At 62.6% G+C, this 113,375-nt stretch carries 108 protein-coding genes, 1 tRNA gene and 1 pseudogene (2 of these 110 cut by a window edge); 45 read left to right on the top strand and 65 right to left on the bottom strand.

Annotated elements, in window-relative coordinates; genetic code table 11:
* The 6 genes from RX328_RS37435 to RX328_RS37410 form a co-directional block, all read left to right on the top strand.
* Positions 1-262: the end of a glutathione S-transferase family protein gene (locus tag RX328_RS37435; RefSeq protein ID WP_213248245.1), read on the top strand. The gene continues 329 nt to the left of window position 1, outside the view; 262 of the gene's 591 nt are visible here — the last part of the coding sequence; the start codon falls outside the window, past its left edge; it ends in the stop codon at positions 260-262.
* Between the two features lie 17 nt (positions 263-279).
* Positions 280-750 (top strand): GNAT family N-acetyltransferase, encoded by a 471-nt coding sequence (locus RX328_RS37430; protein WP_213248247.1) that lies wholly within the window; start codon positions 280-282, stop codon positions 748-750.
* Between the two features lie 232 nt (positions 751-982).
* Positions 983-1,177 (top strand): hypothetical protein, encoded by a 195-nt coding sequence (locus RX328_RS37425; RefSeq protein ID WP_213248249.1) that lies wholly within the window; start codon positions 983-985, stop codon positions 1,175-1,177.
* A gap of 79 nt (positions 1,178-1,256) precedes the next feature.
* Positions 1,257-2,429: a phosphoserine transaminase gene (locus tag RX328_RS37420; RefSeq protein WP_213248251.1), complete on the top strand. Its 1,173-nt coding sequence runs from the start codon at positions 1,257-1,259 to the stop codon at positions 2,427-2,429.
* Between the two features lie 138 nt (positions 2,430-2,567).
* Positions 2,568-4,157 carry a phosphoglycerate dehydrogenase gene (gene serA / locus RX328_RS37415; protein WP_213248253.1) on the top strand — a complete coding sequence of 530 codons (1,590 nt, stop codon included), beginning with the start codon at positions 2,568-2,570 and terminating at the stop codon, positions 4,155-4,157.
* Between the two features lie 152 nt (positions 4,158-4,309).
* Positions 4,310-5,971 (top strand): mucoidy inhibitor MuiA family protein, encoded by a 1,662-nt coding sequence (locus RX328_RS37410; RefSeq protein ID WP_213248255.1) that lies wholly within the window; start codon positions 4,310-4,312, stop codon positions 5,969-5,971.
* A 152-nt stretch (positions 5,972-6,123) separates the two neighbouring features.
* Here RX328_RS37410 and RX328_RS37405 read toward each other — a convergent pair whose 3' ends face one another.
* Together RX328_RS37405 and RX328_RS37400 are read right to left on the bottom strand one after the other, a co-directional pair.
* Positions 6,124-7,356, bottom strand: a complete 1,233-nt coding sequence (locus RX328_RS37405) for a DUF763 domain-containing protein (protein ID WP_213248257.1) — start codon at positions 7,354-7,356, stop codon at positions 6,124-6,126.
* Positions 7,357-7,411: 55 nt separating this feature from the next.
* Positions 7,412-7,981 (bottom strand): alpha-ketoglutarate-dependent dioxygenase AlkB, encoded by a 570-nt coding sequence (locus tag RX328_RS37400; protein WP_249726134.1) that lies wholly within the window; start codon positions 7,979-7,981, stop codon positions 7,412-7,414.
* 298 nt (positions 7,982-8,279) lie between these two features.
* Between RX328_RS37400 and RX328_RS37395 the strand changes: the two genes are divergently transcribed.
* On the top strand, positions 8,280-9,140 hold the full coding sequence (locus RX328_RS37395) for a hypothetical protein (protein ID WP_213248261.1): 861 nt from the start codon (positions 8,280-8,282) through the stop codon (positions 9,138-9,140).
* A 151-nt stretch (positions 9,141-9,291) separates the two neighbouring features.
* Here RX328_RS37395 and RX328_RS37390 read toward each other — a convergent pair whose 3' ends face one another.
* From RX328_RS37390 to RX328_RS37370, 5 genes are all read right to left on the bottom strand, one after another.
* Entirely contained in the window at positions 9,292-10,644 is a 1,353-nt protein-coding gene (locus RX328_RS37390; RefSeq protein ID WP_213248263.1) for an esterase-like activity of phytase family protein, read from the bottom strand.
* A gap of 114 nt (positions 10,645-10,758) precedes the next feature.
* On the bottom strand, positions 10,759-11,559 hold the full coding sequence (locus RX328_RS37385; RefSeq protein WP_213248265.1) for a heme ABC transporter ATP-binding protein: 801 nt from the start codon (positions 11,557-11,559) through the stop codon (positions 10,759-10,761).
* Entirely contained in the window at positions 11,556-12,647 is a 1,092-nt protein-coding gene (locus tag RX328_RS37380; protein WP_213248267.1) for a FecCD family ABC transporter permease, read from the bottom strand. The genes RX328_RS37385 and RX328_RS37380 overlap by 4 nt, the downstream gene beginning before the upstream one ends.
* Positions 12,644-13,594 carry a hemin ABC transporter substrate-binding protein gene (locus RX328_RS37375; RefSeq protein WP_213248269.1) on the bottom strand — a complete coding sequence of 317 codons (951 nt, stop codon included), beginning with the start codon at positions 13,592-13,594 and terminating at the stop codon, positions 12,644-12,646. Before RX328_RS37375 ends, RX328_RS37380 begins: the two co-directional genes overlap by 4 nt.
* 19 nt (positions 13,595-13,613) lie before the next feature.
* Positions 13,614-13,820 (bottom strand): hemin uptake protein HemP, encoded by a 207-nt coding sequence (locus tag RX328_RS37370; protein ID WP_213248271.1) that lies wholly within the window; start codon positions 13,818-13,820, stop codon positions 13,614-13,616.
* 261 nt (positions 13,821-14,081) lie between these two features.
* Between RX328_RS37370 and RX328_RS37365 the strand changes: the two genes are divergently transcribed.
* The 6 genes from RX328_RS37365 (at position 14,082) to RX328_RS37340 (ending at position 19,600) form a co-directional block, all read left to right on the top strand.
* Complete coding sequence (locus RX328_RS37365; RefSeq protein ID WP_213248273.1) at positions 14,082-16,475, top strand: TonB-dependent hemoglobin/transferrin/lactoferrin family receptor; 2,394 nt, start codon at positions 14,082-14,084, stop codon at positions 16,473-16,475.
* A gap of 151 nt (positions 16,476-16,626) precedes the next feature.
* Entirely contained in the window at positions 16,627-16,962 is a 336-nt protein-coding gene (locus RX328_RS37360) for an antibiotic biosynthesis monooxygenase family protein (RefSeq protein WP_213248275.1), read from the top strand.
* A 14-nt stretch (positions 16,963-16,976) separates the two neighbouring features.
* Positions 16,977-17,492 (top strand): heme utilization cystosolic carrier protein HutX, encoded by a 516-nt coding sequence (gene hutX, locus RX328_RS37355; protein WP_213248277.1) that lies wholly within the window; start codon positions 16,977-16,979, stop codon positions 17,490-17,492.
* Positions 17,493-17,547: 55 nt separating this feature from the next.
* Positions 17,548-18,309 carry a tonB-system energizer ExbB gene (gene exbB / locus RX328_RS37350; RefSeq protein WP_213248372.1) on the top strand — a complete coding sequence of 254 codons (762 nt, stop codon included), beginning with the start codon at positions 17,548-17,550 and terminating at the stop codon, positions 18,307-18,309.
* Positions 18,310-18,326: 17 nt separating this feature from the next.
* On the top strand, positions 18,327-18,770 hold the full coding sequence (exbD, locus tag RX328_RS37345; protein ID WP_213248279.1) for a TonB system transport protein ExbD: 444 nt from the start codon (positions 18,327-18,329) through the stop codon (positions 18,768-18,770).
* 5 nt (positions 18,771-18,775) lie between these two features.
* Positions 18,776-19,600 carry an energy transducer TonB gene (locus tag RX328_RS37340; RefSeq protein ID WP_213248280.1) on the top strand — a complete coding sequence of 275 codons (825 nt, stop codon included), beginning with the start codon at positions 18,776-18,778 and terminating at the stop codon, positions 19,598-19,600.
* Positions 19,601-19,623: 23 nt separating this feature from the next.
* On the opposite strand, the gene RX328_RS37335 is transcribed toward RX328_RS37340, so the two are convergent.
* The 4 genes from RX328_RS37335 to RX328_RS37320 form a co-directional block, all read right to left on the bottom strand.
* Positions 19,624-20,526, bottom strand: coding sequence for a carbohydrate ABC transporter permease (locus tag RX328_RS37335; protein ID WP_213248281.1), 903 nt, complete (start codon positions 20,524-20,526; stop codon positions 19,624-19,626).
* Positions 20,519-21,475, bottom strand: coding sequence for a carbohydrate ABC transporter permease (locus RX328_RS37330; RefSeq protein WP_213248282.1), 957 nt, complete (start codon positions 21,473-21,475; stop codon positions 20,519-20,521). Before RX328_RS37330 ends, RX328_RS37335 begins: the two co-directional genes overlap by 8 nt.
* Positions 21,476-21,593: 118 nt before the next feature.
* Complete coding sequence (locus RX328_RS37325; protein ID WP_213248283.1) at positions 21,594-22,943, bottom strand: ABC transporter substrate-binding protein; 1,350 nt, start codon at positions 22,941-22,943, stop codon at positions 21,594-21,596.
* Positions 22,944-23,009: 66 nt separating this feature from the next.
* Positions 23,010-24,053 carry a C-terminal binding protein gene (locus tag RX328_RS37320; protein ID WP_213248284.1) on the bottom strand — a complete coding sequence of 348 codons (1,044 nt, stop codon included), beginning with the start codon at positions 24,051-24,053 and terminating at the stop codon, positions 23,010-23,012.
* 254 nt (positions 24,054-24,307) lie between these two features.
* On the opposite strand from RX328_RS37320, the gene RX328_RS37315 reads away from it, so the two are divergent.
* Positions 24,308-25,993: a methyl-accepting chemotaxis protein gene (locus RX328_RS37315; RefSeq protein ID WP_213248285.1), complete on the top strand. Its 1,686-nt coding sequence runs from the start codon at positions 24,308-24,310 to the stop codon at positions 25,991-25,993.
* A gap of 298 nt (positions 25,994-26,291) precedes the next feature.
* Here the strand turns inward: RX328_RS37315 and RX328_RS37310 are convergent, their stop codons facing one another.
* Complete coding sequence (locus RX328_RS37310; protein WP_213248287.1) at positions 26,292-27,269, bottom strand: Bug family tripartite tricarboxylate transporter substrate binding protein; 978 nt, start codon at positions 27,267-27,269, stop codon at positions 26,292-26,294.
* Between the two features lie 201 nt (positions 27,270-27,470).
* Positions 27,471-28,406 (bottom strand): DMT family transporter, encoded by a 936-nt coding sequence (locus RX328_RS37305; RefSeq protein WP_213248289.1) that lies wholly within the window; start codon positions 28,404-28,406, stop codon positions 27,471-27,473.
* Between the two features lie 100 nt (positions 28,407-28,506).
* Between RX328_RS37305 and RX328_RS37300 the strand changes: the two genes are divergently transcribed.
* Positions 28,507-28,911 (top strand): DUF1330 domain-containing protein, encoded by a 405-nt coding sequence (locus RX328_RS37300; protein WP_213248291.1) that lies wholly within the window; start codon positions 28,507-28,509, stop codon positions 28,909-28,911.
* 177 nt (positions 28,912-29,088) lie between these two features.
* Here the strand turns inward: RX328_RS37300 and RX328_RS37295 are convergent, their stop codons facing one another.
* The 3 genes from RX328_RS37295 to RX328_RS37285 all read right to left on the bottom strand — a co-directional run bounded on the left by RX328_RS37295 (position 29,089) and on the right by RX328_RS37285 (position 32,118).
* The gene (locus RX328_RS37295) at positions 29,089-30,099 is read right to left on the bottom strand and encodes a tripartite tricarboxylate transporter substrate binding protein (protein WP_213248293.1); all 1,011 of its coding nucleotides are present in this window, start codon (positions 30,097-30,099) and stop codon (positions 29,089-29,091) included.
* A 63-nt stretch (positions 30,100-30,162) separates the two neighbouring features.
* Complete coding sequence (locus tag RX328_RS37290; RefSeq protein ID WP_213248295.1) at positions 30,163-31,071, bottom strand: VOC family protein; 909 nt, start codon at positions 31,069-31,071, stop codon at positions 30,163-30,165.
* A gap of 51 nt (positions 31,072-31,122) precedes the next feature.
* A complete protein-coding gene (locus RX328_RS37285; protein WP_213248297.1) occupies positions 31,123-32,118 on the bottom strand; it encodes a zinc-dependent alcohol dehydrogenase family protein in 996 nt (331 codons plus the stop codon).
* Between the two features lie 111 nt (positions 32,119-32,229).
* Between RX328_RS37285 and RX328_RS37280 the strand changes: the two genes are divergently transcribed.
* From RX328_RS37280 to RX328_RS37270, 3 genes are all read left to right on the top strand, one after another.
* Complete coding sequence (locus RX328_RS37280) at positions 32,230-32,931, top strand: GntR family transcriptional regulator (RefSeq protein WP_213248298.1); 702 nt, start codon at positions 32,230-32,232, stop codon at positions 32,929-32,931.
* A 160-nt stretch (positions 32,932-33,091) separates the two neighbouring features.
* Positions 33,092-33,958, top strand: a complete 867-nt coding sequence (locus RX328_RS37275; RefSeq protein WP_213248299.1) for a fumarylacetoacetate hydrolase family protein — start codon at positions 33,092-33,094, stop codon at positions 33,956-33,958.
* Positions 33,955-34,536 (top strand): amino acid synthesis family protein, encoded by a 582-nt coding sequence (locus RX328_RS37270; RefSeq protein ID WP_213248300.1) that lies wholly within the window; start codon positions 33,955-33,957, stop codon positions 34,534-34,536. The genes RX328_RS37275 and RX328_RS37270 overlap by 4 nt, the downstream gene beginning before the upstream one ends.
* 197 nt (positions 34,537-34,733) lie before the next feature.
* On the opposite strand, the gene RX328_RS37265 is transcribed toward RX328_RS37270, so the two are convergent.
* Both RX328_RS37265 and RX328_RS37260 read right to left on the bottom strand, forming a co-directional pair.
* Positions 34,734-35,051: a hypothetical protein gene (locus RX328_RS37265; protein ID WP_317258577.1), complete on the bottom strand. Its 318-nt coding sequence runs from the start codon at positions 35,049-35,051 to the stop codon at positions 34,734-34,736.
* A 214-nt stretch (positions 35,052-35,265) separates the two neighbouring features.
* Positions 35,266-36,273: an alpha/beta fold hydrolase gene (locus tag RX328_RS37260; protein ID WP_213248302.1), complete on the bottom strand. Its 1,008-nt coding sequence runs from the start codon at positions 36,271-36,273 to the stop codon at positions 35,266-35,268.
* 119 nt (positions 36,274-36,392) lie between these two features.
* Between RX328_RS37260 and RX328_RS37255 the strand changes: the two genes are divergently transcribed.
* Positions 36,393-36,812 carry a CopG family transcriptional regulator gene (locus tag RX328_RS37255; protein ID WP_028349427.1) on the top strand — a complete coding sequence of 140 codons (420 nt, stop codon included), beginning with the start codon at positions 36,393-36,395 and terminating at the stop codon, positions 36,810-36,812.
* A 5-nt stretch (positions 36,813-36,817) separates the two neighbouring features.
* The gene (locus RX328_RS37250; protein ID WP_213248374.1) at positions 36,818-38,020 is read left to right on the top strand and encodes an alpha/beta hydrolase family esterase; all 1,203 of its coding nucleotides are present in this window, start codon (positions 36,818-36,820) and stop codon (positions 38,018-38,020) included.
* Between the two features lie 189 nt (positions 38,021-38,209).
* Here RX328_RS37250 and RX328_RS37245 read toward each other — a convergent pair whose 3' ends face one another.
* The 4 genes from RX328_RS37245 to RX328_RS37230 all read right to left on the bottom strand — a co-directional run bounded on the left by RX328_RS37245 (position 38,210) and on the right by RX328_RS37230 (position 42,304).
* Positions 38,210-38,398: a hypothetical protein gene (locus RX328_RS37245; RefSeq protein WP_213248303.1), complete on the bottom strand. Its 189-nt coding sequence runs from the start codon at positions 38,396-38,398 to the stop codon at positions 38,210-38,212.
* A gap of 802 nt (positions 38,399-39,200) precedes the next feature.
* The gene (locus RX328_RS37240; protein ID WP_213248376.1) at positions 39,201-40,355 is read right to left on the bottom strand and encodes an alpha-hydroxy acid oxidase; all 1,155 of its coding nucleotides are present in this window, start codon (positions 40,353-40,355) and stop codon (positions 39,201-39,203) included.
* 104 nt (positions 40,356-40,459) lie between these two features.
* Positions 40,460-41,275 (bottom strand): MlaD family protein, encoded by an 816-nt coding sequence (locus RX328_RS37235; protein WP_213248304.1) that lies wholly within the window; start codon positions 41,273-41,275, stop codon positions 40,460-40,462.
* A 102-nt stretch (positions 41,276-41,377) separates the two neighbouring features.
* Positions 41,378-42,304, bottom strand: coding sequence for a DMT family transporter (locus RX328_RS37230; protein ID WP_213248306.1), 927 nt, complete (start codon positions 42,302-42,304; stop codon positions 41,378-41,380).
* A 15-nt stretch (positions 42,305-42,319) separates the two neighbouring features.
* On the opposite strand from RX328_RS37230, the gene RX328_RS37225 reads away from it, so the two are divergent.
* Complete coding sequence (locus RX328_RS37225; protein ID WP_213248308.1) at positions 42,320-42,847, top strand: hypothetical protein; 528 nt, start codon at positions 42,320-42,322, stop codon at positions 42,845-42,847.
* Between the two features lie 29 nt (positions 42,848-42,876).
* On the opposite strand, the gene ybaK is transcribed toward RX328_RS37225, so the two are convergent.
* Positions 42,877-43,350: a Cys-tRNA(Pro) deacylase gene (gene ybaK, locus RX328_RS37220; protein ID WP_213248310.1), complete on the bottom strand. Its 474-nt coding sequence runs from the start codon at positions 43,348-43,350 to the stop codon at positions 42,877-42,879.
* 346 nt (positions 43,351-43,696) lie between these two features.
* Between ybaK and RX328_RS37215 the strand changes: the two genes are divergently transcribed.
* Entirely contained in the window at positions 43,697-44,989 is a 1,293-nt protein-coding gene (locus RX328_RS37215) for an adenylosuccinate synthase (RefSeq protein WP_213248312.1), read from the top strand.
* Positions 44,990-45,026: 37 nt separating this feature from the next.
* Complete coding sequence (locus tag RX328_RS37210) at positions 45,027-46,637, top strand: hypothetical protein (RefSeq protein ID WP_213248314.1); 1,611 nt, start codon at positions 45,027-45,029, stop codon at positions 46,635-46,637.
* A 154-nt stretch (positions 46,638-46,791) separates the two neighbouring features.
* On the opposite strand, the gene RX328_RS37205 is transcribed toward RX328_RS37210, so the two are convergent.
* A complete protein-coding gene (locus RX328_RS37205) occupies positions 46,792-47,058 on the bottom strand; it encodes a hypothetical protein (protein ID WP_213248316.1) in 267 nt (88 codons plus the stop codon).
* Positions 47,059-47,829: 771 nt separating this feature from the next.
* On the opposite strand from RX328_RS37205, the gene RX328_RS37200 reads away from it, so the two are divergent.
* On the top strand, positions 47,830-48,954 hold the full coding sequence (locus RX328_RS37200) for a DUF2336 domain-containing protein (protein ID WP_213248318.1): 1,125 nt from the start codon (positions 47,830-47,832) through the stop codon (positions 48,952-48,954).
* Between the two features lie 69 nt (positions 48,955-49,023).
* Here the strand turns inward: RX328_RS37200 and RX328_RS37195 are convergent, their stop codons facing one another.
* Positions 49,024-50,073: a glycosyltransferase family 4 protein gene (locus tag RX328_RS37195; RefSeq protein ID WP_213248321.1), complete on the bottom strand. Its 1,050-nt coding sequence runs from the start codon at positions 50,071-50,073 to the stop codon at positions 49,024-49,026.
* A 47-nt stretch (positions 50,074-50,120) separates the two neighbouring features.
* Positions 50,121-51,362, bottom strand: coding sequence for a glycosyltransferase (locus RX328_RS37190; RefSeq protein WP_213248323.1), 1,242 nt, complete (start codon positions 51,360-51,362; stop codon positions 50,121-50,123).
* Between the two features lie 182 nt (positions 51,363-51,544).
* Between RX328_RS37190 and RX328_RS37185 the strand changes: the two genes are divergently transcribed.
* Both RX328_RS37185 and RX328_RS37180 read left to right on the top strand, forming a co-directional pair.
* The gene (locus RX328_RS37185; protein ID WP_213248325.1) at positions 51,545-51,772 is read left to right on the top strand and encodes a hypothetical protein; all 228 of its coding nucleotides are present in this window, start codon (positions 51,545-51,547) and stop codon (positions 51,770-51,772) included.
* The gene (locus tag RX328_RS37180; RefSeq protein WP_213248327.1) at positions 51,769-52,191 is read left to right on the top strand and encodes a DUF5413 family protein; all 423 of its coding nucleotides are present in this window, start codon (positions 51,769-51,771) and stop codon (positions 52,189-52,191) included. Before RX328_RS37185 ends, RX328_RS37180 begins: the two co-directional genes overlap by 4 nt.
* Positions 52,192-53,107: 916 nt before the next feature.
* Here RX328_RS37180 and RX328_RS37175 read toward each other — a convergent pair.
* Positions 53,108-54,295, bottom strand: coding sequence for an IS4 family transposase (locus RX328_RS37175; RefSeq protein WP_317258526.1), 1,188 nt, complete (start codon positions 54,293-54,295; stop codon positions 53,108-53,110).
* Between the two features lie 501 nt (positions 54,296-54,796).
* Here RX328_RS37175 and RX328_RS37170 point away from each other — a divergent pair.
* Positions 54,797-55,333 carry a DUF4112 domain-containing protein gene (locus RX328_RS37170; protein ID WP_213249269.1) on the top strand — a complete coding sequence of 179 codons (537 nt, stop codon included), beginning with the start codon at positions 54,797-54,799 and terminating at the stop codon, positions 55,331-55,333.
* A 55-nt stretch (positions 55,334-55,388) separates the two neighbouring features.
* Here the strand turns inward: RX328_RS37170 and RX328_RS37165 are convergent, their stop codons facing one another.
* The 4 genes from RX328_RS37165 to RX328_RS37150 form a co-directional block, all read right to left on the bottom strand.
* The gene (locus tag RX328_RS37165; RefSeq protein ID WP_057842144.1) at positions 55,389-55,670 is read right to left on the bottom strand and encodes a hypothetical protein; all 282 of its coding nucleotides are present in this window, start codon (positions 55,668-55,670) and stop codon (positions 55,389-55,391) included.
* Positions 55,671-56,015: 345 nt separating this feature from the next.
* Positions 56,016-56,423 carry a peptide-methionine (R)-S-oxide reductase MsrB gene (gene msrB, locus RX328_RS37160; RefSeq protein WP_213249267.1) on the bottom strand — a complete coding sequence of 136 codons (408 nt, stop codon included), beginning with the start codon at positions 56,421-56,423 and terminating at the stop codon, positions 56,016-56,018.
* A 24-nt stretch (positions 56,424-56,447) separates the two neighbouring features.
* A complete protein-coding gene (gene msrA, locus RX328_RS37155; RefSeq protein ID WP_213249264.1) occupies positions 56,448-57,167 on the bottom strand; it encodes a peptide-methionine (S)-S-oxide reductase MsrA in 720 nt (239 codons plus the stop codon).
* A gap of 316 nt (positions 57,168-57,483) precedes the next feature.
* The gene (locus RX328_RS37150; RefSeq protein ID WP_213249262.1) at positions 57,484-58,599 is read right to left on the bottom strand and encodes an ATP-dependent RecD-like DNA helicase; all 1,116 of its coding nucleotides are present in this window, start codon (positions 58,597-58,599) and stop codon (positions 57,484-57,486) included.
* A gap of 184 nt (positions 58,600-58,783) precedes the next feature.
* On the opposite strand from RX328_RS37150, the gene RX328_RS37145 reads away from it, so the two are divergent.
* A complete protein-coding gene (locus RX328_RS37145; RefSeq protein WP_213249260.1) occupies positions 58,784-59,992 on the top strand; it encodes an LLM class flavin-dependent oxidoreductase in 1,209 nt (402 codons plus the stop codon).
* Between the two features lie 65 nt (positions 59,993-60,057).
* A complete protein-coding gene (locus RX328_RS37140) occupies positions 60,058-60,237 on the top strand; it encodes a hypothetical protein (protein WP_213249258.1) in 180 nt (59 codons plus the stop codon).
* An 81-nt stretch (positions 60,238-60,318) separates the two neighbouring features.
* On the opposite strand, the gene RX328_RS37135 is transcribed toward RX328_RS37140, so the two are convergent.
* The 8 genes from RX328_RS37135 to RX328_RS37100 all read right to left on the bottom strand — a co-directional run bounded on the left by RX328_RS37135 (position 60,319) and on the right by RX328_RS37100 (position 68,502).
* A complete protein-coding gene (locus RX328_RS37135) occupies positions 60,319-61,698 on the bottom strand; it encodes a sigma-54 interaction domain-containing protein (protein ID WP_213249256.1) in 1,380 nt (459 codons plus the stop codon).
* A 53-nt stretch (positions 61,699-61,751) separates the two neighbouring features.
* A complete protein-coding gene (fliN, locus tag RX328_RS37130) occupies positions 61,752-62,102 on the bottom strand; it encodes a flagellar motor switch protein FliN (RefSeq protein WP_057847186.1) in 351 nt (116 codons plus the stop codon).
* Positions 62,103-62,121: 19 nt separating this feature from the next.
* Positions 62,122-62,748, bottom strand: coding sequence for a FliH/SctL family protein (locus RX328_RS37125; RefSeq protein ID WP_213249254.1), 627 nt, complete (start codon positions 62,746-62,748; stop codon positions 62,122-62,124).
* Entirely contained in the window at positions 62,748-63,833 is a 1,086-nt protein-coding gene (fliG, locus tag RX328_RS37120; RefSeq protein WP_213249252.1) for a flagellar motor switch protein FliG, read from the bottom strand. Before fliG ends, RX328_RS37125 begins: the two co-directional genes overlap by 1 nt.
* A gap of 1 nt (position 63,834) precedes the next feature.
* Entirely contained in the window at positions 63,835-65,460 is a 1,626-nt protein-coding gene (gene fliF, locus RX328_RS37115; protein ID WP_213249250.1) for a flagellar basal-body MS-ring/collar protein FliF, read from the bottom strand.
* Positions 65,461-65,628: 168 nt separating this feature from the next.
* On the bottom strand, positions 65,629-65,904 hold the full coding sequence (locus tag RX328_RS37110; protein ID WP_002714638.1) for a DUF1153 domain-containing protein: 276 nt from the start codon (positions 65,902-65,904) through the stop codon (positions 65,629-65,631).
* 204 nt (positions 65,905-66,108) lie between these two features.
* Entirely contained in the window at positions 66,109-66,804 is a 696-nt protein-coding gene (locus RX328_RS37105) for a flagellar hook assembly protein FlgD (protein ID WP_213249249.1), read from the bottom strand.
* 12 nt (positions 66,805-66,816) lie between these two features.
* On the bottom strand, positions 66,817-68,502 hold the full coding sequence (locus RX328_RS37100) for a flagellar hook-length control protein FliK (RefSeq protein WP_213249247.1): 1,686 nt from the start codon (positions 68,500-68,502) through the stop codon (positions 66,817-66,819).
* 359 nt (positions 68,503-68,861) lie between these two features.
* Between RX328_RS37100 and mnmA the strand changes: the two genes are divergently transcribed.
* The 4 genes from mnmA to RX328_RS37080 all read left to right on the top strand — a co-directional run bounded on the left by mnmA (position 68,862) and on the right by RX328_RS37080 (position 71,353).
* Complete coding sequence (gene mnmA / locus RX328_RS37095; RefSeq protein WP_213249245.1) at positions 68,862-70,061, top strand: tRNA 2-thiouridine(34) synthase MnmA; 1,200 nt, start codon at positions 68,862-68,864, stop codon at positions 70,059-70,061.
* Between the two features lie 24 nt (positions 70,062-70,085).
* On the top strand, positions 70,086-70,724 hold the full coding sequence (locus RX328_RS37090) for a class I SAM-dependent methyltransferase (protein WP_213249243.1): 639 nt from the start codon (positions 70,086-70,088) through the stop codon (positions 70,722-70,724).
* A 55-nt stretch (positions 70,725-70,779) separates the two neighbouring features.
* Complete coding sequence (locus RX328_RS37085) at positions 70,780-71,160, top strand: hypothetical protein (RefSeq protein ID WP_213249241.1); 381 nt, start codon at positions 70,780-70,782, stop codon at positions 71,158-71,160.
* A 116-nt stretch (positions 71,161-71,276) separates the two neighbouring features.
* A tRNA-Met gene (locus tag RX328_RS37080) sits at positions 71,277-71,353 on the top strand.
* Between the two features lie 100 nt (positions 71,354-71,453).
* On the opposite strand, the gene RX328_RS37075 is transcribed toward RX328_RS37080, so the two are convergent.
* Positions 71,454-76,286, bottom strand: coding sequence for an NAD-glutamate dehydrogenase (locus tag RX328_RS37075; protein ID WP_213249239.1), 4,833 nt, complete (start codon positions 76,284-76,286; stop codon positions 71,454-71,456).
* A gap of 371 nt (positions 76,287-76,657) precedes the next feature.
* Positions 76,658-77,015: pseudogene (locus tag RX328_RS37070) on the bottom strand (LysR family transcriptional regulator); the annotation flags it as partial.
* A 245-nt stretch (positions 77,016-77,260) separates the two neighbouring features.
* Between RX328_RS37070 and RX328_RS37065 the strand changes: the two are divergent.
* Positions 77,261-77,671, top strand: a complete 411-nt coding sequence (locus tag RX328_RS37065; protein ID WP_213249237.1) for a cyclophilin-like fold protein — start codon at positions 77,261-77,263, stop codon at positions 77,669-77,671.
* Between the two features lie 11 nt (positions 77,672-77,682).
* Here the strand turns inward: RX328_RS37065 and RX328_RS37060 are convergent, their stop codons facing one another.
* A complete protein-coding gene (locus tag RX328_RS37060) occupies positions 77,683-78,573 on the bottom strand; it encodes a LysR substrate-binding domain-containing protein (RefSeq protein WP_213249295.1) in 891 nt (296 codons plus the stop codon).
* A 137-nt stretch (positions 78,574-78,710) separates the two neighbouring features.
* On the opposite strand from RX328_RS37060, the gene RX328_RS37055 reads away from it, so the two are divergent.
* From RX328_RS37055 to greA, 7 genes are all read left to right on the top strand, one after another.
* Positions 78,711-79,472, top strand: coding sequence for an SDR family NAD(P)-dependent oxidoreductase (locus RX328_RS37055; protein WP_213249235.1), 762 nt, complete (start codon positions 78,711-78,713; stop codon positions 79,470-79,472).
* 21 nt (positions 79,473-79,493) lie between these two features.
* Positions 79,494-80,342, top strand: coding sequence for a transketolase (locus tag RX328_RS37050; protein WP_213249234.1), 849 nt, complete (start codon positions 79,494-79,496; stop codon positions 80,340-80,342).
* Positions 80,339-81,349, top strand: a complete 1,011-nt coding sequence (locus RX328_RS37045) for a transketolase family protein (protein ID WP_213249232.1) — start codon at positions 80,339-80,341, stop codon at positions 81,347-81,349. The genes RX328_RS37050 and RX328_RS37045 overlap by 4 nt, the downstream gene beginning before the upstream one ends.
* 97 nt (positions 81,350-81,446) lie before the next feature.
* Positions 81,447-82,454, top strand: coding sequence for a TRAP transporter substrate-binding protein (locus RX328_RS37040; RefSeq protein ID WP_213249230.1), 1,008 nt, complete (start codon positions 81,447-81,449; stop codon positions 82,452-82,454).
* Positions 82,455-82,457: 3 nt separating this feature from the next.
* Entirely contained in the window at positions 82,458-83,030 is a 573-nt protein-coding gene (locus RX328_RS37035; protein WP_249726190.1) for a TRAP transporter small permease, read from the top strand.
* Positions 83,027-84,286 (top strand): TRAP transporter large permease, encoded by a 1,260-nt coding sequence (locus tag RX328_RS37030; protein ID WP_213249228.1) that lies wholly within the window; start codon positions 83,027-83,029, stop codon positions 84,284-84,286. Before RX328_RS37035 ends, RX328_RS37030 begins: the two co-directional genes overlap by 4 nt.
* Positions 84,287-84,732: 446 nt before the next feature.
* The gene (greA, locus tag RX328_RS37025) at positions 84,733-85,239 is read left to right on the top strand and encodes a transcription elongation factor GreA (protein ID WP_213249226.1); all 507 of its coding nucleotides are present in this window, start codon (positions 84,733-84,735) and stop codon (positions 85,237-85,239) included.
* A gap of 434 nt (positions 85,240-85,673) precedes the next feature.
* On the opposite strand, the gene RX328_RS37020 is transcribed toward greA, so the two are convergent.
* The 18 genes from RX328_RS37020 to RX328_RS36935 all read right to left on the bottom strand — a co-directional run bounded on the left by RX328_RS37020 (position 85,674) and on the right by RX328_RS36935 (position 104,393).
* Positions 85,674-86,729: a UDP-glucuronic acid decarboxylase family protein gene (locus RX328_RS37020; RefSeq protein ID WP_213249291.1), complete on the bottom strand. Its 1,056-nt coding sequence runs from the start codon at positions 86,727-86,729 to the stop codon at positions 85,674-85,676.
* A gap of 208 nt (positions 86,730-86,937) precedes the next feature.
* Positions 86,938-88,038 (bottom strand): glycosyltransferase, encoded by a 1,101-nt coding sequence (locus RX328_RS37015; protein WP_213249224.1) that lies wholly within the window; start codon positions 88,036-88,038, stop codon positions 86,938-86,940.
* Positions 88,035-89,126 carry a glycosyltransferase gene (locus RX328_RS37010; RefSeq protein WP_213249222.1) on the bottom strand — a complete coding sequence of 364 codons (1,092 nt, stop codon included), beginning with the start codon at positions 89,124-89,126 and terminating at the stop codon, positions 88,035-88,037. Before RX328_RS37010 ends, RX328_RS37015 begins: the two co-directional genes overlap by 4 nt.
* Entirely contained in the window at positions 89,123-90,268 is a 1,146-nt protein-coding gene (locus RX328_RS37005; RefSeq protein WP_213249219.1) for a glycosyltransferase, read from the bottom strand. Before RX328_RS37005 ends, RX328_RS37010 begins: the two co-directional genes overlap by 4 nt.
* Complete coding sequence (locus tag RX328_RS37000) at positions 90,265-91,359, bottom strand: glycosyltransferase family 4 protein (protein ID WP_249726189.1); 1,095 nt, start codon at positions 91,357-91,359, stop codon at positions 90,265-90,267. The genes RX328_RS37005 and RX328_RS37000 overlap by 4 nt, the downstream gene beginning before the upstream one ends.
* Positions 91,360-91,441: 82 nt before the next feature.
* The gene (locus RX328_RS36995; protein WP_213249215.1) at positions 91,442-92,536 is read right to left on the bottom strand and encodes an NAD-dependent epimerase/dehydratase family protein; all 1,095 of its coding nucleotides are present in this window, start codon (positions 92,534-92,536) and stop codon (positions 91,442-91,444) included.
* Entirely contained in the window at positions 92,533-93,648 is a 1,116-nt protein-coding gene (locus tag RX328_RS36990; protein WP_213249213.1) for an NAD-dependent epimerase/dehydratase family protein, read from the bottom strand. The genes RX328_RS36995 and RX328_RS36990 overlap by 4 nt, the downstream gene beginning before the upstream one ends.
* Positions 93,649-93,915: 267 nt before the next feature.
* A complete protein-coding gene (locus tag RX328_RS36985) occupies positions 93,916-95,160 on the bottom strand; it encodes a phosphopentomutase (protein WP_213249211.1) in 1,245 nt (414 codons plus the stop codon).
* Between the two features lie 43 nt (positions 95,161-95,203).
* Entirely contained in the window at positions 95,204-96,148 is a 945-nt protein-coding gene (locus tag RX328_RS36980) for a class I SAM-dependent methyltransferase (protein ID WP_317258575.1), read from the bottom strand.
* Positions 96,126-97,160, bottom strand: coding sequence for a GNAT family N-acetyltransferase (locus RX328_RS36975; protein WP_213249207.1), 1,035 nt, complete (start codon positions 97,158-97,160; stop codon positions 96,126-96,128). The genes RX328_RS36980 and RX328_RS36975 overlap by 23 nt, the downstream gene beginning before the upstream one ends.
* Entirely contained in the window at positions 97,157-98,209 is a 1,053-nt protein-coding gene (locus RX328_RS36970; RefSeq protein ID WP_213249205.1) for a glycosyltransferase family 4 protein, read from the bottom strand. Before RX328_RS36970 ends, RX328_RS36975 begins: the two co-directional genes overlap by 4 nt.
* On the bottom strand, positions 98,200-99,078 hold the full coding sequence (locus tag RX328_RS36965; protein WP_213249203.1) for a PIG-L deacetylase family protein: 879 nt from the start codon (positions 99,076-99,078) through the stop codon (positions 98,200-98,202). Before RX328_RS36965 ends, RX328_RS36970 begins: the two co-directional genes overlap by 10 nt.
* Positions 99,075-100,025 (bottom strand): beta-xylosidase, encoded by a 951-nt coding sequence (locus tag RX328_RS36960; RefSeq protein WP_249726188.1) that lies wholly within the window; start codon positions 100,023-100,025, stop codon positions 99,075-99,077. Before RX328_RS36960 ends, RX328_RS36965 begins: the two co-directional genes overlap by 4 nt.
* Positions 100,022-100,789, bottom strand: coding sequence for a TIGR04290 family methyltransferase (locus RX328_RS36955; RefSeq protein ID WP_213249201.1), 768 nt, complete (start codon positions 100,787-100,789; stop codon positions 100,022-100,024). The genes RX328_RS36960 and RX328_RS36955 overlap by 4 nt, the downstream gene beginning before the upstream one ends.
* On the bottom strand, positions 100,789-101,598 hold the full coding sequence (locus RX328_RS36950) for a nucleotidyltransferase family protein (protein WP_213249199.1): 810 nt from the start codon (positions 101,596-101,598) through the stop codon (positions 100,789-100,791). Before RX328_RS36950 ends, RX328_RS36955 begins: the two co-directional genes overlap by 1 nt.
* 2 nt (positions 101,599-101,600) lie before the next feature.
* A complete protein-coding gene (locus tag RX328_RS36945) occupies positions 101,601-102,695 on the bottom strand; it encodes a glycosyltransferase (protein ID WP_213249197.1) in 1,095 nt (364 codons plus the stop codon).
* Complete coding sequence (locus tag RX328_RS36940) at positions 102,692-103,249, bottom strand: histidine phosphatase family protein (protein ID WP_213249195.1); 558 nt, start codon at positions 103,247-103,249, stop codon at positions 102,692-102,694. The genes RX328_RS36945 and RX328_RS36940 overlap by 4 nt, the downstream gene beginning before the upstream one ends.
* Positions 103,250-103,301: 52 nt before the next feature.
* Positions 103,302-104,393 (bottom strand): inositol-3-phosphate synthase, encoded by a 1,092-nt coding sequence (locus RX328_RS36935; protein WP_213249289.1) that lies wholly within the window; start codon positions 104,391-104,393, stop codon positions 103,302-103,304.
* A 388-nt stretch (positions 104,394-104,781) separates the two neighbouring features.
* Here RX328_RS36935 and RX328_RS36930 point away from each other — a divergent pair, with 388 nt between their 5' ends.
* From RX328_RS36930 to RX328_RS36915, 4 genes are all read left to right on the top strand, one after another.
* Positions 104,782-105,063: a hypothetical protein gene (locus RX328_RS36930; RefSeq protein ID WP_213249193.1), complete on the top strand. Its 282-nt coding sequence runs from the start codon at positions 104,782-104,784 to the stop codon at positions 105,061-105,063.
* 414 nt (positions 105,064-105,477) lie between these two features.
* A complete protein-coding gene (locus RX328_RS36925; protein ID WP_409410754.1) occupies positions 105,478-106,200 on the top strand; it encodes an ABC transporter transmembrane domain-containing protein in 723 nt (240 codons plus the stop codon).
* 32 nt (positions 106,201-106,232) lie between these two features.
* The gene (locus tag RX328_RS36920) at positions 106,233-106,586 is read left to right on the top strand and encodes a hypothetical protein (RefSeq protein WP_409410756.1); all 354 of its coding nucleotides are present in this window, start codon (positions 106,233-106,235) and stop codon (positions 106,584-106,586) included.
* A gap of 35 nt (positions 106,587-106,621) precedes the next feature.
* Positions 106,622-108,571, top strand: a complete 1,950-nt coding sequence (locus RX328_RS36915; protein ID WP_213249189.1) for an alpha-amylase family glycosyl hydrolase — start codon at positions 106,622-106,624, stop codon at positions 108,569-108,571.
* Positions 108,572-108,607: 36 nt separating this feature from the next.
* Here RX328_RS36915 and RX328_RS36910 read toward each other — a convergent pair whose 3' ends face one another.
* The 5 genes from RX328_RS36910 to RX328_RS36890 all read right to left on the bottom strand — a co-directional run.
* Positions 108,608-109,630: a Gfo/Idh/MocA family protein gene (locus tag RX328_RS36910; protein WP_213249187.1), complete on the bottom strand. Its 1,023-nt coding sequence runs from the start codon at positions 109,628-109,630 to the stop codon at positions 108,608-108,610.
* Positions 109,627-110,619: an MDR/zinc-dependent alcohol dehydrogenase-like family protein gene (locus tag RX328_RS36905; RefSeq protein ID WP_213249185.1), complete on the bottom strand. Its 993-nt coding sequence runs from the start codon at positions 110,617-110,619 to the stop codon at positions 109,627-109,629. Before RX328_RS36905 ends, RX328_RS36910 begins: the two co-directional genes overlap by 4 nt.
* Before the next feature lie 138 nt (positions 110,620-110,757).
* A complete protein-coding gene (locus RX328_RS36900) occupies positions 110,758-111,903 on the bottom strand; it encodes a DUF305 domain-containing protein (RefSeq protein ID WP_213249183.1) in 1,146 nt (381 codons plus the stop codon).
* The gene (locus RX328_RS36895) at positions 111,903-113,072 is read right to left on the bottom strand and encodes a zinc-dependent alcohol dehydrogenase (RefSeq protein WP_213249181.1); all 1,170 of its coding nucleotides are present in this window, start codon (positions 113,070-113,072) and stop codon (positions 111,903-111,905) included. Before RX328_RS36895 ends, RX328_RS36900 begins: the two co-directional genes overlap by 1 nt.
* Positions 113,073-113,240: 168 nt before the next feature.
* A protein-coding gene (locus RX328_RS36890) for a phosphoribosyltransferase (protein ID WP_312017967.1) crosses the window boundary here: on the bottom strand, positions 113,241-113,375 show its 3' portion. Its footprint extends 1,200 nt past the window's final position; 135 of the gene's 1,335 nt are visible here — the last part of the coding sequence; the start codon falls outside the window, past its right edge; the stop codon is at positions 113,241-113,243.

Raw genomic sequence — 113,375 nt, 5'->3', positions numbered from 1 at the left:
CCAGATGTTCTACCTGAAGAAGCCGGCCTCTGATCTCGACCCTGAGAAGGTCAAGCGCGGCTATGCGGCGCTGGCGCGGATGGAGCATCAGCTTGCGCTGACGCCGTTCCTGGTCGGCGACGCCGTCACGCTCGCCGACATATCGCTATTGGCCTATACCCGCGTGGCGCATGAAGGCGGCTTCGATCTCGACGGCTACGCCGCGGTGCGCCGCTGGATCGGCGAGACCGAAAAATTCCTCAAGCTTCCGCCGGCGCGCTGACTTCACCGGAATGCATGATGACTGAGATTGCGAAGGTCGCCATCCGCCCCGCGCGCCGCGAGGACGTGGGCACCATCATTGCCATGCTGGCGGACGATCGGCTCGGCGGTGCGCGTGAGCGGATCGAAGACCCGCTGCCGCAATCCTATTTCACGGCCTTTGAACGGCTGCAGCATGACCCGAACATCCTTCTCGTCGTCGCCGAGGACGGCGAAGGCGCCGTGGTCGGTTGCCTGCAGCTATGCATTCTGCCGGGGCTGAGTTTGCAAGGCGCGTCGCGCGGCCTGATCGAGGATGTCCGCGTCGCCAGCCACTGCCGCAGCCGCGGCATCGGCGAGCAGATGGTGCAATGGGCAGTCGCAGAAGCGCGCGCGAGGGAATGCAAACTGGTCGAATTGCTGACGCATCACACCCGTGTCGATGCGCAGCGGTTCTACGAGCGCTTGGGTTTTGCGCGCAGCCATGTCGGCATGACCTTGCGATTTTGATAGCCATAGCGTTTTCGAGCGAAGTGGAATCCGGTTCGCGTAAAGAAACGCGTCAGAATAAGGTCAGGCAACCGCGGTTGAAGCGCGCTTGCGACCAATGCCTGAGGTAGTCGTCACTATGCGATCCGGTTAACAACCGATAAACTACGCATGCGTCTGTGATTTTACGGACAGGAACGTCTCCGCTATGCCGGCGTCTCCCAAGGGGCTTTGGGGAGCTTGGGGATTTCCAATGAAAAAATATTCGATTGTTCGGATCGGAAGCGAATATGTCGTGCAGGCCGGGGAGACCAGCATTTTGAAGGTCTCGAGCCGGCGAGAGGCCGCCAAACTGGTCACCGATGCCGCCGAGCTTCTGCAGCAGGAGCCGGCTCCCTGCGCGGACGAGGACCCATCAATCGAGCGTGAAGCACCCGAAGCTCCTTGACGATCGGGCCCGATTCCCCTAATGACCGCGGCGGGACACCTCCCCCCAACGGGAGGCTTACTATCTGGAAGGATAGATCATGACCGTAGCGAAGCCCGCTTCGCGGCCGAACGTGCCGCATTTTTCCTCCGGCCCCTGTGCCAAGCGCCCCGGCTGGAATCCCCAAAATCTCAAGGACGCAGCCCTCGGCCGCTCGCACCGCGCGAAGATCGGCAAAGCCAAGCTCAAGCTCGCGATCGAATTGACGCGCGAAGTGCTGGAAGTGCCGGCCGACTACAAGATCGGCATCGTGCCAGCGTCCGATACCGGCGCGGTCGAAATGGCGTTGTGGTCGCTGCTCGGTGCGCGCCCCGTCACCACGATCGCCTGGGAATCCTTCGGCGAGGGCTGGGTCAGCGACATCGTCAAGGAGTTGAAGCTCAAGGACGTCACCAAGCTGCACGCTGGCTATGGCGATCTTCCAGATTTGAGCAAGGCCGATCCGGCCTCCGATATCGTTTTCACCTGGAACGGCACGACTTCAGGCGTGCGCGTGCCGAACGCCGACTGGATCAGCGCGGACCGCCAAGGTCTCACGATCTGCGACGCGACGTCGGCTGCGTTTGCGCAAGAACTCGATTTCGCAAAACTCGATGTGGTCACGTTCTCCTGGCAGAAGGCGCTGGGCGGCGAGGCGGCGCACGGCATGCTGATCCTCTCACCACGTGCGGTGGAGCGGCTCGAGACCTACAAGCCGGCCTGGCCGCTGCCGAAGATCTTCCGCCTCACCAAGGGTGGCAAGCTCAACCAGGGCATCTTCGAGGGCGAGACCATCAACACGCCGTCGATGCTGTGCGTCGAGGATTATCTCGATGCCCTGAACTGGGCGAAATCGATCGGCGGACTGAAGGCGCTGATCGCGCGCGCCGACGCCAACACCAAGGTGCTGTCGGACTGGAAGGCGAAGACACCGTGGATTGATTTCCTGGCCAAGGATCCGTCAATCCGCTCCAACACCTCGGTGTGCCTGAAGTTCATCGATCCCGCGATAACCTCGCTGACCGCGGACGCGCAGGCCGAGTTCTCCAAGAAGCTGGTTGCGCTGGTGGAGAAGGAAGCCGCCGGTTACGACTTCGCCTATTACCGCGATGCGCCGGCGGGCCTGCGGATCTGGTGCGGCGCCACGGTGGAAGCCTCCGACGTTGCGCTGCTGACGCAGTGGATCGACTGGGCGTTCGCCGAAGCCAAGGCCGCGCTGCCGAAGGCGGCTTAGTTCCTGTTTAGCTGTCGTCCCGGCCAAGCGAAGCGCGAGCCGGGACCCATAACCACCAGCACGGAGTATGGGTCCCGGCTCTTCGCGCCAAGTGGCGCTTCGGCCGGGACGACGTTCGATTTCCCGAAGGAAAATCCCATGACCAAACCCAAAGTTCTAATTTCCGACGCGCTGTCTCCCGCTGCCGTCCAGATCTTCAAAGACCGTGGCATCGAGGTCGACTTCCAACCCAATCTCGGCAAGGACAAGGACAAGCTCGCCGAGATCATCGGCAATTACGACGGCCTTGCGATCCGCTCCGCCACGAAGGCGACCGCCAAGATCATCGATAAGGCGAAGAAGCTGAAGGTGATCGGCCGCGCCGGCATCGGCGTCGACAATGTCGAAATTCCCGCGGCGACCGCCAAGGGCATCATCGTGATGAACACGCCGTTCGGCAATTCGATCACGACCGCCGAGCACGCGATCACGTTGATGCTGGCGCTGGCGCGTGAAATTCCGCAGGCCGACGCCTCGACGCAGGCCGGCAAGTGGGAGAAGAACCGCTTCATGGGCGTCGAGATCACCGGCAAGACCTTAGGGGTGGTCGGCTGCGGCAATATCGGCTCGATCGTCGCCGACCGCGCGCTCGGCCTGAAAATGAAGGTCGTCGCGTTCGATCCGTTCCTGTCGCCGGAGCGCGCCAAGGACATCGGGGTCGAGAAGGTCGAACTCGACGAGTTGTTCAAGCGCGCCGACTTCATCACGCTGCACACGCCGCTGACGGAGAAGACCAGGAACATCATCGACGCGGCGGCGCTCGCCAAGATGAAGAAGGGCGTTCGCATCGTCAATTGCGCCCGCGGCGGCCTGGTCGACGAGCAGGCGCTGCTCGATGCGCTGAATTCCAAGCACGTCGGCGGCGCGGCCTTTGACGTGTTTATCGAGGAGCCCGCCACCAAGAACGTGCTGTTCGGCCATCCCAACGTGATCTGCACGCCGCATCTCGGCGCCTCCACCACGGAAGCGCAGGAGAACGTCGCGCTGCAGGTCGCCGAGCAGATGTCCGACTATCTCCTGACCGGCGCGATCTCCAATGCGGTCAACTTCCCCTCGATCACGGCGGAAGAAGCGCCGAAGCTGAAACCGTTCATCGAACTCGCCGAAAAGCTCGGCTCGTTCGCCGGCCAGCTCACCGAAAGCGGAATCCTGAAAGTTCAGATCACCTATGAGGGACACGTCGCCGAGATGAAGATCAAGGCGATCACCTCGGCGGTGCTGTCGGGCCTGCTGCGCCCGATGCTGGGTGAGGTCAACGTGGTCTCCGCGCCTGTTGTCGCGAAGGAGCGCGGCATGGTGGTCGACGAGATCGTGCGCGCGGCGCAGAGCGATTACGAAAGCCTGATCACGGTGACCGTCACCACCGAACGGCAGGAGCGCTCCGTCTCCGGCACCGTCTATCACGACGGCAAGCCGCGGCTGGTCGACATCAAGGGCATCCGGGTCGATGCCGAGTTCGGCAAGTCGATGATCTATGTCACCAACGAGGACAAGCCCGGCTTCATCGGCAGCTTCGCTAGCCTGCTCGGCGACGCGAACATCAACATCGCCACGTTCCATCTCGGCCGGGTCAAGCAGGGCGGCGACGCCATCGCGTTGGTCGAGATCGACGGGCCGGTGCCGGCCGATGTGCTTGCCAAGGTGCAGGCGCTGCCGCAGGTGAAGCAGGCCAAGGCGCTGGTGTTTTAAAACACGCATCCCCTTCTGGGAAGATTGTTCGCCGCGGTGCTGCCGCGGCGAAATCCCGATCGAACCGATTCCTTCCTCGCCGCGTCTCATGACCGGGAGTGGTGGGCGTTGGTTGTCCGCCGCTATCCGGCAAACGGTTCAGGAGGGTATCCATGCGATTGATTGCGAACAGCTTTTTGACGACGAGCCTCGTCGTTCTGACGACGATGGCCGCCGTGCCGGGGCAGGCGGCCGACATCGCCGCGAGCTCGGCGGTGGATGCTGTCACTGTCTATCCCGACGGCGCCAGCGTAACGCGCCTCGTTACGCTCGATCTGCCGGCCGGCGAGAACTCCGCTGTTCTCAAGGATTTTCTCCTGACGCTCGATCCGTCGTCGCTGCGGGTCGAGGGTGAGGCGGGCGCAAAACTCACGATCGGCGCGATCGACGCAAAACCGCCGCGCGCGGCGCCGCCGGTCAACCTGCCCGAAGTCGACAAGCGCATCGAGGTGCTGAAGGACGAGCGGACCAATCTGCAGGGCGCGATCGATGCGGCCACCGCGCGTCGCAAGTTCGCCCAGCGATTTGCGGATGCGTCGCCGGCCGGGATCGGCGACAAGGGTGACGCGCGGCCCATCGCCGAATGGCGGGCGGCCTTTGCGGCGGTTGGTGAGGAAATTGCCAGCGCCGATGCCGCGATCCGCGATGCCCAGCGCAAGCAGCGCGAACTCGACCGCGAGATCGCGGGTCTCGAACAGGACAAGGCGCAGAAGCCGCCGAGCAAGCTGGAAGTGCGGATCGAGCTCGCAGCGGCGGCCGCGACCAAGGCGACGTTGCGAGTGACCTATGCGGTGCGCAACGCGCGCTGGACGCCGCTCTATGACGCCCGTCTTGATACCGGCGCGAAAGACCGCAAGCCCGCGCTCGAACTGGTGCGCCGCGCCGAAATCACGCAATCGACTGGCGAGGACTGGTCCAATGTCGCGCTCAGCGTCTCGACCGTGCGCACGGCGCGCGGCGGCAGCGCGCCTGAGCTCAACCCGCTGATCGTGCAGTACCCGCAAGCGCCACGGCCTCAGGCGTCCGCCAGCGGTATGATGGACAGCAACAGGACGTTGTTGCGTGCGACGCCGGCGCCCAAGATGGCGGAGGCGCTGGGCGGGAAGGCCGAGGAGCAGCAGGCCGCGGAGGAAGTCAGCGGCTTCCAGGTGGTGTTCAAAATTCCCGGCCGCGTCAGCCTCGGTGCCAGCGAAGGCGCCAAGAGCCTGCGTGTCACTAGCGCGACGCTCGCGCCCGATCTCGCGGTCCGCGCCGCCCCGGTGAAGGACCCGACCGCGTTCCTCGAGGCGAGCTTCAAGCAGAACGAGGACGCGCCGCTGTTGCCGGGACGCGTCTCGATCTACCGCGACGGCGTCTTCGTCGGCCGTGGGCAGATGGCCGCTGCGGCCAAGGACGAGACCGTGCGGCTCGGCTTCGGCGCCGACGACAAGATCAAGATCGAACGCGCGGTTCTCAAGCGCAACGAGGGATCGGCCGGCCTGATCATGACGACGTCGAAGACCGACGAGCGCGCGTTCAAGACCACCGTGCGCAACGGCCATGATTTCCCGATCCGGATCGCGATCGAGGATCAGTTGCCGGTCAGCGAGAACGAGGAAATCCAGGTCGAAATGCTGTCGTCCACGACGCCGCCGACCGCGAGCAACATCCGCGACAAGCGCGGCGTGCTGGAATGGGCGTTCGAGGCCAAGCCGGGCGAGGTGAGAGACATCAACTTCGCCTGGCGGATCCGCTGGCCCAAGGACAAGGGCGTGGTGATGGTGCCGGCGGGCTGAGGCTGCGGCTCCCTCTCCCCGTTCTTCACGGGGAGAGGGTAGGGGTGAGGGGCTCGCTCCTCGAACTCAACAGTAGTGATGATGCGGAAGCAGCCCCTCACCCCGACCCTCTCCCCGCAAAGGGCGGGGAGAGGGAGAACTGGCGTCCGTGCTCATTTGGCCGCCTTCAACTCCGCTTCCCATCCAAATACCGAGCGGCCGCCGAGCTGCGGCGACGCCGCGCGTTCACCGGAGATGAACGCGTCGAACGACGGCCCCATCGCAGAACGTTCGAGCTGGCGCGACTGGTCGTCGAGGCGCTTCAAGGCCTGCATCTCCTCGTCGCGTCCGAGTTTTGCGTTCTGCACCGCCGACTTCAGCACGCGGATGGTCTCGTCATAGACCTTGATCGGGACTGCATAGGGATGGCGGTCCTTGCCGCCATGCGCCAGCGAGAAACGCGCCGGGTCGCTGAACCGATACGGCGCGCCGTGGACCACTTCGGCAATCATCGCCAGTGAGCTCACCGTGCGCAGGCCAACGCCGGGCGTCAGCAGCAATTCCGGAAAATCGACCGGCCCGCGCTCGGCGGCGGCAGCGAGCGTGCCGTGCAGGCGACGGCTGAACACATCGCTCGACCTGACATCATGATGCGCCGGCATCACCAGATGCGGCAGCAAGGCTTGGGCCGGCTCCTTGCGTTCGATAATCGCCAGTTCATTGGCGATGCCATCCGGCCCCAGCTCGCGCAGCAATTCAAGCTGCGCCGCGCGCGACCGCCCGGCACGGTGGTCGGTGAGGTTGACGATCTCTCCCTGCTGCGGGCCGTCGATTGCGCTATGCGGTTCGTCGACAAAGCTTTCGAGCTGCTCGGAATGCCAGTGATAACGCCGCGCCTGCCGCTTGTCGCCGTTCATGCCCTGCTGCACGACCGTCCATTTGCCGTCATCGGTAACGAAAAAGCCGTGAAGATAGAGGTCGAAGCCGTCTTGCACGGCGGCGCTGTCGACCTTGGCGACAAGACGGCTGGCGCGAACCAATTGGGGAGCGTCGAAGCCGGTGCGTTCGCCGAGCAAGCGAAGCTCGTCCGGCGTCTTGCGCGAATGTTGGCCACGGCCGCCGCAGACATGAATCCCAAGCTCACTCTCCAGTGGCTTGAGCCCGCGCTTCAGCGCGCCGATCACGCTGGTGGTGATGCCGGACGAATGCCAGTCCATGCCCATCACAGCGCCGAACGACTGAAACCAGAACGGATGCGATAGACGCCTTAAGAATTCGTCACGCCCGTAATGATGCACGATCGCCTGGGTAATGATGGCGCCGAGCGAGGACATGCGCACCCCGAGCCAGGCGGGTACGCGCCCGCCATGCAAGGGTAAATCGGCGCTGCCGGTACGTCTTGTCATCGGTTCCTGCGTATGTGAATCGGCGGCCAGTTTATCAGACCGGCCAGCCGCGCTGTCAGCTCTTTCGGTCAGCCATCGTGCGGAACGTGATCGAATAACGCTTCGCCTCGACCGGAGGAATGCTGTGTTCCCAGGCCTCGCGGGATTCGCCGGACATCATATAGAGCGAGCGCGGCGCGGCCTCGAGCGTGTAGCGCTGCCATTTTTCGCCGACCGCGCGCCGGAAGCGGAATTTGCACGCCGATCCCATCGAAAGGCCGAAAATCCGGTCAAAGTGCCGTTTGTCCCGGTGCCAGCCGATCCCGACGCCGACTTCGTATTCGGTGCAGAGCACCTGCGCGATCTGCGTCGGCGGCCCGCCATACGCTTCGACCTTCTCGATCAGCGGACGGAGCCAGTCGGGAATCGGCTCGGCCGGCTGCAATCGCTGCAGCGTGTAATCATAGCGGAACCCGAACGACGCCACCCGGCGTTTGCCTTCGAAGACGCCGAACTGGAACGGCTGCAGCGGTAGCGCCGAGATCCGCCCAATGAGCTCGCGCTCGAGTAAGGGCGAAACGAATTCGGCCGCGTATTGCAGGCCATCGGGTCGGTCTTCGGGAAATAGTGCGAGCTGTCCAGTCAACCCTTGGTCCCCAGCGCCTTGCGTAAGGACGGAATATGGGGAGGCGAGAGCGGCAGACAAAGTCCGACGAGTGGGCATTGCGTTCGCGGCAAGGGGAGACCTCTACTGCGCCGCGTCGATTGCCTGTTTTTCCTGCTAGCGGGAGGAACTTTGCCAATCCAAGCCCATTGTCGATTGAGAAATGGCGGCGGGGCACATGGAGAAAGCCATGCACGGTCTCATCTATCTCGTCGGTCTCATTGTCGTAATCCTGGCGGTTCTGTCCTTCTTTGGTCTTCGCTAGCGCATGGAGAGGTCGATGGAAAACGTCTCTTCTCCTGCGGTGCGCGGCGATGTCGCGGCGCGTTTGCTGCAATGGTCGCCGATCGTGCTAGGCGCGTTTGTGGCGACGGCGTTTTCGTCCGTGCTGCTGACGTTTGGCGCCACGATCGGTCTCGGAGTTACATCGACTGCGCCGACCTGGCGTGATGCGTCTGCGGCGCTGGCGATCCTGTCGGGGCTTTATTTGATTATCCAGGCCGTCCTCAGCTTCGGCCTCGGCGGCTACATCGCCGGTCACAGCCGTCTCTCGGCCGGCCCGGCTGCGGCGGAGGAAACAGAACATGTTGACGGCGCCCACGGCCTGGGCGCCTGGGCACTCGCCGTCGTCATGGGGGCGCTCCTCGCTGCCCTGATTGGCGCAGCCACGATCAACCGGACACCTTCGATGCGCGGCCCTGCGCAGGCCAGCACCGCCGAGCCGCTCTTGAGCTATGAGTTGGACCGGCTGTTTCGCGCCGGCCGCCGCGCGCCAAATGTCGATCTCAGCGCCGAGCGGGCCGAAGCCGGCCGCATCCTGCTCACCACGTCGAGCCACAGCGGGCTCAGCGCGGACGACCGCACCCATCTGATTCAGCAAGTCGGCGCGCTCACGGGCCTTTCCGCGCCCGATGCGGAGCGGCGGGTCGATAGCGTCGTCGCCAGCGCCAAGACCGCGATTGCGAGATCACGGCGAAGCAGCATCATTCTCGCCTTCTCGGTCGCGACAGCCATCCTGCTCGGCGCCGTGGCTGCCTGGGCCGCAGCTTGCGCCGGCGGACGGCATCGCGATGGTGCGCCGCTGCCGGAGTGGATCGAGCGGTCGAATGCGCTCAGCCGGCGAAAGACGGTGATGCCGTAGCCCGGCGCTGCGCCGGCACACTATAGCTTTCCGTTACCCTGAGGAGGCCGCGTTGCGGCCGTCTCGAAGGGCGATGGCTACCGGGGGGCCGTTCATCCTTCGAGACCCCGCTTCGCGCTCCTCAAGATGGGATTGGCTTGGACGCCACGGCCTACTTCGCCTTCAAGAACTCCTCCACCTCCAGCAACACGAACTCGTTGTCGTCAGCCTTGTTGGGGTCGCGGCTCGACGAGAACGGCAAATTGTTGTCGTTGCCGACGATGATGTGGGTGTCGTCGACGCGATCGACGTTCTCGATGGTGAAGAACGGGAAGGTCAGCACGCCGTCATTGAGCGGCTTGCGCGCCTTCTTGTCGGGATCACGGATCTTCATCAGGTCGATATAGGCGATCTTGCGCACTGGCTTGCCGACATTGGCGTCGGAGAGCTCGACCTTGTAGACGCGCTTAAATTTGGCGAGGTCCGCAAAACAATTTTCGCCCCGCTGACCGGCCGGGCAGACCTTGTCGGCGGTGCCTTCGCCATTGTCGCGCTCGATGATCAGGCCGTTTGAAGCGTCGATCATGTTGAAGTCGCCGATGGCGTGGCCGTTCTTATCGAACACATAGTGCCAATAGCGGCCGGTGAATTTTTCGGCCGCGACGTCGAATTCGAGGATCCGCGCGGCTTCCTTGCCGTCGAGCTTTTCAAGGTCCTTCTTCTCGGCATCCCACAGCGGGCCTTCCAGCAGCCCGTAGACGAACTTGCCGTCCTTCGAAGCGGCAAAACCTTCATAGCCTTTGGAGCGGCGCAAATTGACCGTGGTGTAGCTTGCGCCTGGAGCTGCCGGCGACTGCACCGACCAGTGATCGGGCGAGCGCACCGGCTTGCCGTCGGCGGTGGTTTCGAACACCGCCAGGACCTTGCCGGTTTTGTCGGCCTTCAGCACATAGGGTCCGAACTCGTCGCCGATCCAGATGGTATCGCCGATGATCTGAAAACCTTCGGTGTCGAAATCGGCACCGGTGAGATAGCGCTTGGCGCTGTCCTCATGCACGATGCGGAACGGCACCTTCTTGTCCGGATCGTGCAGGAAGATGGTTTCCTGCCGCTCGATCTTGCCGCTCGCCCAGTCGATCTTGTGCCGGTTGAGATAGAGCATCGAGTCGGCCGAGTTGTAGCGCGAGCCCATGCCGTTGTCGGTGAGCACCCAGAACGAACCGTCAGCCATCACCTTGATGCCGGAATGGCCCTGCAGCGGCTGTCCCTTGAACGGCAGCGATACGCCGGTCGGGCGTTCGTAGGATTTGCCCATCACAGTGCCCACAGCGTCGACGCGGCGGCCGGTGGTGTATTTGCCTGATGTCTTGAGATCGTCAGGCGCATCAGCGGGCGCCTCGATAAAGCTCTGTGCCGGCAGCACGGCGTGGCCCTTCAGCGTGGCGGGAAATTCGCCTTCACCTTGGGCGAAGGCAGCGCCGGCCAGAAACACGGAGGCGACGGAGCAGAGCAATGACACGCGCATGGCGGATCTCCTGTAGAATGGCGATGCGGAGTGTCTTGCGCAGCGGCTGTTACAGCCGGCTGACAGTTTTGTGAAAGCCGCGTAACGGCGTTGGATAAGGCTGCGGTTTAGGTGTTACTGCGTTGCAGCCGGCCGCATGGTCTGCGGCAGCAGGAACGGCACACCCTGATCGGTATAGTCGATCTTCACATCCACCTCAAAAATCCGACGGATGGTTTCCGTCGTGATCACATCGCTGCGGCCGCCATCGACGGCGAGCCGGCCGCGATGCAAGAGCACGATCCGGTCGGCGAACCGCATGGCGAGATTGAGGTCGTGCAGCACCGCGATAACAGCCGTGCCGTTCTGCGCGCGCCGCTTTGCGGTTTCTACAAGGTCGATCTGGTGGCGCATGTCGAGACTCGAGGTCGGCTCGTCCAGCAACAGAAGCCCCGGTCCATGCAGCGCCTCGCCGCAGGCGAGCTGCACCAGCACGCGGGCGAAATGCGCGCGCTGCTGTTCGCCGCCCGAGAGCGTCGGCAATTGCCGCTGGCTGAAATGCGCCAGATCGACCTCGCCGAGCGCCGCATCGACCAGCCGCTGCGCGGCGGAGCGGCCGGCATCACCCGCGCCCATATGGACGATCTCCTCGACCGTGAACGGGAAGTTGACGTTGACATGCTGCGACAGCATCGCGCGGTGATAAGCGAGCTGACGCGGCGCATAGAGGTGGATGTCGCGCTGCTTCAGCCTGATCTGACCGCGCGTCGGGCGGAGATCGCCGGACAGCATCCGCAGCAGCGTCGATTTGCCGGCGCCGTTGGGGCCGACGATCGCGACCATCTCGCCGGGGGCGACGCAAAGATCAATGCCATCGACCAGCGTGGCGCCGCCAACGACCATCGAAACCAACTGCGCTTCGAGAATGGCGGTCATAGCGAAACCAGCCCGCGCTGGCGGAGCAGCATGGCCAGAAAGAATGGCGCGCCGATTGCTGCCGTCAGGATGCCGATCGGCATTTCCGCGGGCGCGACGATGGTGCGGGCCAGCGTATCGGCGCCCACCAGCAGCACCGCGCCCAGCAGCATGGAAGCGGGCAACAGCAAGCGGTGCGCCGGCCCGATCACCAGCCGCAACAGATGCGGCACCACGATGCCGATAAAGCCGACGACGCCGCAGACCGAAACCGCCACGCCCGTCATCGCCGACACCAGCACGATTGAAATCCGCTTCAGCCGCTCGACGTCGACGCCGCTATGGAACGCCTCGGCCTCGCCGAGCACCAGTACGTCGAGCCTACGCGCAATCGAGACGCAGGCGATCGCGGCACATCCCAGCACCGGCGCCAGCGTGGCGAGCTTGGGCCAGGTCGCGCCGCTCAGCGAACCTAATAGCCAGAACGTGATGTCGCGCAACTGGCGATCGTCGGCGATGAATACGAGGAGCCCGATGCCGGCGTTGGCGATGGCGGCGATGGCAATGCCGGCCAGCAGGAAAATCGCGATCGACGTCCGCCCCGAGCGGCTCGCGATCGAATAAAGGATGACGGTGGTCGCGAGCGACCCGGCGAAGGCCGCGATCGGCAGCAACTGATGCTGCATGAAACGGAAGTTCTGGCCGATCTGGCTGTCGGTGAAGACGATCGCAGCCGCGGCCGCCAGCGCGCCGCCGGAGGAAACGCCGACCAGCGCGGGGTCGGCGAGGGGATTGCGAAACAGCCCCTGCATGATGGCTCCCGATGCCGCGAGCAGCGCGCCGATCATCGCGGCCGCGCCGATCCGTGGAATCCGGATCGACCACAGCACAAGCTGGTCGCGCGCGAGCGTCGGACCGGCCGAAGCCTCGCCCCACAGGCCGAGTGCGGCCGGCAGCCGCGCCAGCGGAATTCCGGCGGCGCCAACCGTCAGCGCGATCAGCGCCGCACCCGCCAGCGCGGCGAACAGGCAGACAAGGGTCAGCGAGGCGGGAGGACGCAACGCGTATCCGCTGCGGCGCCTGGCGCTAGCCTCGGTCAGGACGGTCATTTCCGGCAATCGGCGGTGAGTGCCGCAGGCTTGAATGTCTCGGCCTGCGGCGCCAGCGTCGGATAGAGCTTGATCGAGAGATCGCGGGCGGCGGCCGCGGTGCGCGGCCCGAAGCCGAGCAGATAGAGGCCTTCCATGGAGATGAAGGTCTTGTTCGCCGCAACAGGGGTCAGCGCGAAGGCCGGATGAAGATACACCGTCTCCGCGACCACGGAATCCTTGCCGCGTTGGATCGAGAGCACCACGTCGGGCTTCGCCGCGACGATCGCCTCGTCGTTGATGATCTTGTAGCCCTCGTAGCCGTCGATCGCGTTGACGCCGCCGGCAAGCGCGATGATCTCGTTTGCCGCGGTGTTCTTTCCGGCGGCCATCGCCCGGCCGTTCAACAGCGACATCACGAACATCACGCGCACCGGCTTCGTCACCTTGGCGCGCAGCTCGCGCAGTTGCGCCAAATCGTCCGACACCGCCGCGGTCAGGCATTCGGCGCGCTTGTCCGCGCCCATGGCGTGGCCGACCAACTTGATCTTGTCGAGCAGGCCTGCTTCCGAAAAGGTTTCGGGCACCAGCACCAGCGGCACCTTGGCGGCTTCCAGCACGTCCATGGTTTCCTTCGGCCCGGACCCTTGCGCCGCCAGCACCAGGGAGGGGTTGAGCCCGAGCACGCCCTCGGCCGAAAGCTGGCGCATGTAGCCGACATCCGGTTTCTCGCGTGCCGCGGCCGGATAGAGGCTGGTCGAGTCGACGCCAACGAGGCGGTCCTCGAAACCGAGCGCATAGAGAATTTCCGTGATCGCGCCGCCGATCGAGACGATCCGCGCGGGATCACCGATCGTGACATCGCGATTGCGGGCGTCATGCACCGTAATTCCCGCAGCGAGCGCGACGCCGCTAAGCAGGAAGCAGCCCGCGGCGGCCGACACTGCGAGCGTACGACAAACTGTCATTGCCGGTTCACCAGGTCGGTCACTTGGTCAGGATCAGCTTGTTCTGCGACGTCAGCCGCAGGCGATAATGCTCCTCGCCATGCGCGATGATGATTTCGCGCTCGGTGGCGAACAGTTCGCGGCTGTCGATCCGGTTGCCGCTGATGGCAAGCGATCTGGCTGCGGAAGCGGGACTGCCGGCTTGCGTCCGGGCGGCTCCGAGTTTGTCTCCTGTTGCTGCGGACATGTCGTTTGTGGTGCCCCGAAAAGCCTGTGTGAAGCCATGTTTGTACAGTTGCGATGCGCTGCAATCCAACCGCTGCACTTTACAATCGATATAAAGTGCCTGATGCGGTTCTTGACCGCCCGGAACCCGCCACGTAACCAAGTATGACACGATGCGGGCATGTGCCTGCGTCGCGAATGTGGCAGCCAGCAAGCAGCTCGCAAGTTACGCGCAGCGCCCGCCAGCCAGACCCAAAAGAACAGATATCGGGGCTGGGGTTGTATGGCTGACGGGGCTAGGATTTCGCGCGCCCTCTTGTTGGGCGCGTCGGTGTTTTCAATTGCATTGCTGGTCGGGGAAGCCGGCAACGCGCAGACGGCGGATACGCAGGCCGCAAGCGGCGCGTCCGAGCGGCAGAAGCAGTCGCGGCGCAAGCCGGCGAAGCCGCCGCAGGAGCAGCAGGCAACGGCGCCTGCGATGAATGCGCGGGCGCAGATTGGAGCCGCGCCGGTGCAGTCACTCGATACGATTACGGCTGTCGCCACTAGGACCGACGAGCGCGCGATCGACGCGCTGGCTCCAGTGAGCGTCGTAACGCTGGAAGAGATCCAGGGCCGCCAAGCCAGCACGCTCGGCGGACTTCTCTACAATATTCCCGGCGTCTGGGTGCAGGACCGTGGCGACGAGCCGTCCACTTCGATTAACATACGCGGCCTGCAGGATTTCGGTCGTGTCGCCGTGGTGGTCGATGGTGCGCGGCAGAACTATCAGCGCACCGGCCATTTCGCGAACGGCTCCTTCTTCCTCAACCCGGAATTGGTCAGCAGCATCGACATCGTGCGGGGGCCGACGGCCAACATCTACGGTTCGGGCGCGATCGGCGGCGTGGCGTCGTTCCGCACCAAGGACATCGATGATGTCGTTCGCCCGGGCGAGCGTTGGGGTGTCGACGCAAAGACCATACTCGGCACCAATCAGGGCCGCGCCCTTGGTTCGCTGTTCGGCGGTGTCCACGTTACCCCGAATGTGGATTTCTTTGCCGGCGGTACCTATAGCGCGCAGGAAAGCTACAAGGACGGTACCGGATTCGAAGTCGCCAATACCGGAAATCGGCTCACCGCTGGCCTTGCCAAGGTGACGGTGCGCCCGGCTGACGGACACGAAGTCAAGCTCGGCACGATATTCCAGGAAGATCTTTACAGTGTGGGTCAGCCGCCGCGCCGCGCCGGTGATCCCAACTCCACCAATCCGAACGGGACCAACAACCTAAACGGCACGTCGATCTACAGGACCGACGTGAAGAACTACACGACGACGCTCGGCTGGAAATATTCGCAACCGGACGACAAGGTTTTCGATTGGGATGCAAAGGTCTACTGGAATCGCACCGAGAACGATCAGATCAAGACGCGTCACACCAGCACGACTCCCTCGGTCTTTTGCGGCGGCGTGCCGGGCAATGCGGTCTCCGGCTGTATCGGTGACAACCGTGGCTACCTGCTCGATACGGTCGGTTTCGACGCGCACAACACCTCGCGCTTCGAATATGCGGATTGGCACCATGCGGTCACCTTCGGCGCCGATGCGTTCCAGGACAACGTGAAGACGGCCGACCGGCGCGGTACCTCGGATGTTACGACTCCAGGTGGAAGGCGTACGGTGTCCGGCGGATTTGTCCAATGGAAGGCTACATACAGCAACCTGCTGGAGACGATCAGCGCACTGCGCTACGACAACTACAGCTTGGAATCAGGGGCGACATCCGCAGGGGGTGACCGGCTGTCGCCGAAGATCACGGTCGCCTTGATGCCAGTGGCGGTGGTGACGCCCTACGCCAGTTACGCAGAAGGCTACCGTGCTCCGTCGATCACGGAGACGCTGGTCAACGGCCCGCATGCCGGCGCTACGATCAACGATTCGTTCTTCCGTTGCCCATCGGGGACGCCGGGTCCGGGCGCTGACTCGACCTTCTGCTTTGTGCCCAATCCGAACCTGCGTCCCGAGGTCGGCAAGAACAAGGAAATTGGATTCAACATCAGGAAGAACGATTTGTTCATTGTCGGCGACAGCTTCCGCGGCAAAATCAACTTCTTCCGCAACGACATCACCGACTTCATCGACCAGGTTGCCTTCGGAACGCCGCTGACGGTGCCGACCGGCCCACCACCCGCGCCGAGGATTACCGTCCTGCCCTTCCTGCAGTATCAGAACGTTGCCTCCGCACGAATTCAGGGCTTCGAGGCCGAGACGATGTATGACGCCGGCCTCTGGTACGCAGGGGTTTCCGGCTCATTCCAGGACGGCAAGAACCTGCAGACGGGATTTGGACTGTACAGCGTCCCGCCGCAGAAGATCACGACGACGGCCGGTGTGCGGCTGCTCGACAGGACGCTCATTCTTTCGATGCTGTGGACGTCGGCCATCGCAAACAGGAACATTCCTCCGACCTACACGGCGGCCACGTCGTACGACCTCGTCAACCTGTATGTGCAGTATCAGCCGACGCGGGATGTCACGTTCAATTTCTCGGTCGAGAACCTTCTCAACCAGTACTATCGGCCGTACGCTATTCCGGTCGGGAGCGCGGGCGACACGCAGAACGACGTCAAATGGGCCAGCGCTGGCGCCGGCATCGTCTTCAAGGGCGGCCTCAGATATCACTTCGGAGGAACCTGACACGAAGAATCCGCGGTCTCGCGTGAGACCATCACCTCCAAACGCACCGGGCCGCGCTGATGCTCCAGCGCGACTTCGGTGCATCGGATGTTTCTAACCAACTCAAACGGTACGCCAGGCGCACCCCAGCAACCCAGCAAGGAGATTTCAAATGTTTATCGCGATGAATCGGTTCCAGGTGAAGATTGGCTCTGAGGCGGCCTTCGAGACGGTGTGGCGCACGCGCGAGTCCTATCTCAGCAACATGGCCGGTTTCGTCGAGTTTCACCTGCTGAAGGGGCCCGTCGCCGAGGATCACACGCTCTACTCGTCGCACACGGTCTGGATCGACAAGGCGGCATTCGAAGCCTGGACCAAATCGGAAGAATTTCGCCGCGCCCACGCCCGCGCCGACAACAAGACCGGCGAAAGCCTCTACCTCGGCCACCCCAAGTTCGAAGGTTTCGAAGTGATCCTGAGCGAACGCAAATCCAGCGCCGCTGCGTGACGGGGAGGGCTGTCATGTTGAGCACGGAGCTTGCCGAACTCAAGGCGTATATGGCTGACAATCCAGGAGCAGTGATCGAGGACGTGGCGCGGGAGCGGAAAGTGAGCCCGCGCGCCGTCCTGGAGGCTATGCCTGAATCGATGGTGCGCCTCGGCCCCGGTGGCGATTTCGCCGCCGCGATGAATGATGTGGCGCAATGGGGCGAGGTGACGCTGATCGTCCACACCGACGATGCGATCTTCGAATTCACCGGCGCCATCCCTGCAGGCGAGATCGGCCGCGGCTACTTCAACCTGATGCAGCCGAAGGGGCTGCACGGCCATCTCCGGCACGAGCGCTGCGCGGCGATCGCCTTCGTCGAGCGGCCCTTCATGGGCAAGTCGTCGGCCTTCATCGCATTCATCAATGTGGACGGCGGCATCATGTTCAAGGTGTTTGTCGGCCGTGACGAAACGCGCGCGCTGCGCAGCGACCAGTTGCAGCGCTTTCATGCGCTTGCGGAAAGGATCGCGCCCGCCCGCGCGGTGTGACCGATCCGCATTGTCAGCCCGGGAGACGATCATGCAGCGAACAGTGCCTGATGTTATGATCCGTTGGTGTGGCGGAATCGGCTTGGCGGCTCTGCCGAGCGTGGCCCACGCCGCCGCCGACGTCGCGCTGCTGCCGCGCAACCTGTCGCCCTGGAACATGTTCGTGAATGCGGACGTCGTGGTGCAGGCGGTCATGGTGGGCTTGGCCTTCGCCTCGCTGGTGACGTGGACGATCTGGCTGGCGAAAACCGTCGAGATCCGCCGCAAGACCGCGACCGCCAAACGGCGCCTCAGCCTCTTGGAAACCGATACCGTGCTCGCCAAGGCCGAGCAGGAAATCCGCGGCGGCAACGATGCGGTGGCACAGATCATTCAGTCCGCCGCCCGCGAGGCCAGCCTCTCCGGCGGTCATTTCGACGACGGCCTCAAGGAACGGGTCGCGCTGCGGCTGGAGCGGGTCGAGGCGGCCATGTCCAGGCAGATCGCCCGCGGCACCGGCGTGCTCGCGACCATCGGCGCCACCGCGCCGTTCGTCGGCCTGTTCGGCACCGTGTGGGGCATCATGAACTCCTTCATCGGCATTTCCGAGGCCAAAACCACCAACCTTGCCGTCGTCGCCCCCGGCATCGCGGAAGCGTTGCTGGCGACCGCGCTCGGTCTGGTCGCGGCAATCCCGGCGGTCGTGATCTACAATCATCTGACGCGCACGATCGCGGCCCATCGCGCGCTGCTTGGCGATGCCTCGGCGCTGGTGCTGCTCCTGATCAGCCGCGAGGGCGACCGCGGCTCGTTCCGCCTGGCGCGCGCCGCCGAGTGATCGGGGAAGGGTGAGCGATGGGCGCGAAGCTCGGTCAAACAGTCGGCGGACGGGCGCGCGGCGGTGGCGACGATCTTGTCGAGGCGCACGAGATCAACGTCACGCCGTTCATCGACGTGATGCTGGTACTGCTGATCATCTTCATGGTCGCCGCTCCGCTCGCAACCGTCGATCTCGGTGTCGATCTCCCGGCGAGCGCCGTCGAGCCGTCGCCGCGCCCGGACAAGCCGGTGTTCGTCACGGTGAAACCGGACCTGTCGGTCGCGGTTGGCGAGGATGTCATTGCGCGCGACGTGCTGACTTCCACGCTCGACAGCGCCACGCAGGGGAAAAAGGACGAGCGCATCTTTCTGCGCGCCGACAAGGCGGTCAGCTATGGCGACCTGATGGAGGTGATGAACCTTCTGCGTAACGCCGGCTATCTCAAGATCGCGCTGGTCGGCCTTGACGGACGCACTTAACTGCCATGAACGCGTTCGCCCTGCATGATGTCTCCGACCCGGCCGTTGTCCGGCGCTGGGGAGTTTCGGCGATGGCGATCGTTGCCGCGCATGTCGCGCTGATGGCGTTGGCCATGAACTGGTACACCCAGCGGCCGGAGCCCGGCGTGGCGATGCCCGCCATCATGGTCGATCTGGCGCCCGTCACGTCGTCGCCAGAGGCAGCGCCAATGGACATGATGCCGGGACCCGAGATGCAGCAGGCGGACGCGTCGCCGCCCGAGCCCGCGGCCGCAGAGGCCGTGCGGGAGCAGATCGCGCCGACTCCGCCGCAGGAGAAGCCGGAAGTCGTTGCGCCGCCGGAGCAGAAGCAGCAGCCGACGCCGGAAAAGCCCGAGCCGGCGAAGATCGTCCCCGAGCAGAAGCCGGTACCCGTGAAGCCGAAAATCGTCCGGCCAGACGCCAAGAAGCCTTCGGAGGCGCCACCGGCGCCGCGAACCAGTGCGCCGCCGCGCGCCGAGCGTCAGGCGCCTGCCGCATCGGCGATCAGTGCGGGTGCCTCTGCCTCAGCGATGGCGACCTACACTCAGCGGGTCCGCGCGCATTTGCTGCGCTTCCATAAATATCCATCCGGCGGCAACGGCCAGCGCGGCGTCGTCAGGTTGTCCTTCACGCTGGGCCGCGGCGGTCAGGTACTGTCCAGCCGCGTCGGCGGCTCTTCGGGGGTTCCTGCGTTCGATGCTCTGGCGATGGCATTGGTTCGCCAAGCTCAGCCATTCCCTGCATTTCCGCCCGAAATCAATTACGCGACGATGCCCATTAACGTTCCGGTGGAGTTCAAGCCCAACTAGCGCGGGGCGCACGCGGCAGTGCCTTACTCCTTCACCGCGCCTGTCAGCGACGACACGTAGTAGTCTACGAACAGCGAATAAAACAGCGCGACCGGCAGCGAGCCGAGCAGTGAGCCCGCCATCAGCGCACCCCATTGGTAGACGTCGCCGGTGACGAGCTCGGTCAGGATTGCGACCGGCACCGTCTTGTTGGCGCCGCTCTGGATGAAGGCGAGCGCGTAGATGAACTCGTTCCACGACAGCGTGAAGGAGAAGATGCCGGCCGAGATCAGGCCGGGCACGGCGAGCGGCAGCGTGATCCGGCGAAGGATCTGCAGCCGTGTCGCACCATCGACCAGCGCGCATTCCTCGAGCTCGTAGGGAATCGACTTGAAGTAGCCGATCAATAGCCAGGTGCAGAACGGCACCAGGAAGGTGGGATAGACCAGGATCAGCGCCATCGGCGAATCGAACAAGCCGAACTGCACGATCACGGTGGCGAGCGGAATAAACAGGATCGAGGGCGGCACCAGATAGGCGAGATAGATCCCGAGGCCCACATAGGGGCTGCCGCGGAAGCGCAGCCGCTCGATCGCGTAGGCGGCGAGCGTGCTCGCAAACAGCGACAGGAAGGTGGAGCCGATCGCCACGAACATCGTGGTCTTGAGCCAGGTCGGATAGGCGGTGTTGAACAGCAGATGCTTGATATGCGCCAGCGTCGGCGAGGAGATCCAGAACGGATTGTGCTGCTTATAGTTCAGAAGCTCCGCGTTCGGTTTGAACGAGGTGATCGCCATCCAGTAGAACGGGAACAACAGGATGAGCACGAAGCAGGCCAGCGGCAGGTAGATCATCATCACTCGCCGCGCGCGGGAATCCCACGCCATGGTATCAGGCGTGGCGCTGGCGACATTGCTGTTGCCCGGTTGGGCGGCTACGTCAGTCATTGGCTTCTCCCTGCTGCCATTTGCGGCGCGCCAGGCCGAAATAGCTGAACAACGTCGCGAACACGAGGAACGGGATCATCGAGACCGCGATCGCTGCACCCTCGCCAAGTTCGCCGCCGGCGATGCCGCGCTGGAACGCCAGCGTTGCGAGCAGATGCGTGGAGTTGACCGGTCCGCCGCGGGTGATGGCGTAGACGAGCTGGAAGTCGGTAAAAGTGAAGATGATCGAGAACGTCATCACGATTGCGAGAATCGGCATCATCATCGGGAGCGTGATGTAGCGGAAACGCTGCCAGGCGGTGGCGCCGTCCAGCATCGCGGCTTCATAGAGCGAGGGTGAGATGGTCTGCAGGCCCGCCAGGAGCGAGATCGCCACAAAGGGAATGCCGCGCCAGATGTTGGCTGCGATCAGCGAGAAGCGCGCCGGCCACGGCGTGCCGAGAAAGTCGATGTTGGTCGAGCGGATGTGCAGCACGTCGACCAGCAGATAGGAAATGATCGAGAACTGCGGATCGTAGATCCACCAGAACGCCAGCGCCGACAGCACCGTCGGCACGATCCACGGCAACAGCACGATGGCGCGCAACAGGCTCTTGAGCGGAAAATGGTTGTTGAGCAAGAGCGCCAGCCAGAAGCCGAGCGCGAATTTCCCGATGGTCGCAATACCGGTATAGAAGACGCTGTAGAATACCGCGTTCCACCACAGGGGATCCTTGAGCAGATACTGGAAGTTCTCCAGGCCAATAAAGATGCCGCGCTGGCCGATCGTGGTGTCGGTGAAGGCGAGCCAGACGCCGAGACCGAGCGGGTAGGTGAGGAACACCGTCAACAACCCGATCGCCGGCGTAAGGCACATCACGATCAGGAACGGCTTGTAGTCGAACAGGCGCGCAATCCAGCTAGGTTGCCGGAGCGCCATGCCGCGCGATGGTAGAGTTGTTACGGACATTGAATGCTCATTCACCGTCGTCATTGCGAGGAGCGGAGCGACGAAGCAATCCACTCCTCCTTTGTGGTGCTATGGATTGCTTCGCTTCGCTCGCAATGACGGTGACCAGATTTGCGGTTCAGCCGCGCCCCTGGCGCCGGAAGTATCGCTTGCAGCGCTGCTCCGCTTCCGCGGCCGCGGTTTCCGGCGTCGAGGCGCCGGTCGCAACCGCGGCGCACATCTGGATCAGCACATAATCCGCGCTGACGGCTCCGGTCGCGGTCGAGATCGGACCCTTGTAGCCGTCGTAGTAGGAGCTGTTCATGGTATTCTTGAAGATCGCGACCTTGGGATCGCTGGACCACACCGCGGCGTCGGCGTAGGCGGCGAGCGGCTGCGACCAATAGCCCGAGTTGGCGTTGAGCCACGGCTCGTATTGTTCCTTTTCGAGCATGAACTGCAGGAATGCCTTTGCCGCGTTCGGATACGGACTGTGCTTGAACAGCATCGCGTTCAGCGTCAGCCCCGCCATCGGTGAAATCTTGGCCTGGCCCTTCGGCAAAAGCTGATGCTCGCTGTCCTCGGCGATCGCGCGCGTCGCCGGATCATTCTTCAGCGAGAAATACAGCGAGACGCCGTTGGCGGTCAGCGATATTTCCTGCGAGGAGTAGGCGCGGTTATTGCTGACGTCGTTCCACGACGGCGTGCCGGCGATGAAAGTCGGGTACAGCTCCTTGACCCAGTTCAGCGCGGCGATGGTTTCCTTGCTGTTGATGACGACATTGCCTTCTTCATCAAGCAGGGACGCGTTGTGCGACCACAGCGCCCAGTTGGCAAAACCGTTGCCGTCGCCCTTGGCATTGCCGAGCGCGAAGCCGGCCGGCTTGCCGGCCTTCTGCAGCTTGCGGCACAAGTCGAGAATTCCGGCATGATCTTCCGGCACCTTGTCGAAGCCGACCGATTGCAGCACCGATTTGCGGTAGATCAGGGGGCCGGCGGTGGCGCCGAACGGCAAGCCGATCCAGGCGTCGCTCTTGTTGCGCTTGCCGTATTTTTGCGCCAGCGGCTGCCAGCCGCCGTAGCGCTTGCCGAGATAGTCGGCCACGTCGGTGAGCTCGACCAGCTTGTCGATATAGATGTGCGGCGCGTCGGAGAAGCCGATGATGATGTCGGGGCCGGCGCCGGAATTCGAAGTCACCGCGGTCTGCTGGCTGATATCTTCCCAGCCGACGAAGTCGACCTTGACCTCGACGCCGGTGTCCTTGGTGAATTTGGCCGCGTTGGCGCGGAACACATCCTCGTCGGCCTGCACGAAGCGCACCGGGCGCAGCATGCGCAAGGATGCGCCTTTTTCGATTGCAAACTTGGGAGGCGGGACGTCGGCGGCTTTGATGGTGGATGCGGTTTGAGCCGAAGCGCCGGTGACAGCCAGCGCGGCGGCGGAAGCGCCTAACGCCAGTGCTTCACGACGGGTGATGTCGTTGCTCATGGTTCTCTCCCTGTTCTTTGTTCCCGGCGTTGAATCGCCGGTGAACGTAGTCGGAACGCTTTTCGGCTAGCTGTTGGGCCCTCGATCCATGCTGACGGGCTGCCAGCGGCGGAGCGAGGTGTTTTGAAGCACCGACGGATTGACGCAGCTTACCGGCCACATCCCCTGCAAGACCAGTGACAATTCGTAGCCCACACGGCGCTTGCGCGCCTCATCAAAACGTGCCGAGGCCGACGCCACATGGGCGGTCAGGGTGACGTTTTCCATCGAAAGCATCGGGTTGTTGTGCGACGGCGGCTCCTTTTCCAGCACGTCGAGCGCGGCATGCGCGATGCAGCCCTCCTGCAGCGCCTTGATCAGCGCTTGCTCATCCACGGTGGCGCCGCGGCCGGTATTGATGAAGATGGCGGAATTTTTCATCTGGCGGAAATGCTTCTCGGTGAGCATGTGATGCACCTCCGGCCGCGCCGGCGCATGCATCGAGACGAAGTCCGATTGCTGCAGTACCTCCGACAGCGTCGCCGGCATCACGCCGTGGTCGTACATCAGCGTTTCCTGGATGAAGGGATCGTAGGCCATCATGCGTAAGCCGAAGGGGGCGGCGCGCTTGGCGACCGCGCGCGCCACCCGGCCGAACGAGATGAAGCCGAGCGTCTGGCCCATCAGCCGCGGAATTTTCAAAAGCGCGGGCCGCCCTTCCGACCAGCGGCCGGTGCGCACCATCTTGTCCTGTTCGACCAGTCGCCGAAAGCCCGCCAGCAGCAGCATCATGGCATGGTCGGCGACCTCCTCGATGAAAGTGTCGGGGACGTTGGTGACGGGAATGCCGCGGGCGGTGGCGGCCTTGACGTCGACGCTGTCGACGCCGACGCTGCCGAGCGTGATCACCTTGCAGTTCTCGAGCGCGTCGATGACGGGTTTGGTGATCGGCATGCCCTTGGCGTAGATCGCGTCCGCGGTTTTTGCGGCGGCGATGAATTCCGCCTCGTTGGCCGGCGCCTCGATGATTTCGGCCCCGATCGGATCGAGCGCTTCCTTCTCATAGTCATAGCCGCCGCCGGCGACCGTGAAGCTCGCGCCCTTCGGCGTCACCACCCTGAATTTCGGCATTTCCTGCTCCCGATTTTATTCTTCGGTGTTGGTTTGAGGCGGCGGGCGCCGCCACTTCATCGTTGACGTACTTTCACCTTTTACGCGACCTGACTTGCTCCTGCTACAATCATCGGTTGCTGTTTAAATCGGCAGCACCGCATTCTGCCGGATTTCCGCGGGCCTTCGTAACAAAGCGCTAAAGGGTCTCACGATATTGTGCGCCGAATCAATCGGCCAATCGCGTGCCACGCGCCAATTTTCCGGAGACAACCGTGAAGCTCACCAACCTCAAGATCACCCCCAAGCTCGGCATTCTCGTGGGCGTGACCCTGCTCGGCCTCTGCGCCGCCGGCCTACTCGCAGGCTATTTGATGCAGCGTGAGATGCTCAATGCGCGGATCGAGCAGACCAAGGCGATTGTCGACATGGCGCGCAACATGGCGCTCGGCCTGCAGAAGCAGGTTGCCGCAGGCCAGATGACCAAGGAGGCGGCGATTGCCGAGTTCAGCAAGCGCGGCAACACGCTGACCTTCGACAACGGCAATGGCTACGTGTTCGCCTACACGATGGATGGCGTCGCCGTGCTGGCCCCGGTTCCCAGCCAGATCGGCCAGAACCGTATGGACGTCGACACCGGTGGCCGAAAGCTGGTGCGTGAGCTGCGCGACGGCATCGCGGCCAACGGCGAAATCATGCTGCGCTATGAATTCCGCAAACCCGGACAGGACGAGCTGATCCGCAAATTCTCCTACGCGGTTCCGATCCCCGGCTGGAACATGTTCGTCGGCACCGGCGCCTATCTCGACGATCTCGACACCAAGATGAAGCCGATCGCTATGGTGCTTGGGCTTGCCGTTCTCGGCATCGCGCTGGTTGCCGGCAGCATCGCCTGGATGATCGGCCGCAGCATCAGTAAGCCGCTCGGTCAGCTCGGCGCCCGCATGCAGGATCTCGCCGAGGGCCGGCTCGACGGTGAAATTCCCGGTATCGGCCGCGGCGACGAGATCGGCGCGATGGCCGCGACCGTGCAGATCTTCAAGGACAATGCGGTGCGCATCCGCGGGCTTGAGCAGAAGGAAGCCGAGGTGCAGGCGCGCGCCGAGGCCGAACGGCGGGCGGCGATGGAAAGTATCGCCAGCGACTTCGAACGCAGCGTGACCGGCATCGTCCGTTCGGTTTCGACGGCGGCCGCCGGCATGCAGAGCACGGCGCAATCCATGACCACGACCGCCAGCGACGCCAGCGCGCGGGCCGCGACCGTCGGCGCGGCATCGCAGCGTTCGTCCGACAATGTCGGCACGGTGGCATCCGCCGCCGAGGAGCTCTCCAGCTCGGTTAACGAGATTTCCCGCCAGGTGACGCGCTCCAGCGAGATCGCCGCCAAGGCGGTGAGCGACGCCGAGCGCACCAACGCCACCGTGGGCGCGCTCTCGACCGGCGCCGAGAAGATCGGCGAAGTGGTCAAGCTGATCCACTCGATCGCGGCGCAAACCAATCTGCTTGCGCTGAACGCCACCATCGAAGCGGCGCGCGCCGGCGATTCCGGCCGCGGCTTTGCCGTCGTCGCGTCGGAAGTAAAGGCGCTCGCCAACCAGACTGCGAAGGCGACCGAGGAAATCTCCTCGCAGGTCGCGGCCATGCAGGCTTCGACCAGCGAAGCCGTGGCCTCGATCGGCGGCATCACCGAAACCATCGCGCAGATGAGCGAGATCACCGTCTCGATCTCGACCGCCGTCGAGCAACAGGGCGGCGCCACCCGCGAAATCGCCCGCAACATCCAGTCGGTGGCGGCTGGATCGACCGAGATCTCGGCCCATATCGGCGGCGTCTCCACCGCTGCGGCCGCAACCGGCAAGGCAGCATCCGAAGTGCTGGCGAGCGCCCGTGAACTCGACACCCAGTCCGGCATGCTGCGCAGCGCGGTGGACGAGTTCTTGGGCAAGGTGCGGACGGCGTAACTGTCATGCCCCGCGAAGGCGAGGCATCCAGTACGCCGCGGCGTCAGCGACCAATCGCGAACAACGCGGCGTACTGGATCGTCCGCCCCAGTGCGCAATTGCGCACAAGGCGGACGATGACGGCCCTATGAGTGGCAGAATGGTGGGCACGCTTCGCTTTGCCCACCCTAAGTAGTAACCATGCGTCATTGCGAGGAGCGAAGCGACGAAGCAATCCATCTATCCCCTTGCGGCGGCATGGATTGCTTCGCTTCGCTCGCCATGACGGGGAGGGCGCCATGCACGGCGCCGCACGATCCTACTGCTTCTCGATCCCCGCGCCCTCAATCAGCTTCTCCCACACCTTGAGCTGCTCCTTCACGAAGGCGTCGAACTCCTCCGGCGTGCCGGAGAATGCCTCCATGCCGCGCTCGGCGAGCTGGCTCTTGATGTCGGGGCGCTCGACGACCTTGCGGATTTCCGCGTTCAGCCTGGTGACGATATCCTTCGGCATGCCGGCGGGGCCGAAATAGCCTTGCCACGAGGTGATGTCGAAACCCTTCACCGTGTCGTTCATGGTCGGGAGATCTGGCAACAATGCCGAGCGCTGCTTGGTGGTGACCGCGAGCGCCTTCAGCGCCTTGGCGTTGACGTGGGGCAGGCCAGTCGGCACGTCAATGAACATCATGGAGACGCGGCCGGCGATCAGGTCGGTCAAGGCGGGCGGTGAGCTCTTGTAGGGAACGTGAAGCAAATCAATGCCGGCGAGGCGGGCAAACGTTGCGCCGGAGACGATCGCAGCCGAGCTGCCGCTGGCATAGGAGTATTTGCCCGGCTCCTTCTTCGCCAGCGCAATCAGTTCGGCCACCGAGTTCGCCGGAATATCGGGGTGGATCACCAGCATGAAGGGCAGGTCGCCGCTGCGCGCGATCGGCGTGAAGTCCTTGACCGGGTCGTAGGTCATGTTCTTCATCAAATAGGGATTCGCCGAATGCGGTGTGTTGGTCGACACCATCAGCGTGTAGCCGTCCGGCGCGGAGCGGGCCACCTGACTTGCAGCGAGCGAGCCATTGGCGCCCGGCTTGTTTTCGATCACGATCCCGACCCCGAGCGCGGTGCCGAGCTCCTTCGAGATGATGCGCGTGGTGGTATCGGTGCCGCTGCCGGCGGCGAACGGCAGCACCAGCGTGATGTTGCGGTTCGGGTAGGGCGCCTGCGCGCCAGCCGTGGCGATCATCGCCAGCATCAGGGGAGCCGTCGCAGCGACGTGCCGGTATCGTTTCAATAACGCAAACATAAAGTGGTTTCCTCGTTTGTTCTTTTGTTGAATTGGCCGGCAAGCTAGCCTGCCGTGGGACAAAGTGGAAGCGGGGTGCGGCTCTAATGCCCAACTCGTGCCCCGGGCGCGGCGCAGCACGATAGTGGTGCGCCGCTGAACCGGGGCCTACTGGGTCCCGGCTCTGCGGAGCAGCGCTGAAAGCGTCCGGGACAGGAGAGTTTACGTCTTGGCCGAGGCCCGCCGCGAGGCGATCACGACGCCGGCCAGCACCAGCGCATAGCCCACCAGGTGGAATAACCGCAACTGCTCGCCGAGCAGCAGGATCGCCATCGCCGAGCCGAACACCGGCACCAGATGGAAAAAGGGGGCGGCACGATTGGGGCCGATCAGCGCCAGGCCTCGATTGAAGAACAGATACGCCAGCGTCGAGGGAAAGATCACGGCATAGCCGAGCGTCGCCATCGAGATCATGTCGAACTTCAAGGTGGCGCCAGTCGAAAATTCCCAGATCGAGAACGGCACCAGCATCAGCGCGCCGCAGCAGGTGGTGAATGAAATCAGCGACAGCGCATGCGTCACCGGGCGGCGCGGGATCAGCGCCGAATACAGTCCGAACGACACCAGGGAGCTCGCAAACATCAGGTCGCCGCGGTTGAAGCGGATGTTGGCGAGCGCGCCAAAATCGCCCCGCAGGATGATGGTCAGGACGCCGGCGAGCGAGATCGTGATGCCGGCAAGCTGCGCGCCGGTCAGACGGACGCCGAACAGCGCCAGCGACCACAGCGCGACGAACAGTGGTCCCGCCGACTGGATCAGAAGCGCGTTCAGCGCCTCGGTATATTGCAGAGCCCAGTAGGAGATCGCGTTGTTGTAGGCGAATCCGACCAGCGACAGGAACAGCATCATCGGCAGATGCGCGCGCAGCACCGGCCAGTCCCGCTTCAGGTGCGGCCAGGCAAACGGCAGCAGGATCAGAAAGGTGCCGATCCAGCGGACGCAGGACAGCGTCAATGGCGGCACATGGCCGGCGACATGACGCGCCAGCACGATGTTGCCGGCCCAGAACAGCGAGGTCAGGCTCAACAGCAGATAAGGCTGGTTGTTCAGCCACCAGGCCGGATGGAAGGCGGGCGGCGCTGGTGCGGGGTCGGTCATGGTCGCGGGCTCGATAGGGCCGGATTTTCCGTCACGCGACAAGTCCCGTGCATGCAATGCTACAATGTCCTGAACTGGCTCATGTCGGGAGGTGCCGTCGATGGGTGTCGAATTGTTGAACGTGAGGGGCCTGCAGGAGCTCGATCAGCAGGCGCCGGTGGTGATGGTGAACCTGATGCGGTTCCGCGAGCGCTCGCTCGACGGCGACGGATCAGGCTGGGACGCGTATCTCCGCTACAGCGCGCTTACCGTGCCGATGATCAAGGCACGCGGCGGCACGCTGCTATGGACTGGCGATGCCAAGACGGTGGCGCTCGGGATGGAAGCTGGTAATCAATGGGATTATCTGGCGCTGGTGTATTATCCGACAGTGACGGCCTTCATCGACATGATGACCTCGAAAGACTATGAGCAGTACTGCGACCCGCACCGCACGAACGGCTGCGCCGAGCACGTGATCATCGCGACCAAGGAAGCCTACAGCAAGTTCAAGGTGGGATCGTGAGCGCGCGCGACCAACTCCTCCGTCATGCCCCGCGAAGGCGGGGCATCCAGTACGCTGCGGCCGCTCGGCACCATCTGAGGTCTCTGGAATACTGGGTCACCCGCCTTCGCGGGTGACGACAGTCTGGTCGCTGAGGGCGCAGTGCTCAGAGCTATCTGCCGGGCCTAGCGTATCCCTTCAGATGCGCGGAATGCCGGCGTCGTTGATGACCTTCGACCATTTGTTGATTTCCGACGACACGAGCGTGCGCATTTCGTCCGGCGTGCTGCCGCGGGCTTCGCCGCCAGTTGCCGTCTCCAACGCCGCCTTCGTTGCGGGGTCGGCCAGCATCGACTGGATCTCCGTGTTCAGGCGCTTCACGATATCGGGCGGCGTGCCCTTCGGAGCCACCAGCCCCGCCCAGGTACGGACGTCGAAACCCGCGACGCCGGCCTCCTGCACGGACGGCACGTTCGGCAGCAGCTTGGTGCGCGTGGGCGAGGTGACGGCGAGGCCGCGAATGGCGCCGCTCTCGATCTGGCCGGCGAGCAGCACGGTTGTCCCGACGATCACGGGAACGTCTCCGGCAAGCAGGGAGGTGGCGGTTAGTGAGTCACCGCGATAGGGGACGTGCACCATCTTGGTGCCGGCGGTGACGTTCAACAGCTCGCCCGCGAGATGATGCGTGCTGCCGAAGCCGACCGAGCCGTAGCTCAGGGCATCGGGCTTGGCTTTCGCCATCGCAATCAGGTCCACCAGCGTCTTCGCCTGATGGTCGGCGCGAACTGCGATGACCAGCGCGTAATAGACCATCGTCGACAGCATCTCGAAACTGTCGATCGGGCTATAGGCGAGCTGCCTGTACAGGGCGCCCGAGATCGCATGTGCCCCCGTGACGAGGCCGATCGTGTAGCCGTCCGGCGCCGATTTGGCGACGGAATCCGCAGCGAGATTGCCGCCGGCGCCCGGCTTGGCTTCCACCACCACCGGCTGTCCCAGCCGCTTCGCGAGCCCTTCAGAGACGATGCGCGCCATGGTGTCGGCGGCGCCGCCGGCCGCAAAGCCGTGCAGCAGCCTGATCGGCCGGTTGGGATAGATCTGCGCGGCGGCGATGGAAGGGGCCAAGCAGGCCAGGCTGAGCGCTGCGGCAGCGATGCAGCAGCGCAGGGCAAGCAACCGTCCGTGCAGGACGTTCAACGATCGAGCCATCTGTTTCATCCCCCGTGTTTTGTTTTTTGAACGTCGGCTCCGGCTGGTGGTGACGCGGCGCGATTACTTCACGCCGCGCATCGCTGGAGAAAATTCGGTTGCTTCCTTGGCCGGGCCGACGCCCCAGACGTCGCGCGGCAACCCGATCCAGGTCTTCGGCCGCTGCGGACGATCGTGGTGCCAGGGACGCGGCTCGAAATAGCCGAGCTCTTCGTCGAGCATCAGATCCATGCTGTAATAGAGCTCGATCAGGTAGCCGTCGGGGTTGTAATGATAGACCGCGACGTTGTGGCCGGGTCCATGCCGCACCGGTCCCCAGAGAATCTGAAACTTGTTGCGGCCGAGCAGGTCACAGGCCTGATGCATGTGTGAGGCGTCGCGCAGCTCGAAGGCGAGATGATGCAGACGGCCGTCGGTGCCGCGAGCAAAATTCATCGCGTGGTGTTCGGGGCCGCAGCGCATGAATACGAAATTTTCCTCGATGCGATCGGAGACGCGGAAGCCGAGAACGTCGCCGAAGAATTTGGCGGCCCGCTCGGGATCGGGCGTGTGGAGCGCGACGTGACCGAGCTTGGCGACAGCGAGGCCCCGGATCGGCTCGATGGCCTTGCAGAACTCCCATCTGGAGAACAATTCGATCCGGTGCCCGTCCGGATCGTCGAAGACGAGCGCCTTCGCTATTCCCGGCGCCGTGTCGCTCCTGATCTCCGATTTGATGCCGAGGCTTGCCAGCGATTTCTGCAGGTCGGCCGGATCGAGGTTGGGCGCCACTTCATAGGCGATGGATGTCAGTTGCGAGACCGCGCCGCGTTCGAGAACCAGCGTCAACTCGTCGGACTCGGTGCCGAGCAGGATTCGGCCGTCGCTGCGCTGGATGACGCCGAGCCCGATGATGGACTGATAGTAGTCGAGCTGCGCCTCGATGTTTGGACTGATGAAAGTGACGTGTCGCAGCCGTTTGACGTTGATCATCTCGTGACCTCTTGAACTCGCATGGCTTGGATTGAAGGCATCGCGCGGCTCTCAATCCGGGGTCATCACGATCTTGCCGAACGCCGCACCGGAATCGAGCAGTTCATGCGCGGCGCGAACTTGGGAGAGCTTGAAGCGCTTGAAGATCGACGGGCGGATGGCGCCCTCGGCGAGATAGCCGATCACCTTGCGCATGATCTCGCGCCGGCCTTCGCGGTCGTCGTCGTAGATGTGAAAGGAGAAGCAGCGGATCGCGGGGCAGATATCGAGATACTTCCGCATCTCGCCCATCAGGCCTTCCGTCGGCAGTCCGGCAAACGCGTTGTAGGAAACGATGGTGCCCCATTTATCGAGCGCGCCGAGATAGGAATAGAATTCCGGGCCGCAGACGTGATCGAGCACCAGGCTGACGCCGCGTCCGCCGGTCAGCGCGCGTGTCCGGGCGACGACGTCCTCGTTACGATAATAGATGATCTCATCTGCGCCCATCTTTCGCGCAAAGGCGGCCTTCTCCGGCGTAGAGACGGTGCCGATCACCTTCATCCCGGCGATTTTCGCGAGCTGCACCAGCGACGTCCCGACACCGCCGGCCGCGCCGATGACGAGGGCCGAGTGGGGCGGCGTAGCGGAGCCGCAATTGTGCAGCAGCGCCCAGGCGACCTGGTAGTTCGGCAAGCAAACCGCGTCCTCGAACGCAACATTGTCCGGCAGCACATGCACGGCGTCAGCCGGGGCCGCGACATATTCGGCGTAGCAGCCGCCGCGCTGGGCGAGGTCGCGCGCGCTTAGGAGCACCCGCTGGCCGACGGTGAGCCCGCTCACCTGCGCACCCACGGCTTCCAGGATCCCGGCGACATCATTGCCGGGATTGGCCGGCAGCGGCGGCATCCACTTGTAGACGCCGCTGCGGATCAGCTTGTCGGGCTGGCCGATGCCGAAGGCCTGGGCGCGGATCAGAACGTCCCGCTCGCCCAGCGTCGGCATTGGCACCTCGACATAGTCGAGCGCCTCCGGGCCCCCAGGGCGATGCACCAGTACAGCCTTCATCCGGCCGTCCTCCCTTAACACCTATTTTCGAAAATATTGCCGATTACGAAAATTATTGCAACGGGTTTCTTTTTGGCTAGGATCGCGGGCCATGGGGTCGCGAGAGAATCAATGACAACGATAGCCCTCAAGGCGCGCAAGGAATTCGGCAAGACGCTCGCCTCCGATATCGCCCACCGGCTGCGAAACGAGATCGTCACCTGCCAGCTCAAGCCGAATGAATCGCTGAAGTTCGATGCGCTGCGCCTGTCGTTTGGCGCCAGCTTCACGACGCTGCGCGAAGCCTTGACGTTGCTGGTGGCGGAGGGGCTCGTCGTCGCCGAAGAGCAGCGTGGCTACAAGGTCGCGCCGGTGACGATTGAGGATCTGCACGACCTGACGCATGCCCGCATCCTGATCGAGGTCGATCTGATGCGACGCTCGATTGAAAAGGGCAATGACGACTGGGAAATAAGGGTTATCTCGTCACTTCACCGGCTCGCCAAGATCGAGGAGCGGGCCCCGGAAGATTATGCAAGCAATGCCGAATGGAAGGCGGCGCACCGCCAGTTCCACGAGGCGCTGGTCTCGGCATCGGGATCGCCGACGCTGCTTGCCGTGCGCAACTCGCTGTTCGACCGCGCCGAGCGCTACCGCAATCTATCGGCCATGTTCAGGCCGCACCCGCGCGACAAGGTCGGCGAGCATCGCGCGTTGATGCAGGCCGCGATCGGACGCAACGCCGATCAGGCGTGCGCCTTGATCGCGAGCCATATCCAGACCACGTCCGACAACGTCGCCAAATACGCCTCCGGCGTGATCAGCGCCGGCTGATTACCTGCAGCCGGCGTCGGCCGTCTCTCCCCACAAGCTGCTCGGCGGACGCCATCCAGGGGATCGATTTCGGTTGCGTTAGGCGCAATTTTCGAAAATAGTAGCTCTTGACGAAATTCCAGTCCATCAGCCCGTCCAACCGAGAAGGATATACCGTCCCATGCGGCTGCTTTCATTTCTGAACAATGGCAAGGAGACCTGGGGAGCGATCGTCGGCGACGGCGTGGTCGACCTCGGCAGCAAGCTGCCCCACGCCACGCTGCAGGACTTCATCGCAAGCTCCGATTTCGAGAGGCGCGATAGCATCGTGGCCGGCCACAAGCCGGACCTGAAGCTAGCCGACGTCAAATATCTTCCGGTGATCCCGCGTCCCGAAAAGATCGTCTGCGCCGTCCGCAACTATCTTGACCATCACCAGGAGGCCGTTGCCCACGGCATGAAGCGCGAGATCACCGCGTTTCCGCCGATCTTCCTGCGGGTCTGGCGTTCCCAGGTCGGGCACGACGCGCCGGTGATCCGGCCGAAAGTGTCGACGCATCTCGATTGGGAAGGCGAACTCGCCGTCATCATCGGCAAGCCCGGCCGCTGTATCTCGGAGGCCGATGCCATGGCCCATGTCGCCGGCTATTCGATCTACAATGACGTCAGCGTGCGCGACTATCAGATGCATGCGCAGCAGATCGCCGCCGGCAAGAATTTCGTCGGCACCGGGCCGTTCGGGCCGTGGATGGTGACGACGGACGAGTTGCCCGATCCGACCAAGCTGAAGCTTGAGACCCGCCTCAACGGCAAGACGGTACAGAAGTCGGACACCTCGTTCCTGATCTTCTCGATTCCGCGGCTGATCAATTACGCCTCCGAGATCTTCGACCTGATGCCGGGCGACGTCATCGCCACCGGCACGCCGGCCGGTGTCGGCTTCACGCGCAAGCCGCCGATGTTCCTGGTGCCGGGCGACGTCGTCGAGGTCGAGGTGGAGAAGATCGGCGTGCTGCGTAACCCCGTGGTCGATGAGGCCGCGCAGTGACAGTGTACGATATCAGGAAGACGCAGGTCTCGATCGAGGAAGTCTGGCACGAACGCGGCCCGCGTCGGCCGCAGCCGCTTCTGATCGGCACTGCGCTCGCCGTCATCAACAATCCCTATGCCGGCCGCTATGAGCCGGACCTAATGCCGTTTCAGGCCGGCTTGCGCGACCTTGGCCGGCAACTGGCGCGCACGCTGTGCGAGCGGCTGGGCGGCAAGGATGCCATCGAAGCCTATGGCAAGGGCGCGATCGTCGGCGGCGACGGCGAGCTCGAGCACGGCGCAGTCTGGCACGAGGCGGGCGGTGCTGCGATCCGCGAAGTGATTTCGCAGGCCAAGGCGATCGTGCCTGCGGCCAACACCGTCGGCGCGATCGGCACGCGGCTGATGGTCCCGCTCGGCCACATCGAGGCGGCCTACGTCCGCAGCCATTTCGGCACCGCCGAGATGACGATCTGGGACGCGCCGCGGGGTGACGAGATCGTGTTCGGGCTCGTCATGGCAACCGGCGGACGGACGCACGCGCGCATCGGCGGCCTCTCGGTCAACGCGATCTCAGTCCACGACGGGCAACGATGAGCGTAGCGTTTTCTCGCCCAACCGATGCCTTCATCCGACAAAACCGGACAGCCGGAATTTCTGAGATCGCGCACTGACCGGACATGTTGCGGATCGCCAAAATCGACGCGAATGACCTCGAACGGACATTCGAGTTGAATAACGTTTGAGGCTGCCCCATCCCGCCCTGGGCATCGCGGGCTAGAATTGAGCGGTGCCTAGTTTGCTCGCGCGGCTCTTTTAAGCGTCAGCACATGGACCACAGCCACGATGACTGAGAACAGCAGCAAACCTATTTCAGCGCCGTGAACCTTTTCCGGAGCGTAAGTTGAGGCGACCCAAATCAGCAATCGAACTGAAAGGGCGAACGCCACCATGCCCCAAAGCCCCACTGCATTGGGTGCGTACCAAGTTGGCTCGCCGTCGAGCCTCCACTGCATAGCCATGCGAGCGCTCCTGATGCGAGGTCCAAAATAAAGGTTGCAGCCGGCAAGAAATGCGACGGCTGGCCAGAACACAAGGTCAGCAACCAACATGAGTGTATCTTCTAACGCAAGGCCGCCTCAGTTGGCGGCCTCTTATTTGCCGATTACTAGCCCAAACAGGTTAAGGGGCATCTGAACAGAATTATCAAGCTTGAGCGATTGGGCGCGATTTTCGGGTTTGGCACCAAGCCGACCTGACGTTGATCCTGAGCGACGTCCGCTGTCTAAGCGAAGCGGCAATCGACAATTTGCCCTTAGGTCGGCGTCACCGTTGGCGCCCGCGCATCCAATCAATTACCTTAGGCCAGATTTTTCGATGCGCCTGCCTGCCCACAAGTGGTCCCACGTGCTGAAGCGCCACTCCGATTTCTCGCTCATACGAAAATATCGAAGGGTTCTTCAACGCTCCTAAGACGGACAAGGATGGGACCACTCGGCTTGCATGATCGACAATTGCCGCGACGGGTATTTTGGCCAGCGAGTCGGATCGGGCATCCCGCCCAAACAAATGAAGCTCGTTGCGCGCGAATCGGTCTTCACGGTAGAGCAGCTGGATTACATCTCGGATCAGTGGGCCGCTGGGCGCGAACTCGTCCAGACTCCAGCGAATGACGGCAACATGGATTGCCAGCGCTTCCGGATCCAGCAAGCTTGTGCAGCTATCGCTATAACGCCCGATAACGAATTCTTCCGGTGCCGCGACAACGCTCGCCAGATCGAGCAGACTTCCTGGAACAGCACCGAGCGGCGCTGTTGGCGAAGACAGCACAATCGGCCCTAGCGCTCCGGTCTGTTCGCCGAATTTTAGGGGAGCTTCAACAAGCACGAGTTTGCTGACCAGGTGCGGCTCAATAGCCGCGGTGATCGCGGCAAGGGTCCCACCAAGAGAGTGCCCAACGAGGATGGATGGGCCGCGATGCTCGGTCGCGATCATTTCAGCTGCAAGGCTGAGTGAGCGTATGCTGGATTCAAGGTCCGACTTGCCATCCTGTTCCTCTGGCCATTCGTACAGGTAGACGGCGAATCCCGCCTGGATGAGACACCGCACCACGCTCACGTCCGGCAAGAGGTCGAATATGTAGGCCCGCTTGATCGGGGCGGGTACAATCAAGGCTGACGAAGGGTTCGCCGCCGACTGTGCGTAGCGGCGTAGTCGGAAATCGGGATGCGCAACGCGGTCCCATGCCGTTTCATGCGGCCCGTAGCCCGCACTTTCCAGCATTTCGCCAACTGCCCTTCTAAAGGCGTCGGTAACCGAGAAAATCGGAAACATCGTCTCGCGCCCCCGGGATGCACTTCAAATTAGAGACCCATTAGCGTTCCGTCCCGTTGACAGGCCGCCTTAACATCCATATACCATCCAACTAGATGGCACCAGGATGGAGCTAGGCCATGACGAGCAACGTCCGCGAACTCCGGCCAAAGCCCCCGGAAAGCGAAAAAATCACGATCAATCTCGGCTATGTCGATCTTGGTCAGGTCGACTTGATGGTTCAGGAAGGTTTCTACTCGAACCGTACCGATTTCATTCGAACGGCAATCCGCAACCAGCTGGAACGTCACGCGGACGTCGTCAAACAGTCAACGACCCGAAAAAGTTTGGATCTGGGTCTGAGGCACTTCAGCCGAGAGGATCTCGAAGCGGCGCGGCGAGCCGGGGAAATGCTGCACATCAACGTTTTGGGCCTTGCCAGTATCGCTCAAGATGTCACGCCCGAGCTTGCTCGCGCCGCAATTGCTTCGGTCTGCGTCCTAGGCGCTTTGCAGGCCAGTCCGGCGGTCAAGGCCGCCCTCGTCGATAGAACACGGTGAACGCGATGCTCAGACAGGACATAGTTGGCGAAGCCACACGCCTCACGCGCGCTGGCCGACTCGTGGAGGCCACCGCGCTCCTTCAACGCATGCTGCGCGACGAAAGCGCGCCAGACCCGGAATCGCGCATCGGTCATCCCGCATTTATTGGACAAGAGCCGTCGATGATTGACGCGAAGGCCAATGCTATTGAGGAGAACGATAGCCCGGACCTGGCGCGGCCTCCATTCGCTGAACCTCGCATGCTCCGCGAGTTTCTCGATCGCACAAGGCAGCGCCCTGGGTTCAACTTGCGAACTGTGATTGAGCGCAAGCCGCTTTCCCCGTCGGATATCGTGCCTCACGGCACAAGGTTCATCGAAGGAACCTACCGCAATCCGGCGGGAAGCCGTGCCTACAAGCTTTTCATCCCCAGCCGCTATCAGGACCAATCGCTTCCTTTGATCGTGATGCTACACGGCTGCACTCAATCCCCGGACGATTTCGCCGCCGGTACGAGGATGAACTTCATCGCTGAAGAACAATCTTGCTTCGTGGTCTATCCGGCCCAGCGCAGCGAGGCAAACCAGGCGAAATGCTGGAATTGGTTTCGCCCAGCCGACCAGCAGCGGGGCAAAGGTGAACCCTCGCTTATCGCGGGCATCACTCGCCAAGTCATGCGCGACTTTTCGATCGACCCCAATCGTGTCTATGTTGGTGGACTATCGGCCGGAGCTGCCGCTGCTGCGATCATGGGAATTACCTATAAGGATCTGTACGCAGCGATCGGCGTACATTCTGGCCTTGCCTGCGGGGCCGCCATTGACCTTCCATCTGCGTTGGTCGCCATGCGACAAGGTGGCGGAGCCAGTCACAGCGTTACTTTATGTGATGGACCACCTGTTCCAACTATTGTTTTTCACGGCGATTGCGACACTACCGTGCATCCCAACAACAGCGATCAAATTCTTGCGCAGTCTGTGAGAGCGATGAACCTGCAAAAGAAGGTTGTTCGCGGCCAGGTACCTGGAGGGCATGCCTATACCCGCACGATCCTTAGCGACGCGAATGGGCGCGGAATATTGGAGCACTGGGATATCCACGGAGCTGGTCACGCATGGTCCGGAGGCAATCCTGCCGGTTCCTACACTGATCCGAAAGGACCGGACGCAGCAAGGGAAATGCTGCGTTTTTTCCTCGAGCATTCGCTCCCACAGCGATCAGGTTAGGGTCAGCCCGTTCGCGGCACTTTCGGAAATGACGGGTCGAGCTGACGTGTCAGCTCATTGAGGCAAGGCGGACATACCCAGAGCAGACAGTGTTACAGGACTTAGCGGTGTGGTTGGACTTGTTAGCTGGACCTCCGTGGCCGAGTACTCAGGGCTGCCTCTTCCGTGTTTCATTGGAAGGAGAAGCGGCTAGATGATCTCCACGCCAGGATCGTTGCCTGGTACAACAAAATCCGGGTTTGCAGGTGACCGTGAAATACCGCGCTCAACGATGCCAGTGACTACCAGCCACTCGTTTGCATTGCCGCTTGCAAAAATTACAAGCGCATCCTGGTTGGGAAGCGCCTGCAGTCGAACTATGAGCTCTTTGACGGTCATCGCGATTTCTCCTGACGACAGGTCCTTGCTAGCCAGTCGTAAGAAATCGTCGCCTCGATCTCGATCCTATCGAGAAGAGACCGTCGTCCACCAAATCAAATGTTAAGGTGTAAAGCCTGCCTTGTCCGTGACGTAAGCCGGATCATCTCGTCCGGCCAAACCTGGTGCCCCGTTCCGCCTCTTGCGCAAGCTTCAGCCAATCCTCGGCAAGGCGCACCCAAGCCTCCTTATCCAGAGGGCTCATGGCCTTCTCCGCCAGCTTACGGCATTCCTCAGCTTCCTTACGGAACCTCTCCGCGTCGGTTTGGGACGAGGGTGTCATCTGCAGTTCTTTCCCCCTTCATCTACATGGGTATGGGCTGTCTGTGGGAACAGCACCGAGCTATCCCGCGAAACGCGTCTCGCGATTGGCCGTTCCAAAGAAGATAATCGGCAGTTATATTATTGCTGCGGATCGCCTAATGCGCTCTGCGCTAAATTCGACCTTTCCGCGCCGCGCGTGTGATCACGGAAAGCGGCATAATCTTCTTCTTGCTTGGCCTCGCTTCCGGTAGCGCTCGCGCCGCTTCGGTGTCCATGGCTTGAGCCAGAGTAGCCGGGCCCGTTTGTGCTCCGGCTCGATGTCGACTGGGCCGGCATTTGCGCTCGACCCATAGTGAATGTGCGAGAGCGCTAGGTCTGCTTCTGGGCACTTTCCGGACCGGCGGTGATGTCTGACTTGAGTCCGGAATGCGCACCTAAGCGGACGTCCACTGACCAGTCTGAATTTATGGGTTATTCACGCCCTTGGATCAGAATCGGGCTAGAATTTCCGCACCAGATCCGGCGTAATCTCGCTGATCGAGCGGATGCCTAATAGCGCGAGGTCGCGGTCGATCTCGGCTTTCAGAAGCGTGATCGCGCGCTGCACGCCGGCTTGCCCGCCGGCGATCGCGGCATAGAGGAAGGGACGGCCGACCCAGACGAAATGCGCGCCGAGCGCCAGCGCCTTGATCACATCGGTGCCGCGCCGGATGCCGCCGTCGACCATCACAGTCATGCCCTTCGCTTCGGCCGCGATCTCCGACAGCGTGCGCAGGCCGGACATCGTGTAGTCGAGCTGGCGGCCGCCATGGTTGGAGAGCATCACGCCGTCGACGCCGCTCTCGCGCGCGATTCTGGCATCCGTCGGCGAGACCAGCCCCTTGACGACGAGCTTGCCCTTCCACCGCTTGCGGATCAACTCGACATGCTTCCAGGCGAGCTGGTCGCGGGCGCCGATGTTGCGCATCAGATTCTTCGCCAGCACCGGCGGGCCGCGCTGCGCGTCCATGTTCTCGAAATGCGGCATGCCGTGGTTGATCACGGTGCGCGCCCAGGTGCCGAACAGCCAGTGCGGATGGGTGACCGTGTCCCAGAACACGCGCGGCGTGATCGCGAGCGGCACCTGAAAGCCGTTGCGGATGTTGTTCTCGCGGTTGGGCGGCACCGGCACGTCGGCGGTGACGACGAAAGTGTCGTAGCCGGCCGCCGCCACGCGATCGACCAGCGGTTCGATCCGCTCCGGCAAGCCTGCGAGATAGGCCTGATACCACGCAGCCTGATTGGCGGCGCGTACATCCTCCAGCGTGATCAGCGACGAGGCGCTCAAGATCATCGGCACGTTCTCGGCCTTTGCCGCCTGCGTCAGCACGATGTCGCCGCGATAAGGGCACAGCGCCGAGGAACCCATCGGGGGAATACCGAACGGCGCGGCATAGGTGTTGCCGAACAGCGTCGTAGTCTGGTCGCGGCCGGAGACGTCGTTGAGCACGCGCGGCACGAAGCCGTATTCGTCGAAGGCCTTGCGATTGTCGCGCATGGCGGCGTCAGTCTCGGCGCCGCCGGAAATATAGCCGTAGAGAAATTTCGGAATCCGCCGCCGCGCCACCGGCTCGAAATCATCGAGCGAGAGATATTTCTGCAGAGCCCGCGGCACCGCGCTCTCGGTGCGGGTCACGGTCGGAGGCGGCGCAGTTACGGCCGGAGATTTGTCGAGCACGTCGGGCGTTCCATTTTCTTGGTTGTTGTCGGAAAGGCGGGTTAGCGCCGGGGAGGCGGTCCGCCAAATTTCTGGCCGGCCTTGTTGACGGAATCGCTGACGTCGCCGAGCATTTTTCGCGTCTCGGCGATCACCCGCCCGGACTTCTTGTCGAAACTTTCAATCAGGTCGCGCAGCGAAATCACGGTCGGCAGCAGCTCGCCGCCGTATTTGTCGCTGGCGAGGCTGCCGAGGAAATCCTTTGTCTTATCCATTGCGCCGTCGACCGCGCCGATGCCGGATTCGGCGGTTGCGATGATGGACGTGATTTTCGCTCCATTGTTTGAGAGCGAGGCGGTGAACGTCTCGAAATTCCGCAAAGTATCCTTGATCGCCACCTCGTTGTCGGCGATCACGCGATCGACGTTGCGCAGCGCCACGCGGATTTTTTGCTGGGTGTTGAGTGTGCCTTCCGGATCGGCGGTGAGCTCTGGAATGCCGTCGGGTCCCTTTGCTGGCGGCGGCGCCTCATCGGAGCCGCCGGTGAACGAGATCGCGGCGATTCCCGTGAGCCCCTGAAATTCAAGGCCGACCTGGGTGTCGCTCTTCACCGGCGTGGTGCCGTCGATCATGGCGAGCGCGACCACGCGGCGCGGATGGTCGAGTTTCAGCGACACCACTTCGCCGACCCGGATGCCGGCGAAATTCACGCTGCCGCCGTTGCGGAGGCCGGAGGCCGAGCCCTCGAAGACCACGCGGAACGGCACCTTCTGTTTGGCGCTGACGAACTTCTGATAGCCAAGAAACCCGCCCAGCGATCCCCCGATCAGGGCCAGGACGAGCGTGCCGATCATCAGATTGCTGGCGCGAACCTTCATCGAAAATGCCTAAGTAAAGCCGGTTCAAGAGATAGCGGATTTGGTCGAGCAAGTCACCGCGAGTCCCTCAACCTCGGCCCCGCCTGCGGGCAGAGGGAAACGTCAGCCCGTCTGCTTCCGTGACGCGACAAACACCCCCGTCAGCACCAGCGCAAAGCCCAAGAAGTGGAACGCCTGCGGGTGCTCGCCGAGGAAGATGATTGACATGACGGTGCCAAACACCGGCACCACGTGAAAGAAGGGTGCTGCGCGGTTGGCGCCGATCAGTTGCACGCCGCGATTGAAGCAGAGATAGGCGATCGTCGAGGGAAACAGCGCGACGTAGGCGAGCGTCAGCAGGTTCGCCGCATCGATCTGCATCAGCGGCCGCGCGAACAGTTCCCAGATGAACAGCGGGATCAGGCAGGCCGCGCCGGCGCCGAAGGTGAAGGCGACGAACGACAGGCCGTGGATCGCGGGCCGCTTCAGCGACAGCACCGAATAGATACCGAAGATCGCGAGCGCCACAAGGAAGATCAGGTCGCCGATGTTGAAGTCGATGCCGGATAGCTTGGTGAGGTCGCCATGCATCAGGATGATGATCACGCCGGCCATCGAGAGCAGAACACCGGCGGCCTGCGCCAGCGTCAAGCGCACCCCGAGCAGCACCAGCGACCACACCGCGACCACCAGCGGTCCGGCCGACTGCAACAACAGCGTATTCAGCGCCTGGGTGTGCTCAAGCGCCCAGTATTGCAGCGTGTTGAAGGCGCTGATGCCGGTGACGGAGAGCACGACCATGATGCCGAGCCGGCCGCGGATCGCAGCCCAGTCGTTAACGAGATGCTTCCAGGCAAACGGCAGGATGATCAGGAACGCGAACGACCAACGCAGGAACGACAGCGTCACCGGCGGAATATGGCCGGCAGCCAGGCGCCCGACGATGGCGTTGCCGGCCCAGCACAGCGCGGTGATGCTGAGCAGCAGATAAGGCTGGTTGGCGAGCCAGTTCCCGGATCGTGCGGGTGAAGTCTGTTCGGTAGCCGACATTCGAAGGACCGGTTCATGGCGCCGCGGCCCGCCTGGCGATCGACGCCGGGCCGGAATGTGGCCCGGCCCTTGTCACAGACACCGATTTGCGCCGCTCATCAATGGTGCAAGATGCATCGCGACCATGCAGCCCGCCTTGCCGGCTGTTTGGGGTTGCCAGCGGGCAGGCAAGTATGCAATCAAAGGACGATTGATTCATGTGACCCAACCCTGGTTTGTTTTGCGGGCACATGCAGTGAGTTATTCCGGACTACTTTCAGTATTGGGCGTTGGTTCGATCGTTGGGACCACGATTTGCAGGCGAGTCTGCTCTCAAGCGTTTCGCCTGTCGGTGACATCGAATTTTTGCAGATGATAGGTCATTCCTTGAACAAGCCGATGTCGGCCGAAGAAGCCGAAGCCGAAACACGTCACCAGTTTGCCGTTCGCGCCAATTCCATTCTGGCGTTCATCGAATGCGATGAAGAGCAGCGCCCGAAACTGCGCGGGGCCATCATCGAGGCGATGCTATGGGCGCAGACGCAGCCCAAACTCACCAAATAGGATATAGCACTCCGCCGCAGCGAGGCCGCTCACGCCACGAGCGCCCGTGTGATCGCGCCCGCAGCCTTCACGGCGTCGTTGGGATCGAGTTCGATCTGCAGGCCGCGCTGGCCGCCATTGAGGAACACGCTGGTATGGCCGAGCGCGGCTTCTTCGATCGCGACCGGCACGCGCTTCTTCTGTCCGAACGGCGAGATGCCGCCGACATGGTAGCCGGTCAGCCGTTCGGCATCCGCCGGCCGCATCATCTTCGCCGACTTGGCGCTGAAGGCGGCCGCGAGCTTTTTCATGCTGACCTCGCAGTCCGATGGCACCACGGCACAGACCGGTTTGCCATCGACCTCGGCCATCAGCGTCTTCAGCACGCGCGCGGGCAGCACGCCGAGCGCTTCCGCCGCCTGCAGCCCGATGCTCGCTGCATCCGGGTCGTAGTCGTAGGCGTGCAGGGCGAATTTCACGCCGAGTTTTTCCAGTGCTAGCGTCGCACGGGTGGTTTTGGACATAGCCTTTTCATCATTGCCGGATGTTAATGCGCCTATCGCCCGCGCAAGGCCGGGATGGCCAGGATTTTACGGGGATATCAAGGGGTTGGAGCCGTTCTAAGGCCCCCTTAAAGCTGCCTTCTTGCTTGCCTAGAGCACCCGCTTCCTTTATCCGGTGGGGCTGCCTTGCACGCGAACGGCCCCGGCCGTGATTTTGGCTGGGCAAGCTATCGCATGACCCGGAAAAATGGCTACCCGTTTTCCGATCAGGTCATGCGCCAACGAAACGCATGACCTGGAAAAGTGGCTACCGGTTTTCTGGAAACGTCATGCTGGAACCAAGAGATTTGCGGGGAACACCTTAAAAATGGCCAATGTTGTCGTCGTCGGCGCCCAATGGGGCGACGAGGGGAAGGGCAAGATCGTCGACTGGTTGTCGGAGCAGGCGGATATCGTCGTGCGCTTCCAGGGCGGCCATAATGCCGGCCATACGCTCGTCATCAACGGTGAGACCTACAAGCTCGCCCTGCTGCCGTCCGGCGTGCTGCGGCCCTCGAAGCTTGCCGTGATCGGCAACGGCGTGGTGTTCGATCCGCAGGCCTTCCTCGATGAAGTTGCAAGACTGAAGGGGCAGGGCGTCGCCATCAGTCCGGAAAACCTGCGCATTGCCGAGAACGTCACGCTGATCCTGCCGCTGCACCGCGAGCTCGACGCGTTGCGCGAATCCGCCAATACGGCCACCGCGATCGGCACCACGCGCCGCGGCATCGGTCCGGCCTATGAGGACAAGGTCGGCCGCCGCGCGATTCGCCTGATGGACCTCGCCGACCTCGACACGCTGTCGCACAAGATCGATCGGCTGTTGGCGCATCACAATGCGCTGCGCCGCGGGCTCAATCTCGAGGAGATCGACGGCAAGGGCATTCTGAAAGAGCTTACCGCGCTGGCGCCAAAACTGTTGCCGTATGCGGAGACGGTGTGGCGGCTGCTGGATATCAAGCGCCGTGAGGGCAAGCGCATCCTGTTCGAGGGCGCGCAGGGTGCGCTGCTTGATGTCGATCACGGCACCTATCCCTATGTCACCTCGTCCAACACGGTGGCCGCACAGGCCGCGACCGGTACCGGCATGGGCCCGAGCGCGGTCGGCTATGTGCTCGGCATCTGCAAGGCCTATACGACGCGGGTTGGCCAAGGCCCGTTCCCAACCGAGCAGGACAACGAGATCGGCCGCAAGATCGGCGAGCGGGGCCGCGAGTTCGGCACCAACACCGGCCGCCCGCGCCGCTGCGGCTGGTTCGACGCTGCCTTGGTGCGGCAGACAGTCCGCACTTGCGGCATCACGGGTCTGGCGCTTACAAAGCTCGATATTCTCGACGGCTTCGACACCATCGAGGTCTGCACCGGCTATATGCTGGACGGCAAGGAAATCGACCATCTGCCGGCGGGCGAGGGCGCCCAGGCCCGGGTGGTGCCGGTCTACGAAACCATCGAGGGCTGGAAAGAGCCGACCGCCAATGCCCGGTCCTGGGCGGATCTGCCGGCCCAGGCCATCAAATATGTTCGCCGGGTCGAGGAACTCGTGGGTTGTCCGATCGCGTTGCTTTCCACCAGCCCCGAACGCGAGGATACTATCCTGGTACAGAACCCGTTTGAGGCTTAACGGGATGTTACGGCAGGGGCGGCAGTATTGAAGAGAAATGGCTGATTATTATCCGCTGATCGCACGCGCTATCGCCGGCCTGGACCCCAATGCTCCAGGCGAGAGCCGCCGTGCGCTCTATGAGCGGGCGCGTACCGCGCTGATCGCGCAGTTGCGCAGTGTTCAGCCGCCGCTTTCTGAATCCGAAATCACACGCGAGCGGCTGTCGCTGGAAGAGGCCGTGCGCAAGGTCGAATCGGAAGCCGCCCAGCGCGCCCGCGAGGCTTCGCGGCCCGGGGCTGCGCGCGGCGGCGATGCCTTCCGCCGCGCCAATGCCCGCCCGGCGGAAGCGGCATCCGCTTCTGCGGCACCGCCGCCGGGTGCGCCGCGCCCGCGTCCGCCTTCTCAAGCCCCGTCGCGCGAGGCCCGTCCGCCGCTTGGCCAGGATGAGCCACGCCCGCCGCGCAATCTGCGCGCCGATGCGCCGCCGCCCGGCGCGCCGCGTCCGTCGCAGCCGCCGCAGATTCCGACGCAGGATGGCGCTCCTCCGCCGCCGATCCGCGAGCGCGGCGGCGCCCGCCGCGGCCCGGACAACGGCGCACCGCCGACGCCGCCACAGCCGCCGGGCATGCGCGGCTTCCGTGACATCGCAGCCGACGCCGACGATCTTGGCCGTGCCGCGGCGCAAGCCAACCGCAACGCGCGGAAGACCTATGCCAACGTACCGTCGCCCTCGCCGGAATTCGACCGGCTCGAGCCGAGCATGGAAGACCGCGGCGCCGATCCCGAGGTGCCCTATTCGTATGACGAATCGCAGGCGGAGGCCGACCGTTACGCGTCGCAGCCGCCGCTGCGCGATCGTCCGCGGCTCTCGCAGGATCGCGATCTCCCGAAAAAGCCCGCCCGCGTGGGCGCCGCGTTTCCGTTCAAGAGCGCGATTGCGGTCGGCATCGTGCTCATTCTGGTCGGCGCCGGCATCCTGTGGGGCAAGCAGGTCGTCACAGCCGTGAGCGGCCTGTTCAAATCCTCATCCGTCGTGGAAGCGCCGAAGGACCCGGCCGCGCCGCAGTCGCGCCCGAAGATTCCCGACCGCGTGGGCCAGCCGTCGTCGAGCGAGAACGTGGCGCCGGTTGCGCAGCGCGTCGTGCTGTATGACGAGGATCCGTCCGATCCCAAGGGCAAGCAATATGTCGGCTCGGTGATCTGGCGCACCGAACCGATCAAGGCGAGCGGCAACCAGAAGCCCGACGTGGCCGTGCGCGCCGACATCGAGATTCCCGACCGCAAGTTCAAGATGACGATGTCATTCCGCCGCAACACCGATACCTCGCTGCCGGCAAGCCACACCGCGGAATTGACGTTCATCCTGCCGCAGGATTTTTCCGGCGGCGGCGTCGGCAACGTGCCTGGCATTTTGATGAAGTCCAACGAGCAGGCGCGCGGCACGCCGCTGGCAGGCCTCGCCGTGAAGGTCACCGACGGCTTCTTCCTGGTCGGCCTCTCCAACGTCGATTCCGACCGCGCCCGCAATTTGCAGCTCCTCAAGGAGCGCTCCTGGTTCGACGTGCCGCTGGTCTACGTCAACCAGCGCCGCGCCATCATCGCGATCGAAAAGGGCTCCCCGGGCGAACGCGCGTTCAACGACGCATTCGCGCTGTGGGGGGAATAGCTGTAACGAGCTCAAGAGAAATGCGCTCTTGAGCTGATCTTCGTTACGCCAGGAAATCGATCGTCGCGGCGTAGCCAAAGAGTCCAACGTGAAACGGCCTCAGCATTGCTCCCGCTGAGGCCGCTTTGCATTCGCCGTCAATTAAAGCGACCGGTCACTCGGCGGCGGCGGCTCGCCTCCGTGCGGCGTGGCCGCGCTCCATCACGGCACGGCAGCCCGGACTGAGTTGCGCGCGGTGTCTGACCATGCAGGCGGTGATTCGCTGGACGTTGGGCACTTCATGGCCGCAGAACCGCATGGCGTCGCCGGTGCACATCTGCTGCGCCTCCGAGAAGGCGAGGCTCGGGCGTGCGGAAAGTGCCGTCGCCGCAAAGGCGATGCCGAAGAGAAGTGCGATCTTGCTTGTACGATAAATAGTCATTGAGCCGTTCCCCAAGGGTTGCGTGCGGTGCTGGCCGCTGTTCATTGGGGGCGCTGCACGCGGTTTGCGCTGCCGCACGCGTCGTCCATCACCGGGAACTCACCCGGTGTGGTTGCTCGATTTCTGCCGATGTCCGAATCGAAAAGTGCTGCGCGGCCCCACGCGAATTATGCGCCAATGCTGCGAAGCTGCAATGGCTCGCGCCAACACTTCCTGGACTGTTGCGTGCGCGCCACGTCGATCGAAGCGCAGAAGTGAGACAACTCGGTTTTGACGCTGCGTTTCTGATGTCAGCTCGATGGTTCCGGAGAAGGAACAGGCGCGCGCCTTCCGAACGCCGTCTCAGCCGTGATCGAACAGGCCAGCGAACGGGCGTGCGTCCCGAAATGTTATTCGGGGCCACCCGTTCATGACGCGGCAGCCATGATTTCGGTCATCCAGTGAGGGCTCCCCAAAGCCGATGTTGTTCGGCCCGAACGCCCGCCAGACGGCTGGCCGCCTTCACCTCCCAAAACTCCGTAGAAATGCGCAAAATCAGCGTTCCGGAACAACCACCCGTTAGGGAAGGCTGAGTATGATCGGCGGCTATTGCTCGCACCCGCCTCATTGCTGTCGTTGAAGTGAAAAGGCCGCCGAGACTAGCCTGTCGAATGGCACTCAAATGCGCGTTCATGCTGCTGCCGATGGATTCACGAAGATGCCGGCCATCCGTGCGGTGGAGCGTAAGCTGATGCGGCGACCCGGCACGATCCGGCGCGAGGCGGCATAGCTATGCCTGCCGCACCGTCGAGCCTGCGCGCGGAATTGAAGGGCGCCGAAAAGGAGGGACCCGAGCACGACGCCCGGATTTTCGGCGAGGTGACGGACCTATTCCTGTCCAATGTTGATCGTCTCGGTGAATCGCAGATCGCTGCGGTCGATGGCGTTCTCGCCCACCTGATCGAGCGGGTGGACGCGAAAACCGTGGTCCAGCTCAGCGAGGCCCTTTCCACCATCGACCGCGCCCCGCGCCAGACCATCCGCAAGCTTGCATTTCACGAAAACCACTTACTGGCGGCGCCGGTTCTCAGACGTTCCAACTGCCTGTTGGAAGCCGACCTTCTTGAAATTGTCCAAAGCCGCAGCCAACAGCATTTACTGGCAATATCGGAGAGAAAGATCCTCAATGAGGCACTCACCGACACGCTGATGCGATTTGGCGATGTCCACGTCTCCAACGCGCTCGCGCGCAACGCCGGCGCGCGTTTCTCCGAATGCGGCTACGCGACGCTGGTAGGGCGGGCCGAGCGTGACGAAGTCCTGGCGGAAAAGCTCGGGCTTCGATTGGACATTCCCGGCAGCCTGCTTCGGGAGCTTCTGGGCAGAGTTGCCGACGTGGTCCGCGCGCGGTTCTTGACGGCGTCGCGACCTGTTGCGCGGGAGAAAAACAAAGGTTCTGCTGCGGCGGGCGGCGGACCGGGAGACGCGGCCCGGAAGGCGAATGATTATACCCAAGTGCAAAGCAAAGTCGTGGCGCTCAATCGCACGGGCCAGCTCAACGATTCGATCGTGAACCGGTTTGCGGTAAGGGGTGAATACACCCACGTCATCGCAGCGCTCGCCCTGAAGGCCGACGTCAAGATCGAGGCCATCGAACCCTTGCTCGAGCCCGACCGGGTATATGGCCTGATCGTCGCGTGCAAGGCCGCCCGGCTGAGCTGGTCGACGACGACGATGATCGTCCGCAACCGTCCGAACTGTCCGCCATCCACCGACCGGGAACTCGAGCAATGCGTGGCGATCTACGAATCGCTACTGCTGTCGGTGGCGCAGTGGACCATTCGTTTCGGCTCCGACCGGATCCTTGCAAAGAATAACGAGCCTGTGGCGGCTGTAGCGGCTGCCGGCAGAAGGTAAGCCAATCTGCTTACGCACGGCGAACGGCGAGGTCCGCATGTGGCTCGTCCACATCCACCAGTACCGCCATCATGCCGGAATGGCTTCATTGGCGCGGTCGCGAGCCAGTGCCGCGTAGTGGCGAAGATATTCTTGCGCCATACGCCTGGCGGTAAACCTCTTTTCGAAATGCCCGCGCACCTGGCTTCGATCGAGTTCGGAGAGCCTTCCGATCGCTTCGACCGCTTCTGCTTCGTCCGCTACGACAAAGCCGGTGATGCCGTTGTCGATGACTTCGGGCACGGAGCCTGATTTGAACGCGATGACGGGCGTTCCGCATGCCATGGCCTCGATCATGACCAGCCCGAACGGTTCTGGCCAATCAATCGGAAACAATAGCGCCGCAGCGCCCGCCAGAAACTGCCGCTTCGCGTCATCATTGACCTCACCGGTGAGCTGGACCTGCTCGCCATCGATTTGCGGCTCGAGTTGTTCCTTGAAGTAGCTTCTATCCCCGCGCGGCACCTTTGCGGCGATACGAAGCGGCATCTTGGCGGCGCGCGCGATCCGGATGGCGGCTTCCGGTCCTTTCTCCGCCGTCAGCCGGCCCAGGAAGGCAAGGTAGGAGCCGGCCTCAAACGACGGCCGAAACAGGTCGGCCGGCAGGCCATGATAGATGGTGCCGATCCAGTTGGCGTCACTTAAGGGCGTGCGCTGATTGTCCGATATCGAAACGAACGGCGCGTCGGGAAAGTGACGGATAACATCCGCAAAGCCAGGCAGGTCCATGCGCCCATGGCAGGTGGTCAGAAACGGGACGCCAAGCCGGCTCAGCAGTGGCAGATGCAGCCAATCGATATGCGCGTGAATGACGTCGAATTCGGTCGCGCGGCGCGCGACCGCCTCCAACAGCGCCGCCTGCGCCACCATCGGGTCCGTTCGCGGGCGGCCGAGGCGAAGCGCCCGCGGCCAGACGGCATGGAGCTCGGCGGCGGTCCCCGAATCGCCACTCGCAAACAGCGTCACCTCATGCCCGAGGCTCATCAGCTCATCGATCAGCCAAGCCACTACACGCTCGGTGCCGCCGTAAAGCTTGGGAGGAACGCTTTCGGCCAGAGGCGCTATCTGGGCAATCCGCATCGGCTATTCACCATCGAGATGCCGGGGCTTATCGAACCCACACCCCCTTAGACCACCGGCCGTTCGTATTTGGACAGCAGGTCGAGCCAATCCTCTAATAGTCGGCTCATCAAAAAGTTCTGCCGCACGCTTTCTTTCGCACGCGCACCGAGCCCCTCCCGCAGCCTCGGATGCTTCAAGAGCTGGACTATTCTTTCGGCCGCCTGATCGGGCGTGTTCACCAGAAATCCGTTCCATCCGTCCTTGATCTGGTGCCGGATGCCTCCCACGTCGCCGCCGATGACGGCGGCGCCCTTCCACATTGCCTCGGTGACCGTAAGGCCGAAGCCTTCGCGGATCGACTTCTGCAGAACGACCGCGGCAGAGCGCTGCAGCGCGTTGACCAGCGTTGGATCGTCGACGCTGAGAACAATGATGCTTTCATCGACGGCGCTCTCGATGTTCTCGAGAATCTTCCCGCCCTCGGGATCGTCGGAGGCATTGTTGCCGACGAGCACGAGCGTGCAGTCGACCTGCTCTCTCGCCTTGCGGAAGGCCTCAATCACGCCCATCGGGTCCTTCCATCGGTCGAACCTGGAAATCTGCGTCACCAAGGGACGATCTGTCGGAATCTTGTAGTTGCTCAGGAATTCTCGTCTCTCGCGGTCGGACAGCTCTCGGTTCTTCGCCGAGAACGGATCGATCGCCGGGGTGACGAAATGCTGGCCGACCTGAAGATTCTGGCCGTATTCCGGTAGCGAGAAAATCGCCGCGTTATATTGCTCGATGAACTGGCGCAGATAGCTCCATACCGGGGCGTGCGGCGACGACAGATCGACGTGACATTGCCAGAGCCACGGCATTTCCCGATCGGAGAAATGCGTGATGAGCGGCAGAGGCTGAGGATCATGCACGATGACCGCGTCGCAGTCGTCGAGATGAAGCCGCGTGGCATTTTCGAACACGACCTGTTCGTAGATCGTCTTTTCGGCGTCGGAAAATTCCGAGCTGGTGCCCTGCAGCGTGTTGTGCAGTTTCTTCGTGCAGCCAAAGAAGCCCGGCGTTCCCTGAATAAGATGCCAGTCGGTTTCGATGCCGGTCGCGTTCATCATGAGGGTGAGCGGCGTGAGCAGTTCGGTGACGCCTCCGCCGTAGAACGTCGAACTGATATGGGCGACGCGCATCGTGCGCACCCGATCCGCTTTCGCTGCGATGCGCTCGCTCGCCGCACTACCGATGAGCGGCTCGTATTGTTCGAGCGTATGAAGCCCGAGGGTGGACCGTTGCACGGCGGAAGTGAGCATGGACATCGAAGAGTCACCTCTATGGTTCTCGCATTGCGGCAATGCCGCCTCACGCGTTCCAAAACTCGGCAAATTCGCAATCGCAATCGCGGGCTTTCAGCGCCATTGCGAGCGGAACCTGCTACCGGCCTGACAACTTTCCAACCGACCGATCGTTGCCAGATGGCTTCCCTTTCCGGATCCAGGGAATGCCAGTTTTTCCCACCAGCAATAAGTCCGAAAGCGTGTGGAAGTTGCCTCAGCCTAGCGTCCGGTCTTTTCATATTGCTGAACGTTCATTCATCCGCGGTCGGCGCAAGCCGATTCCAACGCTGGTGCTGTCGGCAATTCCCGCGCAATGGGAAGGTGGCCGTGCAAATTTACTTGGTCCTTCAGCTGCTGTATTGGGTAATCAGCGCCAGGAGGCAGTTCCATGAAACGCTATCTGATCTTCGGAGCGATCGGCCCGTTTGTCGGCGGATTCCTGATGCTGTTCGCGACCACCGTGGCCTCGGGCTACTGGACCGATACCAACTGGTCGGAGATCGGCAAATTCCTCGGCGCTTTCGCCAAGACGCTGCAATACAGCTATCTGTTCGGCATCGTGCCAGCGCTGATGATCGGCGCAATCGACGACATTCTCTGTAACGTCAAGCGCATCTCTCCGCTGGTGCGGGTGCTGATCGTGGCTGCGATCGGCTTTGCCGCGTCAGAACTGCTCTACGGTTCGCGCGGACCGGATACCGGCGTGCTGCAGTTTTTGCTCTACGGCATCGTCGGCATGGTGCCCGCTGGGCTATCGTCGTGGCTCGCGCACAAATACGTCGACACGCCGCAGCCGGTGCATTCGACGTAGTGCGTGCCATGATCCGTAGGTTGGGCAAAGGCGCGATAGCGCCGTGCCCACCGTCCATCATCGCGCACGCTTCCCGATGGTGGGCACGCTTTCCGCCTTCGCTGTTGAGCTACGGCGGACAAGTCGCTTTGGCGACCCTACGAGTCGGCGAACTGATTTGCCGCGCCCACAAACGAAAATTTCGATGCGCGGCTGCGACCAATTGGCACGACAGGCAAATCAATTCTGATTTTCAGAAATCGCGTCAAGCCCAGGAATCAAAAATATTTCTCTTAACATGTCAGGCAAATCATCTGCATAACTCCGCCCGTCTCACCCGATGGAGGGGCGGCTCGCGATCGTCACGAACGTGCGGTGGGATGCGATGGACGCGAGAGGTGCGCTAGACGTGTGCGCCCGACGCGTACGGCGAAGTCGTGTGGTTCTGGCGCCGCGGTGCTGGCGTTAAGTTGCGCAAGGTTCATCCTCGCGCGGCGACGGTGGCAAGAAAGCCGTTCACCGGGAAGAGCACGAAGTAAGCCGTAAAGCCATTGCGCAGGGAAGGCCGGGATGCTCCCGCTGTACCTGTATGCTCGTGTGCGCGTTCTTAGTGCGCAAATTGCACACGAGACCGCGGGTGCGGCGCGCACCCGGTCTTCCCTGCGCCCTCTGATTGGTGAGGGCGGGAAGTGAAGAGCAAAGCTCGGGCGCAACGCGTCGCGAGATCGCGAAGTCATACTCCGAATTGTAGGATGGGTGGAGCGCAGCGATACCCATCGTCTTGCAACCGGCATTGATGGGTATCGCTTGGCTCCACCCATCCTACGGGACTCAATTGTCGTCACCCGCGAAGGCGGGTGATCCAGTATTCCAGAGGCAGCAGTGATTGAACGGATAAGCCGCGACGTACTGGATCCCCGCCTGCGCGCTAGCTGATTCACACATCTTTGAGGGTCTCCCAGGCGGAAGCCACGCCCAAGAAGTATTGGAGGCCATGCCTCATGGTGATGGGGCCGGGTTTGGTGCGAGGGTATCCATCCCATCCGCCGAGGCGAGCAATGATCCATGAGGCCCAAGCCAAGGTTTGCGGGCGATGTGGATTGCTTTGGAGTTTGGTTCTGCCTTCGTACTTGGTGGCCAGTGCGGCGAGCAGCTTGATCTGCTCTTTGTTGAACGCGTTGCTGGCAGGTTCGGCGCTGCGTCCGTCGCGAGCCTGAACCAGTTGCAGGATCACGACGGCAGCCTTGGCGGCGATCGCGGTGAGCTTGAGCAGCCGATCGGCGGTTTCGATCCGGCTGTCTTCGAGTTGCAGCCCCTGCGTTTTGATCAGGCGGAACAGCTGCTCGATAATCCAACGCTTTTTGTACCAGTTGACGATCTGCCAGGCAGACGCGACATCGTTCACGTCATGGGTCGTCAGCAGGTACCAGTGCAGCGGCTCGACGCCCGCTGGCGGATCGACTTCAACGACCTCGACCAAAGCGAGTTCGACTGTCCGCGGTAAGTCGGCAGACGCGTTCTGCGGCCTTCTGAGGGTGACCCGACCGAACCGCAGCACCAGCTTGGCCTGTCGGGCGGGCCGATCGGCACGCGCCACAACGTCGATGGTGGCAGTGTCGACGACGGGCCAACTGCTGGCGGTGGCATACATGCTTGCACCGTCGGCCAGCACGCGATCATGCATGCTCCGCGTCAACAGATGGAAGTTTGAGGCCGATACGCTCGCCCATTTGGCATAGATGTCGCCCTCGCGATCGTCGATCACCGTGACCATCGTGGCCGCAGAGAGCACCTGCTTGGCTCGATGGGCCGTGCTGATCCAACGTTCCGACTCCTTCTGCTCCAGTGGCCGCTGATCGTGCGGCACCGTAACCCGGCCCTGGCGCGTCCAAATCTTCCCGCCTACCAGCCCCAGACAGGCGTCACTGGCGGCATCCACGGCGGCCATCGCATGCAACAGCAAGCCGTGGCTGTTCCCTTTGCCGATCTCACCCAGCCCGCGCCGACGCTCGGGTTGGGTCCTAAAGTTGATCTCGCTTGTATCCTGGATCGCCAGCACGTGCCGGCCGGCCGCCGCAACCGCCGTCTGTTCGCCCCAGCCTGCGAGCAGTGCTTCCAAGCTCACGTTCTCATTGGCGAGAAATCGGCCGTATCGGACTATCTTGGCCCGATCACCATCCGCCGCTCGACGCAAGCACGAGCTGGCGCGCGTGACCATCCCTTCGAGCAGAGCCGCCCCCCTTTATCGAGACGGCCATCCCCGAACCGACCAAGCCTGAATTGTTCGTTCAACATCTTGGCACCTCAATGGAATCGAAGTGCCAGATACAGAATCACAGCAGACCGTCGCTGCGGAAGGCCAAATCAAGACATCGAGTCATTCCGTCGCAGCCGGCAATGTGTGCATCTGCTAGCGCCTGCGCGGGGATGACAGTGGTGTATTGCGACGCTATCACCTCGTCATTGCGAGCGCAGCGAAGCAATCCATTATCGCCTCTATGCGGAGAGATGGATTGCTTCGCGGAAGCCTGTCATCGGGCGCGCATTCGCGCGATCCATGGGCTCGCAATGACAGGGAAAGCGATAATTTGACGCAACTTGCGCCTCGCATTCGCGTTACCATCTGATGACCATGCCAGACGACGATATCTATACGCCGCCCCGTTCGCGTTCCGGACCGTCTTCCCGGAGGCGGACGCCCGGACGCGGGCCGGTCATCGACCAGGAGGGGCGCGAACTCCCCGAGGCGAACCTGCATACGCGGTTCGAGGGAATGCGGTTCGATTTCGGTCATTCCGCCGCCAATCCGTTCGGCGAGTTGACGCGCGAGCAGCGGATCGCGCGGCTCGATGCCATCGCCAAATTGCTGGATGTCGCCTTCATCGTTCCCGGCACCAATTTTCGCTACGGCATCGACGGGCTGATCGGCCTGATCCCGGTGGTCGGCGACATCATCACGACGGCGATTTCGCTGTGGGTGGTGCGCGAGGCGCGTGCGCTTGGCGCGCCCTGGCACATCACGGCGCGGATGCTCGCCAATGTCGCGGTTGACGGCGCGGTTGGCCTGGTGCCGGTCGCGGGCGACGCCTTCGACGTCATGTTCCGCGCCAACGTGCGCAATGTGCGCATGCTCAAGCGCTGGCTCGATAAGCAACCGCGTTAAAGAAAACGCCCCCGAAATGATTTCCGGGGGCGCGCTGTTTGAAAATATGGAAGCTTTAGGCCGCGTCGGCCTTGTCGTCGGTGGCGGCCGGGCGCGGACGACGCGGCAGCGGGAACGCCTCGCTTTCATAGAGCGAGCGGATGCCGCTCTGGTCGAAGCGCGCTTCCTCGACCTGCAGATAGGCGCCATTCAGCGAGTCCGCCGGCAATTCCTCGATCGCGAAGCGAACTGCTTCCGCCGCGGTGCCAAAACGCCGATAGGCAAAACCGGCCCGCTTCTTCTTGCGGATCGCGGCGGGAAACAGTTCGGCGGCGGTGTTGTAGCTGAATGGACGCATGGACGGTGACCTCAATCTTTTTCGGCTCTTTTCGTGTGAGCAATGGGGATTGGATGACGGTGGGCCACAGCAGGGGCCACGCCGTGCACGTCATTTCAGGCCCCAATATAAGCTTCTTTAACAAAAATGCGACCCCTGAAGTCCGGCATCGGGGGTGATGATGAATCCACGCATGGCTGCGGGGCGGATTAATTAAATCAAGTTATTTCAATGGGTTCCCCGATTTGCAGCTTGCCGGGCAGGAGCAGGATGAGAAGCACGATTAAAATCGCGCCACCGGGCCCCATCGCGGAATGGCCCCTGCCATAGCCGCCGAAACGGCCGGAAAGGCCGCCCAGCGGGAGGTTATTTCGGCTGCAGCTTCAGAGCCGCCGAGTTGATGCAGTAGCGCAGGCCGGTCGGGCCGGGGCCGTCGTTGAAAACGTGGCCGAGATGGCCATTGCATTTCGAGCACAACACTTCGGTGCGGATCATGCCGTGGCTGAAATCGCGCTCCTCATCGATATGGCTGTCTACTGCAGGCTGCGTAAAGCTCGGCCAGCCGCATCCGGAATCGAACTTGGCATCGGATTCGAACAGCGTCTGGCCGCAGCCGGCGCAGGTATAGGTGCCCTTGCGGTGCTCGTGCTCATACTCGCCCGAGAACGGCCGCTCGGTCGCCTTCTCGCGCAGCACGGCGTACTGCATCGGCGTCAACTCCTTGCGCCATTCGGCCTCGCTCTTGACGACCTTGCCGGTCTTGATATCGGACATTTGGCCTCCTTAATTGCTAGCCTTTCAATTGGTAGCCTTGGCGTTGCGCACCAGCGTCGGCTTCTCGATATAGTTCTCCGCAAAGATCTTCTTCAGGTTCTCGATCTTCGGAATATCGTTGAAGACAATATAGGGCTGGTTCGGGTGCAGCGTCAGGTAGTCCTGGTGATAGTCTTCCGCCGGATAGAATGCCTGCAGCGGACCGACCTTCGTGACAATCGGCTTCTTGTAGACCTTGGCGGCGTTGAGCTGCGCGATATAGGCCTCCGCCACCTTCTTCTGCTCGTCATTGGTGGTGAAGATCGCCGAGCGATATTGCGTGCCGATGTCGGGGCCCTGGCGGTTCAACTGGGTCGGGTCGTGCACGACGGAGAAGAATATCTGCAGGATCTTGCCGTAGCTGATCTTCTTCGGATCGTACTTGATCTCGACCGCCTCGGCGTGTCCCGTCGTGCCGGTGCCGATCATGGTGTAGTTCGCGGTCATCTTGCTGCCGCCGGAATAGCCACTCACCGCGTTGAGCACGCCGGCGGTGTGCTGGTAGACGCCCTGCACGCCCCAGAAGCAGCCGCCGGCGATCACGGCGGTCTGGATGCCGTCGGCCGCCTGAACGTCGAGCGTGGGCGCGGGAATGATGACGGCCGCTTCCGACGCACGCGAGGGCGTTACCGTGAAAGCAGCAATGGCCAGCGCAGCGATGGCGGCGGCGCACAGCGAGAGGCGGCTGAAATGGCGAGGGGACATTGTTTCCTCTTGGATAGCCTGGTTGGGGTCAGTTTAGAGCGACAACGGTGTTTCGCAATCGGCTCGGTTCTCTCCGGTGCCAAAGATACGGCCCGCGGCACATAATGTTACGGCTGATGGCACACGAGTTCGTGAAAACCGCGGCAAGCGGCCGGAAGCCGGCTTCCCAGGGATCATTGCCGGGACGCGGAGGATTCTTGTTTCGTGGCGGGAAGTAGTTGCCGTCGTCATTGCGAGGAGCGTTCGCGACGAAGCAATCCATGCTTCCGCACGCAGCACCATGGATTGCTTTGCTTCGCAATGACGGTAGCGCCGTCTAAACCACCACACTCAGCCGCTTCGCCGCGCGCGTGATGCCGGTATACAGCCATCTCGCCCGGCTGTCCTGAAATGCAAAGCTCTCGTCGAACAGCACGACGTCGTCCCATTGCGAGCCCTGCGACTTGTGCACCGTGAGCACGTAGCCGTAGTCGAATTCGTCATAGGGCTTGCGCTGCTCCCACGGGATCGCCTCGATGCCGCCCTGGAAGCAATCATGGCGCACCGAGACCTTGGTGACCTTGTGGCCGAACTCTTCGTCGGGCGACAGCCGCATGCTTAATATCTGTGATTTCGATCGCGGCTGGGTGCGCGACTTGACGCGCCACAGCCCGCCGTTGAACAGGCCCTTCTTGCGGTTGTTGCGCAAGCACACCAGCTTATCGCCGGCGACCGGCAGGGGATCCTCGATGTTCTGCTTCTGCCGTATCCGCATGTTGTAGGCGCGGCGCGTGTTGTTGCGGCCGACCAGCACCTGGTCGGCGCTCATGACGCGGTCGGGATCGAGCTCGCTGCGCGGCACCACTTCACTCTCGCCGTGGCGGCCGATTTCGAGCTCGCGGCCCTCGCGAATGTCCATCGACATCCGCACGATCGGGTCGTCCTGCGCCTGCCGGTGCACCTCCGTCAGCATCGCGTCGGGCTCGCAATCGGTGAAGAAGCCGCCGCCCTGGATCGGCGGCAACTGCGCGGGGTCGCCGAGCACCAATAGCGGACAGTCGAACGACATCAGGTCGCGGCCGAGCTCGGCGTCGACCATCGAACATTCGTCGATCACGATCAGCTTCGCCTTCGAAGCCGGCGCGTCGTCCCACAACTCAAAGCTCGGCTGCTCGACACCGGATTCCTTGGCGCGATAGATCAGCGAATGGATGGTGGAAGCGTTGTCGCAACCCTTGTTGCGCATCACCAGCGCCGCCTTGCCGGTGAAGGCGGCATACTTCACTTCGCCATCGACGCCCTCGGCGATGTGCCGCGCCAGCGTGGTCTTGCCGGTGCCGGCATAGCCGAACAGGCGGAACACTGGCGGCGTGCCGTTGCGGCCCGGCTTGGCCTTCAGCCAATCGGCAACGGCCTTCAGCGCGGAATCCTGATGCGGCGTAAAGGTGGTCATGGGGTCCAGATGGAGAGAAGAGCGGGCGGAAGGCCGCGACTCAACAGACCGTAAAGCTAACCATTCGCGCGTTCCATGCAAGACAACTTCCGTGACGCGGAATTGCCATTTCGCGACCATGGCTAGACTTGCGATTTGCGGAGAATACACTGCCCGAAAACAACAAATGGTCTTGGGAGGCGTCATGAAATTCGGCATCTTTTACGAGCTGCAACTGCCGCGCCCCTGGGACGAGGGCGACGAACTCCGGCTTTACCAGAATGCACTGACGCAGCTCGAGACCGCCGACCGGCTTGGCTATGACCACGCCTGGGTGGTCGAGCATCATTTCCTGGAAGAATACTCGCACTCGCCGGCACCGGAATCCTTTCTCGCCGCTGCCAGCCAGCGCACCAAAAGCATCCGGCTCGGCCACGGGATTTTCCAGCTCACGACAAATCATCCAGCACGCGTCGCCGAGCGGGTCGCAGTGCTCGATCTGCTCAGCAACGGCCGCTGCGAGTTCGGCATGGGCGAGAGTGCCTCCATCACCGAACTGACGCCGTTCGGCCGCGACATGGAGACCAAACGCGAGGTGTTCGAGGAGGCGGTTCAGGCGATCTTCCCGATGTTCACCCAGGTCGGTACCAAGCATCACGGCAAGTATTTCGATATCCCCCTGCGCAATGTGGTGCCTAAGCCCGTGCAGAAGCCGCATCCGCCGCTGTGGATGGCGTGCTCGCAATTGCCAACCATCGAACGCGCTGGCCAGAACGGCTTTGGCGCGCTCGGCTTCCAGTTCGTCAGCGCTGAAGCGGCGCATGCCTGGGTGCATGCCTATTACAATGCGATCACCAAGCGGCTGAAGAAGCTCGCGGAATACGAGATCAACCCGAACATGGCGCTGGTGTCGTTCTTCATGTGCGCCAAAACGGATGAGGTGGCCCGGGCGCGTGCCGATGGCGCCACCTTCTTCCAGTTCGCGCTGCGCTACTACGGCGCCTCGCAGAACCGCCAGCGTCCTGATCCCGGCACCGTCAACATGTGGGACGAGTACAACAAATGGAAGCGTGAAAATCCCGAGGCGCAGGAGGCGGCGCTGCGCGGCGGTCTGATCGGGTCGCCGGAAACCATTCGCAAAAAGCTAAGACGATTCCGCACCTCGCACATCGACCAGGTGATCCTGCTCAATCAGGCGGGCAAGAATACCCATGAGCACATCTGTGAATCGCTCGAACTGTTCGCCAAAGAGGTGATGCCCGAATTCCAGAACGACCCCGAACACGACGCCTGGAAGCAGGGCGTGATGAGCGGCGCGATCCAGCTCGAGGAGATCGACACGGAAGCGTTCAGCGATCGCTACGGCAAGCTGGCGATCAATGTCGCGCCGGCGGCAAAGGTGGCGGCGGGATAGCGGTTGGGCCAGCGCACCGCGATGTGTTAACCTTGCGAAGGCTCAACGTGTGGTGCGGCTGTCTAATGAAGCGATTGGCGACCTGGGTATTTTATGGCATCGGCGCGATCGCGATCGTCTATCTCGCGCTGTACGCTTATGCTGTCTTTACCGGGCGTGACCTGCAGCCCGGCGATCCCATTCACATTTTCCGCAAGCCGGATGCGCCGAGTTATTCCGCTGTCTCAACGTCATTGCGAGCGTAGCGAAGCAATCCATCCTTCGGCGTGACGGATAGATGGATTGCTTCGTCGCTTCGCTCCTCGCAATGACGGCGGAGGGATCAGCTAGCCCGCCGTGACAAAACGCTGGCTATCGCCCGCCCCCGCCGGCGTAATCGGGATGCCGCCGTCGGCATATTCGTTCAGCTTGTTGCGCAGCGTACGGATCGAGATGCCGAGGATGTTGGCGGCATGGGTGCGGTTGCCGAGGCAGTGCTTCAGCGTCTCCAGGATCAGGTCGCGCTCCACGTCCGCGACGGTGCGGCCGACGAGCGCGCGGGTCACCTGTTCGGCGGCAAAGGTGGCGTGGGCCACGGCGGGCGCGGTCTTGGCGAGGTCGAGGCGGTCGCCATCGGGGGTCAGGATGGCCTCAGGCCCAATCTCGTCCCCTTGCGCCATTAGCACCGAACGGTGGATGGTGTTTTCCAGCTCGCGAACGTTGCCCTGCCAGCGGTTTGATGTCAGCACCCGCCGCGCATCGGCGGAAATGGGGCGCAGCGGCACGCCGTTGGCGTCGGCGTATTTCTTGGCGAAATGCTGCGCCAGTTCGAGGATGTCGGCTGGACGGTCCCGCAGCGGCGGGATCTTCAGGTTGACGACGTTGAGGCGGAACAGCAGATCCTCGCGGAAAGTGCCTTCGCGCACGGCGTCTGCGAGATTGCGGTTCGAGGTCGCGATAATGCGGATGTCGACCGGCACCGGCTTGGTGCCGCCGACGCGGTCGATCACGCGTTCCTGGATCGCGCGCAACAGTTTGGATTGCAGCCGTACGTCCATTTCGGAAATTTCGTCGAGCAGCAGCGTGCCGCCAGTGGCTTCCTCGAACTTGCCGATGCGGCGGGCGACCGCGCCGGTGAAGGCGCCCTTCTCGTGGCCGAACAGTTCGGATTCCAAGAGGTGCTCGGGGATCGCCGCGCAGTTGATGCTGATGAACGGCCGCTTGGCGCGGTTGGAGCGGGAATGGACGTAGCGCGCCAGCACTTCCTTGCCGGTTCCGGATTCACCGGTGATCATGACGGAAGCATCCGAGCCCGCGATCTGCTGCGCCAGCTTGATCACCTTGCCCATGGCTTCGTCGCGATAGACCAGATCACGTGAATCATTGGCGACGGCGGCGAGTACGGCGGCAATCAGTTCGGGATCGGGCGGCAGCGGGATGTATTCCTTGGCGCCGGCGTGGATCGCGGCGACCGCGGCGCGGGCATCGTTGGAGATGCCGCAGGCCACGATCGGCACGTGGATATGTTCGGCTTCCAGCCGCATCACCAGGTCGCGGATGTCGAGGCCGACGTCGACCAGCAGCAGGTCGGCACCTTTACCGCCGCGCAGTACCGCCATTGCCTGTTCGATCGCTTCGGCATGGGTCACGGAAGCTCCGTTCGCCATTGCGATCTTGGTGGCGGTCGTGAGCTGGCCCTTCAATGTGCCAACGATGAGAAGCCGCATGTCTGTCTCCTGTCCGTCTGTTCGCGCCTTCCGGGCGCGTATCGCCAAAATTGTTAGTTGCGTTCCGCCTTGATGATTTCCGTCATGGTCACGCCGAGCTTGTCTTCGACCAGCACGACTTCGCCACGCGCCACCAGGCGGTTGTTGACGTAGATGTCGATGGCTTCGCCGACGCGGCGGTCGAGTTCGAGCACGGTGCCGGGTCCGAGTTTCAACAGCTCGCCGACGTCCATCTTGGAGCGGCCGAGCACGGCCGAAACCTGCACAGGCACGTCGAATACGGCCTCAAGGTCGGCCGCGATGCGCGAGGCCTGTTCGTCCTCGTTGTAGGCGAGATCGTCAACCGGCGGCGCGTCGGCGGCGTTGAGATCGGGTAGCGGTACCTGTGCGTCAGTGTCACTCATGGTTCAGTCCTCATGGCCTTCACATTGCGGCCTGATCGCGGGACGCCAGATAGCGCCCGACGAGTTCGCTGATCTTCGCTTCGATGACCGCGCGCTCCAGCACGACGCCGCCGTCGGCCCATTCGATCCGGCAGTCGCCGGTGACGATGCCGGGCTCAGCCAGGATCACCAGCCGGCCCTCGAAGCCGCTTTGGGCTGCTTGCCGCTCGATATTGGCGCGGGCGGTCTCGTAAAGCTGGTCGTTGATGCGGACCACGAGATGCGGTGTGGCGACCAGATGCGAGAAGCAGTCGCTGACCAGCGCCATGATCTCGCCGAGCGGTTCGCGGGCGATCAACTCGGTGCACAGCTTGCGTGCCACCGCCACCGCGACGTCGACGGCCTCGGTTTCCATCCTGGCTTCGATGCCGGAGAAACGCGTGGCGATGCCGCGGATGGCGATGCCGATCTCTTCCAGCGCCAGCGCCGAGCGGCGGTCGCTCTCGACCCTGGCCTCGTGCTGGGCTGCCTCGTAGCCGGCGCGGTAGGCACGAGCCTCGGCCTCCGCGACCTTCTGCGCGATCTCGGCCGCCGTGGCGGCACGCTCGCGCGTCCTGTCGGGCGCTGCGAAGTCGGTGTCGAACAGGAATTTTGCGGGTGCGGCCATCAGTACACCAATTCGTCGTCGGCGCGGTTCTTGGTCAGGGTGATTTCGCCTCTGGCGGCCATGTCCTTGGCGAGGTTGACGAGCAGCGCCTGCGCCTCGTCGACATCGCGCAGCCGCACCGGTCCCATCGCGGCCATGTCGTCCAGCAGCATCTTGCCGGCGCGCGAGGACATGTTGCCGAGGAAGAAGGCGCGCACCTCCTCATTGGCGCTCTTGAGCGCGATGCCGAGCTTGTCCTTGTCGACGTTGCGCATCAGCGTCTGGGCCGAGGCGGAATCGAGCTTGATGAGGTCGTCGAAGGTGAACATCAGCGCCTTGATGCGCTCGGCGGATTCGCGGTTTTCCTCTTCCAGCGAGGTGATGAAGCGCGTCTCGGTCTGGCGGTCGAAATTGTTGAAGATTTCGGCCATCACCTCGTGGGCGTCGCGGCGGCGGGTCTGCGACAGGTTGGACATGAATTCGGTGCGCAGCGTCTGCTCGACGCGCTCGATGACTTCTTTCTGGACGGCTTCCATCTTCAGCATGCGGCCGACCACATCGAGCGCGAGGTCCTCGGGCAGGATCGCCAGCACGCGCGCGGCGTGCTCCGGCTTCAACTTCGACAGCACCACCGCGATCGTCTGCGGGTATTCGTTCTTGAGATAGTTGGCGAGCACCTCTTCCTGCACGTTGGAGAGCTTCTCCCACATGTTGCGGCCGGCGGGGCCGCGAATTTCATCCATGATGCCGCTGACGCGCTCGGAGGGCAGATACTGCTGCAACAGCCGTTCGGTGGCGTCGAAGGTGCCCATCAGGGCGCCGGAGGCCGACATGCGCGAGACGAATTCGAGCAGCAGGTCTTCCACGACATCGGCCTCGACGGTGCCGAGCGTCGACATGTGGATCGACAGTTCGCGCACCTCGTCGTCGTCCAGCAGCGACCACACCTTGCCGCCATATTGCTCGCCCAGCGCCAGCATCAGGATGGCGGCGCGCTTCGGGCCGCTCAACGGCTTGCCCTTGGGCCGGCTGCTCTGACGGCTCGCCAGCGCCGAGATGACGGTGGTGATGTCGTTGGCGTTTGAGGTTTGCGGTACGGCGGCCATGTCAGCTCTCGGCGGGTTCGCTCAGCCATTGGCGAACAATGGAGGCGGTCTCGTTCGGATTACGTTCGGCCAGCTCGCCGACCCTGTGCACTGCCTGGGCATGGACCTGGCCCTGGACCTGCGCGACGTCGATCAATTGGGCGGTGCCGCTGGTGCCGGCGATCAGGGCCTGACCGGGACCGAGTTCAGGGTGTGCGCTGCCGTCGGTCAAGGCGGGTACGGTCTCGGCCGGAGCGGGAACGATTTCGGCAGCCAGGATGCGCTTGACCAACGGGCGGATCACCAGGAACAGCACCACGAGGCCGAGCAGCATCATGACGCCAAGCTCGATGACATACATGACGTCGTCCTTGGTGAATTGCAGCATGCCGAGAAGCCCGCCAGGCTCGACGACCGGTGGCACGGAGGGGGCTTCGGCAAAGCGGAGGTTGACGACCTCGACCTGATCGCCCCGCTTCTGGTCGAAGCCGATCGCCGAGCGCACCAGCGTGGCGATGCGATCGAGCTGCTCCTTGCTGCGGTCCTGATAGACCATTTCGCCTTTTTCGTTCTTGGTGTAGGCGCCGTCGACCAGCACCGCGACCGAGATCCGGTTGACCCGTCCGGCCTCCGTGACCTCGGTCTTGGTGGTGCGGGAAATCTCGTAGTTGTTGGTTTCCTCGCTCTTCTTGCTCTGGTCGCGGGCCGCCGGCGTGGTGGTGTTGGTCTGGTTGCCGGGCAGTTCGTTGTTGACCGTCACCTGACCGTTGTTCTCGGCAGTGAGGGAAGATTCCTCGCGGGTCTGGGTGGAGCGCAGTACGCGGCCCTCGGGATCGAATTTGTCGGAAGTCTGGGTGATCTTGTTGTAGTCGAAGTCGGCGGTGAGCTGGACGCGGGCGCGGCCCTGGCCGACCACCGAGGAGACGATTGCCTCGACCTCGTTGCGCATGCGCTTCTCGAAGGCGGTGCGGCGCTCGTCGCCGACGGCGATCTCGGGATCCTTGCTGGCGCCATCGGCCAGCAACCGGCCGGCTTCGTCGACGATCGACACCCGCTGCGGCTTCAGTCCGTTGACGGCGGAGGCGACGACGTGGCGGATGGCGCGGATCTGCTGGGGTTCCAGGCTGCCGCGTACCCGCACCACGATCGAGGCCGACGGCTCCGGCGCCTCGCGGGCGAACAACGGCCGCTCCGGCAGCACCAGATGAACGCGCGCGGCCTGGATGCGATCGATGGCGCGAATGGTGCGGGCGAGTTCGCCCTCCAGCGCGCGCAGATGGTTGATGTTCTGGACGAAGCTCGTGGTGCCGAGGGCGTCGGACTTGTCGAAGATCTCGTAGCCGACGCCACCGCCCTTGGGCAGGTTGCTTTCGGCCAGCTTCATCCGCAGCCGCGTGACCTTGTCCTTCGGGACCATGATGACCGCACCTTCATTGCGCAGCTCGAAGGGGATCACCTGGCGTTCCAGATCCTTGATGATGCTGGAGGAATCTTCAAAGGAGAGATCGGTGAACAGGGTAGTCATCTGCGGCGTGGTGACGCGCATGATGACGAAGGCGAAGAAGCCGATCAGCGCGGTCGTCACCGCAACCATGGCCATCAGCCGCGCTGCGCCCAGGCCTTTCAGGAAAGCAACGAGACTTTGCACCAACCGCCCCCAGGGATTCGGCCCGAGGGACCGACTGGGCAATTATTGCCTAGGGATGGTTTCCATATGGTTAACGTCAGTTAAAGCCGCCGCGAATAGTTCCGGCATGAAAAAAACCGGCTTCGTAAAACGAAGCCGGTTTTCATCAAATCCTTCGGTTCGGGAGAGTTACTGGCGATATTGCTGGATCCGGGTGGTCCGGAGGCCTGCCAGGCCATGCTGGTCGATGGAAAACTGCCAGGACAAGAATTCGTCGACGGTCAGCGTATATCGGCTGCAGGCTTCCTCAAGGGAGAGCAGGCCGCCACGGACCGCGGCAACGACTTCGGCCTTGCGGCGGATCACCCACCGTTTGGTGCCGGGCGCGGGCAGGTCAGCAATTGTTAACGGACTGCCGTCAGGCCCGATGACGTATTTTACCCTCGGGCGATGGGGTTCTGTCATGGCGTACTCACAAACTCTCAACCACTGAACTCACCATGGTAACCTACGCCCGTCGGCTTAAAATTTGCCTAAGCCTACGGCTTCAATACGAATCTCCTTGAAAATGATGGAAAATACGCCCGCCCGGTTCCCGGAACGCGTTCGTGCGATCTGGGATTGCCGGGCAAAATTGGCGGGACTAGGCCCGCGAGCGGATCAGTTGGGCTAGCTGGAGGTGCTCGGACGGACCACGCGCTTGATTTTGTCGGTGGTGTAGCTCTGGCCGCCGATCGACAGCAGCGGCGGAGAGGCACTGAGATCGACCGAGTCGACCACGCCCTGGACTTCGGTGGAAATCGCGACGTTATTGCCCGAACTGTCCTTGCCCGTGGCAGTCAAGGTGTAAGTGCCGGCCGGCCACTGCACGCCGTCATTGCCCTTGCCGTCCCAGACGAAACTGGAGCCGCCCTTCTTCAGCGTGTAATTGCCGGTATACGCCGTCTGTCCCGTCGAATTGGTGATCGTGATCGTCGCGCTGGTGTCTTTCTCGGAATTGAAATTCCAGGTCGCCGATTTGTCGAACTGCGCCTTGCTGCCGTCGACGGCGACCGTGTTGCCGACATAGACCAGCGCCTGCGTCGCCTGCGCGCTCTTTTCGATCTCCACCAGCGCCTTCAACTGCTCGTTTGACTTGAGCTGCTGCTCGATGCCGGCAAACTGCACGAGCTGCTGGGTGAACTGGTTGGTGTCGAGGGGATCCATCGGATTCTGGTGCTGAAGCTGCGTGGTCAGCAGTGTCAGGAACGTCTGGAAGTTGTCGGCGATCCCTGCCGTTTTAGTCGAAGACGTGTTGTTGCTCGTGGCGCTGCCGGTCCCCGGCGCCGAGACGACCGTTGTCGGCATGGTTACATCGACTGCCATGGCGATCTCCCTTTAAACCCTGATATCGACGCCGCCGCTCGAACCGAGCATGCGACCATAGCTGCGGCCGGCGACCACGGCCGGAACGTTGTCTTCTTCGCTCACCACCAGGCGATGGGCGTTGGGATTGGACTGGTTGCCGTCGTTCTGGCCCTGCGAAGACTGGTCGCGCAGGCTGAACTGCAGGCCGCCGTTGCCGGTCGAGAGGCCAGCGTTGTCGAGTGCGCGCTGCAACTGGTTGGCGTCCTGACGCAGCATAGATAGCGTTTCCGGCCGTTCGACGGTCAGATGCGACGTCACCTGGCCGTGGCGATCGACATCGATGCGGACGTCGATGCGGCCAAGTTCAGCGGGATCGAGCCGGATCTCGAAGCGGGTCTTGCCACTCTTGGCAGAAGCGGCGATTTCCATCGCAAGCCCGCTCACCGGCACCGCGGCGCTTGTGGCTGCCGTGGCGGTGAGTTGGGTAGCGGCAGCCGCCGTCGTGGTGGAAGTGGCCGGTTGCTGCGTCTGAATCGTGCCGGCGGCCTGCAGGCCGTTGCCGGACGTGTTGACCGGCGTCTGGCCGACGAGATCTGGGGCGGCAAAATGCGTGTTGGCGTTGGCGGCCGACGGCACGATGGAATTACCCGAGGCGTCGGCCTTCACGGTCTCAGCGATGCCATTCTCGGACTTAAGCTTGCCTGCGGCTTCGGTCGGCTGCGTGACGGCAGGCACGATGGTATCAGCGGCAGTCGCTGCGGGTGCGATGGCGTCGGAGGTTTCGACCTGCTCGATGACCGTCGTGGCGCCTTTTCGGGCGAGATCCGGGCTCTTGAGCGGCACGGCCGATTTGGTGGCGGCGGGTGTCGCTGCAACTACGGAAGCGGCCTGAGCGATGCCGGTTGTGACCGACGGGTCGGCGGATGTGGCCTGGGCGCTGACGGTCTGGCCGATGCCTTGCGCGTTGGTCTTGGTGCCGTCCCCTTGCGCAGCGTTCGCGGTCGTGGTGGCGGTCGCTTCGGCGCTTTCACCGGCGGGACTGGTTGGCGCGGTCTCGGCGGCGAGCGAAGCGGAGGCTGCAATCGCAGCCGCCGCTATGGCAAGCGGCGCGGTCGCCTTATCGGTCGCGGGCGCGGCGGGGGCCGTCGTCGCCGGCGCTGCGGCAGCAGGGATGGCGACGGCAATCGCGTCGGCCGTCACCACGGCCGTTACATCCTGCGCCTGTTCGGTCTGATCGGTCGCTGGTGAGGCGTCGCCGGGAGAAGCCTGCGTCGCCTCGTCGGACGTCGCCTTCTCGGACTTCGGTGCGTCCGACTTCGATTTGGCGCGACCGGTCTTTGCGGACTTAGTCTCGGCATCGGCGTTGGTGTCGACCTTGCCGTTGTCGCGTGTCTTGTCGTCCCGTGTCGTGTCGTCGCGCACCTTGGCCGCGGCGTCGCGATTATTCGAGTCGTTGCGCGCGGTCTTGTCGGCTTTGTCGGATGCGGCGGCGCTGTCGCGCGAACGGTTGTCGGAAGCTGGTTGCGCGTCGTCGGAGCGGCGCGGGGAGAGCGCTGCGTCCTGCGCGCGGTCGTTGTGGCTCGCGGCCGTGTTGCTGTCGACTAGCGCCGCGAAGCTGTCGTTTCCGGCGGACGGATCGGAATCCGGCCGGGCGGACCTCGCCGCCGCGCTCTGGAAAGATGCATTTGCCGATACTTCTGACGTGACACTAACCACGGGTAACCCTCGCGCTGAGCTCTCGGCTACCATTCAGCAAGGACCGGGCCAGCCGCCGCGGAAAAAAATGTCACGTTATTTCAAGTACTTAAAAAGATGGTGCCCGGATTGCGGAGCGTGACCACGGCCGCCTTTTCTGCCCGGCGGCAAGATTTGCCGTCCTGGACAAGCTCCAAAATGGGGATCGGCTGATTGCTTCACGAGAATACGGCCTATATTAAAGAGCGGCGTCCGATCCGGCCCGGTATGGCCGAATGACGCCGTAAGGCCTTATACATAAAGGCTTTTTAAGAAAGCTTTTTAAACCCTGGCCGCGAACCGCCATGGCGTGTTCGCGATGGAAGTCGATGACCCCTGGCATGCGAAACAGTTTGGATCTCGAAGGCCGTCCGCAGGACACACGGATCGTGGTCGCGATGTCCGGCGGCGTCGATTCCTCGGTGACGGCCGCCTTGCTGAAGTCCGAGGGCTACGACGTGGTCGGGATCACGCTGCAGCTTTACGATCATGGCGCGGCCACCCATCGCAAGGGCGCCTGCTGCGCGGGTCGGGACATCCACGACGCCCGCAACGTGGCGGAGCGGATCGGCATCCCGCATTACGTGCTCGACTATGAAAGCCGCTTCCGCGAATCCGTGATCGACAATTTCGCCGACAGCTACGCGCTCGGCGAAACGCCGGTGCCCTGCATCGAGTGCAACCGCTCGATCAAGTTTCGCGATCTCTTGGCGACCGCGCGTGAACTCGGCGCGCAGGCGCTCGCGACCGGACACTATGTCGCCTCGCGCCGCCTTGCCGACGGATCGCGCGCGCTGGTCTGCGCCGCGGATGCCGATCGCGATCAGAGCTATTTCCTGTTCGCGACCACGCGCGAGCAGCTCGACTATTTGCGCTTTCCGCTCGGCGACATGACCAAGCCGCAGACGCGCGAACTGGCGCGACGCTTCGGCCTCGAAGTCGCCGAAAAGCAGGACAGCCAGGATATCTGCTTCGTGCCGACCGGGCGCTACACCGATATCATCGGCCGCCTCAAGCCCGGCGCGATCGAGCCCGGCGACATCGTCGATCTCGAGGGCCGTACAATCGGCCGCCATCAAGGGATCGTTCATTTCACCGTCGGCCAGCGCAAGGGACTGGGCATTGCAGCCGGCGCGCCGCTCTATGTCGTCAAGCTCGATGCCACCACCCGCCGGGTCGTGGTGGGGCCGCGCGAGGCGTTGCGGATGGATCGCATCCGCCTTCGCGACGTCAACTGGATCGGCGACGGCGCACTCGACCGCGTCATCGGTGACGGCATCGAGATGTTCGTGCGCGTGCGTTCGACGCGCGCGCCGCAGCCGGCTTGGCTGCGTGTGGTCGACGGCGGTTATGAAGTCGAACTCGTTGCCGGCGAAGAGGGCGTTTCGCCCGGCCAGGCCTGTGTGTTCTACGACGCGCCTGCGGGGCAGGCGCGCGTGCTCGGCGGCGGATTCATCAAGAGCGCGACCGCACGCCATCCGGTGGCGAGGGCAGGGGCGCAGGAAAAGGCCGCGCCGCTCGCCGAGGTGATGCGCACTTAAGAGACAAGAATCGGGGCAGAGGGAATGGCTGGGGATATCGACCGCGAGAGGGTCGAAAAGGCTTATGGGCGCTGGGCGCCGGTCTACGATCTAGTTTTCGGCAAGGTGTTCGACGAGGGCCGTCGGTCGACCATCGCTGAAGCCGACAAGATCGGCGGACGCGTTCTCGACGTCGGCGTCGGCACCGGACTGTCGCTGTCTGAATATTCGCGCAACACGAAATTGTGCGGCGTCGATATTTCCGAGCCGATGCTGCGGCGGGCGCTCAAGCGCGTGCGCGAGTTCGGCCTGACCAATGTCGAAGCGCTTGCGGTGATGGACGCCAAGAACCTGGCGTTTCCGGATTCGTTTTTCGACGCGGTGGTGGCGCAATATGTCATCACGGCGGTGCCGGATCCGGAACGCACGCTGGATGATTTCATCCGCGTGCTGAAACCCGGCGGCGAACTCATTCTGGTCAATCACATCGGTGCCGAAACCGGTCCGCGCCGCGCGTTCGAACTGGCGTTCGCGCCACTGGCCCGGCGACTGGGCTGGCGGCCGGAATTTCCGTGGGAACGCCTGACCAACTGGGCCGCCAAACATGGCGGCGTCACCCTGACCGAGCGGCGACCGATGCCGCCGATGGGACACTTTTCGCTGATCCGTTTTCGGAAATCGTGAAGCGCAGGCGGCGCCTTATTGGGGAACCTCCACGCGCGCGGACCGTTCTCCCGGCATGGCAATGCACCGGGCACTTCTTCTTTCATGTGTGTTGATGACGGCTACCAGTATAGCGGGCGCTCAGGCCCCGCCCAGCCCGGCGACGCCGCCTGCCCAGACCGCACCGCCATCGCCTGACCGCGCCGCCAATTGCGCCCCGATGCAGCCGACGCCGCATTCGAGCCCGACGGTTCCGGAAGGCAAGACCCCGGAAGGAACGACCACCGGTCAGCGGTCGGAGCCGCTCGGCGACAAACTTGCCCGCTCCGAGGGCGTATTGTGCCCGCCTCCGGGGATAGATCCCGAAATGCATGCGCCTGCGCCGAACGGCAGCAGGACGCCGGTGATTCCGCCGCCCGGCAGTCCCGGCGGCGACCCGTCAATCCGGCCGAAATAGCACAATTTTGCAGATGCTTGGCCGGACGGCTCGCTTTGCTTGACAGGTCGTCGACCCGCTCCTTATATGCCGCGCGTTCGCGACCGCGGCATTGCCTGCCGCCACCGCGATGCCGTGGCGGGGTAGCTCAGCTGGTTAGAGCACGGGAATCATAATCCTGGGGTCGGGGGTTCGAGTCCCTCCCCCGCTACCAATCGTACGATTTTGCACGCCAGCCCGCGACTTGTTGCAATCCAGTCCGGCAGGTTGATGGTCTGGACATCGCAACTCTCGTCTCGCCGCCGCGCGCCCCATTAGCCCTTCACCAAATCCCCCAGCAGGTTGGCCGTCACGGTCAGCTTGGCGAGCGTCAGTCCGCTGCCAGCAATCTCCTCGACCGAGCGGCGGATACGCGTCGCCTCAGGATGAGCCGCGAACCAGATCTCGGTAGCCTGACGGCCGCATTGGCCGGTTGTCAGCATATCCGCGGCCAATCTTCTTTCGGCTGCTGCGATCTGGTCAACCGCGCGGTCGATGGCGAGACGTTCGAAATGATCGTTTGCCGGAACGCTGCGCGCGGCGACGATGATGGGATGAAGGTGGAAATTGGCCTCGGCAGCGAAGAAGGTCGTGGCGGCGTCGCCGATGGCGCGGGTGGTGCGCTCGGCGACAGTCACGATATCCGGTGCGGAGACCAAGGCGTCGAGATCGGCGAGTTCGTTTGCGAGGTCGGTGGGGACGCCGGCATCGACCAGGTCCCGTCGCCGCTTGCTGCGGCCAGCCTGCAAGTCCTGCGGCAGGGCGTTGTCGAGCCCGGCGGCGATCTCGCGGATCCTCGGGCCGAAGCGCGAGATCACCGCGTGCAGACCGGTTTTGAAATCAACGTTACGCACGTACCAGACCATGCGGGAGAGCAGGAGATCCTGAATAGCCGCGTAGAGGCCGAGTTGCACTTGACCGTTGATCTTGGTGTCGAGCGCATCAATCGCGTTATTCAGCCGCTCGAGACCGTAAGATTCTTCCACCGCCACGAAAGCCATGGCGATGGTGGATACGTCGGCATCCGTCTCATCGATTAGGCGCCCGATGCAGGTCGGGCCGCCGCGATTGATCACGGCATTGGCAATATTGGTGGAGATGATCTCCCGCCGCAGACGATGGTGTTTCATGGAATCGGGGAATTTGTCTCGAATCTCGTACGGGAAATATTTTGACAATTCGCCGGTGAGATAAGGGTCGTCCGGCACGCTCGTGACGAGCAGATCATCGTAAAGGGTGAGCTTGGCGTAGGCGAGCAGCACGGCGAGTTCCGGCCGCGTGAAGGGCTGGCCGCGCTGCGTGCGCGCGGCGATTGCGACATCGTCCGGCAGGAACTCAACGGCGCGGTCGAGCAGACCCCGCCGCTCGAGCGATTGCATCAGGCGGGCAAGAAAGCCATTGTCGGCCACGCCCTTGCGTTCGGCCAACGACAACGTGAGCGATTGAAGATAGTTATTGCGAAGCACGAGCGTGCCGACCTCGTCGGTCATCGCGGCAAGCAGGCTGTTGCGGTCACTCGGACTGAGATGTCCGTCGCGTTCGGGGCGTGCCAGCGCAATCTTGATATTGACCTCGACGTCAGAAGTGTTCACTCCGGCCGAATTGTCGATGGCGTCGGTGTTGAGCTTGACGCCTCTCTGCGCCGCTTCGATGCGGCCGCGCTGGGTCAAGCCGAGATTGGCACCTTCGCCGATCACTCGGGCGCGGATATCAGAGCCGGTAACACGGATCGGATCATTGGCCCGATCGCCCGCCTGATCGTCGCTTTCCGTAGACGCGCGGACATAGGTGCCGATGCCGCCAAACCAGAGCAGGTCAACGCGTGCCTTCAGAATCGCCGTCATCACCTCGAAAGGCGTGGCCTCTGGCTTGTCGAGATCCAGCAGGGCGCGCACTTCCGGCGCGAGCGGAATTGCCTTGAGCGAACGCGAGAACACGCCGCCGCCCTGCGAGATCAGCGATTTGTTGTAGTCCTGCCAGCTCGACCGCGGCATGTTGAACAAGCGCAGGCGCTCGGCGTGGCTGATAGCAGGGTCGGGCGAGGGATCGATGAAGATGTCCCGGTGGTCGAAGGCCGCCACCAGCCTTGTCGCCGGCGAAAGCAGCATGCCATTTCCGAAGACGTCTCCGGACATGTCGCCCACACCGGCAACCGTGAAGGGCACGGTTTGGATATCGGTGTCGAGTTCGCGGAAATGACGCTTGACGGCTTCCCACGCACCGCGCGCGGTGATGCCCATTTTCTTATGGTCATAACCCTGGCTGCCGCCGGAGGCGAAAGCGTCGCCGAGCCAATGGCCCTTCTCGACTGAGATCGCGTTGGCGGTGTCGGAGAAAGTCGCCGTGCCCTTGTCGGCCGCGACGACGAGATACGGATCATCCTCGTCGTGCCGCACGGTGTCGTCGGGCGGCACGATCGCATCCCCATCGAGATTGTCGGTAAGTTCGAGCAGCGAGCGAACGAAGATGCGATAGGCTTCGGTGCCTTCCGCCATCCAGGCCTCACGATTGGAGGGCGGCGGCAGGCGCTTGGGCACGAAGCCGCCCTTGGCGCCGACCGGCACGATGACGGCGTTCTTGACCTGCTGTGCCTTGACAAGGCCGAGGATCTCGGTGCGGAAATCCTGCGGCCGGTCGGACCAGCGCAGGCCGCCGCGCGCGACCTTGCCGAAACGTAGATGGATACCTTCGACACGCGGCGAATAGACAAAGATCTCGTAGAGCGGTCGCGGAGCCGGCAGGTCATCGATTTTGCGGGCGTCGAACTTGAAGGAAATCACTGGACGGGGATGTCCGTCCTGGCCAATTTGCCACAGGTTGGTGCGCACGGTCGCCTGCACCAGATTGGTGAAGCGGCGCAGGATGCGGTCTTCGTCTAACAAGGCGACGGATTTGAGCTGCTCCTCAATCTCGGCGAGGAGAGCCGTCTCGCGCGCCGAGCGCTCGGCCTTGGTGGCGGCGAGGCGCGGGTCGAAGCGAGCCTGGAACAGCGCGACGATGCTGGCGGTGATTGCGGTGTTCTTGAGCAATGTCCCCCACATATAGTCCTGGCTGAACGGAGCGCGGATCTGGTGCAGGTAGCGGGAGAGGGCGCGGATGGCCGAAATTTCGCGCCAGCTCAAGCTCGTGCGCAGGATGAGGGCGTTGTATCCGTCGGATTCGGCGCGATCGCCCACCACCGCCATGATCGAGGCTTCCAGGCGACGGGCGAATTCCTCGGTAACAACGAGCGGCTTGCCGTCATTGGCCTCGATCGTCATGTCGTGTAGCCAAACCGGTGCGGGTGCAGGCGTGGCGCTGGGCGTAATCTGGTAGGTGCGCTCGTTGACGACGCGCAGGCCGTGATTTTCGATTACCGGGACGCGATAGGATAGTGATAGCGGCGTGCCGCGCGAAAAGACCTTAAGGCCGAAACGCGTCGGATCATCGCCGTCGATTCGGTAGACCGAAAGCGCCACGGGACGAGCGGCGCTGAGCTTTTCGATGGTGGCGATGTCAGTGATGGCCTGTGAGGCGTCGAAGATCTCCGTATAGCCGCCGGTAAAGGCCCGGGCATAACGGTTGGCGAGCAGGCGAGCCCGCATGCCGTCAGTGGTGGTCGCAAGCGCGGCTTTCAGCTTGTCGCCCCATGTTGCGATGATTGCGCTGATCCCGCCTTCAAGCGTTGCGCGCTCGACGACGGGCGTTTTGCCTTCATAGCGCCCGATGATGTAGTGGACGCGCGCAAGCGGACCTTCGGGGAAGGACACGTAGGAGGCTGCCAAGGTCCCCTTATATACCTGGGCCAGGAAGGCGGCGACACGCGTCCGTACGTCGGTGTCATACTTCTCGCGCGGAATGAATACGAGGATGGAGACGAAGCGGTCAAATTTGTCAGCTCGTGCCAACGCCCGCAAGCGAGGGCGCTCATAAAGCATCAGGACTTCCATGACGAAATTATAGAGCGTCTCGACATCGACCTGGACGATCTCGTCGCGCGGATATTCTTCGAGGATATGCAGCAGTGCCTTGCCGGAATGGCTGTTGGGGTCGAAGCCGGCGCGCTGGAGCACCTGCGCCACCTTGTGGCGGACGTAGGGGATTTGTCGCACCGAACGAGTATAGGCGCCCGAGGTGAACAGACCGACGAGGCGCAGTTCGCCGTCGAGCCGGCCGTCCGGCGTGTACAGTTTGATGCCTATGTAGTCCATCCGGACGCGGCGATGGACGCGGCTGCTGACATTGGCCTTGACAACGATGAGGAGGGTCGGCTCGCGCATAAACTCGCGGATTTCCTGTGTCATCACCACCATTTCGGTGCCGCGGCGCAGCACCCTCACATCAGGATCGCGCAGGATGCCGAGACCTTCGCCGCTGCTGATCTCGTCCGACGCAGCGCTGTCGGGCGAGAAGCGATATTCGCGCAGGCCCAGGAAGGTGAAATTGTCGGCGCACAGCCATTGCAGGAACTGGTTGGCTTCGGCGACCTCGTCGATCGGCAGCGGCGGCGGATTGGAGCTCAAGGTCTTGATCGCCCCTTCGACGCGGGCGCGCATGGCTCGCCAGTCGGTCACGCAAGCGCGCACGTCGTTCAGCGTCTTGGTGAGGCCGTCGATCAATTTCTGCCGGTCGTCAGCGGCGTCGAGACGGGCGATATGCAGATGGATTAGGCTTTCGCGCTCGCCCTTTGACCCTTCGGGCAGTGTTTCGCCATAGAAACGCAGCAGCTTGCCGTACGCGTCGCGCTCGACGGCTATGATCGGATGGGCGACCAGCGTGACTTCGATGCCCTGCTCGGCGAGTTCCGCCATGGTCGAATCGAAGAGGAAGGGCATGTTGTCGTTGAGAACTTCGAGCACGGAAATCTCGCGCCCGTCCGGCATCATTGGATTGATAACGCGGATATCGGCACGGCCTGCCGCGCGTTGCTGCACATGCTCCCAAGCCTGTTCCGCCAGGAAGGCGAGGGACGCGGCATCGTAGCTGGTGAGATCCTCGCTATTGGTGTGGCCGAATAGAAGCTCGGCAAAAGTCCGGGGGGTCTTGCCCGGCTGGACGCTTCCCGCTGCATCGCGGATCAGGGTTGCCCTGACCCTGTCGTCACGCCAGGACGCCATAACATCCTCCATTTTCCGCGCCATCCGACCGCAGGCGCGATCGTCCGCTTGACTTTGGAGTGCATCTCTTCGAGGGCCATTGTCTCGACCGCGATTGATCGCGTAAGCGAGATCCGCGGTCTCGGAGCTACAATAGCTCCTGAAGACAATACCATCCTAGAGCGGCCTCCGCCAGCTATTGCGGTGCCATCCCAGTTCTACAATGCCGGTGGAGAAGCTCGCCGTGTGCGGTGCGTTCCACATCCCGATCTGCTCGGTCGCTTCCATGAGTCGGAAGATTGAAGAAGATATCGGAGGCCCGGCGAGTGTGGGGAAAGGCGGTAGCGCTCCCCCGCTACCAATCCTGCGATTTCCTACGCCAAACTGCGATTTTTCTCGATGTTGTACTCCGGCAGGAGCTTAGCCAGTTTCGGCAGCAGGATCGCGTCCGCGGCATATTCTGTCGCGGTGATCCGGATCGTGCCTGCCGGATTCTCCCGAAGTTCTCCGATCGCCGCAAGCTCGGCCTCGATCTCCTCGAGCGGGGAGCTGCGGTCCGAAGCAGGCGCTCGCTGGCCTCCGTTGGCGCGACGCTTCGCGTGGTGCGGGTCAGCAGCCGCACGCCCAGACGCGCCTCGAGTTTGCCGATGGTATAGCTCAGGGCCGACTGCGAACGTCGAGCTTGGCCGCCGCGCCTGTGAAACTGCGCTCCCGGGCAACCGCCACAAAGGCCAAAAGGTCATCCAGTTTGCCGTTCGGCATTTATCGATCTCGTTTATAAGTTCATGCCGATTATAGCGGCTAGTCGCTGATGATGCGCGCTCTAAATCAGCGGTGACGGCGGGCATCCGGAAAAAGCGGTGCCGCTAAAGACAATCAGGTCCCGAGACCGCTCCGGGGAGCACCCTGAGCCCCGAGCGTCTTTCACCTGATAGGGCTCTCGATCGGACTGCGGTGCGACGGCCGGCGCTTGCCGTCGTGAAGCCGAAAAGCAGGGAGGCTGCCGAATGCTGAATCGACTCTCGATCGCTATCGTTATCACAATCGGATTCGTCGGAGCTGCAATGGCACAAGAGCGCATTCTGATTTCCTCCGATTGGGGCGAGGTCAGTGCCGAGTTGGTCGACAACGACGCGACCCGATCGCTGGTCCGGATGTTGCCGCTCACCATCGAAATGCGCGATCACCTGCGCCAGGAAAAGACCGGAAATCTGCCGTCGCCCTTGCCGGCGGTCGAGCGGCAACTTGATTTCTCGACCGGTACACTGGGCCTCTGGAGCTCCAATCACTTGGTGATCTACTACCGCAACGGCCGTGTCCCTCAGCCCGGGATCATCATGCTTGGCCAAGTGACCGGTGACGTTTCGATTTTTGATCGGCCGGGACCGGTCACCGTCCGAGTTGAACGCATCAAATGAAGCGTGGCGCGCTAGGAGCGGGTGGTGGTCCGATCAAGCTCCGACATAATCCATTCAGCGAATGCCCGAACCGCGCGGCGCTGCCGGTTGGCGCGGGGGAACACGAGATGGTGGCCGACATAGCGGACATCGATGGCCCTGCCGGCGAGCGGAGCGACCAATCTGCCCGTCTCGATTTCGCGCTCGGCAAGTCGCGTCGATTCCAGCGTAACGCCAAGACCGCTCGAGGCCATGGCAATTGCGAGGAAGCTACGATCGAAACGCATGCCGTGAATCGCAGGTGACTCGAGCCCGTTCGCGGCGAACCACTGATGCCACTGCACCTGCTTGACTTCCGAGCGAATGAGCACCTGGCCGAACAAATCCTTCGGCTTGCGGATTCGCTTGGCAAGCGCCGGCGTACAAAGCGGCGTCACGGTTTCCTCGCCCAGCGGGATGATTTCCAGCGCATCGCTCCTGGGCTGCCCATAGACGATGTCGAGATCGAAATCGTCATTGCCAAAGCGGGCATATTCGGTGCTGGCGGCGAGCCGCACTTCCAGCCGGGGCTCGGCAGCGAGGAATTGGGCGAGACGCGGCGCCAGCCACTGCGCCGCGAAACTCGGCGCGCAGTGGACCCGAAGCAGTTGCGGCCCGCGGCCGGCCACCTCCTCGATGCCGCGTCGCAGATTGTCGAATGCGGCGCCGGCGTGACGCATCAGGTTCTGTCCGGCCGGCGTCAAGCGGATCGATCGGGCGCTGCGCTCGAACAGCGTGGTGCTCATCGCGCTTTCCAGCTTGCGGATCGCGTGACTGACGGCGCTCGGCGTCAAATGAAGTTCGCTCGCAGCGTCGCGAAAGGAGCCGGTGCGCGCGGCCGCCTCGAAGGCGCGGATCGCCGAAATCGGGATACTGGACAGCAACATGCCATAAGTGAACCAGATTCATCTATGGACGACAACTGCGCGTTTGTCGGGGCAGCCGCCCGGACGTAGTCGATATCCTAAAGAAAACAGGCGCCGCGACGGTGTCTTGCAAGGTCGACGTCAGGGAGGAATGCATGCTGCTACGCGGCAAGACTGCAATTATTTCGGGCGCGGCCTCGCCGCGCGGAATAGGCTTGGCAACTGCCCGGCGGTTTGCGGTAGAGGGTGCGCGGGTCGCGATACTCGACATCGACGGCGCCTCGGCGGAAGCCGCAGCGAAAGGCCTGGACGCCGTTTCCGGCGGACCTCATCTCGGCCTCGCATGCGACGTCGCCGACCAGAAATCCTGCATCAAAGCGACCGACGCCGTGATCGGCGCCTTCGGCCAGATCGACATCCTCATCAACAATGCCGGCATCACCCAGCCGGTGAAGCTGCTCGAGATCACGCCGGCGGACTGGGAACGCATTCAGGACGTCAATCTCAAGGGCGTGCTCTTTCTCTCCCAGGCCGTGATCCCGCACATGCGCCGGCGCAAGTCCGGCTCGATTGCCTGCATGTCGTCGGTTTCGGCGCAGCGCGGCGGCGGCATTTTCGGCGGGCCGCATTATTCCGCGGCGAAGGCCGGCGTGCTCGGCCTCGCCAAGGCGATGGCCCGCGAGTTCGGGCCCGACGGCATCCGCGTCAATTGCGTGACACCCGGCCTGATCGGAACCGACATCACCGCCGGCAAGCTCACCGACGAGATGAGGGCAAAGATACTCGAAGGCATTCCGCTCGGCCGCCTCGGCGAAGCCAGCGATGTCGCGGGAATCTACACCTTCCTTGCGTCCGACCTGTCCGCCTATGTCACGGGGGCGGTGATCGACGTCAACGGCGGCATGCTCATCCACTGAGCGCGAGAGGAGGAGTTAGCCATGGAAACGGTTGGAACGATTGCCAACGCGCCGACACTGGCGCAACGCGCTCACAACATCCGCCGTAACGCGCTGCGGATGGGCGAAGTCCAGGGGCAAGGCTATATCGCGCAGGCGCTTGACATCGCCGACGTGCTTGCCGTCGCCTACTTCCACGCCATGCATTATCGGCCTGAGGAGCCGTCCTGGGAGAGCCGGGACCGCTTCCTGCTCTCGAATGGCCACTATGCCATCGCGCTCTATGCGGCCTTGATCGAGGCCGGGGTCATTCCCGAAGGCGAGCTCGAGACCTATGGCAGCGACGAAAGCCGTCTGCCGATGTCCGGCATGGCCTCCTACACGCCCGGCATGGAGATGTCGGGCGGATCGCTCGGGCTGGGTCTGAGCATCTCCGTCGGGATGGCGCTCGGGCTGAAGCGCAAGAATTCCAGCGCGCGGGTCTACACGCTGTTCTCGGACGGCGAGCTCGACGAAGGCTCCGTCTGGGAAGCGATCATGTCGGCAGCTCACCACAAGCTCGACAACTTGATCGCCATCATCGACGTCAACAACCAGCAGGCGGACGGTCCTTCGACGGAAATGATGGCGTTCGAGCCGCTCGTGGAGAAGCTCAACGCATTCGGCTGGTTCGTGCAGCGCGTGGACGGCAACGATCTCGATGAAGTGGTGGCCGCATTTGATGCCGCCAAATCCCACGCCGAGGACAGGCCACGCATCATCGTTGCCGACACGCTCATGGGCAAAGGCGTTCCGTTCCTGGAGCAGCGCGAGAAGAACCACTTCATCCGTGTCGAGCCACACGAATGGCAGCTCGCGCTTGGCGCGCTCGAAGCAGGGAAACAGTCATGAAGCCCACCATGTCAGCTACACCGTCGGGCAAGCCGCGCCTGACCACCTCGGCCATGATCGCCTCGATCGCGGCCGAAGGGCAAAGGACGAAGCCCGCACCTTTCGGGCACGCGCTGGTCGAACTCGCTCGCACCCGCACTGAGGTGATCGGCATGACCGCCGATCTCGGCAAGTACACCGATCTGCACATCTTCGCCAACGCATTTCCCGACCGGTACTACCAGATGGGCATGGCCGAGCAGCTACTGTTCGGCGCTGCCTCGGGACTCGCCGCCGAAGGCTTCACGCCCTTCGCCACCACCTATGCGGTGTTTGCTTCTCGCCGTGCCTACGATTTCATCCATCAAACGATTGCGGAGGAAGACCGCAACGTGAAGATCGTTTGCGCGCTGCCGGGCCTGACCTCCGGCTATGGTCCCAGTCACCAGGCGACCGAGGATCTTGCGCTGTTCCGCGCCATGCCGAACATGACCGTGATCGATCCCTGCGACGCGCACGAGATCGAGCAGGTCGTGCCTGCCGTCGCCGCCCATCAAGGCCCGGCCTATGTGCGGCTGCTGCGCGGCCAGGTGCCGGTGGTGCTTGACGAGTACGGCTACAAGTTTGAGCTCGGCAAGGCGGCCCTGATCCGCGATGGCAACGATGTCCTGATCATCTCCACCGGCATCATGACTATGCGCGCGCTCGAGGCCGCGAAGGAGCTTGTCACTGACCGCGTGGACGCCGCCGTGCTGCACGTTCCCACCATCAAGCCGCTCGATGCCGAGGTGATCCTGCGCGAAGCCGGCAAGCCGGGCCGCCTGGTCGTGGTTGCCGAGAACCACACGGTGATCGGCGGCCTTGGTGAGGCAATCGCCGGTTTGTTGATGCGATCCGGCGTTCATCCGGTCTTCCGCCAGATTGCACTGCCCGACGAGTTTCTCGCTGCCGGCGCGTTGCCGACCCTGCATGACAGATATGGAATTTCGACAGCGGCCATCAGCAATCGCATCAAGACGTGGCTGTAAAGCCTGCCGCAATCAAGTCCCCGCTGCCGGGCGCTCGAAACGAAGCGTCCGCTGACCGCAAAAAGAAAAGCATTAATCATCGCGAGAGGAAACAGACATGAGAGTCTTAGCAACCCGCCGTGCCTTCCTGAAGAGTGCCGCCTTCATCGCCGCCGCGCCGGCGCTGCTCGCATCGAGCCGCGACGCCCGTGCCGCAGTTGCGCTGACGCTCGGACACGGCGCGGCGCCGGGGAATCCGCGCACAGTTGCGGCGGATGCATTTGCCAAAATGGTGACGGAGCGCACCAATGGTAGCGTGTCCATCAGGATTGCGGGATCCGAACAGCTCGGCAGCGACGTCTCGATGCTCACTAGCCTCCGTACCGGTGCGCTGGACCTGACGGCGAACAGTCAGGGGGCAGCTTCCGGGCTCGTGCCTGAACTCTCGGCATTGGGCCTGCCGTTTCTTTTCGCCGATACCAGCGCCGCGATAAAGATGCTGAATGGCCCGGTTGGCGAGGAGCTTGCGAAGAAGTTTTCCACCGTCGGTATTGTCCCACTCGACTGGTGGGACAATGGCGTGCGCCACACCACCAACTCGAAGCGTCCGATTGCAGCGCCGTCCGATCTTGCCGGATTGAAGATACGTACGCCGGCCGACCCGATGACGGTCGATATCTTTCAGGCGTTGGGCGCCACAACGCAGCAGATCGCATTTGGTGAGCTCTACATCGCGTTGCAGCAGGGCGTGGTCGACGGGCAGGAGAATCCTCTTGCCAACATCCACAGCGCGAAGCTGCATGAGGTGAACAAGTTCATCAGCCTCACCGGCCACAAGTGGGAATCCACGCCATTTCTGATGTCTCAAATAGCCTTGCGGAAGGTGAAGCCGGCAGAGCTCGACATCATCAAAGCCGCGGCCAAGGAGGCTGGAGCACTGCAGCGCCGGCTGATGCAGGAGGCTGATGCCAAGCTCCTCGCCGATTACAAGGCAAATTCCGGCGTGACCGTAAACAAACCGGACCTTGCCGCGTTTCAGAACGCGACGGCTGGTGTGCTCAACGCCTGGAAAGCCAAACCATTCGGTGAGTTCGTCGGCCGCGTTGCCGAAGCCGCGAAAGCGTGAACGATGAGCGCCGGGAACACGGTCGGCGTCAACGATGCAGCGCGGATCAGACGGGCCGCACTCGCAACTGCAGACTTCGTCGATCGCAACATCACGATGATCTGCCGTTTCGTGGTGCTGGTCACCGGAATAGCCCTCACCATGGTGATGACGGCAAACGTCGTCGCACGCTATGCCCTGGTGTCCGGTGGGTTCAGCGCAGCGCAGGAATTGCCTGAACGTCTGTTCCCGTGGTTCATTGTTGCCGGCATAGCTCTTGCGGCGCAGGCCGGGGGCCATATGGCCGTCGACTGGCTGCTCGATCGGCTGGATAGCCGCGGCAAGTGCGGTCTGCTGCTGTTCGGCAATGCGATCATTGTCGGCTCATATGCCGTGCTCTGCTACCAGGCTCTCGCGGTGGCGGAGATCGCCAAGATCGAAACGAGCCCAGTGCTGGGACTCTCCGGAAGTCACGGCTATTTGGCGATCGCGCTCGGCTGCACCATGCTTGCCCTTGCCCATGTCTGCGCCTCCGTCCGGATCGCGCTGCTTGGCCCGCAAGCGCGTTTTGCGATTCAATACAAGGATCTCTCATGACGCTGGTGCTGGTCGCAGCCTTTGTTGTGCTGATGGTTCTGGCCATTCCGGTCGGACATGCCCTCGTCATTGCCGGGGCGGCTGCGGTCCTCTGGGACGGAGGTCTGCCGCTGATGATGGTCGCGCAGCAGATGTTCGATCAGACGCAATCCTTTCCCATGCTGGCGCTGCCGTTCTTCATGCTGGCCGGTTCGCTGATGATGGGAGGGCGCCTAGGTCAGGAGCTGTTGAATTTCGCATCCGAGGGCATGAAGCGCTGGCGTGGAGGGGAACTCTCGACAACCGTCGTCGCGTCTGTGGCATTCGGCGGCGTGTCGGGGAGCGCGGTCGCCAATGCCTCCGCGCTCGGCGCGGTGCTGATCCCGTGGCAAAAAACCCGTGGTTATCCTGCCGGGCTCGCTGCAGCGAACAACGCCACCTCTTCGGTCATCGACATTCTGATCCCGCCCTCCATCCCGATGATCCTGTATGCGCTCGTCAGTGGCGTCAGCGTCGCCGATCTTTTCGTGGCCGGCATAGTTCCCGGCCTTCTGATGGCAGGCGGCTTCGTCGCAGTATGCTGGTACATCGCAAGGCGCCGCGGCTATCGTCCGTCGAGCGACCCGGTCGACCGCAAAATGATGCTGCGACTTGCGATCAGTTCCGCGCCGGCAATCGCATTGCCGATCCTCATTCTGCTCGGCCTGCGCTTTGGCTTCGCGACCCCGACGGAAATGGCGGTGCTGTCCGTCATCTATTCGCTCCTGTTGAGCGTGTTCCTGTACAGGGATCTCTCCTGGGCGCGCTTTCGAGAGTCGATGGTTGAGGCCGGCATCGCTACAGGCGTCGTGATGCTCGTTATCATGGGCAGTGCCGTCATCGGCTGGCTTCTGACCTTCGACCAGATCCCTGTCCGGTTTGCGGAGTGGGTGAACGCGACGATCGACAACAAGCTTCTCATCATTCTTGTGCTAAATCTGCTGATGCTGGTTATCGGCATGCCGCTCGATCTGCCGCCGGCCATCCTGTTGCTTGGCCCGATCTTCGTGCCGCTCGCCGCGGCCATCGGCCTCGATCCGGTGCAACTTGGCCTGATCATGATCATCAACCTCGGCATCGGTCTCTACACGCCGCCGATCGGCACAACGCTGTTCATTTCGGCTGCGATCGCCAGATGCTCCCTGGCAAAGACCACGCGGGAGCTGTGGCCGTTCTTTGCGGTGGCGATGGCTGTGCTGCTTGCGGTCAGCTACTTTCCGGCCCTGACGATCTATTGAGTGGCGCGGGACATTCACCTCCGCGGCCCTGAGGGGAGCGAGCAGCGGTTCTCGCTACCGCAGCATCTTCTACGGCGCGCAACCGGTCACGCAGTCGGCTGGCAACCCTACATAAGGTGAACGTTCCATTATACCGCCGTGCAGGTTCCGTGGCCGGGGGTTCACGGTCTGTCAGAGCCGCGCCGCGGGCGAGACGCCGTGGCGGCCGCCCTGTGGGGAATCCGGCAGCCACCGAACTACAGGCAATCCCACCAGAATTGGAACCCGTGTCCTCGCACAGCGTTCCCCATCGCAGGTACGGTGATCGCTTTCGGTCGACTGCAACATGGTCTCGGTCCAGCAGAGGGGTGGCTGCCGCTGCGGTGATGCCGCTCGCGTCAGGTGCCCTAGCTTCTTGCTGCTCGTCGAATGCATGGTTCGTCGATTAACTCGGTAAAAGAGTCGCGATGACAAAACTTCCCATGACCGCTGCGGGCTACGCTGCCCTTGCAGATGAACTGAGACACCGCATCCGCATCGAGCGGCCCGATCTTGTTCAGCGAATTCAGCAGGCGATCGCCGACGATCCAAATCTGGTTGAGAATTCGGAATATCAGGTTGCTCTTGCAGAGCAAAATGTCAACGAAACTCGAATTGCCGAGTTGGAAGACAAACTCGCGCGTGCCGATATCGTCGACGTATCCAAGCTTTCCGGCAGTACCATCAAGTTCGGCGCCACGGTGACGCTGATTGATGAGGACACTGGCGAGAAGCGGGTCTGGCAGATCGTCGGCGAACCGGAAGCCGACGCGAGCAAGGGCAAGATTTCGATAACTTCACCGATTGCCAGGGCGTTAATCGGAAAGAGCAAAGGGGAAACCGTGGTCGTCGAGACGCCAGGCGGCGCCAAGGCTTTCGAGATCCGACAAGTGGAATGGTCTGAGGCGAAGCGAAAAAGGCGCGAACAGGTGTGAAACGGCGTCCGCTATTCGATGTGAGCTGCGGTTATCAGCAACGGCTTGAATGAAGGTGGGTAGCAGTGAACGCCAAGAGGGCCGAACAGGCTCCGACCATTTGCGCCCAATTGCTTCGCGGATCTCCTTCGAATTCACTCAAAATCTCTCCGGTCGGCTATCGCCTTGTCTGGAGCTGGATACGGCTGAATGTGCGCACGTGGTGGCGATGTCCGGGTTGGAACCTAGTGGCCAGCCGAAGCTTGTCAGAGTCGCGCTTTCCCACATCAGCGATCTGGAATATGCGGATTTTACTGGTGTCCCTCGGCGTTGCGGCCGCCGCGGCGGGATGCCAGAGAGAAGAGCGGCAACTTCGGCTCGATCCGCCCGTTGCAACGGCGCTCGACAACATCGCGTTGATGCCGAACGGGATCAGCGGCGCGCGCCATGCACCGTCACCGCACCAGCCCAGCCCGCGATGCCGCGCTTGTCCGTGGTCCTGATTTGCCCGCGGCTAGCGTGCCGTTCCCGGGCCGCCGTCGCTGCCGTTCTTCGGTGAAGAGTCTCAGTGAGAAATAGTTGATGGTCGCGCGCAGGCCCTCATCGAGAGGGATTTTGGGACTCCAGCCCAGCACATCGCGCGCGCGCGAAATGACGGGGCGACGACGCTTGGGATCGTCCTGAGGCAGCGGATGGTACTCGACTGTGGACTTCGATCCCGTTTGCTCGACGATGAGATCGGCGATTCGCCTGACCGTATGCTCCTCAGGATTGCCGAGATTGAATGGGCCGGTGATCTCGGGCGGGCTTTCCATCAGAAGCTGGAGACCGGCCAATAGATCGTCAATGTAGCAGAACGAACGAGTCTGCGAGCCGTCGCCATAGACAGTGATAGGGGTGCCCTTGAGCGCTTGAACGATGAAATTCGAAATGATGCGGCCGTCGTTCTCCAACATGCGTGGACCGTAGGTGTTGAAGATGCGTGCCACCTTGATCGGCATGCGATGAACGCGATGGCTGTCGAAAAAGATAGTTTCCGCAGCGCGCTTGCCTTCATCGTAGCAGGCGCGCGGACCAACCGGATTGACGTTTCCCAGATAGGTCTCGGGCTGCGGGTGAACATCCGGGTCACCGTACACCTCGCTGGTCGATGCCTGAAGTGCTCGCGCGCCCTTTTCCCTGGCGAATTCGATCACATGGCCTGCGCCAAGGACGCACGTGCGTAACGTTCCGAGCGGATCGCGCTGATAGTGACGTGGGGAGGCGGGGCACGCGAGATTATAGATACGATCAATTCGTCCGACGATCTCGAGGGGATCGCGAACGTCGTGCTCGATGAACTCGAAATCTGGATGGTTGAGCAGTGGCCGGATGTTCGACAACGTTCCAGTCAGGAAGTTGTCGACGCAGTATACGCGGTGACCTTGCTGAATGAGTCGGTCGCACAGATGCGAACCGATGAAGCCGGCACCACCTGTCACCACCGTGTTCAGCTTCGAGGCGAAGCCCATTGTACGTCCTTTCACTCGTTTGCAACTCGTGACCATGCTTGCGGCAAGCCAGTGTTTTTCGAAATTGCTCGGCTTCCTTGGTGGCTACAAGGTACAAACAATTATTGCGCTCGACTGTTCCTGAATGAGCGTGACTTCGCCCCGAGAACGTCAAAGTGTTGACATGCGTCATCGCAGCGAGTGTCGGAACTCGCCGGATCTCGACCGCCTATACCGCTTCGACCGACGGTGCGCTTGCAGGCTGGCTGATCACCTCCTTGATGTATCCCTCAAACTCGGTTGCGCGAATTTCAGCGGTGTGGCTCTTGAGCACGCGCTCGCGCGCCGCGGCCGCAAGCTTGCGGTGCTGCGGTTCGCCGGATCGGGAAAGGACATTCACGACGTCGTTGGCGCTACTGGCGAGAAGGATCTCGCGTTCGGGGACGAAGAATTCCTCGATGCCGGGCCAGCGATCGCTGATGACCGGAACGCCGCATGCTGCTGCTTCGAATAGCCGAACGCTCGGCGAATATCCGGCCGCCGCCATGTGCTGCCGCGTCAAGTTCAATGTGTAGCGGAGACTGCAATAGAATTTCGAATGTGAGCCCGGCGGCAGATGCTCGATGTGCCGGACGTTCTCCGGCCAAGTCGATGTGCTGGGGTATTGCGCCCCCACTACGACGAAGTCGTGTTTCGGCAATCGCCGGGCGGGTTCCAGGAGAAGCTCCTCAAGCAGCGGCTGCCGGTCCTCGCTATAGGTGCCGATGTAGCCCAGCGTCCACTGCGTCGGGGTTCTGACTCGCTTGTGAACGTCGACGTCTACGGCGCAATAGAGTGCACGCGCCCGTGGACTGCCATACATTCCCATTATCAGTTGCAGGATCGGACCACCCGTAAACGAAAGGTACAGGTCAAAACGCGGAATGAGCGAAGGGCTGATGGATGCCGAGCTGTTGGTCGCCAGTTGGCTCAGCGTCACCGGAGTATCGATGTCGTAGAAGGCGGTGACCCCGCGAGCGATGCTGGTGATCCAGTCGCCGAGAGCTGCGCCGTCGGGAACGAACGAGCCAAGCACGACGACGTCAGCGGCGGCCACCATCGAGCTATAGTGCTGTGATACGTCCCGCAACGAGTCATAAAGCTTGATCCGGCAATGCGGCGAACTCGTCAGATCCCGGTGGTCGCGATACCAGGGCACATCGCGCTCGAGGAAGGTGATCCGGTGGCCTCGTGCGGCGAGTGCTTTGATCAGTGCGCGATAGGTCGTGGCATGACCATTACCCCAAGAGGAGGTAATGGAAAGTCCGAACATCACGATGTCGAGCTTCATTCCGCTGCCTCTCTGCTGCTGATTGCGAGGTTCAAGACGTTCACCACTTGCCGTGCCCTCTGGGTGTAGGTGTGCTGATCCAGGATGCGCCGGCGTGCGGCCTCACCGACTCGCTTCGCCTGTTCAGGCCGCAAGCCTTCGAGGAGCTCGACGACATCCCTGCTGTCGCGGGCGACGAGGATCTCCGTTCCAGGCTTGAGGAAATCATCGATGCCGTTCCAAGCATCGGTGATAATGCATGCGCCGGCGGCGGCCGCTTCAAAGATGCGCGTCGGTGGGGAGAAGCCGATCTTCGCCATGCTGTCGCGATTGATGTTCAGCGTGGCCAACCCGGAGCAAAAGAAGGCGTTGTGCTCGCCACTGCCGACGTGGCCTGCGATGGTCACGTTTGCCGGCACTGGTTTATCGTCCCAGCCCGCGCCGCCAAGCAGGAATTTGCGCCCGGGAAGCATTTGAGCGGGAGCAAGGAAGAATTCGTCGACTCTTGTCTCACGATCCGGAAGGCGGTTGCCGAGGAAGCTGAGGTCGCATGCGTAGTCATCGCGGCGCGGAGCGGGATGATGGGTCTGGGGATCCGCTGCATTGTAGATCGGGACGCATTGGCGCGCGCCGAAGCGGCGGTAGCGCTCAACCACCTGGTCGCCTCCACCATAGGTGAGAACCAGGTCATGGCGTGGAATCGTCCGGTGTAGATGATGAAGGGGATCGATGGTCATGCTCTCCAGCGTCGCCGGAGCGTCGACGTCCCAGTAGGCGGTCATCAATCCGGTGTGAGCGAGTTCGGACACGGCCAAATCAAGCTCCTCGTCGAAAACGCCGACGCCACTCGCCTTGGCAACCAAATCGGCTTCGCGCGCCGCTTCCTCCAGCGCGCGGCGCCAGCCGTCGTCGGTCGCCGGATAGACCGCCACGCGCGCCCAATCCGGATCGGGAATATCGCGATGCTGCTGGCGCTCAAACGCATCGGGCTCGTAGAAAGTGATCTCCTGGCCAAGCGCAGCGAGCGCCTTGAGCAAGCCGCGATAGTAGGTCGCAGCACCGTTCCAGTACGACGACACCAGGCTCGATCCGAAAAAAGCGATCTTCATGATGAGACCATTTGTTCAGTTGCGCGGCTGAGGTCGGCGCGCGCCGGATTTCGATCACCGCCGAGTCTCTGTAGAATGCGAAGCAGTTCCTGCGCACGATGAGCGCATGTGTGGCGCGCGTGGATCGCCGCTAGGCCCCTGCGCGCAGTCTCGGCGGCGAAATCCTCGTCCTGCATCAGCGCCCGGAGGGCTGCACTCGCCGCTTTACCGTTCTTCACCGTGACGAAGCTTTCCCGAGGAAACAGCCCTTCCGCGTCATTCCATGGTGCGCTGACCAGCGGAATTCCGCAGGCGAGAGCCTCAAATACGCGTATGGTGGGAATGCCGGGCAGCGTCTCGACGTAGGGGCGGCGGGGCACGTGAATGGTCATGCGCGCGCGGGCAAATGCGTCCGGCGCGCGGTGGTTGGGAAGCCAGCCGCGGAATTCGATGCCAGTGGTTCGCAGCTGTTCACGCACCTCATCGGGATAGCGCACGCCAAACACTTGCGTTCTAAGTCCGGTTTCCACGACCGGCTGGACGAGGAATTCCTGCAATTCCCGATCGCGCTCACCGTCGCCCCAGTTGCCGATCCATATCAGATCGATTTCCCTTGCCGCGTCCGGCTGTGGGCGAAACAGCGCGACATCGGCGGCCTCATGCCAGGTGAAGGCCCTGCGGCCCCAACCCAGGCGCTGGTAGAGCTGCTGCAGTACCTCGCCGAAGGCGAGAATTGCATCGTAGTCGCCAAGCTGAAAGTTGCCGATCTGGCTTGATGCCGTCACCGCGCGGTGATGCGTGTCATGGAACAGCAGAAGAAAACGGCCGCCGTTGCGGCGTCTGGTGCCGAGCGTCTCGATGAGAGAGGGGTCGTTCCATTCGTGCACGACAACGACATCGGCCCGGTCGAGCACCTGATCGAGCTCCAATGTCGCCAGATCGTACGTCCGGAGGTCTGCATCCGGCACAAGTTGCGCAGCTTCCCGAAAATATTCCTCACCGCCGTCGCGTAACGCGTTGAGCCGGCTCCAGCCATTACGCGGCTCGTAGATCGTGACCTGGTGTCCGAGGTGGAGAAGTTCGCGTGCGATGCCGCGCAGGAAATGAGCATTGCCGTGATTCCAGCACGAAACGAACGAATGATAGAACATCACGAACTTCATGGTTGCACCTCGGCCAGCTGTCGGTGGGGCCTCGGCGCGGCAGTGCGGGCGCTGCCTGCGAGTTCGCGATACAGCCCGGCATACGCATCGGCCGTTGCCTTCAGCCGGTAACGGCGCGCCCTCAGCGTCGCGCGCTTCTGCAGGTCGTGTCGCAGGGCGTCGTTGTGCGTCAGGCAGGCGAGCACCGCCTGCCACTCATCCCGGTCGCGTGGCTCCACAAACAATGCCGCTCCGTCCCAAAGCTCGCGAAATGTAGGAATGTCCGACAGAACGAGCGCGCAACCCGCCGTCGCTGCCTCGAGCACGGTAAGTCCGAACGGCTCGTACACGGCAGGCGAGGCCAGCACCGAGGCGCATCGCATCGTTTCGAGCAACGCGGTATGCGGCAACTCCGGTGAGCCTTCCGCGTGCCGATCGTCGCGACCAATGCCCAGAGGTCCATTGGTCCGGACCGGCCAAGCCAGGCGCGGCGCGATGTCGGTGAGGATTGACAGGTTCTTGGCTTCGTCCCATTGCCGGCCGGCAGCGAGTATGAATGGCTGCTTCCTTGTGCGGGAAACGTGCGCCTCTACGCCGTTATGGACTACCAGGCCGGCACTTTCCGGCCGGTAGAGCTCGGTTATCTTATCGCGAAAGCTATGCGTCGGTGCAATCCACCGATCTGCAGCGGACAGCCCCCCGTGAACGTTGGCTATGTAGTCGAACCAGCGCGGCTCGGCCGGCTCCTCGCCGCGACAGGCAAGCCACCAGGAGCGTACACAGGAGTGGGCGACAACGAGGACGGGGGCACGCCAGGTGCTCATCGCTTCGCGATAGCTGTTGAGATGTATGACATCCGGCTTCACACGATTCTCGATCGTGGCCAGCCGGTCGGCGGCGCGATGTAAATCCCGACCCTCGGGATCAAGCCATTCGAGCGTGAGATCGGTGATTTCAAGCGTCAGGCCGGAAATGCCGGCGATGGATTCGAGTTGATCGCCGCGTGGCGGGGGACCCAGCGTCACCAACGACACTTCCATTCCCATTTGACACAGCGCGCGCGCGAGCGTCGAGGCGTAGACCCAAACGCCGCCGACGGCGTCGGTCGTCATCAAGATACGGAGGCCTCGACACGGTGGCGTCATGGCCTCAACTCCGGGACGGTCTTGCGCGCCATGCGGAAAGCTGCGGCCGTCATATCCGGGCCTCCAGCAATTCAGAGGACGAGGCGCCGCCAGCGCCGATATGGCTGTCCAGCCAGCGCTCGATGAGGTGCAGACCCTGGCGTACCGGGACCCGTGGTTCCCACTCGACCGCCTGCGATACCGCGCGAATGTCGGAAACGTACCACGGTTGGTCACCGGGACGCCAAGCAGCGTAGCGAACATCCGGCCGATCGTCGCGCAGTTCGGCGATGAGGCCGAGCACGTCGCGCAGGCTGATCGCGTTGGAGGGGCCGCCGCCGAGATTGAAGATCCGGCCGGAAATGCCGTTGATGTTATCGAGCGCTGCGATCCAGGCATTGACCGCGTCATCGACAAACAGCGCATCGCGGACCTGGTGTCCGTCCCCGTAGACCGTAATCGGCCGCCGCCGAATGGCCTGGAGCAGAAAGTGCGCGATCCAGCCCTGGTCTTCGTTGCCAAACTGGCGCGGGCCGTAGACGCAACTCATCCGTAGCACGACCGAGCGCAGGGCGAAGACGCGCGCATAATCCCGGACATATTGATCCGCAACGCCCTTCGAACATCCATAAGGACTATAGAGGTCGAGCAGGGTGTCCTCGGCCACGCCATAGGCGAACCGCGGCTCGTCGGGCACATAACGGCCGTCGACGCGACGTACCTCGGATGGATCGAGCAACTTGCCGTAGACCTTATTGGTGGATGCGAAGATGACAGGCGCGCGCGGATTGTGCCGGCGGATCGCCTCCAGGACGTTGAGGGTGCCACGCCCGTTGATCTCGAAATCCGAGATCGGGTCCTCAAGGCTGGTGGTGACCGCCACCTGGGCGGCGAGGTGCATGACGGCGGTGCTCGCCGAAACCAATGCGTCGACGGCGTTCGTGTCGCGCGAATCGGCGATCTCGATCGCAACACGGTTACCGTATCGCTGCCTCAGCCACTCCGCGTTCTCTTCGGATCCCCGTCGCGACAGGTTGTCCATGGCCACGACGCTGCGCCCCCGCGCGGCAAGTCCGGCGGCGATATTGCAGCCAAGAAATCCGCAGCCGCCGGTTACCAGGATGCGTTCGGAAGCGCTCTTGATACTGGGACTGGCGAAGATCATGCCACGAGCCCCCGTTCCTCCAGCTCGCGCGTAGCTGCTTCAACCGAATCGACGGCCGCCTGACCCGCGAGCCATTGCGCGAGCCGGGCAAGCCCGTCCTCGAAATCGACTTTCGGAACGTAGCCGAGCCGACTGCGGGCCTTGCCGATGTCGGCAAAGCAATGGCGGATATCGCCGGCGCGATATTTGCCGGTCACCTGCGGAGCGATGCGCGGCCGCCCCATCACGCGGGCCAGATCGCTGGCGACGGAGCTGATGCTTCGGCACTCGCCCGAACCGATATTGTAGACGTCGTCGGCGCCGTCGCGGCATTCCAGCGCCAGCTTGCATGCCTGTGCGACGTCCTGGACATGGACAAAATCCCGGCATTGGTTGCCGTCCTCGAATATCAGGGGCGGGCGGTCGTTGAGCAGCCGCGACGCAAAGATCGAGAGCACTCCGGTGTATGGATTCGACAGCGACTGCCGCGGGCCGTAGACATTGAAGAAGCGCAGCGCCACGGTGGGAATGCCATAGGCCCCGCCGATGATCAGGCACTGGCGCTCCTGATTGTACTTGCCGAGCGCATAGATCGAGCTCAGCGAGGGCTGCTTGCTTTCGGGAGTTGGCAGCGGCGTCAGCAGCGTGCCATCGCTGTCCAGCACATCCCAGATGCCGCGACGGAGTTGTTCGACAGGCCGCGGCTGCGGCGCGACAGTCGTTCCGTCGTTGCGCCTGGCGAGACCTTCGCCGTAGATGCTCATCGAAGAGGCGCAAACAAGCTTCTCGACCGGCCGAGAGGCGAGCGCTTCGAGAAGCACGGCCGTACCAAGATCGTTGGTGCTAGTGTATGAAGCAATCTCGTACATGCTCTGACCGACGCCCACTGCGGCGGCGAGGTGAATGACGGCATCTACGCCGGCAAGGGCCCGGTCGACCTCGCTTCTGTTTCTGATATCGCCGACAATCAATTCTGCTTCCTTGTCGAGATAGTTTGGAGGCGTACCGTCTTGGTGAACCTGCGAGGCAAGCGCATCCAGAACCCGTACCGAGTAGCCGGACGAAAGCAGAAGGTCGGTGATGTGGGAGCCGATGAAGCCGGCACCTCCTGTGATTAAAATGCGCCTTGACATCGTCTCTCCCGAAACAGCTGTTACAAATCTCGGCGGGTCCGAATGCCGCAATTGAGGAAATGTTCTGATCCAGCGATCGGTGCGTGCTCTGTCGCAAAGCCGACATTAGCTTCGCGAGCTGCACGTCGTTCGAACGCGGAGAAAATTTGTTTGTTCCTGAAGCTGTGAAGTCTACGGCCTCCTCAAATGGTTGAGGCGGGCAAAGTCACCGATCGAACGACGAGCGGGTTCGATCGCGCCACCACGTGTCGGTGGGTCGAGACCTCGTCAGAGCGCAGGCGCTCGACTGTGCAGCATATCGCGTCCGGTTCCCGCCGATGCTGACGCCAGCGCCAGATGTTCGTCTACCGCCGCAGCGACGTCGGCGAAGGTCTCGCGGCGGCCGATCGGTTCGCCTGGCAGCGATGGTCCAAACAGCAGCACCGGAACCTGCTCACGCGTGTGATCGGTGCCGTGCCAGGTCGGATCGCAACCATGATCAGCGGTGATAACCAGGAGATCGTCCTCGCGCATCATCCGGCGGATCTCCGGGATGCGTGCATCGAAAGCCTCCAGCGCGGCGGCGTATCCGGCCGGATCACGGCGATGCCCATAAAGGCCGTCGAAATCGATAAAATTGGCAAATAACAACCCGCCGTCGGGCAGGGCAGCTATTCCTTCAAGCGTTCGATCGAACAATGCGGCATTGCCGTTGGCCTTGAGCACGCGTCCGGTGCCGCAGTGTGCAAATATATCGCCGATCTTCCCGATACTAAGGACGCAGCGGCCGGCCTGCGTCGCGCGGTCGAGGACAGTAGGACTGGGCGGAGGAACGGAGTAGTCGCGCCGGTTTCCGGTGCGAACGAAACCTTCCGCCGATGAGCCCGTGAATGGCCGAGCGATGACCCGTCCGATCCGAAGTGGATCGACCAGCCGGCGGGCGACGGTGCAGAGCTCGTAGAGCCGCTCAAGTCCAAAGGCGTCCTCATGCGCAGCAATCTGAAAGACGCTATCGGCCGACGTGTAACAAATCGGCTTGCCCGACCTGATGTGCTCGTCGCCCAGCTCGGCGATGATTTCGGTGCCCGAGGCGTGACAGTTGCCGAGAATTCCGGGAAGGTCGGCCTGCTGGCACAATGCCGAGATGAGCTTCGGCGCGAAGCACGGAATTTCGCGGGGAAAATAGCCCCAGTCAAACAGGACCGGCACGCCCGCCAATTCCCAGTGACCCGACGGTGTGTCCTTCCCCTTTGAGATTTCCGCAGCGCAGCCATACCGTCCGATCGGATGTGTATCGCTCTGCAGTCCGGGCGGAACGCGGCCGGTCGAAAGTCGGCACGCCTCTCCGAGGCCGAGTTCCACAAGGTTCGGTAGCCGAAGCGGACCTGAGCGCGAAGCGCGTTCGGCCTGGCCACGGGCGCAGAGATCGGCGATGTGACCTATGGTGTCCGCGCCCTCGTCACCGTAACGGGCTGCGTCCGGAGCGGCGCCGATACCGACGGAATCAAGTACCAGGACAAGAGCGCGAGCCATCGTCACTTCTCCGTTCGCACGGCAGTTGCGGGCCAACTCCGGATTATATCGAACGTTCCTGCTGGTTTGATTTCCGCAGCAAGAAGCACGTGCCGTCCCAGAGGGAGAATTCCCGCGTCGCGCCGTGTCGCACGCTCAGTCCCGCTTCTTGGGCGAAGCGCCGCAATTCGTTTCCGCTCGCTGTGGCGTCGTCGCTGTAGGCATAGTTCAGGATCAGCAGGTGACCGTCGCGGCGCAGCACACGCGCCATCTCGCCGATGTGGCGCTGCGCGAGATCGGACATCACGAAATAGGGAAAGACATCGACGGCACAAACCAGGTCGATGGACTCGTCGCGGAAGACCGACAGGTCTTGTCCGGAAGTGCGAACGAAGGCGGTATTGGGGCAAGCGGCGCAGCACTCGCGCGCAACCTGAAGCATGTGCATAGACACATCGATGCCGATTGCTGTTTTGACGTGTCGGGCCAGCGCCTCGACGATGCGGCCGCTGCCGCAACCGACATCGAGCACGCAGGCGTCAGCCCGCAGCAGATTCCACGCGCGGATGCGTTCGACAATTTCGTCGGTCGCGGCACGCAACAGATCCGCGCGGCCAAGGCAATAGAGCGCGACGCTTGCCTCGCGTGAGACGCCGACAGCGTCGTCAAAGATCGTCGCCCATGTTTCGGGTGACGGGTGCGGATCGCGAGCGCCAGGGTGGTCGAGCGAGTGCATGACGGCCTTTATGCTTGCAAATGCATCGGGCGTTTGATCCCAGAGCGCGCGCATGCGCTGGAGCCGCCTTACGGATTCGCTGCGCACATACGGATCGGAGCGGATATGGCGGATCGCCGCATCGAGTGCCCGGTTGGCCTCGTCCGCACAAGAGGCGGCCATCAACAGTTGCGCCAGGGCCACGTTTTCAGGCGTGCGGCCGTACGCCCCGCGAAGCGCAGGTTCGAGCAGCCGTCCGTCGATGAGATCGTCAGGCTTGTCGTGCGATGTCATGGCTGTCGACGCAGATGCGGTGAAACACGCGGCATTCGTTCCAGCTATCACGCGCGCCCCATCCATACTTGTATGGCTCGCGGCCGCGAAGAAAATAGAACTTGTGGGCGCCTTCGCAGATCGATTCCGAGATAACGTGTTCGAGGAGGACCACGCTGGGAGATTCGAAGGCGTAGGCAGGGTCGAACCCGGTGAGATAGCCATAGGCCTGATTGCGGTGCATGAAACCGTAATAGGCGGCCGCTGGGTGGCCGTCGATTTGCAGGAGATAGAGGCGCAGAAGGTTGGCGGCCATCAGGTCCGGCAACGCATCGCGATGAAATTGCTGCACACGGGAATCGGCAAGAACACCCGGCTCGCCGCGCGAGTTCCAACGATGCCGGTGAAGCGCAACAAGTAACTCGAATATATCGACGGCGGAGTTGCGGTCGGCCGCCTTGACCTGGAGCGAGCCACGCCGCGCAACGCGATTGTGGGCGGTGCGAAGTGCGCGACGCTTTCTTGGTGGCAATATCTGCGGCAGCTCGTCAGGCGTGCCTGGCAAGTTTAGGACCGGACATGCACTGGCGCACGCGCTAGTCACATCGCAGCCAGGCGGGACTGCCATCCGGAGCGCGTGAGCATCTGGCGGCACCTCCGTGAGTTCCAGAACGTCCCAGAAGCCGACGTCGGCGAGACGCGAACTCAGCAGCGCCAGTATGGGCTCCTCGAGCTTGGGCGCGATCAGAAAGTCGTGATAGTCGGTCACGGGAAATCCCATCAGCCGAGCAAACCGTCCGCGCAGGCGTCGCTCGCAGTAGAACGGTGCTAGTCCGACCAGCCGTCGATCGAAGTGAACAGCGAGAACGCAAGCGTCACCGTCCGAAAGATTATTCCACCACGGCAGTAACCACGCCGGCGATTGGAATGGCGTCGCGGTCGGCGATTGCCGCCACAACTCCCACCATTCCGGCGCGAGTGCCGCAAGCTCGGATACGTCCGTAATCACGCGACATGTGAACGGAGCCGTCATGCCGCACCTGACACCGCCATTTGGCTGAGCGCTTCATAGACCGACAGATAGCTCCTGTTCGTCCGCTCAAGAGAAAATCGCTGACGTGCCGAACGGCGGCAGGCCTCGCCGTCAAGCGCCGATACCTGCGTGATGGCTTTGGCCATTTCCACCTCATCGCGAACGAGAAAACCGGTCCGGCCGTGTTCGATGGTTTCTGCAAGCGCGCCGCGGGCAGACGCGATCACCGGCGTGCCGCACGCAAGCGCCTCGCGCGCGACCAGAGAACTTGTCTCGGGTGCAAGAGAGGGTATGAGCACGCATCTGGCCATCGCGAGCAGGCCGCGCTTGCGAGCGAGGCCGACAGGTCCGACGAAGCGACGCAGGCGATCCAACGCCGGTTTGACGGTCGTTTCGAAGTACCGCCGATGCGCCGCATGGGGAAAGACTTCGCCGCAGATCACAAGCGGCATGTCTGCTCGTTTGGCGGCCTCGATGGCAAGATGGATGCCCTTTTCCGGGCATATGCGCGCGAGCATCAAGGCAAAATTGCGCTTTGCGCCGCTGGTGGCAAAGAAGTGGTCTGCAACTCCGTTCTCGATGGGAACCAGCATGTGCGGATTGGGCGCCGCGGCTGCATGCTGGGATCGCGAGACGCAATTGAACCACACATTCGGCCGACATGGGCTGAGAGCTTCCGCCGGATACCAATCGATTGGGAGATGAAGGGTCACGAGCACAGGCGGGCCGTCTCGCGGCAGGTAGGCATGGAAGTCGACACCATGCAGATGGACAATATCGATTGGCCAGCGCGCTAGGGCGAGCGCGACGGCGTGGCGGTGTCGGTACTGCGCAGCCTCGATCTCGACCTGATGCAAATCGCCCGATACGCGAGGAACCGATATGTGAATGCCGGCGGCCTGAGACCCCTCGCACGAGATCAGGATCGAACGATGACCGGAATTGACCAGCGCCTTATCGAGCTGATGAACCACTTGCTCCGCACCGCCAACCGAATTGGGGCCGACCGGAGCAAAGGGATATGCGACATTGAGTACCGTCAGAACCATCGTTCGCCTGCCAGGCCAAGTTCGATCAGCGCGGAACGGGACAGCATGAGCCAGGAGTTGCCGGTGAGCCCCCAATTGTACTGCTCGTAGAGCAGCTTTCCCCGGTTGGGCAGCGAGTGGAAATCGTAGGCAGGCGCCAATCGGAAGCGTTCAACGTCGGAATCAAAGGCCGACAGGATCGCACGCTGGGTCGTGTGCGCCGCAACCATGCGGCGCTTCCAGTCCCGTTCCGCAGCATTCAGTCGGACCGCAATAGCGGGCCGTCTCGGATGGCGCAAAAAGCGTTGTGTTGTCCAGCCGTGGTCTTCCCGGTGATAGAACGGCATCTCGATTATATCGAGCGCCTGCCTATGGCGCCGCCTTAATGCGGCGACCGCATGCACGGCGAATGCCGTGGCGTCATGATCCGGGTGTCCTCCTTCGAACGCGTGCGAGAGAACGACCTTGATGTCACGCGCCGCAACGAGAACATGGATCGCGCGCGCGAGATCGGCGAGACGAAATGCGGTGGTCTGATCGGAGAAGCCGAGCTCGATGATCCTGCTGGCAGGCAGATTCGCAAGAACCAGGGCGTTGCAAAGCTCGCGCTCGCGGGCTGCCGCATAAGCGGTCGGGCTGGCATAGCCGTGCGCCCGGGCATCTGCGCCGTCACGCGGCGCGCCATTTGTCGCAACGACAACGGTCACGTCATCAAGTCGGTGAAGCTGGGCTCCACAGCCGATCGTTTCGTCGTCGGGATGGGCGATGATGACGGCCACGTCATCTGCCGCGGCGTGCGCGCGGTTGGGATCGGCCAGCATTTTGAGCAGTGCCTCGCCCGCCGCACGTTGCGGCGCTGGGTTTCGCTCGGTGATTGCCGTGGCGGTCATTGCGCGGCTTCCGTCTGTTCGGCGACTGCCGATCTGAACGGTTGGTTTCCGGTAATTCTCGGCGGCGCATAGCGTTCGGTCATCGCGGCGCAAAATTCGGCGAACTCCTCCGGCACCTGAGGCGCGCTCGTGTGGTGTGGTGCGATGCCGCGATGTTCTGGCGTGAAGCAATAGGTGATCGTAACGTCGAACTCCGATAGCGCATCCATTTGCCGGTCAAACCAGTCGAGCGCGTTGGGACGAAAGCTGTCGGCCCAGGAGAGGCCGGTCCGCAGGCTCCGCACGCCCAACCGTCTCATCCACGCCACGGCTTCGTAAAGCCGGTGATCCTCAAAGTGAAACCACTGGCAGATGCCAAGGGCAGGTGCGTGGCGCGGGAAGCGCTCGGCCACCAATTTCGGTGATCCATCCTCTCGCAACAGGCCCATCGCAAAATGACGGTAGTACGAGGATCCCTCGGCCTCCTTGTGCCGCGTCGTGGCCGGCCACGCGCGCGGCAGATCATAAAGGCTGTACCAGTGAATGCGCGGCGCTTGCCCGATCAGCAGTTGCGCCGTGCGATCAAGTCCCCAAGCCTGCACCTCCTCGGCGCCGAAGCTCGATACGCCAACTTCCGACACCCAGACTGGCAGATCGGTGATCGCTTTGATTTCCTGGATCTTGGCCGGCCAGTCGTCGATCTGCCAAAGATTCCAGTCGAGCGGAAAACCGTGCACGGCCACTGCATCGACATGGTCGAGCACGCCTTTTCCCATCATGTTTGCAATAAAAGCCGGATCGATGGGAGAGATGCCTCCGAGCACGCGTGGCAATGAGGGATTGACCCGTTCTATCGCCTTGCCGGCGCCGATCGCCATCTCGGCAAACAGGTCCCAGTGGGGGTCGATCTCGGGATCCCAATGCGACTTGTTGTTCGGCTCGTTCCAGATCATCACGGCTTCGATCATGTCGAGCGACCTCTCTTCGGGTAGACCGCGCCGGCGCCCGGCGGAGCCTCGGTCCGTCGGCAGATATAGACCTCGTTCTCGGGGTGCAGCTCTATCTTGAACCCGCTGCTGCGCAGCAGCGCCTCGACGCAGGCGTTGTTCGGGATCCACCAGTTGGTTGGATCATCGGCGTATTGATGTTCCACGAAGTGCAGTTTGGGATAGCCGGGACGATTGAAGTGATCGTCTTCCCAGAATCCATAATCCTGCTTCAACTGCTCCACTTCGGCGCTGCCGCGCAGCATCGATTGAAAGACGAGCAGATCGCCTGCCGCATGTTCATGAATCAGATCCAGGGCGAGCAGGGGATGGCGCAAATGGTAGAGCACGCCGAGAAACAGCACGATATCGAACCGTTCTCGAAGCATCCCGACATCGTACACGGAGATGTTGCGAAATTCGATGTCGAGGCTGCTGACTTCCGCAGCAAAGCGCGCCTGGCGCAGATAATCCTCATCCGTATCGATGCCGAGCACGCGTGTTGCTCCGCGCCGCTTCATTTCGAGTGAATAGAAGCCGGCGTTGCAGCCGATATCGAGAACGGTGCGGCCTTCGATCTCCGGTATGATTGCCTGCGCAAATCGGCGCCACTTCACCGCAGGGTAGTCGCCGAGGAAATGCGTCGGCGCCGTGCAGACGCCGCCGAGCTCAATGTTGTGGAACCATGGCCCGAGCTGCTCGATCCGCAGCTGGATGTCTTCCGTCGTCAATTGCCGGGTGCTCATCACGTCCGCACCTCGTGTGCAAGCGAGTTGCTGTCGCGCCGCATATGAGGCAGTGCCGCGGCAACGCCGCTATCCGATCGCGACTTGCCCCGGATCTCCTCGAGCAGGCTTATGGCGGCTCGATAGCCGTGCAGGGTTCCGACATCGACATACGCCTGGCCCGCTTTCACCGCGGCGGCCCTGCCTCCCTGGGCGAGGTAGGCATTCACCAGCGTGCCGAAATATTCGTCCGTTCGGTTTCGCACCAGCCAGAGCTGCCTAAGCTCTTCAAATACGCCTCCCGGCATCTTGAAGGCGCCCCAGATCCAGTTCGAGTCGGGGCTAGGTTGCTTGACCTGGATTTCCCGCACCTGGTCTTGATCGAGAACAACGGCGTCGAAGAATTCGGGCCGTTCAACTGGAAACAGCAGGAAAGACAAGACGTCATCGGGCAGTTCGGCGAGCCCGTTTTCAGGAAACCAGACGGTGTCAGGCAAGCCGATGACAACGGGCGCGTTGCAGTCGACGATCGGCCGCGCCGCGAACACCGCGTCGCAAAGCCCGATCGGCTGTTCCTGCACCACATACACGATCGGCGTGGAGCCGTAGCTCGCCCCAAAATATTCCATGATGTCGGATTTGCCGGGGGAGATGACGAAGCAGATCCTGTCCGCGCCGCCGCAAACCATGCGTTCGACGAGATACTCGCTGACGGCGCAGGGCCGCTCGACGCCGCCTTCGGTGCGGCTGCCGACCGGCAGCAATTCCTTTGAGAACGCAAGCGGCTGGATCCGGCTTCCACGTCCTGCTGCGGGCACGATACCCCACATGGCTATACCTGCTCCATTTCACGCGCTGGCGAGATCAGTGTTTTGGACACTGTGGCGATCAGTTCGTAGGCGCGCTGCTCCGACGTGTGCGCGGCAAGCGTATGCTCACGCGCGGCCCTGGCCACGCGCTCGAGTTCCGCGTCGGAAAGCTCGATCGCGGCAAGTGCGTCGGCAGTATCGCGAGCAACCAGGATTTCATCCCCGGGTGTGAAGAATGTCTCCAGCCCTGCCCAGGCGTCGGAAAGAACCGGCACACCACAGGCAGTGGCTTCGAACAACCGTCCCGACGGACACCAGCCCAGATCGGCCATGGGCCGGCGGGTCACGTTCAGCGTGAGGCGAGACGAGGCATAGAATGCCGGGTGATCGGTCGGAGGCAGGTGATGAACGAAGAAGATGTTCGGGCACCAGGGAAAGTCCTGCGGATATTGTGCGCCACCGATCACGAAACGAAGCTCAGGTCGCGCTCTCGCGGGAGCGTTGAACAGCGCTTCGAGAGCATCCTGTCGATCTGCGGAGTAGGTCCCGAGGTATGACAAGGTGAACTGACGCAGGGATGCCGCTTCGAGAGGGCGATGCACGTCCGGATCTACGTGACCGTAAAGCGGAACGACCTGACGCGCGCCGAGCTCGTCGCGAAGCGCGTCAAGTGCCGCGCCACCGGTGTAGCTCAGGACGAGATCGAAGTCTGCGAGCCCTCGTTCGCCGATGTAGGGGATGGTATCGCCGCGACGAAGCCGCGACAACGTGACCGGCGTATCGAGATCATAGAAGACGCTGAGTGTCTGGCTTGCGGAAATGATGAGGTCGGTCGCTGCTAGGGCGTCAGCGGCATAGGATGTGACAATCGCAGCGTCCGCCTCACGTACTTCGCGCTGGGCCTTCGACTGGACGGAGCTCCAGTCGGCGTAGATGACGAGTTCGCCGCCTGGCAAGGCGAAGATGTCGCGGTTCATCGCATAGTAAGGCGTGTCGCGCTCAAAGAAGATGACCTCATGCCCTTGCCGGATCAGTGCAGAACAAAGTCCGCGCCAGAGCGTGGCATGACCGTTTCCCCAGGACGAACTGAATGTGAGACCGAAGATGACGAGCTTCATGATACAACCGGCTGATTCAATGAAATGACTTCAGTGCCGCCTCGATCGATTGAGATGGTGCTGATCGTAGCGGGAGCGATGTCGAGGCGGTGATAGTCGTCGAGCGGCAAGTTCAGGGCGTGCAGAACAACGGCGCGGATAACTTCGGCATGACTGCACAACGCGATATGGCCGTCCGGCAGCGACGCTGCGATGTTGTTCAGATGGTCTACGGCGCGCACCTGTAGCTCCAGCATGCTTTCACCGTCCGGCGGGCGGACGCGACCTCGCTCCGTGTTCCACTGACCCCACAGGGGATCGTTACGGAGCGATGCGAAGGAGCGCCCGGTCCAGGCCCCGGCGTCCAGTTCGTCGATGCCGGCGAAGATCTGGACGGTAAGTCCGAGCCGTTGCGCCAGCGGCTCCGCCGTTTCCAGCGCTCGCGTCTGGGGGCTTGAGTGAACCGACCTGATGTCGCTGCTGCCAAAGATATCGGCGATCCGCCGGGCCTGGTCGCGCCCTCGGCTGTTCAGCCGCACGCCCGCCATGCGCCCAACCAGGATGTGATCGACCACGTCATGAACTCCGTGTCTGATCAGCGAGAATTTCGTCATGGCGGAATCCGGCTCAACCCGTTCCTGCGATGAAGCCCAGAGTTCTCTCGCGAGCCTCGTGGTCCGAAAACTGTTGTGGCGGTGACTTCATGAAATAGCTCGACGGGCCTACCAGGGCTCCGCCAATGCCGCGATCGATCGCAAGCTTGGCGCAACGGACGGCGTCAATGACGACCCCGGCTGAGTTGGGCGAATCCCAGACTTCGAGCTTCATCTCGAGATTGAGTGGAACGTCGCCAAAGGTGGTGCCCTCCAGCCGGATGTAGGCCCACTTGCGATCGGCGAGCCACGGCACGTGGTCGCTCGGACCGACATGAATGCCGCCATCGGGCAGCGGCACGTCGAGTTGGCTGAGCACGGATTGGGTTTTTGAGATCTTCTTCGATTCCAGACGCTCACGTTCGAGCATATTCCTGAAATCGGAGTTTCCGCCGAAGTTGAGTTGGTAGGTGCGGTCGAGCCGAACGCCGCGCTCGCGAAAGAGGTTGACCAGCATGCGATGCAGAATGGTTGCGCCAACCTGGCTCTTTACATCGTCGCCTATAAGGGGAAGTCCGCGGCTTTCGAACTTGCTGCGCCAGAGCGGGTTGGACGCAATGAACACGGGGATGCAATTGACGAAGGCGCATCCAGCCTCCAGTGCGCAGTTTGCGTACCATTCGCTGGCGCGCTGCGAGCCGACCGGGAGATAGGAGACGAGCACATCCGTGCGGGTGCTTGCCAGGCGCTCGGTGACATCAACCACCGGCAGGTTCGATTCCTCGATCTCTTCACGAAGATAGCGGCCCAGTCCGTCCATCGTAGGGCCACGCTCGACGGTGGTGCCGGTCGGTTTGGCGTCGGCGAAGCGGAACGTGTTGTTGGGTGCAGCGTAGATCGCCTCCGATACATCCCGCCCCACCTTCCTCGCGTTCACGTCGAACGCCGAGGCTATCTCGATATCCCGGATATGGTAACCGCCGAGGTCGATGTTCATCAGGCCGGCAAGCGGCTCGTTGGCATGGGCATCGGCGTAGTGAGTGAGGCCCTGCACGAATGAGGAAGCGCAGTTGCCAACACCGACGATGCCCACGCGAACCTTTTGAGAGAGGGATGTCTGTTGCATTTGCAGGCCATGTCGCTGGAGACGGTTTCTGCAATCCGTAATGCGGGCATGTGATTGTTTGTTCCTGCTTGGCCGCGTCAAGCGATCTCTTTCTAGATGATCGGAAGAAGATGATGCCGATGACAGCGACAGGATGAAGATGAAGCAGATGATGAGGAAGATGAAGATGAAGATGAAGATGAAGAAGATGAAGATGAGGAGGTCGGCAGAGGAAGAAGCTGAGGATGTGGCAGCAGCAGGATCACAAATAAGGTGGAGCTGACCCTCAGAGGCAACTCCCACCAGGTGATTTGGTGTCTGGAACGCTTGCTGCCGTCATCGAATTAGAGTGTAGCGACGCCCGCGCACCGGACGGGATTCGAGAAGGACGTGAGCGAGGAGACGAGCTATGTCCAATGGCAAGACTACGACGGACCATGAGAGTATTAGGCGATGGGCCGAGGAACGTGGCGGCACGCCGGCCACCGTCAAACGAACAAAGGAGGGTGGCGAGCCGGGGGTGCTTCGCCTCGACTTCGAACCGCGCGACGAAAGTCTGGAACCGATCGGGTGGGATGAGTTCTTCGAGAAGTTCGATAAGGAAGATCTGGCATTCCTGCATCAGGACCGGACCGAGTCAGGAGAGCTGAGCCGGTTTCACAAGTTCGTCAATCGGTCATCTGTCCAGTAAATAAGAGCCTGCCAGACGAAAGTTCCAAGCTGGGCCGGTCACCTGAAGGTGCCGCGTCGGTGGGTGCATCCGTTTTTCCCGCCTATTCCAGGATTTCGATAGCTTACGGGGGCCAATCATGCCTGTTGGCTTGAGAGGGACACTTGGGAGAGGAACATTTGGGCGGCTGCTGGCAACGCTCGGGCAGAGACGTGGAAACTCGGACGATCACTCACAGGGGACGTTTGTTGCCGGACAATTATCGCCGAGCAGACCCAGACGATTGCACCAGGCAGTGCGGTCTGCGCTACCGCAGAAGCATGCGATCGGCATCATCCTAGCGCTCATCTTACTGTTGCCACGCTCAATGCTGTCGAGCCGCTCGTCATCAAGACGGTGTTCGATGAGCTGACAAGCCATCGCGCAGAAATTCTGGTGCTGAGTATCGTTGCTTTGGGCGGCTTGGCATTCCTGCGCGAGAGTCTGGACGCTACGGCGAGCTGGCTGACCTGGCGTACGCGTATTGGCCTGCAATACGCGCTGCTCGAGGCGGCGATAGGCAAGCTTCACAAGATGCCGTTGCGAATGCAGCGCAGTGAAGGCGTCGGCGCGATCATGACGCGGCTCGCCCTGATCGTCTTGATGTTCGCGCCGATACCGGCATTGATCGCAATGTACGCCGGGCCCGAGCAGACCCGTCGGGAGCGGGCGCTGCTCGATCGCTGGGCGCATATATACTTCCGGTTCAACGAGGTGCTGTCCGGCATCGTGGTGGTGCGCAGCTTTGCGATGGAAGATGCCGAGAAGTCGCGCTTCCTGCGCGATGTATCTGCCGCCAACCAGGTCGTCGTCCGCGGCGTTGCGACCGATGCGGGCTACGGCGCCGCCAGCAATCTCTCGATCGCTCTCGCGCGGCTTTCGGCTATCGGTGTCGGAGGCTACCTGGCATGGAACGGGCAGGTCACGTTAGGCACATTGATTGCGTTTCTAGGCTACGTCGGAGGCCTGTTTGCTCCGGTGCAGCGATTGAGCGGGATCTATTCCAGCCTCAGCAAGGCCGCCGTTTCGCTGGACGAGATATTCTCCATCCTCAACATCCAGGAACATCTGAGCGATTCTCCCGACGCAACGGACTTAGCGGCAGTCAACTCTCGGTAGGGGAGCGCCAACGGATCACCATTGCGCGCGCATTGCTGAAGAACCCGCCGATCCTGGTGCTCGACGAAGCTACGTCTGCGCTCGATGCCGAGTCGGAGGAGGCGGTGCAACACGCACTCGACAATCTCAAGAGGCACCGAACGACCTTCATTATTGCGCATAGGCTATCGACGGTGGTGAGTGCCGACCGCATCGTCGTTCTGAAGGACGGAACCGTCGCGGAGAGCGGAACCCACGGCTCGCTGATGAAGGCCGGCGACTATTACGCGTCGCTGGTGAAACGGCAAAGTCGCGGCTTGATCGCCAACGATGTCGATTCATGGGCGCGCCTTGATGGAACCGGGTATACGGACTATTCCGCACCTGTTCCTCGAGACAGCGGATGAAATTCTCGGCCAATGACGTTGGGTCGGGAGCGGCGATGAAAATGGCGTCCCGGCAAAGTGCGTCTCGCAAGTACCTGCATCTGATACGTGCCGGCCTGCTTGGCGCGGCCCTGTTGTTGACAGGCGCCACGGATCAGGTTCCCGTCTCATTCGGCACCGCCGGAGGCGATGCGTGGGACTTTTCCAAATCGGTTGACATCTCTGTCCCTAAAGGCCGCTGCGATCAAATCGTGGTCACCTCACCGGGCTCGGCCGTCACGCTGCCGGCCAAGCAAGGGCGGGCACACGCCCGGATTTCGCTTCAGCCTGGTGACAATCAGGTCAGGGCCGAATGTCGACAAAACGGCATCGAGCGTGGGTCGGCACAGCAGAGCTGGAACGTCCGACTCCGCAACACGCCAACCGCATTGGTCGACACATCCGAGAACGGCAGGGGCGTTACGCTGAGTGCGCAACGAAGCTTGCCTGCGCCGGTCCGCGGCAGCGAGATCGCCGCGTACGAATGGCGCGCGCGCGATGACAATCCGGCGCCGCTTGCTGGATTGCCGGCGAACGGCGCGCGCATCGAGTTCTCCGATGTGCCGCCGGATGGCGAATATTACGTCACCGTCAAGGTCACGGACGGCAACGGTCGTGCCGACGAGGCGACGGTAATGCTTGGTGCGCAGGGCGGCACCCTGCGGACGGTTGATGCCCAGCATGATCACGCCGCCTGGATCGACCGCGCCGTCGTATACGGCGTTGTGCCGACGCTGTTCGGCCCTCGCGGCCTTGCCGATGTCACCGCGCGCCTCGATCAGCTCAGGGAGCTCGGGGTGACGGCCCTGTGGCTTTCGCCGATTACCGAAAGCCCGCCGGGCGACTTCGGCTACGCCGTGACGGACTATTTTCGGATACGGCAGAGCGTTGGCGATGAACGGAAGCTGCGTGAACTGGTCCAGGCTGCCCACGCGCGCGGGATCCGGGTGATCATCGATTTCGTTCCGAACCATTTGTCGGATCAGCACGCCTATTTCGCAGATTCCGTGCGGCGTGAGCGCTCGTCACCTTACTTCAGCTTCTTCGCGCGCGGGCGGGACGGTAAAGCCGAGCACTACTTCGATTGGAATAATCTCAAGAATCTCAACTATGCCAATCCGGAGGTGCAGCGCCTGGTGATCGAGGCTTTCGCATATTGGGTGCGCGAATTCGATGTGGACGGCTTCCGCGTCGATGTCGCATGGGGCCCGAAGCAGCGGGCGCCGGAGTTCTGGCCCCGTTGGCGTGCGGAGCTCAAGCGCATCAAGCCCGATCTGTTTCTGCTCGCCGAGGCTTCCGCGCGCGACCCCTATTATGGCCGACATGGCTTTGACGCGGCCTATGACTGGACCGCGAAACTTGGCGAATGGGCTTGGCGCGATGCATTCGAAGACGAGCCAAACACAGCGCGACGGCTGCGTTCCGCGATCGAAGCATCGGCGTCAGGCGACGTTCTGGTATTCCGGTTTCTGGATAACAATGACACCGGGCCACGTTTCCGTTCACGACACGGAGTTGGACGGACCCGCGTCGCTGCGGCCATGCTGCTGACGCTGCCCGGCATTCCGGGCATCTATACGGGCGAGGAGGTCGGTGCAGCCTACGAGCCGTACAAGTATGCCCGCCAGATCGCATGGGATGATGCTTATGGACTGCAGCATTGGTACAAGCGGCTGATCGCATTGCGCCAGGAGCATCCCGCGCTGCGTTCGCGCGAAATCCGCATGCTGGACGTGGCCGACGGCCAGAACGTGCTCGCCTATTTGCGAATAGCCGGCATACCGTCAGACAACGTGCTGGTGCTTCTGAACTACGGCAAATCGCCCGCACAAGTGTCGATTCCGCGCGATATCATCGAGAAGCTGTCCGGCGGGAGCTTGAGCGATCTCTTGACCGGTGAGGAAATCGGCATCGATGGCAACATCAGACTGGATGGCGAGACCGTTCGCATCCTGAAGCCCCGCTAAGGCATGTCAAACGTGGTGTAGCTGCAGGCAAGGCTTTCACCTGCCATATATCCGGTCCAACACCGCCGCCACGTCGGCACATCGTTCGACGGAAGGATCGAAGCTCGTTCCCGCGGCGAGCGCCCGCGCCCACTCGACGGCGGCGCGTCCGAACCATGCATCCGGCGGGCTCGCGAGTGTTTCACTTGCCGTTCCACGGTAGAGCTCGGCGACAAAATCATAGAACGATCCATTGATGTTCCGCATCGCGGCGCCGCCGCGCGTGCCGTAGAAGGCCGCGGAAATCACCGCATCGCGCCCGGCCGGCAGCCGCCATGAGCAGGTGAGGTGCACGGCCGTATCAGTTTCCAGGTCGATTGTGGCGAGTGCATAGTCTTCGACGCGATCATACGTGGAAAGCAACTGGCCATTGGCAAACAGCCGTGACGACGTGCCTGTGACCTTTGGGAAATCAAGCACCCAAAGCGCAAGGTCGACCAGGTGAACTCCCAGATCGATCACGCAACCGCCACCCGCTAGTGCCGGGTCGTAGAACCACGGCTTGTCCGGGCCATAGGCGTTATGGAAGGTTAGCTCCACCGCGTAGACATGTCCGAGCTCGCCATTGTGCACCAACCGCCGGATCTGACGCATGGCCTCGGTAAATCGGTACGAAAGGTCGACTGCGAGCAGCCGGTTTGCCGAGTGCGCCGTATCGATCACTGCGCGGACTTCTTTAGCCGTGCGTCCCAGCGGCTTCTGGCAAAACACCGCTTTGCCGCGGGCGAGTGCGCGGATCGATTGTTCGGCGTGGAGCGCTGTTGGCGTTGCAATGACGACGCCGTCGATGTCCTGGTCCAGAAGCTCTTCGAATGTCGAAAGCGCTATTGCATGAGGCGCAAGCGGCGCCGCCTGCGCAATCATCGCATCGGCGGAATCGGCAACGGCTGCGATCTCGACCACATCCGCTTCGGCGATCGCCCTCATACGATGGTGCCCGATCCAGCCTACGCCGAGGAAGCCGACCCGCGGGCGCGTCGTTGCGGGTGCGCGGCTACTCTCGATCGACATCTGAGTCATATGCATGTCACCAGGGCTTTGAGAAAGCCGTCCGGACGATCGCGTGTCGCGTCGAGGGCGTCGCCGAGGCGGTCGAGGGGAAAACTGTGCGTATACAGGGGGCTTGGATCGAGTTGGCCCGCAGTGACGATGTCGATGGCGTCGCGAATGCCGCGCATGTAGATCTGCGGATCGCGCTCATGCGCATTGATCACGTCAATCCCGCGCCAATTCCAAAGCTGCATATTCACCTGTCGCGGTCCGTCCTGATGATAGCCTGCGACGATCAGGCGGCCGCGCTCGCGCGTCAGCTCTGTGGCAAGATCCAGCGGCCACTGCTTGCCGGTCGCCTCGATCACGCGATCGCAGAGCTCACCCCCGTTCAGCGCTTTTGCGCGCTCGATGGCGGTTGATTTGTCGTCGATCAGAATGGTCTCGGCTGCTCCCATTTGCCTGGCCATTTCGAGCGCGAACGGCCGTCTGGAGAGGGCGATGACGTTGGCGCCGGTACTGGCGGCCAGGCTCGTCAGGATCGCACCGAGAAATCCGATTCCGACAATCGCTACCGTCTGTCTGGCGCCGATTTCGCTCCGCCGAAAGATGTTCATGGCGCAACCGAGTGGTTCGCCTGGAAACGGCTGTTCGTTGAGCGTTACGGGGATCGGCACCACAGCGTTCGCATCCGCCAGATCGTATTCGGCGTAGCTGTGATAGGACAGCGCGGCCACCCGTTCGCCGATCGCTACACCCGTGACGTTCTCGCCAACTGCATCGACGATGCCCCAGCCTTCGTGACCGAGGCCGCCGGGTTCAGTTGGAAACGTCGCCCACTGCGGACCCGCCCAGACCGCGAGGTTGGACGCGCAAACGCCGCAGCCTTGCAAGCGGATGCGTACCTGATTGGCTGCGGGCTCTGGCCGATGCACCGTCTCGACGCGTGCCACGCCCGGCCCGCGAAGAACAGCCGCGCGCATGGTCCGCGCGATGGGTGAGACTGAAAGAACGTTCATGGCTATCGCTTGCTTTGAAAGGGCAGGACCTTCACGCCACTAACTTTCTTCGGGCGGCGAGAGTTCCTCGGCTGCAACCGAACGGCCGACGCCGTACGCTCGGATGCGCAGGTAATCACACCCTCGTGTGAGCGTCAGCTAGTTAACATTGTCGGCAAACATGTTGCGGAGCGCCGTCGCGACCGCCGCAGTTCCCTCTATCCGTTGCATGAGCGCGATTTGGCCTTGCTGCTCATGCCGGATCGCGTGCGACATGATGCGCAGGCGAAAGTCTGCGGCGCTGCGCCAAGCCAGATCGGCCATCTTGACGGCACCCTTGTGATGCACAGTCATCATTGCGGTGAATTGCGCATCGAATTGCTCCGGCGCTGCGCTCCTGACCTGCTGTATCTGCATGCGCGTCAGATAGCCTGGCATGATCGCGCGCTCATCCGCCGTGCAATCCGGCATCGGTATCTTGAACCAGCTTTGCCACCAGCTCTCGAATATCCTGTTCTCGCCGCTCTGGCTTGCGACCATAAGATTCGCGAGCGCGCGCAGATGCGGATCGCGGGCGCGCTCGGCGCCGAGACTGGCCAGCTCGATGCCTTGGGCATGATGCGTGGTCATGTGGCGGATATAGGTTTGGTCCGCATCCCTGTCCTGGCCCATCCATGGCAACTCGCGCCCGACAAGGCTCAACAACGCTATGCCCCCGAGCACGAGGATCACAGCCGCCGACGCTGCCGCCCACACTTTGGCGACGCGCACATCTCTCTTCGGGGCGCAGCCGGGCGCCCAGCGCAGCCATGCAAACAGCGGATACATGAGGGCTGATGCGCCGTGAACGAGGAGGCCGATCCAATAGGGCTGCTGAAGCGTGAACAGCGGCTGCCAGAATGGAATGAGCGGCACCAGCAGGAGCCATTCCGTCGCAGACGAAAAGACCGCCCAGAGCAGGGCAAGCAGCAGGATGGCGAGCGGGCGAAGCTGCGCGGTCCAGCGGCCGAGCACGCCGAAGAACACCATCGCCCAGGAAAAGTCCGCCCATTGGTGAAAGGCGATTCCCGCGAGGACCGCGCTCCACGAAGGCTCGGCACTGAGCGCCAAGTCGCGTGCCGGTATCGCGGCGACCGTCGTCCAGTCGACCCATGCATCGCGTCCGATGCGCGCAGCAAAAAGCTGGCTGACGATGGTTGAGAACGTGCTGCTGATGAGGCCAAGCTCCGCCGCAGCGATCCAGCGCGACCGAAGCTGATGCGCCGGGATCGCTGCACGTCCGTCGCGGGTGCCTCCAAGCTGCACTAGGGTTTCATCACCACTTTGATGCAGCCGTCCTTCTTATCCCGGAACGTCTTGTACAGCTCCGGTCCTTGTTCGAGCGTGGCGCGGTGGGTGATGACAAAGGAAGGATCAATCTCACCTTTGGTGATCCGCTCAAGCAGTTTTGGCAGATAGTGCTGCACTGGTGTCTGGGCCATACGAAAGGTGAGGCCGCGGTTGATCGCCGAGCCCATCGGGATTTTGTCCAGCAATCCGCCATAGACGCCCACGATCGACACCACGCCGAAATTGCGGCAGCAATGGATGGCCTGGCGCAGGACGTGCGGACTGTCGGTGCCGAGATAGGTGGCGACCTTGACTCGATCGACGACCGCGTCGAAGCCGGAGCGGATATCCGGTTCGGTGCCGACCGCATCGATGCAGGCGTCGGCACCGCGGCCTTGGGTCAGCTCCTGGATCCGATCGTAGATCTCTTCCTTCTTGAAATCGAGTGTGATGGCCCCGGATGCTTGCGCCAGCGCCAGCCGCTCCGGCACGGTATCGATCGCGATCACCCGCCCGGCGCCGAGCAGGAAGGCGCTCTTGATCGCCATCTGGCCGACCGGCCCGCAACCCCAGACCGCAACCGTTTCGCCGCCTCTGATATTGCAGAACTCGGCGGCCATGTAGCCGGTCGGGAAGATGTCGGAGAGAAACAGCACCTGTTCATCGGTGAGACCGTCAGGAACCTTGATCGGTCCGACGTCGGCATACGGCACGCGCATATACTCTGCCTGTCCACCGGCAAACCCGCCGAGCATGTGTGAATAGCCAAACAGTCCGGCGGGCGAATGCCCCCACAGTTTTTCTGCGGACTTCGCGTTCGGGTTGGATCGTTCGCAACCTGAGTAGAAGCCATTCTTGCAGAAGAAGCATTCCCCGCAAGCGATTGTGAATGGTACGACAACGCGTTCGCCGGCCTTCAGCGTCTTGATCTCCGGCCCCACCTCGACCACCTCGCCCATGGTTTCATGTCCGAGCACGTCGCCCTTTTCCATGCTGGGCATGATGCCGTCGTAGAGGTGAATGTCGGAGCCGCAAATCGCGCAGGCCGTCACCTTGATGACGACGTCGCGTCCATGCTCGATCTTCGGGTCGGGCACGGTATCGCAGCGGATATCGTTTTTGCCGTGCCAGGTGAGGGCGCGCATCGAATGAGCTCCGGCATACAAATGGCCGAAGACTTAAATCGCAAAATTGCGGCCGGTTCCTATTTTTGAGCCCGCAGAATTGGAACGAGCAGGCACCGGCCGGGGACCGATGCCGAGAAGATCGCGACGAAATTTGGCGGCCATCGCTGACCGCTGGTCACAAGCTCCTCACGCACGCGCCTGGTTTGGGCTGCTGGCCTTGGAACGATGCAACAGTTCGGTAACTTCCTTATCCGAAGTCTGGCTGAAATCCCTATAGTGCATGCCGACCGCAAAGAACGGATCGGGGCTCTTGAGACAAAT

This window comes from Bradyrhizobium sp. sBnM-33 (genome assembly GCF_032917945.1).
Lineage (GTDB): Bacteria > Pseudomonadota > Alphaproteobacteria > Rhizobiales > Xanthobacteraceae > Bradyrhizobium.
Note: the sequence above shows the minus strand (reverse complement) of the source record. Positions and strands in the feature narration are given on the sequence as shown.

Bases quoted from the DNA above. Each gene is read 5' to 3' on its own strand.
- fliN (WP_057847186.1), bottom strand. From the start codon at position 62,102: ATGAGTGACACTGACGCACAGGTACCGCTACCCGATCTCAACGCCGCC.
- RX328_RS37425 (WP_213248249.1), top strand. From the start codon at position 983: ATGAAAAAATATTCGATTGTTCGGATCGGAAGCGAATATGTCGTGCAG.
- RX328_RS37360 (WP_213248275.1), top strand. From the start codon at position 16,627: ATGTTTATCGCGATGAATCGGTTCCAGGTGAAGATTGGCTCTGAGGCG.
- RX328_RS37185 (WP_213248325.1), top strand. From the start codon at position 51,545: ATGCCAGTTTTTCCCACCAGCAATAAGTCCGAAAGCGTGTGGAAGTTG.
- RX328_RS37310 (WP_213248287.1), bottom strand. From the start codon at position 27,269: ATGTTTGCGTTATTGAAACGATACCGGCACGTCGCTGCGACGGCTCCC.
- RX328_RS37135 (WP_213249256.1), bottom strand. From the start codon at position 61,698: ATGCGGCTTCTCATCGTTGGCACATTGAAGGGCCAGCTCACGACCGCC.
- RX328_RS37370 (WP_213248271.1), bottom strand. From the start codon at position 13,820: ATGTCCGCAGCAACAGGAGACAAACTCGGAGCCGCCCGGACGCAAGCC.
- mnmA (WP_213249245.1), top strand. From the start codon at position 68,862: ATGCGAAACAGTTTGGATCTCGAAGGCCGTCCGCAGGACACACGGATC.
- RX328_RS37040 (WP_213249230.1), top strand. From the start codon at position 81,447: ATGAGAGTCTTAGCAACCCGCCGTGCCTTCCTGAAGAGTGCCGCCTTC.
- RX328_RS37125 (WP_213249254.1), bottom strand. From the start codon at position 62,748: ATGGCCGCACCCGCAAAATTCCTGTTCGACACCGACTTCGCAGCGCCC.
- RX328_RS37195 (WP_213248321.1), bottom strand. From the start codon at position 50,073: ATGCGGATTGCCCAGATAGCGCCTCTGGCCGAAAGCGTTCCTCCCAAG.
- RX328_RS36980 (WP_317258575.1), bottom strand. From the start codon at position 96,148: ATGACATCGCACGACAAGCCTGACGATCTCATCGACGGACGGCTGCTC.
- RX328_RS37325 (WP_213248283.1), bottom strand. From the start codon at position 22,943: ATGAGCAACGACATCACCCGTCGTGAAGCACTGGCGTTAGGCGCTTCC.
- RX328_RS37275 (WP_213248299.1), top strand. From the start codon at position 33,092: ATGCGGCTGCTTTCATTTCTGAACAATGGCAAGGAGACCTGGGGAGCG.
- RX328_RS36915 (WP_213249189.1), top strand. From the start codon at position 106,622: ATGAAAATGGCGTCCCGGCAAAGTGCGTCTCGCAAGTACCTGCATCTG.
- hutX (WP_213248277.1), top strand. From the start codon at position 16,977: ATGTTGAGCACGGAGCTTGCCGAACTCAAGGCGTATATGGCTGACAAT.
- RX328_RS36895 (WP_213249181.1), bottom strand. From the start codon at position 113,072: ATGCGCGCCCTCACCTGGCACGGCAAAAACGATATCCGCTGCGATACC.
- RX328_RS37410 (WP_213248255.1), top strand. From the start codon at position 4,310: ATGCGATTGATTGCGAACAGCTTTTTGACGACGAGCCTCGTCGTTCTG.
- RX328_RS37020 (WP_213249291.1), bottom strand. From the start codon at position 86,729: ATGGGCTTCGCCTCGAAGCTGAACACGGTGGTGACAGGTGGTGCCGGC.
- RX328_RS37365 (WP_213248273.1), top strand. From the start codon at position 14,082: ATGGCTGACGGGGCTAGGATTTCGCGCGCCCTCTTGTTGGGCGCGTCG.
- RX328_RS36990 (WP_213249213.1), bottom strand. From the start codon at position 93,648: ATGTCAAGGCGCATTTTAATCACAGGAGGTGCCGGCTTCATCGGCTCC.
- RX328_RS37075 (WP_213249239.1), bottom strand. From the start codon at position 76,286: ATGGAGGATGTTATGGCGTCCTGGCGTGACGACAGGGTCAGGGCAACC.
- RX328_RS36950 (WP_213249199.1), bottom strand. From the start codon at position 101,598: ATGTGGGGTATCGTGCCCGCAGCAGGACGTGGAAGCCGGATCCAGCCG.
- RX328_RS37245 (WP_213248303.1), bottom strand. From the start codon at position 38,398: ATGACCGTCAAAGAGCTCATAGTTCGACTGCAGGCGCTTCCCAACCAG.
- RX328_RS37000 (WP_249726189.1), bottom strand. From the start codon at position 91,359: ATGACGACCGACGCCGTCGGCGGCGTTTGGGTCTACGCCTCGACGCTC.
- RX328_RS37180 (WP_213248327.1), top strand. From the start codon at position 51,769: ATGAAACGCTATCTGATCTTCGGAGCGATCGGCCCGTTTGTCGGCGGA.
- RX328_RS37285 (WP_213248297.1), bottom strand. From the start codon at position 32,118: ATGAAGGCTGTACTGGTGCATCGCCCTGGGGGCCCGGAGGCGCTCGAC.
- RX328_RS37010 (WP_213249222.1), bottom strand. From the start codon at position 89,126: ATGAAGATCGCTTTTTTCGGATCGAGCCTGGTGTCGTCGTACTGGAAC.
- RX328_RS36985 (WP_213249211.1), bottom strand. From the start codon at position 95,160: ATGGCTCGCGCTCTTGTCCTGGTACTTGATTCCGTCGGTATCGGCGCC.
- RX328_RS37005 (WP_213249219.1), bottom strand. From the start codon at position 90,268: ATGAAGTTCGTGATGTTCTATCATTCGTTCGTTTCGTGCTGGAATCAC.
- RX328_RS37380 (WP_213248267.1), bottom strand. From the start codon at position 12,647: ATGACCGTCCTGACCGAGGCTAGCGCCAGGCGCCGCAGCGGATACGCG.
- RX328_RS37200 (WP_213248318.1), top strand. From the start codon at position 47,830: ATGCCTGCCGCACCGTCGAGCCTGCGCGCGGAATTGAAGGGCGCCGAA.
- RX328_RS37300 (WP_213248291.1), top strand. From the start codon at position 28,507: ATGGGTGTCGAATTGTTGAACGTGAGGGGCCTGCAGGAGCTCGATCAG.
- RX328_RS37235 (WP_213248304.1), bottom strand. From the start codon at position 41,275: ATGAAGGTTCGCGCCAGCAATCTGATGATCGGCACGCTCGTCCTGGCC.
- RX328_RS37375 (WP_213248269.1), bottom strand. From the start codon at position 13,594: ATGACAGTTTGTCGTACGCTCGCAGTGTCGGCCGCCGCGGGCTGCTTC.
- RX328_RS37065 (WP_213249237.1), top strand. From the start codon at position 77,261: ATGCTGAATCGACTCTCGATCGCTATCGTTATCACAATCGGATTCGTC.
- RX328_RS37395 (WP_213248261.1), top strand. From the start codon at position 8,280: ATGGAAAACGTCTCTTCTCCTGCGGTGCGCGGCGATGTCGCGGCGCGT.
- RX328_RS37205 (WP_213248316.1), bottom strand. From the start codon at position 47,058: ATGACTATTTATCGTACAAGCAAGATCGCACTTCTCTTCGGCATCGCC.
- RX328_RS36945 (WP_213249197.1), bottom strand. From the start codon at position 102,695: ATGAAGCTCGTCATCTTCGGTCTCACATTCAGTTCGTCCTGGGGAAAC.
- RX328_RS37250 (WP_213248374.1), top strand. From the start codon at position 36,818: ATGCTCAGACAGGACATAGTTGGCGAAGCCACACGCCTCACGCGCGCT.
- RX328_RS37110 (WP_002714638.1), bottom strand. From the start codon at position 65,904: ATGACAGAACCCCATCGCCCGAGGGTAAAATACGTCATCGGGCCTGAC.
- exbD (WP_213248279.1), top strand. From the start codon at position 18,327: ATGGGCGCGAAGCTCGGTCAAACAGTCGGCGGACGGGCGCGCGGCGGT.
- RX328_RS36965 (WP_213249203.1), bottom strand. From the start codon at position 99,078: ATGACCGCCACGGCAATCACCGAGCGAAACCCAGCGCCGCAACGTGCG.
- RX328_RS37055 (WP_213249235.1), top strand. From the start codon at position 78,711: ATGCTGCTACGCGGCAAGACTGCAATTATTTCGGGCGCGGCCTCGCCG.
- greA (WP_213249226.1), top strand. From the start codon at position 84,733: ATGACAAAACTTCCCATGACCGCTGCGGGCTACGCTGCCCTTGCAGAT.
- RX328_RS36975 (WP_213249207.1), bottom strand. From the start codon at position 97,160: ATGACGGCTCCGTTCACATGTCGCGTGATTACGGACGTATCCGAGCTT.
- RX328_RS37190 (WP_213248323.1), bottom strand. From the start codon at position 51,362: ATGTCCATGCTCACTTCCGCCGTGCAACGGTCCACCCTCGGGCTTCAT.
- RX328_RS37420 (WP_213248251.1), top strand. From the start codon at position 1,257: ATGACCGTAGCGAAGCCCGCTTCGCGGCCGAACGTGCCGCATTTTTCC.
- RX328_RS37045 (WP_213249232.1), top strand. From the start codon at position 80,339: ATGAAGCCCACCATGTCAGCTACACCGTCGGGCAAGCCGCGCCTGACC.
- RX328_RS37090 (WP_213249243.1), top strand. From the start codon at position 70,086: ATGGCTGGGGATATCGACCGCGAGAGGGTCGAAAAGGCTTATGGGCGC.
- RX328_RS37405 (WP_213248257.1), bottom strand. From the start codon at position 7,356: ATGACAAGACGTACCGGCAGCGCCGATTTACCCTTGCATGGCGGGCGC.
- RX328_RS37320 (WP_213248284.1), bottom strand. From the start codon at position 24,053: ATGCCGAAATTCAGGGTGGTGACGCCGAAGGGCGCGAGCTTCACGGTC.
- RX328_RS37330 (WP_213248282.1), bottom strand. From the start codon at position 21,475: ATGTCCGTAACAACTCTACCATCGCGCGGCATGGCGCTCCGGCAACCT.
- fliG (WP_213249252.1), bottom strand. From the start codon at position 63,833: ATGGCCGCCGTACCGCAAACCTCAAACGCCAACGACATCACCACCGTC.
- RX328_RS37390 (WP_213248263.1), bottom strand. From the start codon at position 10,644: ATGCGCGTGTCATTGCTCTGCTCCGTCGCCTCCGTGTTTCTGGCCGGC.
- RX328_RS37260 (WP_213248302.1), bottom strand. From the start codon at position 36,273: ATGTTTCCGATTTTCTCGGTTACCGACGCCTTTAGAAGGGCAGTTGGC.
- RX328_RS36970 (WP_213249205.1), bottom strand. From the start codon at position 98,209: ATGGTTCTGACGGTACTCAATGTCGCATATCCCTTTGCTCCGGTCGGC.
- RX328_RS37255 (WP_028349427.1), top strand. From the start codon at position 36,393: ATGACGAGCAACGTCCGCGAACTCCGGCCAAAGCCCCCGGAAAGCGAA.
- serA (WP_213248253.1), top strand. From the start codon at position 2,568: ATGACCAAACCCAAAGTTCTAATTTCCGACGCGCTGTCTCCCGCTGCC.
- RX328_RS37295 (WP_213248293.1), bottom strand. From the start codon at position 30,099: ATGGCTCGATCGTTGAACGTCCTGCACGGACGGTTGCTTGCCCTGCGC.
- msrA (WP_213249264.1), bottom strand. From the start codon at position 57,167: ATGTCCCCTCGCCATTTCAGCCGCCTCTCGCTGTGCGCCGCCGCCATC.
- RX328_RS36930 (WP_213249193.1), top strand. From the start codon at position 104,782: ATGTCCAATGGCAAGACTACGACGGACCATGAGAGTATTAGGCGATGG.
- RX328_RS37145 (WP_213249260.1), top strand. From the start codon at position 58,784: ATGAAATTCGGCATCTTTTACGAGCTGCAACTGCCGCGCCCCTGGGAC.
- RX328_RS37105 (WP_213249249.1), bottom strand. From the start codon at position 66,804: ATGGCAGTCGATGTAACCATGCCGACAACGGTCGTCTCGGCGCCGGGG.
- RX328_RS37210 (WP_213248314.1), top strand. From the start codon at position 45,027: ATGGCTGATTATTATCCGCTGATCGCACGCGCTATCGCCGGCCTGGAC.
- ybaK (WP_213248310.1), bottom strand. From the start codon at position 43,350: ATGTCCAAAACCACCCGTGCGACGCTAGCACTGGAAAAACTCGGCGTG.
- RX328_RS37140 (WP_213249258.1), top strand. From the start codon at position 60,058: ATGAAGCGATTGGCGACCTGGGTATTTTATGGCATCGGCGCGATCGCG.
- RX328_RS37085 (WP_213249241.1), top strand. From the start codon at position 70,780: ATGGCAATGCACCGGGCACTTCTTCTTTCATGTGTGTTGATGACGGCT.
- RX328_RS37305 (WP_213248289.1), bottom strand. From the start codon at position 28,406: ATGACCGACCCCGCACCAGCGCCGCCCGCCTTCCATCCGGCCTGGTGG.
- RX328_RS37015 (WP_213249224.1), bottom strand. From the start codon at position 88,038: ATGAAGCTCGACATCGTGATGTTCGGACTTTCCATTACCTCCTCTTGG.
- RX328_RS37385 (WP_213248265.1), bottom strand. From the start codon at position 11,559: ATGACCGCCATTCTCGAAGCGCAGTTGGTTTCGATGGTCGTTGGCGGC.
- RX328_RS37290 (WP_213248295.1), bottom strand. From the start codon at position 31,071: ATGATCAACGTCAAACGGCTGCGACACGTCACTTTCATCAGTCCAAAC.
- RX328_RS37170 (WP_213249269.1), top strand. From the start codon at position 54,797: ATGACCATGCCAGACGACGATATCTATACGCCGCCCCGTTCGCGTTCC.
- RX328_RS37050 (WP_213249234.1), top strand. From the start codon at position 79,494: ATGGAAACGGTTGGAACGATTGCCAACGCGCCGACACTGGCGCAACGC.
- exbB (WP_213248372.1), top strand. From the start codon at position 17,548: ATGATCCGTTGGTGTGGCGGAATCGGCTTGGCGGCTCTGCCGAGCGTG.
- RX328_RS37030 (WP_213249228.1), top strand. From the start codon at position 83,027: ATGACGCTGGTGCTGGTCGCAGCCTTTGTTGTGCTGATGGTTCTGGCC.
- RX328_RS37340 (WP_213248280.1), top strand. From the start codon at position 18,776: ATGAACGCGTTCGCCCTGCATGATGTCTCCGACCCGGCCGTTGTCCGG.
- RX328_RS36905 (WP_213249185.1), bottom strand. From the start codon at position 110,619: ATGAACGTTCTTTCAGTCTCACCCATCGCGCGGACCATGCGCGCGGCT.
- RX328_RS36910 (WP_213249187.1), bottom strand. From the start codon at position 109,630: ATGACTCAGATGTCGATCGAGAGTAGCCGCGCACCCGCAACGACGCGC.
- RX328_RS37225 (WP_213248308.1), top strand. From the start codon at position 42,320: ATGGCGCCGCGGCCCGCCTGGCGATCGACGCCGGGCCGGAATGTGGCC.
- RX328_RS37335 (WP_213248281.1), bottom strand. From the start codon at position 20,526: ATGACTGACGTAGCCGCCCAACCGGGCAACAGCAATGTCGCCAGCGCC.
- RX328_RS36955 (WP_213249201.1), bottom strand. From the start codon at position 100,789: ATGAGCACCCGGCAATTGACGACGGAAGACATCCAGCTGCGGATCGAG.
- RX328_RS37280 (WP_213248298.1), top strand. From the start codon at position 32,230: ATGACAACGATAGCCCTCAAGGCGCGCAAGGAATTCGGCAAGACGCTC.
- RX328_RS36935 (WP_213249289.1), bottom strand. From the start codon at position 104,393: ATGCAACAGACATCCCTCTCTCAAAAGGTTCGCGTGGGCATCGTCGGT.
- RX328_RS37150 (WP_213249262.1), bottom strand. From the start codon at position 58,599: ATGACCACCTTTACGCCGCATCAGGATTCCGCGCTGAAGGCCGTTGCC.
- RX328_RS37165 (WP_057842144.1), bottom strand. From the start codon at position 55,670: ATGCGTCCATTCAGCTACAACACCGCCGCCGAACTGTTTCCCGCCGCG.
- RX328_RS37035 (WP_249726190.1), top strand. From the start codon at position 82,458: ATGAGCGCCGGGAACACGGTCGGCGTCAACGATGCAGCGCGGATCAGA.
- msrB (WP_213249267.1), bottom strand. From the start codon at position 56,423: ATGTCCGATATCAAGACCGGCAAGGTCGTCAAGAGCGAGGCCGAATGG.
- RX328_RS37230 (WP_213248306.1), bottom strand. From the start codon at position 42,304: ATGTCGGCTACCGAACAGACTTCACCCGCACGATCCGGGAACTGGCTC.
- RX328_RS37265 (WP_317258577.1), bottom strand. From the start codon at position 35,051: ATGTTGGTTGCTGACCTTGTGTTCTGGCCAGCCGTCGCATTTCTTGCC.
- RX328_RS37430 (WP_213248247.1), top strand. From the start codon at position 280: ATGACTGAGATTGCGAAGGTCGCCATCCGCCCCGCGCGCCGCGAGGAC.
- RX328_RS36995 (WP_213249215.1), bottom strand. From the start codon at position 92,536: ATGATCTTCGCCAGTCCCAGTATCAAGAGCGCTTCCGAACGCATCCTG.
- RX328_RS37215 (WP_213248312.1), top strand. From the start codon at position 43,697: ATGGCCAATGTTGTCGTCGTCGGCGCCCAATGGGGCGACGAGGGGAAG.
- RX328_RS36960 (WP_249726188.1), bottom strand. From the start codon at position 100,025: ATGATCGAAGCCGTGATGATCTGGAACGAGCCGAACAACAAGTCGCAT.